The sequence below is a fragment of the Prevotella dentalis DSM 3688 genome, from assembly GCF_000242335.1.
Classification (GTDB): domain Bacteria; phylum Bacteroidota; class Bacteroidia; order Bacteroidales; family Bacteroidaceae; genus Prevotella; species Prevotella seregens.
This window is the reverse complement of record NC_019968.1, coordinates 461,370-576,712: the sequence shown is the minus strand read 5'-3', so window position 1 is coordinate 576,712 and position 115,343 is coordinate 461,370. Positions and strand designations below refer to the sequence as shown.

At 58.2% G+C, this 115,343-nt stretch carries 87 protein-coding genes, 2 tRNA genes and 3 pseudogenes (2 of these 92 cut by a window edge); 50 read left to right on the top strand and 42 right to left on the bottom strand.

All coding sequences use genetic code 11. The features are described from left to right. The 9 genes from PREDE_RS09580 to PREDE_RS09540 form a co-directional block, all read right to left on the bottom strand. Positions 1–71: the beginning of a M64 family metallopeptidase gene (locus PREDE_RS09580; RefSeq protein ID WP_005846891.1), read on the bottom strand. The gene continues 1,171 nt to the left of window position 1, outside the view; 71 of the gene's 1,242 nt are visible here — the first part of the coding sequence; it begins with the start codon at positions 69–71; the stop codon falls past the left edge of the window. Between the two features lie 91 nt (positions 72–162). Continuing rightward, positions 163–1,089: a glucosaminidase domain-containing protein gene (locus PREDE_RS09575; protein WP_005846889.1), complete on the bottom strand. Its 927-nt coding sequence runs from the start codon at positions 1,087–1,089 to the stop codon at positions 163–165. Between the two features lie 536 nt (positions 1,090–1,625). After that, a complete protein-coding gene (lpdA, locus tag PREDE_RS09570; RefSeq protein WP_005846886.1) occupies positions 1,626–2,945 on the bottom strand; it encodes a dihydrolipoyl dehydrogenase in 1,320 nt (439 codons plus the stop codon). Beyond that, positions 2,942–4,342 carry an aminomethyl-transferring glycine dehydrogenase subunit GcvPB gene (gene gcvPB / locus PREDE_RS09565; protein WP_005846884.1) on the bottom strand — a complete coding sequence of 467 codons (1,401 nt, stop codon included), beginning with the start codon at positions 4,340–4,342 and terminating at the stop codon, positions 2,942–2,944. Before gcvPB ends, lpdA begins: the two co-directional genes overlap by 4 nt. A gap of 15 nt (positions 4,343–4,357) precedes the next feature. Next, positions 4,358–5,698 (bottom strand): aminomethyl-transferring glycine dehydrogenase subunit GcvPA, encoded by a 1,341-nt coding sequence (gcvPA, locus tag PREDE_RS09560; protein WP_005846882.1) that lies wholly within the window; start codon positions 5,696–5,698, stop codon positions 4,358–4,360. A 19-nt stretch (positions 5,699–5,717) separates the two neighbouring features. Beyond that, positions 5,718–6,077, bottom strand: a complete 360-nt coding sequence (gene gcvH, locus PREDE_RS09555; protein WP_005846880.1) for a glycine cleavage system protein GcvH — start codon at positions 6,075–6,077, stop codon at positions 5,718–5,720. Positions 6,078–6,254: 177 nt separating this feature from the next. After that, a complete protein-coding gene (gene gcvT, locus PREDE_RS09550; protein ID WP_005846878.1) occupies positions 6,255–7,340 on the bottom strand; it encodes a glycine cleavage system aminomethyltransferase GcvT in 1,086 nt (361 codons plus the stop codon). 39 nt (positions 7,341–7,379) lie between these two features. Further along, on the bottom strand, positions 7,380–8,090 hold the full coding sequence (locus tag PREDE_RS09545; RefSeq protein ID WP_005846876.1) for a lipoate--protein ligase family protein: 711 nt from the start codon (positions 8,088–8,090) through the stop codon (positions 7,380–7,382). Positions 8,091–8,267: 177 nt separating this feature from the next. Continuing rightward, on the bottom strand, positions 8,268–9,275 hold the full coding sequence (locus PREDE_RS09540) for a LacI family DNA-binding transcriptional regulator (RefSeq protein ID WP_005846874.1): 1,008 nt from the start codon (positions 9,273–9,275) through the stop codon (positions 8,268–8,270). A 197-nt stretch (positions 9,276–9,472) separates the two neighbouring features. On the opposite strand from PREDE_RS09540, the gene rbsK reads away from it, so the two are divergent. From rbsK to PREDE_RS09500, 8 genes are read left to right on the top strand one after another with little or no spacing between them, the layout of a single operon-like run. Further along, a complete protein-coding gene (gene rbsK / locus PREDE_RS09535) occupies positions 9,473–10,375 on the top strand; it encodes a ribokinase (protein ID WP_015310427.1) in 903 nt (300 codons plus the stop codon). Between the two features lie 18 nt (positions 10,376–10,393). Further along, complete coding sequence (locus PREDE_RS09530) at positions 10,394–13,294, top strand: SusC/RagA family TonB-linked outer membrane protein (protein ID WP_005846870.1); 2,901 nt, start codon at positions 10,394–10,396, stop codon at positions 13,292–13,294. A 12-nt stretch (positions 13,295–13,306) separates the two neighbouring features. Next, positions 13,307–14,824 carry a RagB/SusD family nutrient uptake outer membrane protein gene (locus PREDE_RS09525; RefSeq protein WP_005846868.1) on the top strand — a complete coding sequence of 506 codons (1,518 nt, stop codon included), beginning with the start codon at positions 13,307–13,309 and terminating at the stop codon, positions 14,822–14,824. 14 nt (positions 14,825–14,838) lie between these two features. Beyond that, positions 14,839–16,809 (top strand): ADP-ribosylglycohydrolase family protein, encoded by a 1,971-nt coding sequence (locus tag PREDE_RS09520; protein ID WP_005846866.1) that lies wholly within the window; start codon positions 14,839–14,841, stop codon positions 16,807–16,809. A gap of 28 nt (positions 16,810–16,837) precedes the next feature. Next, on the top strand, positions 16,838–18,457 hold the full coding sequence (locus PREDE_RS09515; protein WP_015310426.1) for an ADP-ribosylglycohydrolase family protein: 1,620 nt from the start codon (positions 16,838–16,840) through the stop codon (positions 18,455–18,457). After that, on the top strand, positions 18,454–19,983 hold the full coding sequence (locus PREDE_RS09510) for an ADP-ribosylglycohydrolase family protein (protein ID WP_005846863.1): 1,530 nt from the start codon (positions 18,454–18,456) through the stop codon (positions 19,981–19,983). Before PREDE_RS09515 ends, PREDE_RS09510 begins: the two co-directional genes overlap by 4 nt. Before the next feature lie 34 nt (positions 19,984–20,017). Further along, positions 20,018–21,541, top strand: coding sequence for an alpha/beta hydrolase (locus tag PREDE_RS09505; protein ID WP_005846862.1), 1,524 nt, complete (start codon positions 20,018–20,020; stop codon positions 21,539–21,541). A 20-nt stretch (positions 21,542–21,561) separates the two neighbouring features. Beyond that, positions 21,562–22,575: a multidrug DMT transporter permease gene (locus tag PREDE_RS09500; protein ID WP_005846860.1), complete on the top strand. Its 1,014-nt coding sequence runs from the start codon at positions 21,562–21,564 to the stop codon at positions 22,573–22,575. 12 nt (positions 22,576–22,587) lie between these two features. Here the strand turns inward: PREDE_RS09500 and PREDE_RS09495 are convergent, their stop codons facing one another. The 7 genes from PREDE_RS09495 to kdsA form a co-directional block, all read right to left on the bottom strand. Then, a complete protein-coding gene (locus tag PREDE_RS09495) occupies positions 22,588–24,273 on the bottom strand; it encodes a glycoside hydrolase family 43 protein (RefSeq protein ID WP_005846859.1) in 1,686 nt (561 codons plus the stop codon). 10 nt (positions 24,274–24,283) lie between these two features. Continuing rightward, entirely contained in the window at positions 24,284–24,646 is a 363-nt protein-coding gene (locus tag PREDE_RS09490) for a hypothetical protein (protein WP_005846857.1), read from the bottom strand. 427 nt (positions 24,647–25,073) lie between these two features. Next, a tRNA-Lys gene (locus tag PREDE_RS09485) sits at positions 25,074–25,146 on the bottom strand. A 37-nt stretch (positions 25,147–25,183) separates the two neighbouring features. After that, positions 25,184–25,259: transfer RNA gene (locus PREDE_RS09480), tRNA-Lys, on the bottom strand. Positions 25,260–25,416: 157 nt separating this feature from the next. After that, positions 25,417–26,709: a phospholipase D-like domain-containing protein gene (locus PREDE_RS09475; RefSeq protein WP_015310424.1), complete on the bottom strand. Its 1,293-nt coding sequence runs from the start codon at positions 26,707–26,709 to the stop codon at positions 25,417–25,419. Between the two features lie 2 nt (positions 26,710–26,711). After that, positions 26,712–27,701, bottom strand: a complete 990-nt coding sequence (locus PREDE_RS09470; RefSeq protein ID WP_005846854.1) for a KpsF/GutQ family sugar-phosphate isomerase — start codon at positions 27,699–27,701, stop codon at positions 26,712–26,714. Next, entirely contained in the window at positions 27,698–28,459 is a 762-nt protein-coding gene (gene kdsA / locus PREDE_RS09465) for a 3-deoxy-8-phosphooctulonate synthase (protein ID WP_044127103.1), read from the bottom strand. The genes PREDE_RS09470 and kdsA overlap by 4 nt, the downstream gene beginning before the upstream one ends. A 384-nt stretch (positions 28,460–28,843) precedes the next feature. Between kdsA and PREDE_RS09460 the strand changes: the two genes are divergently transcribed. The 12 genes from PREDE_RS09460 to PREDE_RS09405 all read left to right on the top strand — a co-directional run bounded on the left by PREDE_RS09460 (position 28,844) and on the right by PREDE_RS09405 (position 44,459). Further along, positions 28,844–29,194 (top strand): NADH-quinone oxidoreductase subunit A, encoded by a 351-nt coding sequence (locus PREDE_RS09460; RefSeq protein ID WP_005846851.1) that lies wholly within the window; start codon positions 28,844–28,846, stop codon positions 29,192–29,194. Further along, complete coding sequence (locus PREDE_RS09455; RefSeq protein WP_005846849.1) at positions 29,185–30,027, top strand: NADH-quinone oxidoreductase subunit B; 843 nt, start codon at positions 29,185–29,187, stop codon at positions 30,025–30,027. The genes PREDE_RS09460 and PREDE_RS09455 overlap by 10 nt, the downstream gene beginning before the upstream one ends. 31 nt (positions 30,028–30,058) lie before the next feature. Beyond that, positions 30,059–31,633 carry an NADH-quinone oxidoreductase subunit D-related protein gene (locus tag PREDE_RS09450; protein ID WP_005846848.1) on the top strand — a complete coding sequence of 525 codons (1,575 nt, stop codon included), beginning with the start codon at positions 30,059–30,061 and terminating at the stop codon, positions 31,631–31,633. A 45-nt stretch (positions 31,634–31,678) separates the two neighbouring features. Then, on the top strand, positions 31,679–32,767 hold the full coding sequence (gene nuoH, locus PREDE_RS09445; protein ID WP_005846846.1) for an NADH-quinone oxidoreductase subunit NuoH: 1,089 nt from the start codon (positions 31,679–31,681) through the stop codon (positions 32,765–32,767). A 32-nt stretch (positions 32,768–32,799) separates the two neighbouring features. After that, positions 32,800–33,336 (top strand): NuoI/complex I 23 kDa subunit family protein, encoded by a 537-nt coding sequence (locus PREDE_RS09440; RefSeq protein ID WP_005846845.1) that lies wholly within the window; start codon positions 32,800–32,802, stop codon positions 33,334–33,336. Between the two features lie 5 nt (positions 33,337–33,341). Continuing rightward, positions 33,342–33,863, top strand: a complete 522-nt coding sequence (locus tag PREDE_RS09435) for an NADH-quinone oxidoreductase subunit J family protein (protein ID WP_005846843.1) — start codon at positions 33,342–33,344, stop codon at positions 33,861–33,863. After that, entirely contained in the window at positions 33,860–34,171 is a 312-nt protein-coding gene (gene nuoK, locus PREDE_RS09430; RefSeq protein WP_005846842.1) for an NADH-quinone oxidoreductase subunit NuoK, read from the top strand. The genes PREDE_RS09435 and nuoK overlap by 4 nt, the downstream gene beginning before the upstream one ends. A 21-nt stretch (positions 34,172–34,192) precedes the next feature. Beyond that, entirely contained in the window at positions 34,193–36,157 is a 1,965-nt protein-coding gene (nuoL, locus tag PREDE_RS09425; protein WP_005846840.1) for an NADH-quinone oxidoreductase subunit L, read from the top strand. Between the two features lie 31 nt (positions 36,158–36,188). Further along, entirely contained in the window at positions 36,189–37,712 is a 1,524-nt protein-coding gene (locus tag PREDE_RS09420; protein WP_005846838.1) for a complex I subunit 4 family protein, read from the top strand. 17 nt (positions 37,713–37,729) lie between these two features. After that, a complete protein-coding gene (locus tag PREDE_RS09415; RefSeq protein ID WP_005846836.1) occupies positions 37,730–39,205 on the top strand; it encodes an NADH-quinone oxidoreductase subunit N in 1,476 nt (491 codons plus the stop codon). A gap of 731 nt (positions 39,206–39,936) precedes the next feature. Next, on the top strand, positions 39,937–43,062 hold the full coding sequence (locus PREDE_RS09410; RefSeq protein ID WP_005846832.1) for a hypothetical protein: 3,126 nt from the start codon (positions 39,937–39,939) through the stop codon (positions 43,060–43,062). An 11-nt stretch (positions 43,063–43,073) separates the two neighbouring features. Then, positions 43,074–44,459, top strand: a complete 1,386-nt coding sequence (locus PREDE_RS09405) for a YihY/virulence factor BrkB family protein (RefSeq protein WP_015310423.1) — start codon at positions 43,074–43,076, stop codon at positions 44,457–44,459. A 46-nt stretch (positions 44,460–44,505) separates the two neighbouring features. Here the strand turns inward: PREDE_RS09405 and uvrA are convergent, their stop codons facing one another. Further along, the gene (gene uvrA, locus PREDE_RS09400) at positions 44,506–47,499 is read right to left on the bottom strand and encodes an excinuclease ABC subunit UvrA (RefSeq protein WP_005846829.1); all 2,994 of its coding nucleotides are present in this window, start codon (positions 47,497–47,499) and stop codon (positions 44,506–44,508) included. 80 nt (positions 47,500–47,579) lie between these two features. Continuing rightward, positions 47,580–48,296 (bottom strand): gliding motility-associated C-terminal domain-containing protein, encoded by a 717-nt coding sequence (locus tag PREDE_RS09395; protein ID WP_015310422.1) that lies wholly within the window; start codon positions 48,294–48,296, stop codon positions 47,580–47,582. A 222-nt stretch (positions 48,297–48,518) separates the two neighbouring features. Here PREDE_RS09395 and PREDE_RS09390 point away from each other — a divergent pair, with 222 nt between their 5' ends. The 5 genes from PREDE_RS09390 to PREDE_RS09370 all read left to right on the top strand — a co-directional run bounded on the left by PREDE_RS09390 (position 48,519) and on the right by PREDE_RS09370 (position 54,409). Beyond that, positions 48,519–49,868, top strand: a complete 1,350-nt coding sequence (locus PREDE_RS09390; RefSeq protein WP_005846825.1) for a LysM peptidoglycan-binding domain-containing protein — start codon at positions 48,519–48,521, stop codon at positions 49,866–49,868. Between the two features lie 19 nt (positions 49,869–49,887). Next, positions 49,888–50,634 (top strand): porin family protein, encoded by a 747-nt coding sequence (locus tag PREDE_RS09385; protein ID WP_005846823.1) that lies wholly within the window; start codon positions 49,888–49,890, stop codon positions 50,632–50,634. Positions 50,635–50,688: 54 nt separating this feature from the next. Beyond that, positions 50,689–52,209 carry a peptide MFS transporter gene (locus tag PREDE_RS09380; protein WP_005846821.1) on the top strand — a complete coding sequence of 507 codons (1,521 nt, stop codon included), beginning with the start codon at positions 50,689–50,691 and terminating at the stop codon, positions 52,207–52,209. 352 nt (positions 52,210–52,561) lie between these two features. Next, positions 52,562–52,774, top strand: coding sequence for a hypothetical protein (locus tag PREDE_RS09375; RefSeq protein ID WP_005846819.1), 213 nt, complete (start codon positions 52,562–52,564; stop codon positions 52,772–52,774). A gap of 30 nt (positions 52,775–52,804) precedes the next feature. Further along, positions 52,805–54,409, top strand: a complete 1,605-nt coding sequence (locus PREDE_RS09370; RefSeq protein ID WP_005846817.1) for a hypothetical protein — start codon at positions 52,805–52,807, stop codon at positions 54,407–54,409. A gap of 683 nt (positions 54,410–55,092) precedes the next feature. Here the strand turns inward: PREDE_RS09370 and PREDE_RS09365 are convergent. From PREDE_RS09365 to PREDE_RS09350, 4 genes are read right to left on the bottom strand one after another with little or no spacing between them, the layout of a single operon-like run. Then, a complete protein-coding gene (locus tag PREDE_RS09365; protein ID WP_005846814.1) occupies positions 55,093–55,902 on the bottom strand; it encodes a hypothetical protein in 810 nt (269 codons plus the stop codon). A gap of 60 nt (positions 55,903–55,962) precedes the next feature. After that, positions 55,963–57,084 carry a glycosyltransferase family protein gene (locus PREDE_RS09360; RefSeq protein WP_005846812.1) on the bottom strand — a complete coding sequence of 374 codons (1,122 nt, stop codon included), beginning with the start codon at positions 57,082–57,084 and terminating at the stop codon, positions 55,963–55,965. 18 nt (positions 57,085–57,102) lie between these two features. Next, positions 57,103–58,056, bottom strand: a complete 954-nt coding sequence (locus PREDE_RS09355; RefSeq protein ID WP_005846810.1) for a glycosyltransferase — start codon at positions 58,054–58,056, stop codon at positions 57,103–57,105. 38 nt (positions 58,057–58,094) lie between these two features. Beyond that, positions 58,095–59,015 carry a glycosyltransferase family 2 protein gene (locus PREDE_RS09350; RefSeq protein ID WP_005846808.1) on the bottom strand — a complete coding sequence of 307 codons (921 nt, stop codon included), beginning with the start codon at positions 59,013–59,015 and terminating at the stop codon, positions 58,095–58,097. A 43-nt stretch (positions 59,016–59,058) separates the two neighbouring features. Here PREDE_RS09350 and PREDE_RS09345 point away from each other — a divergent pair, with 43 nt between their 5' ends. Both PREDE_RS09345 and PREDE_RS09340 read left to right on the top strand, forming a co-directional pair. Further along, positions 59,059–60,543 carry an oligosaccharide flippase family protein gene (locus PREDE_RS09345; RefSeq protein WP_005846806.1) on the top strand — a complete coding sequence of 495 codons (1,485 nt, stop codon included), beginning with the start codon at positions 59,059–59,061 and terminating at the stop codon, positions 60,541–60,543. Then, positions 60,540–61,586: a glycosyltransferase family 2 protein gene (locus PREDE_RS09340; RefSeq protein WP_005846804.1), complete on the top strand. Its 1,047-nt coding sequence runs from the start codon at positions 60,540–60,542 to the stop codon at positions 61,584–61,586. Before PREDE_RS09345 ends, PREDE_RS09340 begins: the two co-directional genes overlap by 4 nt. Before the next feature lie 317 nt (positions 61,587–61,903). Here PREDE_RS09340 and PREDE_RS09335 read toward each other — a convergent pair whose 3' ends face one another. Continuing rightward, on the bottom strand, positions 61,904–62,839 hold the full coding sequence (locus PREDE_RS09335) for a helix-turn-helix domain-containing protein (RefSeq protein WP_005846802.1): 936 nt from the start codon (positions 62,837–62,839) through the stop codon (positions 61,904–61,906). Positions 62,840–63,048: 209 nt separating this feature from the next. Here PREDE_RS09335 and PREDE_RS09330 point away from each other — a divergent pair, with 209 nt between their 5' ends. The 3 genes from PREDE_RS09330 (at position 63,049) to PREDE_RS09320 (ending at position 66,909) form a co-directional block, all read left to right on the top strand. Continuing rightward, the gene (locus tag PREDE_RS09330; protein ID WP_005848072.1) at positions 63,049–64,200 is read left to right on the top strand and encodes an IS110 family RNA-guided transposase; all 1,152 of its coding nucleotides are present in this window, start codon (positions 63,049–63,051) and stop codon (positions 64,198–64,200) included. A 445-nt stretch (positions 64,201–64,645) separates the two neighbouring features. After that, the gene (locus PREDE_RS09325) at positions 64,646–66,661 is read left to right on the top strand and encodes a leucine-rich repeat domain-containing protein (protein WP_005846800.1); all 2,016 of its coding nucleotides are present in this window, start codon (positions 64,646–64,648) and stop codon (positions 66,659–66,661) included. After that, on the top strand, positions 66,658–66,909 hold the full coding sequence (locus PREDE_RS09320; RefSeq protein WP_005846798.1) for a hypothetical protein: 252 nt from the start codon (positions 66,658–66,660) through the stop codon (positions 66,907–66,909). The genes PREDE_RS09325 and PREDE_RS09320 overlap by 4 nt, the downstream gene beginning before the upstream one ends. A 43-nt stretch (positions 66,910–66,952) precedes the next feature. Here the strand turns inward: PREDE_RS09320 and PREDE_RS09315 are convergent, their stop codons facing one another. Together PREDE_RS09315 and PREDE_RS09310 are read right to left on the bottom strand one after the other, a co-directional pair. Continuing rightward, a complete protein-coding gene (locus tag PREDE_RS09315; RefSeq protein ID WP_005846797.1) occupies positions 66,953–70,216 on the bottom strand; it encodes a DUF5107 domain-containing protein in 3,264 nt (1,087 codons plus the stop codon). A gap of 26 nt (positions 70,217–70,242) precedes the next feature. Further along, the gene (locus tag PREDE_RS09310) at positions 70,243–71,631 is read right to left on the bottom strand and encodes a sugar porter family MFS transporter (protein ID WP_005846795.1); all 1,389 of its coding nucleotides are present in this window, start codon (positions 71,629–71,631) and stop codon (positions 70,243–70,245) included. Between the two features lie 170 nt (positions 71,632–71,801). On the opposite strand from PREDE_RS09310, the gene PREDE_RS09305 reads away from it, so the two are divergent. After that, positions 71,802–72,734, top strand: a complete 933-nt coding sequence (locus PREDE_RS09305) for an AraC family transcriptional regulator (protein ID WP_005846793.1) — start codon at positions 71,802–71,804, stop codon at positions 72,732–72,734. A 451-nt stretch (positions 72,735–73,185) separates the two neighbouring features. Here the strand turns inward: PREDE_RS09305 and dapA are convergent, their stop codons facing one another. From dapA to PREDE_RS09260, 9 genes are all read right to left on the bottom strand, one after another. Next, entirely contained in the window at positions 73,186–74,073 is an 888-nt protein-coding gene (gene dapA, locus PREDE_RS09300; RefSeq protein WP_005846789.1) for a 4-hydroxy-tetrahydrodipicolinate synthase, read from the bottom strand. A gap of 253 nt (positions 74,074–74,326) precedes the next feature. Continuing rightward, positions 74,327–75,247, bottom strand: coding sequence for a DMT family transporter (locus PREDE_RS09295; protein WP_005846787.1), 921 nt, complete (start codon positions 75,245–75,247; stop codon positions 74,327–74,329). A 65-nt stretch (positions 75,248–75,312) separates the two neighbouring features. Next, the gene (gene truA, locus PREDE_RS09290; protein ID WP_005846785.1) at positions 75,313–76,059 is read right to left on the bottom strand and encodes a tRNA pseudouridine(38-40) synthase TruA; all 747 of its coding nucleotides are present in this window, start codon (positions 76,057–76,059) and stop codon (positions 75,313–75,315) included. 103 nt (positions 76,060–76,162) lie between these two features. Next, the gene (locus PREDE_RS09285) at positions 76,163–76,975 is read right to left on the bottom strand and encodes a hypothetical protein (protein WP_005846783.1); all 813 of its coding nucleotides are present in this window, start codon (positions 76,973–76,975) and stop codon (positions 76,163–76,165) included. Beyond that, on the bottom strand, positions 76,972–78,993 hold the full coding sequence (locus PREDE_RS09280; RefSeq protein ID WP_005846782.1) for a YgiQ family radical SAM protein: 2,022 nt from the start codon (positions 78,991–78,993) through the stop codon (positions 76,972–76,974). Before PREDE_RS09280 ends, PREDE_RS09285 begins: the two co-directional genes overlap by 4 nt. Beyond that, a complete protein-coding gene (locus PREDE_RS09275) occupies positions 78,993–79,325 on the bottom strand; it encodes a hypothetical protein (RefSeq protein WP_005846780.1) in 333 nt (110 codons plus the stop codon). Before PREDE_RS09275 ends, PREDE_RS09280 begins: the two co-directional genes overlap by 1 nt. 22 nt (positions 79,326–79,347) lie before the next feature. Continuing rightward, on the bottom strand, positions 79,348–82,245 hold the full coding sequence (locus tag PREDE_RS09270; protein ID WP_005846778.1) for a golvesin C-terminal-like domain-containing protein: 2,898 nt from the start codon (positions 82,243–82,245) through the stop codon (positions 79,348–79,350). A gap of 5 nt (positions 82,246–82,250) precedes the next feature. After that, the gene (locus tag PREDE_RS09265) at positions 82,251–82,805 is read right to left on the bottom strand and encodes a 1-acyl-sn-glycerol-3-phosphate acyltransferase (protein WP_005846776.1); all 555 of its coding nucleotides are present in this window, start codon (positions 82,803–82,805) and stop codon (positions 82,251–82,253) included. Positions 82,806–82,849: 44 nt separating this feature from the next. After that, on the bottom strand, positions 82,850–83,122 hold the full coding sequence (locus PREDE_RS09260; protein ID WP_005846774.1) for a hypothetical protein: 273 nt from the start codon (positions 83,120–83,122) through the stop codon (positions 82,850–82,852). Positions 83,123–83,305: 183 nt separating this feature from the next. Between PREDE_RS09260 and PREDE_RS09255 the strand changes: the two genes are divergently transcribed. Both PREDE_RS09255 and PREDE_RS09250 read left to right on the top strand, forming a co-directional pair. Further along, positions 83,306–84,955: a diphosphate--fructose-6-phosphate 1-phosphotransferase gene (locus PREDE_RS09255; protein ID WP_005846772.1), complete on the top strand. Its 1,650-nt coding sequence runs from the start codon at positions 83,306–83,308 to the stop codon at positions 84,953–84,955. 128 nt (positions 84,956–85,083) lie between these two features. Next, entirely contained in the window at positions 85,084–85,980 is an 897-nt protein-coding gene (locus tag PREDE_RS09250) for a glycoside hydrolase family 25 protein (RefSeq protein WP_015310415.1), read from the top strand. A gap of 6 nt (positions 85,981–85,986) precedes the next feature. Here the strand turns inward: PREDE_RS09250 and PREDE_RS09245 are convergent, their stop codons facing one another. The 6 genes from PREDE_RS09245 to PREDE_RS09220 form a co-directional block, all read right to left on the bottom strand. After that, positions 85,987–87,099, bottom strand: a complete 1,113-nt coding sequence (locus tag PREDE_RS09245) for a zinc ribbon domain-containing protein (protein WP_005846768.1) — start codon at positions 87,097–87,099, stop codon at positions 85,987–85,989. 45 nt (positions 87,100–87,144) lie between these two features. After that, a complete protein-coding gene (locus PREDE_RS09240) occupies positions 87,145–87,852 on the bottom strand; it encodes a glycoside hydrolase family 25 protein (protein ID WP_005846766.1) in 708 nt (235 codons plus the stop codon). 351 nt (positions 87,853–88,203) lie between these two features. Beyond that, positions 88,204–88,995: a hypothetical protein gene (locus tag PREDE_RS09235; protein WP_005846764.1), complete on the bottom strand. Its 792-nt coding sequence runs from the start codon at positions 88,993–88,995 to the stop codon at positions 88,204–88,206. A gap of 3 nt (positions 88,996–88,998) precedes the next feature. Then, on the bottom strand, positions 88,999–90,273 hold the full coding sequence (locus tag PREDE_RS09230; RefSeq protein WP_005846762.1) for a Na+/H+ antiporter NhaC family protein: 1,275 nt from the start codon (positions 90,271–90,273) through the stop codon (positions 88,999–89,001). Between the two features lie 264 nt (positions 90,274–90,537). Further along, positions 90,538–92,034, bottom strand: coding sequence for a UxaA family hydrolase (locus tag PREDE_RS09225; protein ID WP_005846760.1), 1,497 nt, complete (start codon positions 92,032–92,034; stop codon positions 90,538–90,540). Positions 92,035–92,187: 153 nt separating this feature from the next. Further along, positions 92,188–93,252 (bottom strand): LacI family DNA-binding transcriptional regulator, encoded by a 1,065-nt coding sequence (locus PREDE_RS09220; protein ID WP_027951646.1) that lies wholly within the window; start codon positions 93,250–93,252, stop codon positions 92,188–92,190. Positions 93,253–93,446: 194 nt separating this feature from the next. On the opposite strand from PREDE_RS09220, the gene PREDE_RS09215 reads away from it, so the two are divergent. The 9 genes and pseudogenes from PREDE_RS09215 to PREDE_RS14285 form a co-directional block, all read left to right on the top strand. Further along, a complete protein-coding gene (locus tag PREDE_RS09215) occupies positions 93,447–94,469 on the top strand; it encodes a sugar kinase (RefSeq protein ID WP_005846756.1) in 1,023 nt (340 codons plus the stop codon). 26 nt (positions 94,470–94,495) lie between these two features. Beyond that, the gene (locus tag PREDE_RS09210; protein ID WP_005846754.1) at positions 94,496–95,167 is read left to right on the top strand and encodes a bifunctional 4-hydroxy-2-oxoglutarate aldolase/2-dehydro-3-deoxy-phosphogluconate aldolase; all 672 of its coding nucleotides are present in this window, start codon (positions 94,496–94,498) and stop codon (positions 95,165–95,167) included. A 22-nt stretch (positions 95,168–95,189) separates the two neighbouring features. Continuing rightward, positions 95,190–98,573 (top strand): sensor histidine kinase, encoded by a 3,384-nt coding sequence (locus tag PREDE_RS09205; RefSeq protein ID WP_005846753.1) that lies wholly within the window; start codon positions 95,190–95,192, stop codon positions 98,571–98,573. Between the two features lie 8 nt (positions 98,574–98,581). Beyond that, positions 98,582–99,307 (top strand): DUF5932 domain-containing protein, encoded by a 726-nt coding sequence (locus PREDE_RS09200; protein ID WP_005846751.1) that lies wholly within the window; start codon positions 98,582–98,584, stop codon positions 99,305–99,307. Next, entirely contained in the window at positions 99,304–100,011 is a 708-nt protein-coding gene (locus tag PREDE_RS09195) for an AbgT family transporter (protein ID WP_005846749.1), read from the top strand. Before PREDE_RS09200 ends, PREDE_RS09195 begins: the two co-directional genes overlap by 4 nt. A gap of 183 nt (positions 100,012–100,194) precedes the next feature. Next, positions 100,195–102,849, top strand: a complete 2,655-nt coding sequence (gene gyrA, locus PREDE_RS09190; RefSeq protein ID WP_005846748.1) for a DNA gyrase subunit A — start codon at positions 100,195–100,197, stop codon at positions 102,847–102,849. Positions 102,850–102,890: 41 nt separating this feature from the next. After that, positions 102,891–104,132: a tetratricopeptide repeat protein gene (locus PREDE_RS09185; RefSeq protein ID WP_005846747.1), complete on the top strand. Its 1,242-nt coding sequence runs from the start codon at positions 102,891–102,893 to the stop codon at positions 104,130–104,132. 150 nt (positions 104,133–104,282) lie between these two features. Beyond that, complete coding sequence (locus PREDE_RS09180) at positions 104,283–104,915, top strand: ATP-binding cassette domain-containing protein (protein WP_005846746.1); 633 nt, start codon at positions 104,283–104,285, stop codon at positions 104,913–104,915. Positions 104,916–104,918: 3 nt separating this feature from the next. Further along, positions 104,919–105,635: pseudogene (locus PREDE_RS14285) on the top strand (ABC transporter permease); the annotation flags it as partial. Positions 105,636–105,714: 79 nt separating this feature from the next. Here the strand turns inward: PREDE_RS14285 and PREDE_RS09170 are convergent. Together PREDE_RS09170 and PREDE_RS13925 are read right to left on the bottom strand one after the other, a co-directional pair. Beyond that, on the bottom strand, positions 105,715–106,743 hold the full coding sequence (locus tag PREDE_RS09170; protein WP_005846744.1) for an esterase-like activity of phytase family protein: 1,029 nt from the start codon (positions 106,741–106,743) through the stop codon (positions 105,715–105,717). Positions 106,744–106,851: 108 nt separating this feature from the next. Beyond that, entirely contained in the window at positions 106,852–107,286 is a 435-nt protein-coding gene (locus PREDE_RS13925) for a hypothetical protein (RefSeq protein WP_154648471.1), read from the bottom strand. 223 nt (positions 107,287–107,509) lie between these two features. Here PREDE_RS13925 and PREDE_RS09165 point away from each other — a divergent pair, with 223 nt between their 5' ends. The 8 genes and pseudogenes from PREDE_RS09165 to PREDE_RS09130 all read left to right on the top strand — a co-directional run. Further along, positions 107,510–108,112, top strand: a complete 603-nt coding sequence (locus tag PREDE_RS09165) for a riboflavin synthase (RefSeq protein ID WP_005846743.1) — start codon at positions 107,510–107,512, stop codon at positions 108,110–108,112. A 214-nt stretch (positions 108,113–108,326) separates the two neighbouring features. Continuing rightward, entirely contained in the window at positions 108,327–109,670 is a 1,344-nt protein-coding gene (locus tag PREDE_RS09160; RefSeq protein WP_005846742.1) for a TolC family protein, read from the top strand. Between the two features lie 41 nt (positions 109,671–109,711). Continuing rightward, a pseudogene (locus PREDE_RS09155) lies at positions 109,712–110,940 on the top strand (efflux RND transporter periplasmic adaptor subunit). 19 nt (positions 110,941–110,959) lie between these two features. Beyond that, entirely contained in the window at positions 110,960–111,754 is a 795-nt protein-coding gene (locus PREDE_RS09150) for an ABC transporter ATP-binding protein (protein WP_005846740.1), read from the top strand. 13 nt (positions 111,755–111,767) lie between these two features. After that, positions 111,768–113,007 (top strand): annotated as a pseudogene (locus PREDE_RS09145) (ABC transporter permease). Between the two features lie 39 nt (positions 113,008–113,046). Continuing rightward, positions 113,047–114,117, top strand: coding sequence for a sensor histidine kinase (locus PREDE_RS09140; RefSeq protein WP_005846738.1), 1,071 nt, complete (start codon positions 113,047–113,049; stop codon positions 114,115–114,117). Then, a complete protein-coding gene (locus PREDE_RS09135; RefSeq protein WP_005846736.1) occupies positions 114,089–114,814 on the top strand; it encodes a LytR/AlgR family response regulator transcription factor in 726 nt (241 codons plus the stop codon). The genes PREDE_RS09140 and PREDE_RS09135 overlap by 29 nt, the downstream gene beginning before the upstream one ends. Positions 114,815–115,337: 523 nt before the next feature. Then, on the top strand, positions 115,338–115,343 hold the 5' end (the start) of the coding sequence (locus PREDE_RS09130) for a site-specific integrase (RefSeq protein ID WP_044127432.1). It continues 1,230 nt past the right edge of the window; 6 of the gene's 1,236 nt are visible here — the first part of the coding sequence; the start codon lies at positions 115,338–115,340; its stop codon lies beyond the right edge, outside the window.

Below are 115,343 nucleotides of genomic sequence, written 5' to 3'. Positions count from 1 at the left end.
TCGAAGTCTTGCGCCGTGGCCCCGACGGTTGTCAGGAGCAGCATGGCCATGCAGAGGATGAGCTTTCTCATGGGTGGTTGGTGTGGTGTGATGGGTTGATGGTCTGTCAAAGTGGAGTTCGGGGGTTGCGGCCTCCGGGCTGCCGGCGTTGCGGCGGGTGGCTCAATACACGCGCAGCCGGTCGCCCACGCGTATCTGATAGTCGGGCGTGAGGTGGTTTTTCTTGTACAGGCTCTTCAGTCTGATGCCGTACAGCTGGGCAATGGAGTACATGCTCTCGCCCGGCCGGACGGTGTGCGGCCTACGCTTGAACGCCTTGTCGGCCCGCTTCTGTTTCTTTTTCAGATAGATGATGTCGCCCTCGTGCAGCACGTCCTTGTAGCCGCGCTCGTTGTATCTGGCAATCCTTCGGCCCGAGAGATCGGTCTCCTTGCCGATGGACTTGAACGTGTCGCCCTCGCGTGCCACCATGTAATAGTTCTTGTTGTATATCTTGATGGGGTGCAGGCGGCCGCCGCTCTGGGCCGGTTGGTCTATGCCCGACCGCCGTGCCAGGAACTTGTCGTAGGACCGTGCCTGGTCGTACTGGTGCAGACCGTACAGTTCTATAATCTCGATGAGCTTCTGGGCGTAGCGCGGGTTGGTGGCGTAGCCGCAGTCTTTCAGGCCCTGCGCCCAGCCGCGGTAGTCGCCGGGGCTGAGGCTGAACAGGCGGGCGTAGCGCGCATTGCCCGAGAGGAAGCGGCTGTGGTCCTCGTAGCTCTGGCGTGCATTGTCGTAGGCGCGGAAGCATTCGCCCACGGCATCGTCGTCCTGCGCGATGGTGCGGCCCGTCCAGCCATGGCACTTGATGCCGAAATGGTTGTTTCCCCGCGTGGCCAGGTCGCTCAGTCCGGCCCGGCTTTCAAACACGCCTTGGGCCAGAGTGATGCTTGCCGGGATGCGGTAGCGCAGCATTTCCTCGATGGCCAAGTCCTTGTACTGGTCGAAATAAAGCTGGTATTGCTGGTTCCACTTCATCTGGGCGCGGGCGGGCAGCAGGGCGCAGACGAAGCCAATGGTGCATAAGAGTTGTTTCAGATGGTGCATGCCTTCTCGGTGTTGACGGGAATCTTTCTCGCCCGTAACGGGTCGTGGGCCCTTTTGCCGTGGGCGTTCCTCCCGTTTTTGACGGGTTTTGCAAAGATACGAAAATAGTGAAACAATCAGGGAGAAAGCCCCCTTTTTAACGTTTTCGGCCTTGCCGGAACCTGTTGTGAGGGTTCCGGCAAGGCCGAAAGCAGGGTTGTGGCATGTGAAAGCAGGGATTATGGCAAGGCGATTATGGCGTAATCGCCCTGCGTTTACGCCGTCGCCGCGTTGCGTTTACGCCGTCGCCGCGTTGCGTTTACGCCGTCGCCGCGTTGCGATTACGCCGCAATGGTTTGGCCTTTGCGGCACGATGGTTGGCCGGGGACGGTGCCACGCCCATTATTTTAGGCCACAGAAGCGCACAGATGCCCACGGATAGGCATCTGCATGCACGCGCCATCGAGCGGACAAGACACCCGAACCCAATCGGCAAAACACATGAATGCAGTGTACAAAACGGGTGAGCGGGCGGTGCGAAAGGGTATTGGAAACCCTCAATGCCGGGCGGCATCGAGCAGGATTTCGTTGAGCGTGGGGTGGATGTGTACGATGTCGGCCAGCCGTTGGCGGGTGATGCCGAGGCTCATCAGGGCCGCCACCTCCTGCACCAAGGCGGCCGCGTCGGCCCCGAGCACGTGGCATCCGATGATGCGGTCGTCGGCATCGCAGATGATTTTGGCCAGCCCCTCAGTCTGTTCGGTGGCCTGTGCCCGTCCGTTGGCCCGGTAGACGGCCTTGTGGCAGGCGTAGTCCAGCCCCGCCTCCTTGCACGCTTCCTCGGTGAGTCCCACGGCGGCGGCCTCGGGTTGGGTGAACACGGCGGCCGGCATCACGTCGAGCCGTATCGCGTCCCGACGGCCCATGATGTGGTTTACAGCGCGCATTCCTTGGAACGTTGCGGCGTGGGCCAGCATCTGCCGGCCGTTCACGTCGCCCACGGCATAGATGCCCGGCACGGTGGTCTGCAGGTTGTCGTCGGTGGTGATGCCGGCCGGAGTGACGCCGATGGCCGTGCACTCCAGCCCGAGCCCCTCGGTGCGGGGCCGCCGGCCCGTGGCCACGAGGATGGCGTCGGCCCGCAGCCGCACCTCCGTCTGCTTCTTGGCATCGAGCCATACCACGTTGTCGCCCTCGACACGCTGCACCGCAGCCCCCATGCAGAAGCGTATGCCCTGCTTGTCGAGCGCCTTGCGCAGACGGCGAGCCAGCTCTCCGTCCATGGTGGGCAGGCACTCCTTGAGATACTCCACCACCGTGACCTCGCAGCCGAAGGCGGCAAACACCGAGGCCATTTCCAGGCCGATGACGCCGGCTCCGATGATGCAAAGCGAGGCGGGAAGCTCTTGGCGGGAGAGCAATTGCTCGGAGGTGACCACGCGTGGGCTCCGCTCTCCCGCGCCCAGTCCGGGCACGGGGGGCATGCGTGCCTCGGAGCCCGTGGCGATGATGACGTGGCGGGCCTCGATGTGCTCGGGGCCCACGCAGACGGTGCGGTCGGCGACGAACCGGGCATGGCCCCTGACGAGCCGGATGCCGGGCTGCTGCAACAGTCCCTCCACACCCTGCCGCAGGGTCTCCACCACGCTGTCCTTGCGGGCCATGGCGGCGGCAAAGCGGGCCGCCTTGTCGGTGGCAGCGACGGCCAGCCGGGCGTCGTGCACGAGCGATTTGGTGGGAATGCAGCCGCAGTTGAGGCAAGTGCCGCCGGCCAGCCGCTCCTCCACGACGGTCACCTCGCGGCCCAGACGTGCGGCGTAGGCCGCCGTTTCGTAGCCGCCCGGGCCGCTGCCGATGATGAGAATGTCGGTGTTCATGGTTCTGTGGGTTGGGTTTCGGGATAGGTGAGCACGGGCTCGCGGGCCGCCAGCACGTCGTCCACGCGCGAGATGGGGGCCGTGTGCGGGGCCGTCTTCACCACCTCGGGCGACTCGATGGCCTCGCGGGCTATCTGCCGCATGACGGCGATGAAGCGGTCGATGGTCTCCAGACTCTCGTTCTCGGTGGGCTCAATCATCATCGCCTCGTGGAACAACATGGGGAAATAGATGGTCGGGGCATGGAAGCCGAAGTCGAGCAGGCGCTTCGCCACGTCCATTGTGGTGACGCCGGTCGACTTGTCGCGCAGGCCGTCGAACACGAACTCGTGCTTGCACAGCCCGCCGATGGGCAGCTCGTAGACGTCGCGCAGGCTCTCCTTGATGTAGCTGGCGTTGAGCGTGGCCAGCGGCCCCACCTGCCCGATGTGCTCCCGGCCCAGCGTGAGCAGGTAGGCCAGGGCGCGCAGCTCCACGAGGAAGTTGCCGTGGTAGGGGTTCACCGTGGGGAAGAAGGGCTCCAGATCGCGGCGCACGCCCACGGGCCCGCTGCCCGGTCCGCCGCCTCCATGGGGCGTGGAAAAGGTCTTGTGCAGGTTCACGTGCAGCACGTCGAAGCCCATGTCGCCCGGCCGGCACACGCCGAGCAGCGGGTTCAGGTTGGCCCCGTCGTAGTACATCAGTCCGCCACAGGCGTGCACGCGCTCCACGATGTGCACGATGCGGTGCTCGAAAAGGCCCAGCGTGTTGGGGTTGGTCATCATCATAGCCGCCACGGTGTCGTCGAGTTTGGTCTCGAGGTCGGCCGTGTCGACGGTGCCGTCGGGCAGACTTTTCACCTCGACCACCTCCAGTCCGCACACGGCTGCCGAGGCAGGGTTGGTGCCATGGGCCGAATCGGGCACGAGCACCTTGGTGCGGCCCGTGTCGCCCCGGCTCTCGTGGTAGGCGCGAATCACCATCAGCCCCGTGAGCTCGCCGTGGGCGCCGGCGCAGGGCTTCAGCGTGAAGGCGTCCATTCCTGTCACTGCCGCCAGCAACCGGCACAGCAGTTTCTCGGCTTGTAGCGCACCCTGCACGGTGGCGTCGGGCTGCAGCGGGTGCAGGTTTTGGAACTCGCGGCGGGCGGCCGTCTCGTCGTTGATCTTGGGATTGTACTTCATCGTGCACGACCCCAGCGGGTAGAAGCCGTTGTCCACGCCGAAGTTGTTGCCGCTGTGGTTGGTGTAATGCCTCACGACGGTGGGCTCGTCGCACTCGGGCAGACTGGCTGCCCGCCCGCGGCATGCCTTGGCGGGCAGCTCGTGGCGGGGAAATTCCGACGCGGGCAGACTGTAGCCCACGCATCCCGGACGGCCGAGCTCGAAGATGAGATGCGAATATAGTTTGTTGTTCATAGTGCTCCTCCTTATTTATATATGTGGTGCCGGTGCGGCCTCGGGCACGAGGCCCACGAGCGTGTCGGCCTCTTGGCGGGTGCGTTGCTCGGTGACGGCCAGCATCACCACGTCGTCGGCCACGCGCACGCCGCCGAAGAAACCGGCGTCGAGCCACCGCTGTTGCAGGGCCTCGAGGTCGCCGTCGTAGCGCAGGCAGAACTCGTTGAAAAACTCGCGGCCGGGGAAAGCCTCGCTGAAGCGGCCCGTGGACAGCAGCGCACGGTGCAGGTAGTGGGCGCCGTCGCAGCCTGCCTGGGCCGCCTCGCGCAGTCCCTGCTTGCCCATGAGGGCCATGTAGATGGTGGCCCAGAGGGCCATGAGGCTCTCGTTGGAGCAGATGTTGGACATGGCTTTCTGCCGTCGGATGTGCTGTTCGCGGGCCTGCAGGGTGAGCACGTAGGCGCGCCGGCCGTCCTGATCGACGGTCTGCCCCACGATGCGCCCCGGCATCTTGCGCATGTGTTTCTCCGTGGTGCAGAGATAACCCAGGTAAGGACCGCCCCAGGCCATGGGCAGTCCGAGGCTCTGGGCCTCGCCCACGGCGATGTCGGCTCCCCATTCTCCGGGGGTCTTGAGCAGGGCCAGGTCGGCCGCCACGCTGTTGACGATGAACAGGGCCTTGGCCGCATGGCAGGCGTCGGCCGCATCGTCGAAGTCCTCGATGATGCCGTAACGGTTGGGTTGCTGCACGATAACGCCCGCCGTGGGCTCCTGGGCCAGCAGCGAGGGCAGGGTGGAAAGGTCGGCGGCGCCGTTGTGCTGGGGAATGATGTCGAGCCGGATGCCATGGAAGCGGGCATAGGTCTGCACCACTTGCATCACTTTCGGGTCTATCGTCTCGGCCACGAGCACGCGCCTTGACTTGCGGGCGATGCCGCAAGCCATCATCGCAGCCTCGGCCGTGGCCGTGGCGCCGTCGTACATCGAGGCGTTGGACACGTCCATTCCGGTGAGCCGTGCCATCATCGTCTGGTACTCAAAGATGTAGTGTAATGTGCCTTGCGAGATCTCGGCTTGGTAGGGCGTGTAGCTCGTGAGATACTCCGAGCGGCTCACAATCTGGGGTATTACAGCCGGGATATAATGGTCGTAGACGCCGGCTCCAGCAAAGCAGGTCTTCACGCTGTTGGCTGCACACAGGCCGTCGAAGAAGCGGCGCACCTCCGTCTCGCTCATGGCGGCGGGCAGGTCGTAGGCGCCTTGCAGCCTCACCTCCCGTGGCACGTCGGCGTAGAGCTCGTCCATCGAGCCCACGCCCACCACTGCCAACATGCGCTGGATGTCGGCATCGGTGTGTGGAAAATACTTGAACATAGGCGTTTGGCGGTTGGGGTTACTGCACGGTGGCCAGATAATCCTCCTCGTTCATCAGGGCGTCGAGCTCCGAAAGGTCGGCGAGCTTCACCTTGATGAGCCAGTTGGCGGCGGCGTCCTCGTTGATGAGGGCGGGGCGGTCGGCCAGCGCGTCGTTCACTTCGACCACTGTTCCGCTCACGGGCGAGGTGAGGTCACTGGCGGCCTTCACGCTCTCCACGGCGCCGAAGTCCTCTCCGGCCGTCACCTCGTCGTCCACTTCGGGCATGTCTACGTAGACAATGTTGCCCAAAGCTTTCTGTGCATAGTCGGTGATTCCGATGTATCCAAACTCTCCTTCCACGCGCACGTATTCGTGTGATTCGCTGTAATAAGTCATGATGATGTATTTTTAGGTTTAAAATAGGGTTGTTGTCGGGGGATGGCGAACGCTTGTTTCAAGCGTGCGGGGCGGCCCGTAGGCCGGCCCCTACACCTATACCTGACAGGAGGTGATAGGTGGGGATAGGCTGTTATAAGGGTGATGGGCTGTTATGGGGTAGGTGGGGGTGGGCTGTTACTTCTTGTAATGCTTCTCGTAGAACTTCTTTTTGACGATGGTGCCGGGGAAGAGCTTCTTGCGGATTTGCACCTCCACGCGGTCGCCGAGCTGCAGACGGCTGTCCACTAAGGCCACGGCACAGCTCTTGTCCACGGAGATAAGGCGGTAGCCGGTGGTCACCTCGCCCACCTCCTGGCCGTCGGCCATCACCTTGTAGCCGTGGCGCGGCACAGCGCGGTCGTCGATCTCGATGCCGCGCAGACGGCGGGCCACGCCCTCGGCTTTCTGCCGCACGAGGGCTTCGCGGCCGATAAACTCAGGCTTGTCGAGCTTGCAGAACATGCCGAGACCCGCCATGACGGGCGAGATGTCGGGCGAGAGCTCGTCGCCGTAGAGCGGCAACCCCACCTCGAAGCGCAGCGTGTCGCGGCAGCCCAGGCCGCAGGGCGTGCATCGGTGGCTGTCCATGAGCCGATCCCACTGGGCCACAATGAAAGCGTGGGAGCCATAGATCTCGAACCCGTCCTCGCCCGTGTAGCCTGTTCGGCTCACGATAACGGTCTCGCCCGCGGCCTCAAGGGTCTTCGCCGTGTAGAACGAGAGCTCGCGGCAGGGCAGTGCAAGCACCTGCTCCATCACCTCTTCGGCCTCAGGTCCCTGCACGGCCAGCTGGCCGTAGCGGTCGGAAGCGTGGTCGAGCACCACGTCAAACCCCTCGGCATGGCGGCGCATCCACTCCACGTCTTTGTCGATATTGGCTGCATTGATAACGATAAAAAACTCCTCGTTGCCCATCTTGTAGACCAGCAAATCATCCACGGTGCCGCCGCCGGGATAGAGCATCATGCCGTAGAAAATCTGGTAGAGGGGGGCGCCCGACACGTCGTTGGTGAAGATGTGGTTCACGTATCGCTCGGCGTCGCGGCCGCGCACCACCACCTCGCCCATGTGCGACACGTCGAACACGCCGCAGTGCCGGCGCACGGCCTGGTGCTCGTCGATGATGGATGAATACTGTATGGGCATGTCGAATCCGCCAAAGGGCTGGATGAGCGCACCCATGGCCTGGTGGCGCTCGTAGAGACAGGTTCGTTTGTTCATATAGGGACAGGTTTGGATTGTTGCTTCGTGCCGGTGCGTCTACTTGCCGTAGATGAACTGCGGGTCGAGGTATTCGCGTTCGATGAGGCGGATGCCGTCCTCGTCGGCCTCGGTGAGGCAGTGGGTTTTGTCGCAGATGGTGTTGCGCAGGCTCCGTTTGATGTCTTCGAGCGAGAGCGTAGTGTAGTCCTTGAGCAGGGTGATGCGCTGGGCCACGCTCTGCACACCGTTCTTGTCGAGCTTCTGTTTGCCGGGCGTGATGGCGCGTGTCATGTGCTCCATGCGCGTGTCGTAGAGCAACGTGCCGTGGGCAATGGTGCGGCCGGGGAGGTGCCAAATGGCGTTGCCTGATATTTTATGGCCGCCCAGCATCACGTCATTATGGTCGTTGCGCACGGCAGGAATGCCGATGCGCTGCAGGGCCGCGGTGAGCAGAGCAAGGTAATGGTCGAAGGCCTCGGTGAGGTCGTCCTCGCGCGTGATGTAGGAGAGCATCACGTTGCTCATGTCGGCATACACGCATCCGCCACCGCTCTTGCGCCTGAACACGTCGATGCCCTCGGTGCGGCAGTAGGCCAGATCCACCTCGTTCTCAGCCACTTGGTTGCGTCCGAAGATGACAGTGGGCTCCACTTGCCACATGAAAAAGCAGTCCTCGCCCGCATAGACGCTGCGGGCTACGTATTCCTCCATGGCGAGATAGAAGCTGAGCCGGTGGGTCGCGGTTGTTTTCAGGTCAATATATATCATGGTCGTAGCAGTTTCGTAGGGTTTTTATCTGCGTGCAAACATACGAATTTTATTTTAGATTCATACGATTTTTATGAGAAAAAACACGGAAACGTCTCAAATAATTGATTGTCGAGAGGAATGTGGGCAGTCAGTGAAATTCGGGCAAAATCTGACAACTTTCATATCGAAGCCAAGCTAAAGTATTCTCACAGAGTTGCGTATGATAAGTTCAGGACTCAGTAGAATCTGCCTGTTGGCTTTTACTTTCTTTTCTATTTCATCCTGTATCATGTCAAATGCGATGATTCCTATTTCTTGTATAGGTTGGATTACACGCGTTATGGCAGGCTCAAGGTAGTCTAAGAAGATGTTGTCATCGAAAGAAACCATTGAGACTTGTTCTGGTATATGTCTTTTATTTTCTTTCAGCGCTTTCATGGCTCCCAGAAGAATGGTGTTGCTGGTGGAAAAAATGGCCGTTGGTTGGTAATCTGACGCCAGACATATTTGTGTTTCAATATATCCATTCATCAGCGAGAAATCTTTTCCTTTGACATTGATGTTTCCCTCATTCCCAAATTCTTTCATGGCATCTTGATAGCCACGTACACGCTCTTTCGTGGTGATGGAATTGCTTTCTCCTGCCAGGCACAAGATGTTTCTGTGCCCAGCTTCAAGCAGTAATCGGGTTGCTCGATAGCCGCCTTCATAGTTGTTCGTGGAAACATAAGGTAAAGTGGTGTCGGCAAAATATCGATCAATAAGAATCAGTGGGACTGATGGTTGGTATGCCGCCTTCAGCCGTTTGCCGTTGCTGCCAGTTGGAACAAGGATGATTCCGTCCATATTGTGCGAGTAGGCATTCTCGATGGACTCCATCTCTATGTCTTCGTTTTCAAAGGTATTCATAACATTGATGAAATACCCTTTTTCTTTTGCCTCTTCGATGATTACACCTGCAATGTTTGCAAAAAAAGGATTTACAATGTTAGGTATGACTAAAGCGATGGTATAAGATGCCTTTTTGCGCAACATTTGTGCAGCGAAATTGGGCCTGTAGCCACATTTTTGTGCTTCTTCAATAATTTTGGTAACCGTATCCGGGTTGATGCGGTATTGTTCACCCTTGCCTGACAGTGCCCTGGAGATAGTAGTTTTAGACAAATCAAGCCGTTTGGAAAGAGATTCAAGAGTTTCTTTCATCTTGTTAAAAGTATAGAGTACAAATTTACTAATTCTAATTTATAATTCATAGACAACGCATGACTTCTTCTGAAACACAGAGTTAATGTAGGTTAAAAAACGAGCAACTAATTGATATTTTCATATATTTGCACAAACGTTTGTGCTATCTGTTCAATATCAGATTTATAATAACTAAATATCTAAAATCTATAATAATGAGAAGAATACTTGTGATAGGAAGCAGTAACACCGATATGGTGATTAAATCTGATCGATTGCCTAAACCGGGCGAAACATTGCTTGGAGGAAAATTCATGATGAATCCTGGAGGAAAGGGGGCCAACCAAGCTGTTGCAGCCTCCCGGCTGGGTGGTAACGTAACGTTTGTGTGCAAAGTTGGTAGGGACACTTTTGGCAAGAAAGCCCGCGAATTATTTAAGGAAGAGGGTATTGATGTGTCTCATATTCTTGAGGATCCAGAGGGAAATTCTGGGGTAGCTTTGATTAATGTGGACAGCAAAGGGGAAAACTGCATTGTTGTAGCAGAGAGTACTAACGATGCACTTACTTCTAAAGATATTGAAAGTCTCACAGAAGTTATTAAAGCTTCTGACATTTTAGTCCTTCAGTTGGAAATACCAATGGAATCCGTAGTAAAGGCTGCAGAGATTGCGCATGCCCATGGAAAAAAAGTGATACTTAATCCTGCGCCTGCGCCGAGCCAGGGATTCCCCGCGGGCTTTCTATCCAATATCGACCTCATTGTTCCCAATGAGACCGAGGCTTCGATTATTTCCGGTATTGAGGTGCAAAGCTTGGAAGAAGCCGAGAGGGCAGCAAAAAAGATTCAAGAAGCAGGCTGTAAGAAAGTTATTGTCACTCTTGGTTCACGTGGCGCCATGATAGCAAACCATGAAATTACGGTAGTTCCATCAGACAAGGTGGAAGCAGTAGATACCACTGCGGCAGGAGATACGTTCTGCGGAGCTTTGGCTGTAGCTCTCTCGGAAAACATGTCATTGGAAGAGGGTACACGTTTTGCCTGCCATGCTTCAGCTATATCAGTGACACGCATGGGTGCGCAATCATCAATACCCTATAGGTACGAGATAAAATAACTCATAAACAATACTATTATGTACAGACACATTCTTACTTTTATGCTGTTCTCTATGATTTCGGTCCATGCCTTCTGCCAGGAAATAACGGGAACTGTAACTGATGCCAATGGTGATCCTACCATAGGCGTATCCATTATTGTCAAAGGTACTCAAAGGGGTACTACTACTGATCTAAACGGCAAGTTCTCTCTTATGGCTGATCCAACAGAGACACTTGTCATATCTTATATAGGTTTCCACACTCAGGAAGTTTCTGGTAGGAATAACTATACTATTACATTGCAGGAAGACAATCAGAATCTGAATGAGATTGTAGTGATTGGCTATGGATTTACTACCAAAAAAGAGGTTACGGGATCTGTTGCCAGTTTAAAGGCCAAATCCTTGAATAAAGGAATTTTTACCAATGCTATGGGACTGCTACAAGGAAAGGTTGCTGGACTTTCTGTAGTGAATGCCAATGGTGGAGATCCCAATGCTAAATATGAAATACTGTTGCGTGGTACCAATACTCTATCGGCTGGACAAGGGCCGCTGGTTATCATTGACGGTGTTGCAGGCGCAGACATACGCAATATCAATTATGAAGAAGTTGAATCGATTGATATTCTGAAGGATGGCTCTGCTGCTGCCATATACGGCACACGCGGTACAAACGGCGTAATCATTGTGACAACCAAACGAGCTCATGCCGGCACCACCCAAGTGAGCTACGAAGCGCAATTCTCCTTGGGAGTAGTAAATCGCAGGGCTAAACCTTTATCAGCAACGGATTATAGGGAAGTAATCAAAAATTATCGCCCAGAACTTACAGAATATATTGGCAAAGACAATACAGACTGGTTCAAGGAAATTACTCGTACACCGATAGGACATAGTCACTCTGTAGCTCTTTCGGGCGGTACAGAAAAGTTCTCTCATCATACTAATATTAACTATCAATATCAACAAGGTTTGCAGAGAAAGAATTATAATGAGAAGATGATCATTTCAAGCAATATCCGTCAGTCGCTTCTCGATAGCTGGTTAGATATGGATTATAACATCCGTATTGCTCACCGCAGATATTATCCTTCCAGTACTTCTGCTTTTCAACAGGCTTTTACGCATAATCCGACGACACCTGTCTATGACGCATCCAATACGGAAGCTGGTGGATATAGCCGTACTGTTGCCATGCAATATTACAATCCTGTGGCAATGATCAATGAATGTTCGATGGAGAACGAAGACGATAACTATGGTGGTAATCTACGTGCCTCCCTTAACATCAAATGTGTTCCTGGGCTGAAATGGGATAATTTCCTTTCGTATGACCGTGAGAAATCAACTGAAAATACGTATTATTCGCACTATTATCCAAGCTACATAGGCACCAATGGATTAGCCAAAATCTCAAACGTCCAGTATGACGACACCCAGTTCCAGTCAACACTAAACTACTTCCAAGAGTTTGGCAAACATACAGTACAAGCACTGTTAGGCTATGAATATCAATATCAGAAGAACAGTACTTCTGGAATGGAGAACTCATACTTTGATGTGGATGACTATCTTTGGAACAATATTGGTGCAGGTGCCTATTTGTCACAAGGTAAAGCCTCTATGAATTCGTATAAAGAAGACAACACTTATATTGCTTATTTTGGCCGAATCATGTACAACTATGATGACCGTTATCTTCTGTCTTTCTCGATGCGTCGTGACGGTTCTTCACGTTTTGGAAACAACAATAAATGGGGATGGTTCCCTGCTGTCAGTGCAGGATGGCGTATCAATAAAGAATCTTTTATGAAAGATGCCAAATGGATGAACGACCTCAAATTACGCATAGGTTATGGTGTTACAGGAAACCAAGATTTTTCTAATTATAAATCATTAATGTTGATGTCCGTAGCAGGCTATTGTTATTACAATGGACGCTGGATACATACCTATCAGCCGGCTAGCAATGCCAATCCTGACCTGCAATGGGAAAGAAAAAACGAATTCAATGTAGGTCTTGACTTTGGTTTCTTTGATGGCCGTATCTCTGGTACGATAGACTTTTATCACAGGCTGACTACTAATTTGTTGTATTCTTATACCGTTCCAACACCTCCTTATGTTTATGATACGATATTTACCAATGTGGGTGAAATCAGTAACAATGGTATTGAGATAACTCTCAGCGTAATACCAGTCCGAGTCAAGGACTTCGAATGGAACATGACCTATACTCTTTCACATAATAGCAATAAACTGAAGAAATTCACTAATAAAGAATTTGAAAACGGAACATATAAGGTTGGTTGGTCAACCAGTGGTGCATGTTATACCCAACGCTTAATAGAAAGAGAATCGCTGGGAACATTCTATGGTCCTGTATGGACGGGAATTGACGCTAACGGCAACGACATCCTCAAGGGACAAGGAAGTGATGGGTCAGTTCCAGAGGAACAGTGGGAGAAAATAGGAAACGCCTATCCTGACTTCCAGATGGGATGGAGCAATAATTTCCGCTACAAGAAATTTGATCTTGGTTTCTCCCTGCGGGCTTCCATTGGCGGCGATATTCTCAACAACTATGCCATGGAATATGCCAACCTAAGTAGTCTCGGACTTCGTAATATTTCTGAGAAATGGCTTGATTGCAAGGAATTTACAAGTACTACCTATAAGTATTCATCAAAGTATATAGAAAGTGCATCATTCTTAAAACTCGACTATGTATCGTTGGGTTATAACCTTGATTTCAAATCTAAATTTATACATAGCCTACGCCTTGCTCTAACAGCACAGAATGTATTCTGTATTACCAAATATAAGGGCGTAGATCCAGAAGTTGCCCTTTCCGGTCTGGAGCCAGGCATTGAATACTTAAACTATTATCCTCGCACAACGCAATTTACCTTTGGAGTTAAAGTTGAATTTTAAAGAATTATAGAAATGAAAAAGCTATATATATTATTTACATCTGGCATAATGGCTCTTGCCATGTCTAGTTGCGATAATCTTGACGAGCATGTATATTCTAACATTGACATGAACAACTTCTTCAAAACCGAGGAGGAACTGGTGGCCAATGCAGGAAGGGCCTACACAAAGTTGCAGGCATACAACCAAGAGCAGAGTCTGTGGACCCTATTGTTGCAAACTTCTGACGAATGTGCAGTACCGGCCCATGGTGGTAGCTGGTATTCTAATGGACGGTATGAAGAACTACAGACTAATATGATTCCTCCTGCCAATAAATTAGTGAAGAAAGGATGGGATTTCTTGTTCAATGGCATAGCGGCATGTAATGAGATTATTTTTGAGACCGAGCAGACTTCTGTTGAGGTGTCAGGAAAGGATAAACTTATTGCCGAAATGAAAGTACTACGCGCGTTTTTCTATTATGAAGCTATTTCTAATTGGGGCAATGTGCCTTTCACTATCGATTATACAGATACTGATTATCCTAAGCAAAAGAGTCGCAGGGAAATATATGATTTCCTCATCACAGAGATCAATGACAACATGGATTTCTTGGATGCCTCGCCTGCTTCGTCTAACTATGGGCGTATTACACAGGGTGCTGCTCGCTGTTTGTTAGCCAAACTCTATCTGAATGCAGCTACGTGGTTTGGCGAAAGGCATAAAGCCTACGACAAGGCAGAGGAACAATGTAAAGCCATTATAAATTCCGGTCACTATGCAATTGAGGATGATTATGTAGCTAACTTTGCTATTGACAATGCTGCATCAAAGGAAAATATATTTGTAATCCCCTATGACAATATTTATACCAGTAGTTGGGATACAGGTTTAATCATTTATGTACTCACGCTTGACGGAAAGTCAGCATCATATTTCAAAATTTCCGATGCTTGGGATGGCTTTATCTGCGAGCCAGATTTTTATCAGACTTACGATGAGAAAGACAAGCGTCGCGATATGTGTTGGCTTGTTGGCGGCGAGGGTTATCCATTTACCTATAAGCCTTATTTTGATGAGGACAAATATTATAATAAGAATGGTGGCCGTTCTGATGACGAGGGGGCACGCTGCGTGAAATGGCCTTATCAGACCGATGGTACCCTTACAGGTGGTAATGCTTCGCAGAATAATGACTTTGCCATCTTCCGTTATGCTGATGTTATCCTCATGTATGAAGAAGCTTTATTGCGTCAGGGCAAAAGTCCTGTTGTATTGCAGGAATTATCGAAAATCCGTACACGAGCAGGACTCAATATCTATACAGAAAAAGATATTACTTTATCGGAACTCTACAATGAACGTGGACGAGAACTGGCATGGGAAGGATGGCGTCATGAGGATATGATACGCTTTGGCACCTATCTGAAGAAATATTGGGCACATCCTGATCAGTCGGCTGAAACTTTCCGACTTCTGTTCCCTATTCCAACAGATGTATTGAATGCTAACCCGAATTTAGTACAGAACGACGGATATGATAAATAGAAAATACTACGACTATGAAACATAAAAGATTTCTTTCACTTCTTATACCTGTGATTCTGTTCCATGCCACGGGACATGGGCAACAGATTTCTTTATCCCAGCTCAAGGATAAGATTGCCGGAGCCTGGATAGGACAGATGGTCGGAAATATTTATGGGCTCCCTTTTGAAAACAAGTTTATAGACGAGCCTGGCAACGAGGCGCGCTTCCCCTTTGGTTACACCAAGAATATGGATAAACTTGCGAAATATGATGGGGCTTTCTCGGATGACGATACTGACGTGGAATATCTCTATTTGATGGGGATGGAAAAATACGGTATCGAACCCACCTACGAACAAATGCGCCAATTGTGGATGCATCATATTCGTGACAGAGTATGGCTTGCCAACAGGGCAGCTCTGGGTCTGATGCACTATGGATACACACCGCCCTTTACGGGTATGCAAGAATACAATCCCCACTGGTACCAGATAGATCCGCAGCTCATCAACGAGATATGGGGGTACACTGCACCAGGCATGGTAGATTATGCCGCGGCCAAAAGTGACTGGGCAGCTCGTATAACCAGTGATTCGTGGGCAATAGAACCTACGATAATGTATGGTGCCATGTTTGCCAAAGCTTTCTTCTGCAACGACATACGTAAACTCATTGACGAGGGTTTGAAGTATCTGCCTGTCAATGGACGCTTTGCGCGTGGTGTTCGCAAGATGATAGCTCTCCATAAGCAATATCCTAACTCATGGCAGACGGCACGTGCTAAGATGGCGGAGGAATTCTACATCAACGAGGATCCTATGACCAAGACCATTTGGAACGCTAATTTAAATGGTTGTTGTGCCATTCTTGCCATGCTCTATGGGAACGGTGATTTCCAGCGCACGCTCGATCTTTGCTGTGCCATGGGATTTGACTGTGACAACCAGGCTGCCACCATCAGTGGTCTTATGGGAGTAATGTACGGAGCATCATCCATTCCTGCTAATCTCACAAAACCGATCAAGGGATGGTCCAAACCTTTCAACGACAGATATATAAATGTCACACGCTACGATATGCCCGATGCTTCGATAGACGATATTATCAGCAGAACCTATCGTCAGGCCATCAAGCTTTCCATAGCTATGGGGGGAAAATTGAAAGGCAACAAACTCAAAATCAATGCCAATGCCAAGTTTGTCATTCCTTTGGAATTCTGTACTGGACCCAAACCTGTGCTTGAGCAAGGCCAGGAGTCTAAATACAGCTTCGCCTGTTGCAGTAACCAGGCATATCACTGGAAACTTGTTAGCGGAAAGCTACCCAATGGCATTATTTTCAATGGGGGGCAATTGTTGGGTATTCCCGAAGTACCCGGCCATTATCCTGTAAAATTATCTTTGTCGGATGGTAATCATACATTGGAGAAAAACTTTGATATTCTTGTGAAGTCTCCTAATATTGCACCTATGGCAGATACAATCTACACTACAGTACGCAAAGTCAATATGAATGTTCTCGACTCCTGTTGGACAACTTTTGGATATCCAATCTATGCCCTTGATATAAAGGCCATCAATGATGGTCGTACAAGGGGTGAGCACTCTGTATTTTATTCGCTTGCTGCGAAAAGTAACAATCCCAAGATGGATTACTTCGGATATGGCTGGAATAAGCCTCACAATATCGGAATGCTTACTTTTAATGGAGGTTGTCTTGAAGAGTTTGGTGGCTGGTTTTCCGATTTGTTTGTTCAGTATCAGGATCAAGATGGACACTGGAGAAATGTTAAGGGCCTCAGCTCTTCCCCCAAGTTGCCTGATACAGATATAGTATTCTTCCAACCTCATTACGCTTCCTACATTCTGGAATTTGAACCGGTCATGACCCGAGGCATACGTATAGTCTTCGATGACAAGGTACAGACCCATTGGGAAAAATACACCAAGAATGTTTCATCCTTTATCTCGGTCACAGAGATTGAGGTTCATGAGGCAAAATAAATAGATAATTTATATATAGATGAAAACAATGGAGAAACTATTCGTCGCTGTATTTTCTCTCATCTTCTCTCTTTCCATGACGGCAGCGAATGTAAAGGCTCTAACCACTTCCGAGCTAATGGACAAGATCAAAGGAGGATGGGCAGGGCAGACTATCGGTGTAGTGTTCGGCGCACCGACAGAGTTTAAGTTTACGGGAAGCTATATCCAGGACTATCAGCCTATTCCATGGGGAGAGGGGTATATCAAATATTGGTGGGGAAAAAAGCCAGGGCTCTTCGATGATGTGTATAATGACTGCACTTTCACCGATGCCTTTGCAGAGCTCGGGATAGACTGTACGTCCACACAGCTTGCACAGCGTTTTGCTTCGGCAAAATACCATCTGGCTCATGCAAACCAGATGGGACGTTATAATATAAAGAATGGCTTGGAACCTCCGGAATCCGGTTTTTGGATGAATAATCCGCATGCGGACGATTTGGATTTCCAAATAGAGGCGGATTTTATCGGGCTCATGTCGCCAGGCCTCATGCCAATGGCTCTTGACATTGCAGACCGTGTGGGGCATATCATGAATAGTGGCGATGGCTTTTATGGGGGCGCATTTGTTGCCGGGCTTTACTGTAGCGCGTTTTATCTCAATGACATAGGCAAGATCATCGACAATGCTCTGGAGCCGATTCCAAAGCAAAGTACTTTTTATCAGTGTATTAATGATGTACGCAAATACCATGCAGCACACCCAGATAATTGGAAAGACTGCTGGTTCTATCTACAGGAGCATTGGAATCATGATATAGGCTGTCCCAAAGGGGTTTTCCTTAATTTCAATATTGACGCCAAACTAAATTCTGCATTTGTAGTCTTGGCGATGCTCTATGGCAATGGAGATTACACTCGTACATTGGATATTGCCGCGCGATTGGGTCAAGATTCCGATTGTAATCCTTCTACGGCTGCTGGAGTACTGGGGGTTGTGTTGGGTTACAGCCATATCCCTGAATTCTGGCTCTCGCCGCTCAAAGAGATTGAAGGCCTGTGTTTCCAGGGGACAGACTTGTCTCTCTCCAAATCCTACAGACAGAGCTACGAGCTTGCCCTGCAAATGATTAAACGGCAAGGAGGCAAAATCATGGACAATATGGTGGAGATACCTCTTTCCAAAGCTAAGGTGTTACCTTTGGAGCAGAATTTCACGGGGATGTATCCCGTATGCCGCGATCGCAAGGACTGCTTCATGCACGATGAATATGAGTTTGACTTCGATGGTAATGGGTTCGTCATCTGGGGCAACATCTGTAGTCTTAAGCATATCAATGAAGACTATATCAATCGTGTTTCCATCCGTCACATCGGTTCTGAGGTGTTCGGACTCGCGGAACCTGATGATGACTATGTTGCAGAAATAGAAGTATGGATAGACGGGAACCTCGACCAAGTATCCCTCCTGCCGATGAAAAATACAGAGAGAAAGGTAGAGCCAGCCTGGAAATATCTTCTTCAGGAAGGTCATCATCAGGTCGTGATGAAGTGGAGAAATCATAGAAAAGACTATGTCATTCGTATCAACGATATAGTTTATTATTCTGCCAACGAACTCACGGATAGGTTTTATTACAACGGAAAGAAAAAGACAAGAAAATGAAGACAAGCAACAAGTACAATATTCTGGTGGGCATGTTGCTCATGTGCATTACGAACATGACCGCGGCTATTCCCTTTGGACAGATGATAACTTTGACAGAACAAACGCTTCTTGATAAAATCAAAGGAGGGTGGGCCGGGCAGACCATTGGCTGCACTTATGGAGGCCCAACCGAATTCAAATACAAGGGAGCTTTTATTAATGACAAAACCCCCATCATCTGGTATGATGACTATTGTAAGGACATCTTTGAACAAGATCCCGGACTGTACGATGACATCTACATGGACCTGACTTTTCTTGAGGTGATGCAGCACGAAGGCATTGATGCACCCGCAGAATCATATGCCAAAGCATTTGCAAATGCCAACTACAAGCTGTGGCACGCCAATCAGGCAGCCCGATACAACATTCTTCATGGTATAATGCCACCTGCTTCTGGCCATTGGAAAAATAATCCGCATGCAGACGATATTGATTTTCAAATAGAATCTGACTTTATCGGAATGATTTGTCCAGGGATGCCTAATGCTGCAGCACGCTTTGCTGATCGTATCGGCCACATCATGAACTATGGTGATGGATATTATGGTGGAGTGTTTATGTCGGCAATGTACACCTATGCCTTTGTCTGCGATGATATTGAAGAGATTGTCTCCTCATCCCTAAAGTCGCTTCCTTCCGAATGTAAATATCGGCGTTGCATAGAGGATGTTGTTCGCTATCACCAGCAATATCCTGATGACTGGAAGCGTTGCTGGCTCGAAGTCGAGCGCAATTATTCTTTTGACATAGGCTGTCCGGAGGGGGTATATAATGCTTTTGACATTGATGCTGTTATTAATGGCGCATATTGTGTTATGGGTCTCCTCTATGGTGATGGGGACTTTGACAAGACCATTGACATTTCGACTCGCTGCGGTCAGGATTCCGACTGTAACCCTGCTACGGCGGCAGGCATCCTTGGTGTCATCAAGGGGTGGAGCCAAATCCCTGACAAATGGAAAGCAGCCATAGACCGCTGTGGCGACATTGACTTTCCTTATACCCATATTTCCCTCAACTCCGTTTATGACATTAACTTGAAACTTCTAAAAGACGTAGTAATCGCCAATGGAGGAAAGGTAAGAAAGGGAAACTATATCTTTGAAGTGCAGCAGCCAATGGAAGTAGCAAAAGAGGAAAGTTTTGAGGGTCTTGAACCCTTGGAGAGGCAAATTCTCAAGTTTGATCTCGGTACACAGCGCACTTTCACCTTCACGGGATGTGCGGTTGTGCTGCAAGGCTTGGTTCGTCGGGATGGTAAAGATGCGAGCAATTACATAGCACGACTTGGAATATCCATTGATGGTATTGAAATGCCCGAAGTTGAAATGCCTTTTGATTACATCAAGCGCAAGTATGACATCTATTGGAATTATGACCTCACCGACGGCAGACACTTTATGATCGTGACATGGCTCAATCCGCATCCAGACTATGCGATTCAGTGCAAGGACTTGAATACTTGGAAAAAGACCGAATGACAATGAATGTGTAATACTGTGAATTGGAAAGTAAATGAATAAGAAAATCCTCTTGTTTTTCATGGCATTCGTATTCGGCATGCCATTCACTTCAGCAGCACAGCGGCCCATGGAGAAAGAGGCCCTCTGTCTTCAAAGTGAGATTCTGGGAAAGGACGTTGCATATTCTATTGTTCTCCCAGCAGGATACAGCGCAAACAACAATCGTTATCCTGTTGTCTACATGTTGCATGGCATTGGTGGCGATTGCTCCACTTGGATGGAATATGGACATGTAGCCACGGTAATGGACAATATGGTAAAGGCGGAGCAGATTCTTCCTTTCATCATTGTTATTCCTGACGGCTACCTTTCTTATTATGTTGACAGCTATGATGGGCGTCAGCCTTATGAGGAATTCTTCATCCATGAACTGAAACCATTTATCGACGAACATTACAGAACCATGCCGGATGCCGCCCATCAGGCAGTGATGGGCTTTTCCATGGGAGGTGCCGGCGCGTTGTCGCTGGCCCTTCGCAACGATGGTGTTCTCGGTTCTGCCGTTGCTTTCTCCCCATCCATCCGGACGGACGAACAGTATATGTTGGAAAATCCACAGTCTGCATGGGATGAACAGTGGGGAAAAATCTTCGGTGGGATAGGAGCTCAAGGCAAAGCTCGAATCACCCCGTACTATAAAACTCATTCACCTCTGCATCTTGTTCGGAACTCGAAGAACAGCAGGTTGAAGGATAGAGGTATTTTCATCGATGTGGGAGACAAGGAAAGAACTCTCTGCAGGAGCAACGAAATGCTTCACAGATTACTTTTGGAAAAAGGCTTCCAGCATTATTGGAACGTCCGCCATGGAGGGCATGATTTCGCAGTCTGGAATGCTGCTTTGCCTTCTGCATTCAGTTATCTCTCGTCGCGTTTCAGCGGACAAAAGTATGAGGGATTGGATAGCCCCCGTTCTTTCATGGAAACTTGTTTGGCCAGAAAGCAGATTTACATTCCAGAGGCTACGGTTTGGCTGCCTTCTGACACGAGTACACTCTATCGCAAATACCCTGTTGTCTATATCAGCGGAACCACCGGCGAGGAGCAACGGCAATGTCTCGACACTGTTGATGAGCTGATGCGTCAAGGGCTGTTGCCACAAATCGTAGTCGCTTTCCTGAACGGCAGCTTTTCCAATGAGGCAGTGCTGTCTACGGAAAAGCATGTCAGGTGCATCCGAAAATCCCAGCGTATGCGCGGCCTCATCCTGATGAACGGTCAGGGAAGAGCGTTCTTTGATGGCTTGAAACAAGAGAACCTGTTTGCTGCTGTCGTTATCAACCAGGGAGGAACAGTCTCTGAGAAGACGGCCATTTCTGCCATGGAGGGCTGCGAACGCTATCCGAAACTATGGATCCATGAGCCGGCAGATGCCCGGAGCTATGCTTCATGGAGTGAACTCCACATCTGGCTACGTTCCAATGAAAAGGAGCATGAATACCGTTCGTCCATGGCAAAGGCTTCTGTTCAGTGGAAAGAATGGCTGCTGTATATCGTTCAAAGAATTTATGTATAATTAAAAAATGAGCAAAAACTATGTTTATTGTTGACAATTACTTTTTGGCAATCATCTTTTGTTTTGTCACCATGATTTGCTGGGGCTCTTGGGGAAACACCCAGAAACTGGCTTCCAAAAGCTGGCGTTATGAACTTTTCTATTGGGACTATGTGCTTGGAATGGTGCTCTTTGCCCTGCTTTTAGGTCTTACTATGGGGTCTACGGGCGAGGAAGGTCGGTCGTTCATGATCGATTTGGCCCAAGGAGAGGCTGAAAATTTCAGTTGGATCGTCTTAGGCGGCGTTGTCTTCAATGCCTCCAACATACTCTTGTCTGCCTCGGTGTCCCTCGCGGGCATGGCAACAGCCTTTCCGCTTGGCGTGGGCATAGCTTTGGTGTTGGGCGTTGTCATCAATTATTTGGGTGTTCCGGCCGGCAATCCATTGCTGCTTTTTGGAGGCATCGTCCTGATAGTACTTGCCATCATTTGCAACGGAGTGGCTTCAGGCAAGACCAGCATGGCAAAGGGCGAAGCCGCTTCTGCCAATAAAAAAGGAATCGTCTTGGCCCTTCTGGCCGGCGTATTGATGTCGCTCTTCTTCCGATTTGTGGTAAAAGGCATGGACATGGAGAACTTCAAGAGCCCTCAGGCAGGCATGTTTACTCCCTATTCGGCCATATTCATCTTCTCCCTGGGCGTGCTGGTTAGCAACGTCGTCTTCAATACAATTGTCATGAAATACCCGTTTGTGGGCTCGCCAGTTTCCTATCGTGAGTACTTCAAGGGCAGTGCGGGCACTCACCTTACCGGCATGCTTGGGGGCGCCATTTGGGCTTTGGGCTCAGCCTTTAGCTACATCGCATCAGGGCAGGCGGGCCCCGCCATCTCTTATGCGCTTGGGCAAGGCGCCCCGATGATAGCTGCCATCTGGGGCGTATTTATATGGAAAGAGTATAAAGGCGCCCCGGCTGTGGCCAACTATCTGCTTACGGCGATGTTCGTGCTCTTTATCGTGGGATTGGGACTTGTTGTTGCAGCAGGGAACGGATAGGCCGGCAGCGGCTCAAGGGGCTTGCTTGCGGTCTTTCTTGTTCGCGGCATTTTCTAACGGGGTCACGCGGAACCAGTCGGCGTCGACCCACCCGCGGTTGGCATTTCCGGCGGGCTCCTGAGCCACAAAGCCCATGCGAGCCCCCACCCACTTGCCCTCGCGCATGGCGAAAGGCTCGCCCACGGGGGTGAAGCGGCGGCCGTCGCGGCTGTAGGCAAACTGCAGACGGCCGTCGCAGACGTTCATGCGCATGTAGATGTCTTCGTGGATGGCAAACTGGTAGTCGGTCTCGTCCCGCCCGGTCGGGGGGAGCGTGGCAAGCGTGCAGACGGTCTCCGGCTCGCCCTTGTCGGCGTTGTGGCAGGTGATTTGCCGCAGCTCGAAGCGGTCGGCCACGCGCCTGACGACGAGTGCCGAGTAGTCGAGGCCCATCATGACGAGGCCTCCCATCTGCCCCTCGGCCTTGCCCACGAGCTTGAGCCGGGCCGTGGCCGTGAAGCGGTCGGCCGGCGTCTTCTGGAGCAGCAGGCTGGGCGTGTGCCAGAGCGGCAGGTCGCTCTTGTGGGTGTAGAGGCGGAAAAAGCCCAGTGCGGTGGGCATGCCGAAAGTGGCGTCGTAGTTGGCCTGCCACTGCCATTGGGGCGAAAGGCGCGGCTCGTTGAACTCATCGCTCTCCGCCGGGTTGGTTATCGTGTGGGCGGCAGCCTTGGGCATGCGGTGTGTGAGGCAGGGTGTGCCGCAATAGCCACGGGCTGGCACGCGGCCCATGACGGGCCAGTTGTCGCGCCAGGTCACGGGCTGCAGGTGCACCACGCGGCCGTAGGGCCCCTTGTCCTGGAAGTGCAGGAACCAGTCTTCGCCGTATTTCGTGTGCACCCACGCGCCTTGATGGGGCCCGTTGACGGGGCTGTCGCCCTGGGCCAGCACCTTGCGCACCTCGTAGGGGCCGAAAGGCGAGCGGGCGCGCATGGCCAGCTGGAAGCCCGTGGGCACGCCGCCGGCCGGACACATAATCCAATACCAGCCGTCGCGCTTGTAGAATTTGGGGCCCTCGCAGGTGTGGTTCTCGGTGCCGTTGCCGTCGAACACGATGACGGGCCGGCCGATGGCGCGGGTGCCCTCGGCGTTGAGCTCGCGCACGGTGATGACCGAGGCGAAGCGGCTGCGGCTGTTGGCCCACGCGTTGACGAGGTAGCAGCGGCCGTCGTCGTCCCAGAGCGGCGTAGTGTCGATGATGCCTTTGCCGGGGATGACCAGCACGGGCGGCTCCCAGGGACCGGCCGGATGGGTGGCCCTGACCATGAAGACGCCGTTGTCGGGGTCGCCCCAGTAGATGTAGAACCGGCCGTTGTGATGGCGGATGCTGGGCGCCCACACGCCGTTGCCGTGCTGGGGGCGGCCGGAGAACATGCTGTCGGGCAGCACGCGGTCGAGGGCATGGCCGATGATTTCCCAGTTGACCAGGTCGCGGGAATGGAGCACCGGCAGTCCGGGCGTGCAGCTGAAGGAGCTCGACGTGAGGTAATAGTCGTCGCCCACGGCCACCACGTCAGGGTCGCTGTAGTCGGCGTTGATGACGGGATTGGTGTAGGTGCCGTCGCCGTTGTCGGGGCACCACACCTGCGAGCGGTACTGCGCCGCGGCGCCAAGGGGCAGCACGGTCAGCAGCAGCGAGCCCAGAATGTGTTTGGTGTGCATGGTGAAGGGTTTAGTTCTTGACGTATTTCTTGCCGTTGCTGATGTAGACACCACGCCGCAGCTGGGCCTGGCCGAGCTTGCCCGATGCGGCGGGGAGCCGTTGGCCCCTTATATTATAAAGGTGGGGCAGGGGCTGGCGGGCAGCCGTGGGCCGGAAGATGGCGGTGGGGGTGCCCGTGATGGTGGCATCGAGGGCGGCCTGGATGGCCGTGGTATTGTCGGTTGCGGCCGTGGTGGCACCGCAGTCGGTGATGCAGAAAGAGCGCGTGGCGGCGATGACGGGCAGCTGCACGGCGGGCCATTCGCCGGCTCGCGCGGCCATTGCGTTCAGGGCCAGCAGGGCCATGAGGAGACGGAGGTATAGGCTTGGCATGTGTCTTTAGTTCAAGTAGCGTATGGTTTGCCTTTGGATAAGGCGTTGCAAATATAGGCAAAAAATATGGAACGCAGGGCCTCCGGGGTGTTAAATTTGCGCCGCCGCCGGCTCGCCCTTTTGCCAAACCGCCGTTGTCGCCCCGCCGTTGCGCCGCAATCGCATGGCGTTTGCGGCTTTGTCGCCCCGTGTTTACGGCTTTATCGCGTGGCGTTTGCGGCTTTGTCGCGCAGCCTCCCTGCCGTTGCCGCAGGGCGAGGGCCTATACGGCGCAGCCATGTGTCCTATCTGTTGTTCTGTCCAAACCCTTTCTGCACAGCCCGATGTCCCATCTGTTGTTCTGTCTTAACCTATTTGGCGCAGCTCGATGCCCGACATGTGGCCCTGTCAAAAAAAAGACCCGAGGCAATGATGCCTCGGGCCTTTGTGCGTCCTTAGGGACTCGAACCCTAGACCCACTGATTAAGAGTCAGTTGCTCTACCAGCTGAGCTAAGGACGCGTGCGCGAACGAAACGGCTTGGGTCAGGAGCCAACGATGGTGCGTCCTTAGGGACTCGAACCCTAGACCCACTGATTAAGAGTCAGTTGCTCTACCAGCTGAGCTAAGGACGCCCATTTCGTTTTTGCGTGTGCAAAGGTAGTGCCTTTTTCTGTAATGGCCAAACGTTTGTGGCGTTTTTTCTGAAAAACTTTCCGTGTCCTGGCCCGTCGTGGCCCATTGGGCGCGTCGTGGAGACCGCTCGGGGGTGGGGCGGAGGGCCGTCGGGGGTCAGAGGAACGGGGCCAGCAGGTGGGCCAGCCAGCCCGTGAACCGTTGCCCGCGCGTGCGCCACTGCCTCCACGACTCCTCGGTGAGGCGGAAGGAGTCGTGTTTCTCGCTGTCGAAGAGGCGGTCCAGCTCGTGCGTGGTACAGCGATCGAGGATGACGGCGTTCTCCTCATAGTCCCAGGCGAGGCTGCGTGCGTTGAGGTTGGCCGAGCCCACAGTGCAGAATCGGCCATCGACCATGATGACCTTGGTGTGGTGGAAGCCCGGCTTGTAGAGCCAAACGGTGCAGCCCTGCCGCATGAGCCGGTGGGCGTTGTAGAAGCCGCAGTCGGGCGTGAGGGGGATGTCGCTCCTGACAGACAGCATGATTTCTACCTTGACGCCGCGGCGTGCAGCGTCGCGCAGGGCCCGGCGGATGGGGCCGTTGAGGGTGAAGTAGGGGTTGATGATCTTGATGCTGTCGCGTGCAAAGCGGATGGCGTTGGTGTAGAACTCGCGGATGATGCGGTTGCTCGTGCGGGGCTCGCGGTTGATGATGCCCACCATTTTGCGGCCCGCCGTGGCGCAAGTGTCGGGCCGGAGTCCGTGGAAATAGCCGTCAAGGCCCAGCCCGCAGAAGTATTGCGGGCCGTGGACGCGCTGCCCGGTGACCCGGTTCCACGTGCGCAGGAAGATGGCCTGCAGGGTGTTCACCTCAGTGCCTTGGATTCGGCAGTGCATGTCGTGCCAGGAGCCCACCTGCGGCGTGCCGTTGATGTAGTAGTCGGCCACGTTCATGCCGCCGGTGTAGGCTATCTTGCCGTCGATGACTACTATCTTGCGGTGGTCGCGGGCAAAGGCATGATTGACCCAGGGGAAGCGTATGGGGTCGAACGCGTAAATCTCGATGCCGCGGCGGCGGATGTCGCGCAGGTGGCGCTTGAGCAGCGGGCGGTTGTTGCTGCGGTTGCCGAAAGCGTCGAAGAGGGCGCGCACTTCCACCCCCTCGGCCGCCTTGCGGGCCAGCAGGTCGAAGAGCATCGAGGCGATGGAGTCGTTGCGGAAGTTGAAGTATTCGAGGTGCACCGACGAGCGTGCCTGGCGGATGGCGGCAAAAAGATCGTCGAATTTCTGCTGCCCGGTGGCGAGCAGGGCGACGCTGTTGTCGTGGGAAAAGCTCACGCCACACGCCCGCAGGTGGCGGGCCATGAGCGAGTCGCTGGTCTGGGCGCGGGCTGCCGGGCCGACGACGGCGAGGAGGAGAAAGAAGAGGGGTGCGAGGATGTGGCGGCGATGACGGACAGGACGCTTCATGCTCATTGGTTTAGCAACGTTGTGGCGTAGCTGTCGACGATGCCGAGCAGGTGCCTGTCGCTGTTGCACACCAGGACGGAGTGGATCTTGTAATGGTGCATGATGCGCTGTATCTCGGTGATTTTGGTGGTGGTGGCCACGATTTTCGGGGTGCGTGTCATGATGTCCGACACGGTGTGGTCGAAGAACTGGGCCTGCCACTGCTCCATGGCGCGGCGGATGTCGCCGTCGGTAATGATGCCGGCCACGCGGCCGTCGGCATCGAGCGACACGCCCAGACCAAGCTTGCCCTTGGACACATGGATGATGGCTTCGCCCAGATGCGTGCCCTCGGGAACGATGGGCAGGTCGTCGGTGCGCATCACATCCTCGGCCGTGGTAAGCAGTCGCTTGCCGAGTTCGCCGCCCGGATGGAACTGTGCGAAGTCGAGCGGACGGAAGTCGCGCACCTGCATCAGGGCCACGGCAAGCGCGTCGCCCATGGCCAATGCGGCCGTAGTCGACGAGGTTGGAGCCAGGTTTAGCGGGCAGGCTTCGTGGTCCACGTGCACCTGTATATGGGCTGCCGAGTACTTGGCGAGCAGGGATTGGGGGTTGCGGCTCATGCCGATGAGGGGCACATTCATGTGGAGCAGGATGGGCACGAAGCGCAGCAACTCGTCGGTCTGCCCCGAGTTGCTGATGGCCAGCACCACGTCGTCGGGCGTCATCACGCCCAGATCGCCGTGGTAAGCGTCGAGCGGGTTGATGAAGAAAGCCGGCGTACCGGTGGAGGCCAGCGTGGCCGCGATCTTGGCTCCCACGTTGCCGCTCTTGCCCACACCGGTGACAATGACCTTGCCGCGGCAGTGATACATCAGCGAGACAGCCCGCTCGAAGTTGTTGTCGAGCTGGGGAATGAGGTCGAGCACGGCCTGGGCCTCGTCGCGCAAGCAGCGTTCGGCATACTGACGGGAGAGCTTGAGCCGCTCTTCGGAGGAATGTTCGGTCATAGCAGTTGGGAAATCAGGGATTCGAGTTTGTCGAGTTCGAGCATGTTGGCAGCGTCGGAGAGGCCGCGGTCGGGGTCGGGGTGCACCTCGAAGAAGAAGCCCGTGGCCCCGAAAGCCTTGGCGGCCAAGGCCATGGCGGGCACAAACTTGCGGTCGCCCACGGTCTTGCCGTCGCCGGCCGAGGGCCGCTGCACGCTGTGGGTGCAGTCCATGACGACGGTGGGCACCAGCTCGAGCATGTCGGGGATGTTGCGGAAATCGACCACGAGATTGTTGTATCCGAAGCAGTTGCCGCGCTCGGTGAGCCACACTTCGCGGGCGCCGCTCTCGCGTGCTTTCTGTACGGGATACACCATGTCGCGGCCCGAGAGGAACTGTGCCTTCTTGATGTTGACGATGCGGCCCGTGCGTGCGGCGGCTACGAGCAGGTCGGTCTGGCGGCAGAGAAAGGCCGGAATCTGGAGCACGTCGCACACTTCGCCGGCGGCCTTGGCCTGCCAGGCCTCGTGAATGTCGGTGGTGATGCGCAGTTGATGGCGTTGGCGCACGTCGGCGAGCATCTGCAGGCCGCGCTCCAGGCCCGGCCCGCGGAACGAGTGGAGCGAGGTGCGGTTGGCCTTGTCGAACGAGGCCTTGAAGATGATGTCGGTGCCCAGGCGGCGGTTGATGGCCGTCAGGCGCGAGGCCACGGTGTCGAGCAGCTCGGCCGACTCGATGACACAGGGGCCGGCGATGAGTATGGGTTGTTGTTCTTTCATCTGTTCATGTTTCATCTTGCATGGCATGCGGGTCGTGTTGCGGGGAGCGGTTCCCGCCGTGGCCGGCGAGGGCTGCGGGAACGGCGGGGCCGACGCCGTGAATGCGAGCCTTTTTCCCATATACGTGACGCGTAAACGGCGTGATTGGGACTGCAAAGTTATAAAAAGTTTGGCTGATAAGTGCGCAAGCGTTTTGAAAATAATGCCTTGCCGGCCATTCTTTTAGCTTTTGACCCCAGCGGCCGGCGGCAGCTGCACGAGCCGTATGTATAAATATGTGTACTGTGCCCGAAGTTTTTTGTTAAATGGTTGAAAAGTTAGCCGAAGATTTACTAACTTTGTGCTCGCTTAGCGAATTATATCTAAAATAACGTTATATTTTTTATGAATTTCACTTTGTTGATTACCGTTTTGCTGACGGCTGTAACGCTTGTGGTGGCTGCTTTTGTCATCGCCAAGCTCATCGGACCGCGCTCTTACAATCCGGTAAAGGGTGAGCCTTTCGAGTGTGGCATCCCCACACGCGGCAGTTCGTGGCTGCCGATGCACGTGGGATACTATCTCTTTGCCATCCTCTTCCTGATGTTCGACATCGAGACCGTGTTCCTTTACCCCTGGGCGGTGGTCGTGAGACAGTTTGGAGCGATGGCCCTCGTGAGCATCGGTTTCTTCTTGCTGGTATTGGTATTTGGCCTGGCATACGCTTGGCGGAAAGGAGCGCTGGAATGGAAGTAAGTAAAAGAGCGTCGATCAAGAGCATTCCTTTTGATGAATTCAAGGATAACGACTCCTTGGAGAAGATAGCCCAGGAGCTGAACGACGGTGGAGCCAACGTGATTCTGGGCTCGCTGGACGCAGCCATCAACTGGGGCCGCAGCAATTCGCCGTGGTCGCTGACCTTTGGCACGTCGTGCTGCGGCATTGAGTTCATGGCCATCGGCTGCGCCCGTTACGACATGGCACGCTTCGGATGGGAGGTGACGCGCAACTCGCCGCGCCAGGCCGACCTCATTATGTGCGCCGGTACCATCACCAACAAGATGGCCCCGGTGTTCAAACGCCTGTACGACGAAATGGCCGAACCCAAGTATGTGGTGGCCGTAGGTGGATGCACCATCAGCGGAGGCCCGTTCAAAAAGAGCTACAGCGTGGTGCGGGGCATCGACGAACTGGTGCCCGTGGACGTGTACATCCCCGGATGTCCGCCGCGTCCCGAGGCCATCATCTATGGCATGATGCAGTTGCAGCGCAAGATAAAGGTGGAGAAATTCTTCGGCGGAGCCAACCACAAGATGACCCGCGACGAGAAAGAGGAGAGCCTGGCCCTCGGCGGTCTGCACGGCATGAGCAACGAGAACTTCTCGTCGGCCAAGATCGGTCACAAGGCTCCCATCATCGTTTCCGGCATTCCCACCGAGGAAGAGGTGGAACAGCTGGGCAAGGAACTCGAGGAACTGAAGACGGCTGCTCCCGCCGCCGCCCCGGTTGCCGACAAGGAAACCCCGGCCCAGACAGCCGCTCCCGCCGCTGCTGCACCTGCCGCAGAGCCTGACTCTGAGAATAAATAAGGTAATCGGAATATAAAGATATTGAAAGAGAATGAAACTCGAAAACAAAGAATTCGGCTTTGACAGCTTTGCCCGGGAAATGGGCAGGCTGAAGGAAGAGAAGCATTTCGACTACCTGGTTACCATTGTAGGCGAAGACTTCGGCCCCGAAGAGGGACTGGGGTGCATCTATATTCTGGAGAATACACAGACACACGAGCGCACCTCGGTGAAGCAGCTGGCCAAGCAGGTGGGCGAGGAATACGTGGTTCCGTCGGTCATCCGGCTTTGGGCCGACGCCGACCTGCTGGAGCGTGAGGTGTTCGACTTCCTCGGCATTAAGTTCCTGGGGCATCCCGACATGCGCCGCCTCTTCATGCGTAATGACTTCACAGGCTACCCCTTGCGCAAGGATTTCGACATGAGTCCCGAGGCCAACCGATTCCCCATGACCGACGAACCCGAGACCGACTGGACGTCGGAGTGGAACCTGGACGACGAGGGACGCCTGGTGGAGACCCGCCACCGCCTCTTCGACGAGGACGACTTCGTCATCAACTTCGGCCCCAATCACCCGTCCACCCACGGCGTGCTGCGCTTGCAGACAGTGGTGGACGGCGAGACAATCAAGCATGTTTATCCGCATTTGGGCTATATCCACCGCGGTATGGAGAAGATGATGGAGAGCATGACCTACCCGCAGACACTGGCTCTGACCGACCGTCTGAACTATCTCTGCGCCATGCACCACCGCCATGCACTGGTGGGCGTGATAGAAGAAGCCATGGGCGTCGAGCTCAGCGACCGCATTCTCTACGTCCGCACCATCATGGACGAGTTGCAGCGCATCGACAATCACCTGCTGTTCCTTGGCACCTGTGCGCAGGATTTGAGTGCGCTGACGGCTTTTCTCTACTGCATGCGCGACCGTGAGCACGTGCTCAACGTGATGGAGGAAACCACCGGCGGCCGGCTCATTCAGAACTATTACCGCATCGGTGGCCTGCAGGCCGACATCGATCCAAACTTCGTACAGAACACCAAGACCCTGTGCAAGTACCTGCGTCCGATGGTGCAGGAGTATCTCGACGTGTTTGGCGACAACGTGATTACTCACCAGCGGCTGGAGAGTGTGGGCCCGCTCGACATGGCCGACAGCATCAATTACGGCGTCACCGGCCCCGCCGGACGCGCCTCTGGCTGGCACAACGACGTGCGCAAGAACCATCCGTATGCCTTATATAATAAGGTGGAGTTTAAGGAAATCGTGGGTATCCATGGCGACTCCATGGACCGCTACATGATTCATATCCATGAGCTCTATCAGAGTCTCGACATTATCGAGCAGTTGATCGACAACATCCCCGAGGGCGACTTCTACATCAAGCAGAAGCCAATCATCAAGGTTCCCGAGGGCCAGTGGTACTTCTCGGTGGAGGGTGGAGCCGGCGAGTTCGGCGTTTATCTCGACAGCCGGGGTGACAAGAGCCCTTACCGCGTGAAGATGCGCCCGATGGGCCTCACCATTGCCGGTGCTTTCGACAGGATGCTGAAAGGGCAGAAGATAGCCGACCTCGTGGCCACGGGTGCTGCTGTCGACTTTGTGATTCCCGACCTCGACCGGTAGAGTTTATAGAATTAACAGATAAAAAGATTAAAACATTCCTCTTCAATGTTTGACTTTAGCATAGTAACAACTTGGTTTGACAGTCTTCTGCGCCAGACACTCGGCCTGGGCGACTTCCTGTCAATCCTGATAGAGTGCGTGGTTGTGGGCGTGTTGATTCTCACGGCTTACGCTCTTATCGCCATCGCTCTGATTTTCATGGAGCGCAAGGTGTGTGCCTACTTCCAGTGCCGACTCGGCCCAATGCGCGTGGGCCCGTGGGGCATCTTCCAGGTATTCGCCGATGTGGTGAAGATGCTGATAAAGGAAATCTTCGCGGTTGACAAGGCCGACAAGTTCCTCTATTACCTCGCCCCGTTCCTTGTGATAATCGCTTCGGTCGGCACTTTCTCGTTCCTTCCCTGGAACAAGGGGGCCGGCATCCTCGATTTCAACGTTGGCGTGTTCCTCATCACGGCCATCTCGTCGATTGGCGTGCTGGGCATCTTCATTGCCGGATGGGGTAGCAACAACAAGTATTCCGTGGTGTCGGCCATGCGCGGAGCCGTACAGATGATTTCTTATGAGCTCTCGCTCGGCCTTTGCCTCATTGCAGCCGTTGCCCTGACGGGCACCATGCAGGTGAGCAGCATCGTGGCCGAGCAGACAGGGCCCTGGAATTGGCTGATTGTCAAGGGCCACATCCCTGCCATCATTGCCTTTCTCGTGTTCCTTGTAGCCGGCAATGCCGAGGCCAACCGTGGTCCGTTCGACATGGCTGAGGCCGAGAGCGAGCTGACGGCCGGTTACCACACCGAGTACTCCGGCATGGGATTTGGCTTCTATTACCTGGCCGAATATCTCAATCTCTTTGTCATTGCAGGAATCGCCTCCACCGTCTTCCTGGGCGGCTGGGCCCCGCTGAACATCGGCGTGGCTGCTTTCGACACGGTGATGAACTATATCCCCGGCTTCGTGTGGTTCTTTGGCAAGACCTTCGCAGTGGTCTGGCTGCTGATGTGGATTCGCTGGACGTTCCCCCGTCTGCGCATTGACCAGATTCTGAAGCTCGAATGGAAGTACCTCATGCCGCTGTCGCTGCTCAATCTGGTCTTGATGACCGTGTGCGTGGCACTGGGCTGGTACGTGAAGTAAAACTGCTTATATAAATAAAGGTATAAGGTAACATGTCTAACAATAATAAAACTTATTTCCAGGAAATTGCGGACGGCATGAAGACGCTGGCTGTTGGCCTGAAGACGACGCTGAAGGAATACTTCACGCCCAAGTCGACGGAGCAATATCCTGAGAACCGCAAGACCACGCTCCACGTGGCCAAGCGTCACCGCGGCAGACTTGTCTTCAAGCGCGATGAGAACGGTGCCTACAAGTGTACGGCCTGCACCATGTGCGAGAAAGCCTGCCCCAACGACACCATTAAGATTCTGGCTCACATGGAGACCAACGCCGAGACGGGCCGCAAGAAGAAGCAGCTGGACGACTATCAGTACGATTTGGGCGACTGCATGTTCTGCGAACTGTGCGTCAACGCCTGCAATTTCGATGCCATTGAGTTCACCAACGACTTCGAGAACGCCGTGTTCGACCGTTCCAAACTGGTGCTTCATCTGGACAAGGAAGTCTATCAAGGCGGCTCGCTGCCCGGTCTGATTGATGGCGGCGCACCGCTCACCATCGGTAAGTTCAATACTAAAACCAAGTAAAGATTATGGCAAATATCGTAGTATTCTGTATTCTCGCTGTAGTCATTCTTGGCTCAGCGGTTCTGTCGGTGATGACAACCCAGATTATGCGGGCGGCTACTTTCCTGCTGTTTGTGCTTTTTGGGGTCGCCGGCCTCTATTTCCTTCTCGACTATACATTCCTTGGTGCCGCCCAGATTAGCATTTATGCCGGTGGCATTACAATGATGTATATCTTCGCCATCAACCTGGTTTCCAAGCAGACGCTGCAGGGCTTGGTGGAGCGTTTCAAGGGCACGCGCGTGTTCCAGGGAGCCTTGCTCTCGCTAGTTGGCCTGGGCACGGTGGCCGTGGTATTCCTCAAGACCCGCTTCGTCAACCTTTTCATGCAGGCCCCCGACGCGGAGGTCTCCATGGATCAGGTAGGTACCGCCCTTGTGGGCAGCGAAAAATATCAGTATGTGTTGCCATTCGAGTTCATCTCAGTGTTCCTGCTGGCCTGTATCATCGGTGGTATTATGATTGCAAGAAAGGAGGACAAGAAATGATCGTTCCCGTAGAATGTCTGTTGGGTCTGAGTGCCCTGCTGTTTTTTATTGGCGTATTTGGTTTCGTGACGCGCCGCAACTTGATTGCGATGCTCATTTCCATTGAGCTTGTGCTGAACGCCGTAGACCTCAACTTCGCCGTCTTCAACCGCTTCCTGTTCCCCGGCCAGTTTGAAGGAATGTTCTTCACACTGTTCTCCATCGGCGTGAGTGCGGCAGAGACGGCTGTGGCCCTCGCCATCATCATCAATGTTTACCGCAACTACCACAGCGACCAGGTGAACAGCATTGAAAATATGAAATTCTAAACAACACTGCTTCATCACACCATGGAATACAGTTATTCGTTCCTGATACTTCTTCTCCCGCTGCTGAGTTTTCTTTTGCTCGGACTCGGCGGCAAGTATATGAAGAAGCCGGTAGCCGGCGTCATTGGCACCGTGGTGCTTCTCGCCCTTTGGGCGATGAGCCTCTACACGGCTTATGAATATTTCTTTGCCATCGGCCGTGGAACCGACGGCCTCTACCCGACGGTCACCGTCTTCGACGTCACCTGGCTGAAGTTCACCGATTTGCTGACGTTCAACATCGGCTTCCGCCTCACGCCCATCAGCGTCATGATGCTCATTGTGATCACCACTGTGAGCTCTATGGTCCACATCTACAGCTTCGGCTACATGGCTGAGCGCGACGAGCACTACGTCAAGGAAGGCTATGAAAAGGGCTTCCAGCGCTTCTATGCGTTCCTCTCGCTCTTCACCATGTCGATGCTTGGACTCGTCGTTGCCACCAACATTTTCCAGATGTACATGTTCTGGGAGCTTGTGGGCGTGTGCTCTTACCTGCTCATCGGCTTCTACTATCCCAAGCACACGGCCGTGCATGCCTCGAAGAAGGCCTTCATTGTGACGCGTTTTGCCGACCTGTTCTTCCTTATCGGCATCCTCTTCTTCAGCTACTATGTGGGAACGTTCAACTTCGACCTGAACGCCGACGCCTCGCTGGCCGACAGACTTCCACACGCTGCTTGGATTCTGCCCACGGCCTTGTTCTTCATGTTTATCGGCGGCGCCGGCAAGTCGGCCATGTTCCCGCTTCACATCTGGCTGCCCGACGCCATGGAGGGTCCCACGCCCGTCAGTGCGCTCATCCACGCCGCCACGATGGTGGTGGCCGGTGTCTACCAGGTGGCTGCACTGTTCCCCATCTGGGTGCAGTACGCTCCAGAGGCACTCCACTACGTGGCCTACATCGCCGCGTTCACCGCTTTCTATGCCGCCGCTGTGGCCTGCACCCAGTCCGACATCAAGCGCGGCCTGGCTTTCTCGACCATTTCCCAGATTGCCTACATGCTTGTGGCGCTCGGCGTGTGCACCGCCGTTGAGGGTGAAGGCGGGCTTGGCTACATGGCCAGCATGTTCCATCTCTTCACCCATGCCATGTTCAAGGCCCTGCTGTTCCTCTGTTCCGGCGCCATCATTGTGATTATAGGGTCCAACTTCAAGGAGTATATGGGCGGCCTTCACAAGTACATGCCCATCACCAACATCTGTTTCCTCATCGGCACAATAGCCATCAGCGGCTTCTTCCCACTGGCCGGTTTCTTCTCGAAAGACGAGATCGTGGACGCCTGTTTCCACTTTGCACCGTGGCTGGGTTGGTTCATGACGCTTGTGTCGGGCATGACTTCTTTCTACATGTTCCGTCTCTATTTCGTCATCTTCTGGGGCAAGTCCTACTATGAGCAGGACCCCGACCACCGTCGTCGTCCCGCCGAGGTGCCCTTCATCATGTGGGGCCCGCTGGTGTTCCTGGCCGTCGTTTCCTGCCTGGCCGGCTGGATTCCCTTTGGTCACTTCGTTTCCGGCGACGGCCACGCGGAGGATATTGCCCTCCAGCACTTCCAGTGGGGCTCCACTGCATGGTTCAGTCTGCTGGCCGCCACCATAGGCCTGTCCTTGTCGTGGTGGATGTACAAGAGCGGTGAGAACCCTGCATCCGACATGTTGCAGCGGCGCATGCCGCGTCTGCACAGGGCAGCCCTCAACCGTTTCTACATCGACGACGCCTGGCAGTTCTTTACACACAAGGTGGTTTTCCGCTGCTTCTCCATCCCCATAGCCTGGTTCGACCGCCACGTCATCGACGGCATGTTCAACTTCTCGGCGTGGGCCACGCAGGAAGCAGGCGAAACTATACGCCCTTGGCAGAGCGGAGACGTGCGCCAGTACGCCGCATGGTTCCTCACGGGCAGCGTTGCCCTGACCATCATCCTGCTTTGCATGCTTAGCTAACAGTATCATCAATTAAGGATCATAACGTAAAATGACATTTCTTACATTATTTGTAGTGATACCCGTTCTGATGTTGCTTGGCCTCTGGGTGGCCCGCAACGACAGTCAGGTACGCGGTATCATGGCTGTCGGCTCGGTGGCGTTGCTCGGCCTGTCCATCTATCTGGTCTTTGCTTTCCTCGGAGCCCGCGCGACGATGCCCGCCGAACAATACCCATTCCTCTTCGGCGACGCCGTGCCTTGGTTCGAGTCTCTCCATATCTATTACCGCACGGGCGTGGACGGTATTGCCGTAGTGATGATTCTGCTCTCCGCCATCATCGTGTTCACCGGCACGTTTGCCTCCTGGCAGCAGCACCCCATGCAGAAAGAGTATTTCCTCTGGTTCACGCTGCTTTCCACGGGTGTGTTCGGCTTCTTTATCTCTGAAGACCTCTTCACGATGTTCATGTTCTACGAGGTTGCCCTCATCCCCATGTACCTGCTCATCGGCGTTTGGGGCACCGGGCCCAAGGAATACTCGGCCATGAAGCTCACGCTGATGCTTATGGGAGGCTCTGCCCTGCTCATCATCGGCATCTTGGGCATCTACTTCTACAACGGGCAGTTCAGCGGAACCTATACCATGGACGTGGCGGCCATTGCCCAGAGCCACGCCATCCCCCTGGCCGTGCAGAAGATTTTCTTCCCGTTCATCTTCATCGGTTTTGGTATTCTCGGTGCCCTGTTCCCGTTCCACACCTGGTCACCCGACGGTCATGCCTCGGCCCCCACGGCCGTGTCCATGCTCCATGCCGGCGTGCTCATGAAGCTCGGCGGCTACGGATGCTTCCGCATCGCCATGTTCCTGCTGCCCGACGCCGCCCGTGAGCTCTCGTGGATTTTCCTCATTCTCACCACCATTTCCGTGGTCTACGGCGCCCTCTCGGCCTGTGTGCAGACCGACCTGAAGTATATCAACGCCTACTCCTCCGTGTCTCACTGCGGCATGGTGCTCTTCGCCCTCTGCATGATGACGCAGACGGCCTGCACCGGCGCCATCCTTCAGATGCTGTCCCACGGTCTCATGACGGCCCTTTTCTTTGCCGTCATCGGTATGATTTACCACCGCTGCGGCACGCGCGACGTGCGCCGGCTGGGCGGATTGATGAAAATCATGCCGTTCCTGGCCGTGGCTTACGTGGTGGCCGGCCTGGCCAACCTGGGCCTTCCGCTGTTCTCCGGCTTCGTGGCCGAGATGAATATCTTCGTCGGTTCGTTCCAGGTCAACGACCTGTTCCACCGCACCTGCACCATCATTGCCTGTACCTCCATCGTGGTCACCGCCGTCTACATCCTCCGCGTGGTGGGCAAGATACTCTATCAGCAGGTGCCCGACCAGGACTATTACAAGCTTACGGACGCCTCCTGGGACGAGCGCATCGCCGTGGCGGGCCTTATTTTCTGCGTGGCCGGCCTGGGCACGTTCCCCCTCTGGGCACAGAACATCATCAATGACGCCGTAGGCCCGATGGTGAACCACATCATGACAACCGGCTCTCTCGCAGGTATGTAACCTCCAAAAACAGAATTATGCATATCGATTATAGTCAATTCCTCCACATGATACCCGAGGTCACGCTGATGGCCATGCTGGTTATCGTCTTTCTGGCCGACCTTTTCACGGCACCCAAGTCCGGCGTGCCCGCCGACCGCCGCTGGTTCAACCCGCTGGTGTGCGTGATGTTCGTGGCCCACATCCTCATCAACATCTTTCCCACGGAGGCCGCCACCACCTTTGGCGGCATGTATGCCACGGGCCCTGCCATCGGTGTCATCAAGACCATCCTGGCCTTCGGCACCCTCATCGTTGTGGTGCAGGCGCGCGAGTGGCTGCAGCGCGACGACACCAGCTTCAAGGAGGGCGAGTTCTATGAGCTCGTCATCGCCACCCTGCTGGGCATGAACATGATGGTGAGCGCCAACCATTTCCTGCTCTTTTTCCTCGGTTTGGAAATGGCTTCCGTGCCCATGGCGTGCCTCGTGGCGTTCGATAAGTACCGCCACTACTCGGCCGAAGCCGGCGCCAAGTTCATCCTCACGGCCACGTTCTCCAGTGGCGTGATGCTCTACGGCATCAGTTTTCTCTATGGCGCCACCGGCACGCTCTACTTCGACGACGTCGTGCTCAAGCTCTCGGCCACCCCGCTCACCATCGCGGGCATGGTGTTCTTCTTCAGCGGCTTGGGCTTCAAGATTTCGCTCGTGCCGTTCCATTTCTGGACGGCCGACACCTATCAGGGTGCGCCTACGGCCGTCACCGGCTATCTGAGCGTCGTGTCCAAGGGCGCCGCCGCCTTTGCGCTCTGCGCTGTGCTGATGAAGGTTTTCGCCCCGATGGTGGAGTATTGGCAGTACATGCTCATGATTGTCATCGTGCTTTCCATCACCATTGCCAACCTCTTCGCCATCCACCAGAAAGACCTCAAGCGGTTCATGGCCTTCAGTTCTATCTCCCAAGCCGGCTACATCATGTTGGCCGTGGTGGGCGACACAGCCATGGGCGTGACGGCCTTGAGCTATTACGTGCTCATCTATGTGGTGGCCAACCTGGCCGTCTTCTCCATCATCGCCTCGGTGGAGGAGCACAACGGCGGCACCGTTGACATGGACGACTACAATGGTTTCTACCAGACCAACCCGCGTTTGGCGTTTCTGATGACGATCGCACTGTTCTCGTTGGGCGGCATTCCGCCGTTTGCCGGCATGTTCTCCAAGTTCTTCGCGTTCATGGCTGCCGTCGACGGCGCGCAGGTGTCCACCACTCTTGGCGCCACCATCTACGCCGTGGTGTTCATCGCCTTGGTCAACACCGTGGTCAGTCTTTACTACTATCTGCTCATCGTGAAAGCCATGTTCATCAAGCACAACGACCATCCGCTGCCCGCATTCCGGAGCCACAGCAACACCAAGCTGGCCTTGGCCGTCTGCACGCTCGGCATCGTGGCTTTCGGTGTGTGCAGTTATGTCTACAACTGGATCCACGCAGCTACGCTGGCCGGCATGTAGTCCGCCGCGCCTTGCTGCGCTTTTGTCAGCCTGTCCCGTCTCTGTCGCAGAGGCGGGACGGGCTTTTTTATGCGCCCGCCCAAGCGTGGTCGTGTGCGATTCGCCCTGCTGGCGTTCTTCCATTGTTTCGCGGTGCCCTGACCTTTGCTTTGCAGCCCTCGTACCACTATGCCGCCGCGGCTTTGCGTTTATGCCGTATTCGCCCGGCCGCCACGGCGTAATCGCATGGCGTTTGCGCCGTCGTCGTCCTGCGTTTGCGGGGCATTCATTTTGCCGTTGTGTGGTTTTCATCCTGACTGTATGTGATTTTTGCCGTGAGGCCTGGCCCCTGCGGTGGGCGATTTGGGCTGAATTTATAGGATGGTATAGGATATTATAGGACTTTATAGGCGGTGCAATCTGTGAGAAAACTTGTCGGTCGGCAAGAGGTTGCTTTGTTGTTGTGTCTAAGGATTCGCGGCCTTTCCGTCTGCTTTGCGGCATAAAAAATGGTGCAAATCCTTGGAGGGCACGCTTTTTTATTGTATTTTTGCCATGTAATATTTCGGCATTGCAGTCCACGACACCGCCCCATGTAGCCCACAGCACGGCTCTACGCGACCCGCAGCTGTGTCTTGTGTAGCTTTCGGCACCGCTCCATGCAGCCCGCAGCACGGCTCGGCAAAGCCCGCAGCATCGCCCCGCGGCGCCTCCGCCTATCGGCCTACAGCAATATCTAACCCAACAATAGTATGACTTTTAGAACTTTACTCCTCACCATGCTCTGCGCATGCGGCGGTACGTCGCTCCATGCCCAGGGTCTGTACGACGTTTCCGAGGCCTATCTCAACAACTACGACTTCGACTCGGGCTACGACTATGCTGTGGGCGAAACCGGCAACGTGGCCCAGGAAATCCGCGATGTCGCGGGATGGACCAAGGACATTTCCGTGGACTACACCATCACCGGCACCTACCAGATAGGCACGGCCAAGACCTTTAACGGGGCTGCCGTGCCCGCCACGGCCCACGACGGCACGACCGCCGGCGGCGTGCTCGCCTTGAGCACCGGCTGGGGCCAGATGCTGAAATTCTACCAGGAGGTGACGCTTCCGGCCGGCAGTTACAAGCTGGCCTCGGCTTTCTATAACGGCGGCGACAAGACGCCCGGCGGCTCGCTCGTGGCTTGGATTCCGGCCAGCGGCCCGGCCGTGCAGTCGGCCCTCACCGAATTTGCCGTGCGCGTGTGGACACCCGACACGCTCTCGTTCACCCTCACCGCCCCCACCAAGGGCCGCATCCAGGTGGGTTTCCTGGCCACGGTGAACAAGGGCAGCGGCAATCTGGCCAAGGTGTCGCTGGACTACGTGCGCCTGTTGCGCACCACACCCATGGGCTCGGCCGACGTGGACCTGAAGAAACAGGCCCTTGCCGCCGACATCGCAGCGGCCACGGCCCGGCTGGGCGAGGCCACGGGCGAGGCGGCCGCCACGTTCCGGGCAGCCATTGCAGCGGCCCAGGCCGTGCACGACAACGCCTCGGCCACGCTGGCCGACGTGAACGAGGCCCTCATGCAGCTGGCCGAAGCCGTCGAGATTTTCTCCTGGGCCAGCCCCACGGGCGAGAAACCCACGGTGACCACCAACAAGCGTTTTGCCCGCGGCGCCACGATGGCTTTCGGGCGGCTCACGGTCAGCGGCAAGGACGTGGTGGAGCAGGGCTTCTGCTGGAGCACCAGTCCCGAACCCACCATCAACGACAGCCGCACCACCAATTTTCTGAACCACAAAGGCTCCATCTACTGGATTCAGGGCCTCACGCCCGCCACGCGCTACTACATGCGCGCCTATGCCATCACGCGAGGCAAGCAGGTGGGCTATGGCGATGTCATTAAATTCTACACCATTCCCAAGGGCCGGCTGGGCTATACCATGCGCGATGGTGGCGACGCCGAGGCCCGCACGCGCATCGATGCAGCCATGAAAGCCGCCGTGAACTGGTGGAACAACCTCACGTCCATCCAGGGCGTGACGTTCAATGTGGGCCACAATCCCGGCACGCCCACGGCCGACTGCTCCTACGGCGGCTACATCCGCGTGGGCTCCAACACGAGCTATCAGCGCACCGGCACCATGCTCCACGAGATGGCCCACGGCGTGGGAGTGGGCACCCACAACCCCTGGTGGGACGGCGAGATGCGCTCCAACGGCAACCGTGGACTGTGGCTCGGCGACCGTGCCACGGAGGTGCTGCGCTTCTGGGACAACAGCGAAACGGCCACCGTCAACGGCGACAACATGCACTTCTGGCCCTACGGCATCAACGGTGCTTTCGAGGACGACGGCTCCGATGCCCTCTACATCATCCAATCGCTGCTGGTACAGGCCTTCGGCGAAGACGGCCTTCCCCCCTCGGGCGGCTTTGCCACGCCGGCCTACAGCCTCGACCAGGAAGACGACACACGCTATTATCTCAAGAACGAATCGCCCGACAACGGTCTCTACTCGGCCTATATGGTGGAGCGTGCAGACGGCTCCGTGGCCCTGCGCGAACTGGCGGGCGAGGAGGCTGCAGCCAATGACAGTGCGGCCTGGAACGTCACTTTCGACCCCGCCCGGAGCTTCTACGCCTTCCGCAATGTGGGCACCGGCCGCTATCTGACCTATGTGCCCGCCACCGCCGCCATCACCACGACGACGGCTGCCACGCCCACGGCCAACATGCTGTTCCACCTGATGCGCAGCCGCAAGGACGTGCTTCAGGGCAGTAAGCTGCGCGGCTACTGGATCATTCGCAACACAGGCGCGGAGAGTCCCAACGCCATGAGCGCCAGAAACGGCTCTGACGTCGGCACCTCTACCTACAGTCTGGCCAACAGCGCCACGGCCCAACGCTGGCTGGTGCTCGACCAGAGCCAGATGGGCGAGCTGGAGACGCTGGCCATGACAGGCTATGCCCGCCAGCTGACAGACTATGTGGCCCTCGTGAAGAAGCTGCGCGCCACGCCCCATACCGAGGACGCTCCCGGCACCGATCAGGCTCTCGACGACCGCCTGGCCGCCGTCGAGGCCCAACAGGCAACGGCCACCACGTCGGCCCAGCTGGCGGCCTTGCTTGGCGAGGCCCGCTCGGCCGGCTTCGACTTCCTGGCCAATGCCACGCCGAAGAGCATGGCCCAACCTTTCGACCTCACGTTCATGATTCAGAATGCGGGCATGGACAAGCTCGACGGATGGAGCGGAACGCCGGCACTCGGACACTCGGCCGCAGAGTTTTATCAGTCTACTTTCAACTTCAGCCAGACCCTTGCGCACCTGCCCGCCGGCTGCTATCAGCTCAAGGCCCAGGCTTTCCAGCGGCCGGGATCGGCTGCTGACGCCTACACGGCCTATGCCGCGGGCACCGACAAGGTGACGACCTACCTCTATCTCGGCCCCAAGAGCGTCAAGGTGAAACAGGCCGTGGCCGACGCCCAGACGGCCAAGCTGGGTGTGGGCAGCGAGTCGACGCTGGCCTCCACGCCCGCCACCTACATCCCCAACGACATGCAGTCGGCCAGTGCCTACTTCGGTCGTGGCCTCTACGACAATGAGGTGTTCGCCGACCTCGAGGCCGACGACGCCAGTCTGCGGCTCGGCATCCGCTGCGGCTCCAGCGACAACATGTACTGGACCATCTTCGACAACTTCCGTCTGTACTACTATGGCAGCCTGACGGCCGACGTGGTGGCGGGCATCCGCGACGTGCAGCCGCGCGCGGCAACCCCTGCCGACAACGTCTATACCCTCGACGGACGGCTGGTGCGCCGCCATGCCAAGAGTCTGGAAGGTCTGCCCCGCGGCATCTACATCGTGGGCGGCAAGAAGGTGGTGCGCTGATACCGTAGCCCATGAGCCGCCCAGCCTATCGCCAGTTGACCCGGTTCGTGGCCCGGTGCCGGCGGGAGATGAAAGACTCCCGCCGCATCAGGGCCGCCGAGGAGCCGCGCGCCTATCTGCTGCAGCGGCTCTACATGGTCTATAAGGAGCTCTTCGTGAAACGCCATTGGGAGTTTGCGGCCCAGCTCACGTTCAACACAATGATGGCCATCATCCCCGTGTTCGCCGTCATTTTTGCCGTAGGCCGCGGCTTCGGCTTCGAGGAGAGCATCGCCGGCTGGTGCCGCGAGGTGTTTGCCAGCCAGCCCCAGGTGGGCGAGGCTATCGTGCAGCTGGCCCGCCAGTACATCGATTACACCCACACGGGAATCATCATTGGCATCGGTTTGCTGCTGATGATGTGGAGCGTGGTGTCGCTGTTCGAGAACGTGGAAGAGGTGTTCAACAACATCTGGCACGTGCGCATCGAGCGCAGCATGGGGCGCAAGGTGGTGGACTACACGGCCATCATCTTCCTGGTGCCCATCGTCATCATCTTCTACTCGGGCGTGATGCTGTTCTTCCACTCGGTGGCGGGCTGGCTGCCCGAGTTCCAGATTCTCACGCCGGCCATGCGCATGCTCTTCGGCCTGGCGTTGCCCATGGTGCTGCTGTGGGCTTTCTTCCTCGCGCTCTACATGGTTATCCCCAACACGCGCGTGCTTTTCGGCCAGGTTTGGTTCCCCGCACTGCTGGCCAGTCTGGCCATCACGGGGCTGCAGGCCGTCTATGTGCACATCCAAGTGCTGCTTACCGGCTACAGCATCATCTACGGATCGTTGGCCGCGCTGCCGCTCTTCATGATTTGGCTGCAGGCCTCGTGGTACATCTGCATCGGCTTTGCCGAGCTGGGCCACGCCAACCAGCTGCTCAAGCTGGGCCTCCATGAAGATGCCGCCGAGCCCTCCGTGGCTGCCCGGCTGATGCAGTGCCTCGTGGTGTTGGGCGTGGTTTGCCGCCGGCAGCAGCAGGGACTCTCGCCGGCCACGCCCGGCCTTATCGGGCGGGCCACGGGCTATTCGCCCGGCCGCGTCGGTGCGTGTGTGGGACGGCTGACGGCGGCCGGACTGGTCTATGGCGTGGCCGTGGGGCCTCGGGGCGGCGGTCGCGGGCCGGCCGATGCGGGCCTGTCGGGACTTGACGGCGCGGTGCTGGGCTATGTGCCGGGCGGCGACACGTCGGGCATGACGGTGGGCAAGGCCCTGGCTGCGTTGGTGGGCGTGCTGCCCGCCGCGGGCTCCGACCCTGCCATGCCCGGCTCAGAAGTGGAAGCGCGGCTGCTGGCCGCCCTCCGGACGGGCCGCGAGGCATTGGAAAAAATAAGGGTGACGGAATTGTCCGCCACCCAATCGGTGTAGAGGTGCACGCCGGTGCGTGCGCCTGTTGACAAGTATGGGGCAAGGCTTATGCCTTGCCCCGTTTGGTTTTTTCCAGCACTTGTTTGAGATATTTCGGTGTGAAGCCCTCGGTGCTCTGCGCCACCTGTTCGGGTGTGCCCGTGCCGAGCACGCGCCCGCCGCCGCGCCCGCCCTGCGGTCCGATGTCGATCAGATGGTCGGCCAGCTTGATGACGTCGAGGTTGTGCTCGATGATGACTACCGTGTTGCCGCGGTTCACCAGCTTCTCGAGCACGTCCATCAGGATGCGGATGTCCTCGAAGTGCAGGCCCGTGGTGGGTTCGTCGAGGATGTAGAGCGTCTTGCCCGTGTCGCGCTTGCTCAGCTCTGTGGCCAGCTTCACGCGCTGGCTCTCGCCGCCCGAGAGGGTGGTGGAGCTCTGGCCGAGCTTGATGTAGCCCAGTCCCACCTCCTGCATGGCCTTGATTTTGGGCAGGATGGTGGGTACGTTCTCAAAGAATTCCACGGCCTGGTTGATGGTCATGTCGAGCACATCGGCTATGGATTTGCCCTTGAAGCGCACCTCCAACGTCTCCCGGTTGTAGCGTTTGCCGTGGCAAACCTCGCAGGGAACCATCACGTTGGGCAGGAAATTCATCTCAATGGTCTTGTAGCCGTTGCCGCCGCAGGCCTCGCAACGGCCGCCTTTCACGTTGAACGAGAAGCGCCCCGGCTTGTAGCCGCGGATCTTGGCTTCGGGCAATCCCACGAAGAGCGTGCGGATGTCGCTGAACACGCCGGTGTAGGTGGCGGGGTTGGAACGCGGCGTCCGGCCGATGGGGCTCTGGTCCACGCTCACCACTTTGTCTATCAGGTCGAGCCCCTCCACGCTGTCGTAGGCCATCGGTTTCTTGAGCGAGCGGTAGAAATGCTGCGACAGAATGGGCTGTAGCGTCTCGTTGATGAGGGTAGACTTGCCCGAGCCCGACACGCCGGTCACCACGATGAGCTTGCCCAGGGGGAAGTTCACGTCCACCCCTTTCAGGTTGTTGCCCCGCGCTCCGCACAGCCGGATGCACTTGCCGTTGCCCTCGCGGCGCTGCGCCGGAATCTCGATGGCGCGCTCGCCGTTCAGGTATTGGGCGGTGATGGTGCGGGTCTTCAGCATGTCGGCCGGCGTTCCCTGGAACACCACCTCGCCGCCCTTGCGGCCGGCGCGCGGCCCGATGTCGACAATCCAGTCGGCTGCCCGCATCATGTCCTCGTCGTGTTCCACCACGATGACCGTGTTGCCCAGGTCGCGCAGTTCCTTGAGCGAGTTGATGAGCCGCTGGTTGTCGCGCTGATGCAGTCCGATGCTCGGCTCGTCGAGAATGTAGAGCACGTTCACCAGCTGCGAGCCAATCTGCGTGGCCAGCCGTATGCGCTGGCTCTCGCCGCCCGAGAGCGTGGCCGACTGCCGGTTGAGTGCGAGGTAGTCCAAACCCACTTCGAGCAGGAAATTGACGCGTGTGCGCAGCTCCTTCACGATTTCGTGGGCTATCTTTTGCTGCTGCATGTCGAGGTGCTCCTCGGCGTGGTCGAGCCAGTCTTTCAGGTCGGCCATGTCGAGACTGGCCACTTCGGAGATGTTCTTGTCCCACACGCGGTAGGAGAGCGACTCCTTTTTCAGCCGCATGCCGTGGCACTGCGGGCATTCCGTCTCAGCCAGGAACTGGGCCGCCCACTTCTGGCTGGCTGCCGAGTCGTCGGTCTCCATGACCGTCTGCAAGTATTTCACCACGCCGTCGAAAGCCACGAAGTAGTCGCTGCTGGTGTGCACCACGTCCTTGTCGATGCGCACATCCTCGAGCGTGCCGTTCATCATCTCGTCCACGGCCTCCTGCGGAATGTCCTTGAACGGGGTCTTCAGGTCGCAGTCGTAGTTCTTGAGGATGGCCTCGAGCTGCCAGAATATCATCTGGTTCTTGTATTTGCCCAGCGGCGCGATGGCCCCCTCTCGTACGCTCAGCGTGTCGTCGGGCACCACCTTTTTCAGGTCAATCTGGTTTACGAAGCCCAGTCCCTTGCAGTGGGGACAGGCCCCTTCGGGCGAGTTGAACGAGAAGATGTTGGGTGCCGGCTCGCCATACGACAGGCCTGTGGCCGGGTCCATGAGGCGTTTGGAGAAGTTGCGCGTCTGCGCGGTCTCCTTGTCCATAATCATCAGCGTGCCGTCTCCCTGCTTCATGGCTACCTGCACGCTGCGCTTGAGCCGCTCATCGTCTTTGCCCTGCACTTTCAGCTTGTCCACCACCACTTCGATGTTGTGGTTCTTGTAGCGGTCCACTTTCATGCCGCGCGTGATTTCTTTCACCTCGCCGTCCACGCGCATGTAGAGGTATCCCTTGCGCCGCATGCTTTCGAAAAGCTCTCGATAGTGGCCCTTGCGCTGGCGCACGAGTGGGGCCAGGATGTAGATGGCGCGGTCGGTGTAGTCGGTCAGAATCATGTCGAGCACCTTTTCCTCGGTGTATTTCACCATTTTCTCGCCGCTCAGATAGCTGTAGGCCGTTCCGGCGCGTGCGTAGAGCAGACGCAGGTAGTCGTAAATCTCGGTTGTAGTGCCCACGGTAGAGCGTGGGTTTTTGTTGGTGGTCTTCTGCTCAATGCTGATAACCGGGCTCAGTCCTGATATTTTATCCACGTCGGGCCGCTCCATGTTGCCCAGGAAATTGCGGGCATAGGCCGAGAACGTCTCGATGTATCGTCGCTGCCCCTCGGCAAAGATCGTGTCGAAAGCCAGCGACGACTTGCCCGACCCCGACAGGCCGGTGATGACCGTCAGCGAGTTGCGGGGTATCTGTACGTCAATGTTCTTGAGGTTGTGCACGCGTGCGCCGAAGACCTCAATACGGTCTTCTGACAGTGAGGTAGGGGCCTCCCCCTTTCTTTCTCCATTGGGAGAGGGAAGCGGCTGCCCCGGGTCAATGTTGTGGTGTTCTGTGCTCTTGATAGAGATATATCCTTTTTGCAGGGTGTCAGTTGTACTTTTTAGCTTGTCTTGTTGGGTCGAAATCATCTTGCTTTCTTATTTATCTTCAGCGGCTGGGCTGCTCTTTAGGACACGTCTCCTCTTTGAGGAGTCACGCTCCATGCCTGCTATTCTCCCTTAGTGGTCTCTGTATATCCGCGCAGCAGGTTGACATCGCGGCGGATGTTGAACTTGCGGCCGTCGGCTCCGCGGGCTTTCACGAGCACGTAGTACACGCCCTGCTTCACGTCCTGCCCATTGAACTTGCCGTCCCATCCGCCCGCAGGGTCGTTCCAGGAGTAGAGCTTCTGGCCCCAGCGGTTGAAGATGGTGGCCTGAAACTCCACCAGACTCTGATAACCCGACTTGGCTTTGTAGACGTCGTTGATGCCATCGCCGTTGGGTGAAAAGGCATTGGGCATCTCGAGCTTGCTCTCGGCGATGGAGATGCTTAGGGGCGAGCCCTCCGATTGCCAGTACTCATTGGCGTAGGCCACGGTGTCGGTGCCCTGCACGAACGTGGCCCACAGCTCCACGTGGTGGGCTCCGGCCTCGGTGAAGGTATAGCTGGTCTCCTCTTCGTAGCGCACAAGATAGGGCCGGTCGCGCAGTGCATCCTTGTAGAAGTGCCACTCGTAGTGGGCCGTCCAGCCGTCGGCATTCTCCACGCCCGACTTGAACGTGACAGCCAGCGGGGCCGACTCGGAGATGTTGGTCTCGGTGTGCGCGTTGCCGTCGGCGTCGGTATAGGTGGCCGTGGGCGAGAGAGTGGGCGACGGGGCAGTCTGCGCCGCCGCGCCCTGAACCATCAGGCAGAGGGCCGCCAGGCAGGTCTTGATGTTCATGTTCTTCCTTTCCTTTTCCTGCAAAGTTACTGATTTCCACCCGAAAGGCCAGCCGTTTGCGGCGAAAAGATGGGGTGCTACGAGTTTTTTACGGGTTTATGTCAGACCGATGCGATATTTTTTGTATTTTTGCAAGAGTGTAGGAATGGGGCCGGGACGCGGCGAACGCGCGGCGTCCATGCCGCAATGACTGACTGAACAGACAGCACAAGACCAACAAAAATGAAAAAAATATTGAGATACGGCATGCTCGTGCTGGCCCTGCTGGCCGCCGCTGGGGCTTGGGCCCAGGCGGGCAAGTGGCGCGAGATGTACAAGGTGAAGAAAAAGGACACGCTCTTTGGCATTGCCAAGAACTACGGCATCACCATCCCCGAGCTGATGGAGGCCAACCCGGAAATGAAAGTCGAGGGCTATGCGCTGAAGAAAGGCGACTATATCTTCATCCCCTTTGCCAAGCCCGCGGCGGCGCAGACCGTTGCCGCCAACCCCACGTCGCAGCCTGTGGCCACCCAGGCGAAGACCGTGCGCGTGGGCGTGATGCTGCCCTTGCACCAGGTAGACGGCGACGGCCGCCGCATGGTGGAATACTATCGAGGCTTTCTCATGGCCTGCGACAGCCTGCGCCAAGCCGGCATTTCCACCGACGTGCACGCATGGAATGTGAGCATCGACGCCGACATCAGCCAGACAACGCGCGACCCCGCCGCCGCCCAGTGCGACATTATTTTCGGGCCGCTCTACACCCATCAGGTGCGCCCGCTGGCCGAATTTTGCAAGGCCCGCGACATCCGCCTCGTCATTCCGTTCTCGATCAGCGGCGATGACGTGGCCCGTTACCGGCAGATTTTCCAGGTGTGGGAATCGCCCGATAAGCTCAACAACAGTGCCATCGAGGCCTTTCTGAAGCGTTTTCCCGACGCCCATCCCGTGTTCGTCGACTGCAACGACACCACTTCGCGCAAGGGGGTGTTCACCTTTGCCCTGCGCAACAGGCTGGCCAACAAGAACGTGGCCTACTCCATCACCAACCTGAACAGCAGCGAAGCCCTCTTTGCCAAGGCCTTCAGCAAGACCCAGCCCAACGTGGTGATACTCAACAGCGGCCGTTCGCCCCAGCTCTCCGTGGCCATGGCCAAGCTCGAGAGCCTGAAAAATGCACAGCCCGCACTGCGTATCTCACTCTTTGGCTACACGGAATGGCTCATGTACACCGAGAACAATCTGGAGCGGTTCTTCCGTTTCGACACCTACATCCCCACCTCTTTTTATTACAACGCTCTCGACGCCCGCACGCGTCAGCTCGAGCAGAGCTACCGCCGTTGGTTCCATGCCGACATGCAGTATGCCCTGCCGCGCTTTGCCGTCACGGGCTACGACCACGCCCAGTTCTTCGTGCGCGGGCTGGCCTCGCTCGGCAAGGCTTTCCGGGGCACCCGCGGACAGAGCAGCTACCTGCCCCTGCAGAGCCCGCTCCTGTTCAAGCAGGTGAGCACCGCGGGCATGCAGAACGAGTATTTCCAGCTCATCCACTACACCCCCTCCGGGCGCATCGAGTCGGTGGCCTACTGACCCTCCAACCCCTTACCCTATGAACAAGACCCTCTTCTCCCTGTTGCTGCTGTTGCTGCCCGTGGGCGCACGGGCCCAGATAGGCGAGCACCGCAACACGTTCTCCGTGGGCTTCAATGGCGGATACAACATGACGACCATCCGCTTCACGCCCAAAGTGGTGCAGCAGATGCAGGGCGGCATCACTGGCGGACTGGCCATGCGCTACACCGTGGAGAAGTATTTCTCCACGATAGCCTCCATCGCCGCCGAGCTGAACTATGCCCAAATGGGATGGAACGAGGACATCCGCACCCTCGACGACCAGCCCGTCATCAACAGCGTGACGGGGCAGGCCGAGACCTACAGCCGCACCATCAACTACGTGCAGGTGCCCGTCATGGCCCATCTGGCCTGGGGACGCGAGACGCGCGGCGTGAACTTCTTCGTCAACGCCGGCCCGCAGTTCGGCGTATATCTCGGCGAGAGCACCAAGAGCAGCTTCGACTGGAACCACCGCAACATGACCGACCGGGCCAATACCATCGTGGCACAGGACACGATGGCCGTGGAAAACAAGTTTGACTACGGCATCGCTGCCGGCGCGGGCATCGAGTATAGCCATCCCCGACTGGGCCATCTGCTGCTCGAAGCACGCTACTACTACGGGCTGGGCAACATCTACGGCGACTCCAAACGCGACTTTTTCGGGTCGAGCAACTTCGGCACCGTCACTGTGAAGATGACCTATCTTTTTGACATTACCCGCTATCTCGGCGCGCGATAGGCCGCCCGAATCACTGGCTTTAACTATTATCCACCAATACAAATCCCATCTCTTATGTTTGAAAACCAACCCAAAGGCCTCTTTGCACTGGCCTTGGCCAACACGGGCGAACGCTTCGGCTACTACACCATGCTGGCCATCTTCGTGCTCTTCCTGCAGTCCAACTTCGGCTGGAACGAGGGACTGGCCGGCACGGTCTACTCCACATTCCTCATGTTGGTCTACTTCCTGCCCATCGTGGGCGGCGCCGCGGCCGACAAGATAGGCTTCGGCCGCTGCGTCACCATCGGCATCGTGGTCATGTTCCTGGGCTATCTGCTCATGGCCGTGCCCGCCGGAGCCGGCATGCCCGCCGTGGCCATCATGGTGGCGGCCCTGCTCATGATTAGCATTGGAACGAGCCTCTTCAAGGGCAACCTGCAGGTGATGGTGGGTAAGCTCTACGATGATGCCCGCTATGCCGGGCAGCGCGACTCGGGCTTCTCCATCTTCTACATGGCCATCAACATTGGCGCCCTCTTTGCCCCCACGGCCGCATTGAAGCTCATGGCCTGGGCTCGCACTTCGTTCCACGCCAGTGAACAGACGGCCTATCACTATGCCTTTGGCGTGGCCTGCGTGTCGCTGGTGATCTCCATCGCCATCTATTACGGCTTCCGCCGCACCTTTGCCCACGTGGACAACACCGCCGCCAAGGCCACGGCAACGGTCAAGGCCGATGAGGCCAAGCCAGAGACGGCCGAGGACAAGGCCGACACGCGCAGCCGGCTGGTGGCTCTGTTCCTGGTCTTTGCCGTGGTCATCTTCTTCTGGATGGCGTTCCACCAGAACGGTCTCACGCTTACTTACTTCGCCCGCGACTTCACCCAGACCAGCGCCACGGGCTGGACGGCCATGCTCTTCGACGTGACCAACGTGGTGGCTGTCATTGTCAATATCTATGCCGCCGTGGCTGCTTTCCAGAGCAAGACCGTCCGCGGGCGAACGATTGCTGCCCTCGTCATCATTGCCTCTGCCTGTTTCATCGGCTACAAATACGGTGCGCTGATGGCCGACGGCGGGTCGGTGGAGGTCTCGGCCCCCATCTTCCAGCAGTTCAACCCGGCGTTTGTCGTGGGTCTCACGCCGCTCAGCATGGCCCTCTTCGGCTGGCTGGCCGCGCGCGGCAAGGAGCCCTCGGCTCCCCGCAAGATAGGCTACGGCATGCTTGTGGCCGGCGCCGGCTACGTGGTGATGATTCTGGCCTCCGTGGGTCTTAGCTATACGCTCACCGATGAACAGCGTGTTTCGCCCATGTGGCTCGTCAGCACCTACCTCGTGCTCACCTTTGCCGAGCTGCTGCTCTCGCCCATGGGCATCAGCTTCGTGTCCAAGGTGGCCCCACAGAAGTACCAGGGCGTGATGATGGGCTGCTGGTTTGGCGCCACGGCCATCGGCAACTTCCTGGTTCAGATTCCGGCCTACCTCTGGAAGGCACTGCCGCTCACCATGGTGTGGAGCGTGCTTGTGGCCCTCTGTCTGGCCTCGTTCGTCTTCATTTTCTCGATGATGAAGAAGCTGGAGAAAGTGTGCTGACACCCTTTCTCCTTGTTGCTTAGACCTGTGACGGCACGCATGCAGCGTGCCGTCACAGGTTCTTGTTTGTGTAGGATCTACAATTTTTTTAAGTTCTATTTGCTGATTTCAGAAAATTGACGTAATTTTGCAGACGCTTTATGGGAAGACAACATGATATTAACGAGTGAGTAGTACCCGGTGTCAGCTTTACAAGATAACGCAAAGGTGAGCGTGAGGGAGACGTAGAAACCCCAAAGACCTTTTCGTGCGTGGAACAGTTGCCGTCCCTATAAACAAAGGAATCTATCAAGATCTCCTTTTTTGATAAGTAAACCAAGAGATATATAAGCATAATTTATTCTTTAAAAACATGATGGAAATAAATCGGACGAAATTAGGAAGACGGATATATGTCTGCCCGATAGTAGAAAATATCTATGTGGAAGAAGAGAGCATGATGGAATTCAGTGGAGACCACGAGCACATCGGACAGGGAGACGGTGATTACGGCGATGCTAAACGGGGCTTTTTCTCTGACGATGACGAAGAGCAACCTCAGCGTATAAATGCTTGGGAAGATTGAGGATATTTGTAAATGTAAAGTGAATAAGACATGAAAGCAAGCCATTTATTCTTAAATATGACCATTCTGCTCACAGCAGTCACACTGGCAGGATGTGCCGGCAACGACGCTGTGCAGGGAGAAAAACAAGGCGGTGAAAATACCGCTACCAGCAACGTGACTTTCATAGGGGACGGCGTGTTGCCCACACGTGCCGCCGATTCTCCTGCCACCCGCACTTCCATTACCCATGAATATAAAAAAGGTGCCACGGCCTACTGGTCTACAGGTGACAAGGTTTGGGTAAAGAACACCTCCGGAGAATGGAAGCAGAGTAATGAAGGCACGTTCAATGACAAAAAGACACGCGGCAGATTTAATGTTTCGGGCTCATTCAACAATGGCTGTGACGTCCACTACACCGGTGACAACGGTACAGGCACTACTGTGACGATTGCCGCAAACCAGGCACAATCGGCTGCCAACGACTTCAGCCATGCCGGCAAGTCGGGTGATTGTGGAGTAGGGACTGCCTCGGGCAGTGGGGACTCATTTACTTTTACCCTCAAGCACAAGGCATCTTATCTCTGCTTCCTGCCCCGAACTTCTCATTATATGATTAAGAAGAGCAAGCTGACCAAGATAGAAGTCATTGCAAAAGATAACATTGCGGGTGTCTATAATTTCAGCAACGGCGAACTTTCCAATGCCCCCACTTCCAATGGATCCAAGACAATAACGCTCACCACGGGTGGCAGTGACGGTTTTGTTGTCAACAATGAACAAACAGACATCGGCAAAGGCTGCTACATAGTTATTGCACCGGGTACGCACACGCTCATTGTACGTTATTGGTTTAGAAATACTACGCACAGTCCAAAGAAAATAGAGAATGGCGTTGTAACTTATAATAACTTGGAAGGCACTGTCACCAAGTATATAGAGAATATGAACTGTGAGCCTGGAAAGATATATGATGTTACAGCTAATCTGGATCTTGAGGACTTCGACAAGAACGAGTACTATATGTGGGATGCCAGATCGACCTATTGGCACGGATTCAGTGCTTGGCAGCCTACGATTAATGGCGGCTATTACGAAAGTTATCCCAAAAGCGCAACCCAATCTCCTGTAAGATGGTACAACACTCCGACTAACCACTGGGCAGAGCAGTCTGCCAAAGATTGTGCCAACGTGAACCAGATGGCTTGGTTGGTCATGAGAGGGGCTCCGCACTGGGATAACGAACTCTGGACATCGATGGGACATTTGTATGCCGGAAGGATGTGGATCAAGAGACTGAAAACTATTGGTGATGCATACGGCACTACTCCAGACCAAATGCAATACAAAGCCCCTGATAATGTAGATTATCGCTTCGTCACAAGTTATAATGATCAGGTGATAAATCACAACATTTCTCACGACCCTCTCTTTAAGGATGAGCTTTCCGGCTACTTCCATCTTGCGCCTATCGGCCTTTACTTGGAGGGAAAAGCGTCTGATTTCGGAGAGGGAACTCTTTATTGGTCTAAGACCCGCACGCTAAATTTTGGAAACAACTTAGCCTACTGTTTAGGGGTCAACAAACAGAGAATAAGTGTCGCCTACAACGAGCGTAAATACGGGCTTCCGATATTTAAAGACTTCAAGTAAGTCTCCTGCAAAGGTGTAAGTAAGTTTCTTTTCAGAGCTTGCATCATAATTTAGATGGGGCGCAAGGTTTGCTGCAAGGCAAATCTTGCGCCCTTTTTCATTCATATTTGTCCTTTCATCACTAAGGTTACAAATGTGATATTCATTATTTCAGGTATTGTAAAATAGGTTGTCAGACAAAGATGGGCAGGCCATGTAGAACACTTTGTGGGAAGACAGGAGTCATGTGTCAACGAATATTTATTGATGTCTGCTATCTGTTAACAACTGTTGTGCACGTACACACAATGCGAAAAAGTGGTTAAAAGGGATGGGATATATTTGGAATGAGGCTGATTTTGCCGTATCTTTGCATTGTCAAAAGGTAAACAAGATTATTAGGTTTTTTAGGTTATTAGTTTGATTTAGGTTTTAGTTTTAGGTAGATTAGATTGTTACAGGCAATAGGTTATTGGCTAAGGTAAACAAGATTGTTGGATATTCAGGTAACAATTGAAGCAAGAGCGTTGGGTTTCACCGTGAGGCGTGGCCCCACAATCAAGCTCCAAATGAAAGTGAGTATAATAAAAGGGCAGGACTCGTGCGAGTCCTGCCCTTTTTGATGGGTGGGGCATGGGCCGCCCCGTAGCTCTCGTTGGCATTGCGGCCCGGAGGCGGCGGTGGCTCCGGAGCCGGTCGGCGGCCTAATAATCGTTCTCGTCACTAATCTCCTCGGCCTCGTAGTTCAGATCCTCGGGGTCGGTGTCGTAAGTGGTGCGGTAGCTTTCTTCGGTGAGTTTGTCGTCGTCGAAGGTGTCGTCCTCCTCCTCTTCCTCGACCTTGAAATCCTCCTCTTCGGGCAGGTCTTCGCCCTCGTCGGCCAGCGTGTCCTCCAAGGAGTCGTCCTTGTCGGGGTCGTCCGGCAGTTCCTGAAGGGGTTCCAGTTCGGGCTTCTCCTTGGCGAAGATGGCCTCGGTCCATAGTCCTTTGGCAATCTCCAGCACCTCGTAGCCGTCGTTTACCTTACGCTCGTAGAGACCTCCGCTCTTGTGCAGACGATCCTTGGGCAAGGTGGTGGTGGAGATGTCGAAGCCCGAGAGGATGATGTCCTGCGTGCTTTGTGAAAGCGATTCCCAGCCGCCGCCGAAGTTGCGGCCCAGCACTTCGATGAGCTTGGCGGCCGAAATGTGGTGGATGTTCTCGTAGGTCAGGTCGGTCACGCGCATGATGGGCCGCTTCTTGATGGCGATTTTCTGCCGCGTGTTCTCGTCCACCCGTATGCTTCCAATCTTGAAACCGCGCTGCTCGTACTTCTTGATGACCTCCGGCTTGTCGATTTTCACCTCCTCCACCTCGAAAGCACTGCGAATGGTATCGGTGTACCGGCGCATGTTGTCTTTCAGGTCGGCATCCTTTTCGGCCGCTTCCCACATGCGGAAGACATCGTTCTCCTGAACATCCCATACGTTGCTCTTGGTCAATGTTTTAAGTGTGATAGCCTTTTTCTCTTTCATTTTGGATATGCGTTATGTGGTGCAAAAGTAGTGATTAATTTGTAATTTGCAAGCGAATCTCTATTTTAAATTCCCATCTTTTTCGCTGATTTGGCGGTAGAGTTCCTCGTATTGGCGGGCCACTTTCAGGTGGTCGTGGTGCCGGGCCACGTAGGCCCAGCTCTGTCGGCGCAGCCGGTCGATGCGTTCGGGGTGGAGCACGAGGGCTTCGAGCTCGCGGTACACGCTGTCGTAGCTGGGCTGCACGTTGATGATGGGGCGTAGTTCGTGCTCGTTCAGGATGTCATAGTTCTCGGGTTCGCCGCCTCCCACGCAGATGATGCCGCGGCTCATGGCCTCCAAGGGGTTCATGGAGGGCGTGTAGCTGTAGAGCTGGTCGAGGATGGCGTCGGCCCCATCCATCAGCTCTACGTACCGGGCAAAGGGCACGCCCTCGGCCACGCGCAGCTGCGTGCGCCCGGGGTAGCGGGCCTCGACGGCGCGTGCCGCGGCCAGCATCACGTCGGTGCCCTTGTAGGCGCTGCGGCCGCGGCTGATGCCGATGAACAGCCTTACCGGCGCGTCCTTGGGCCGCGGGCCGGGCTCGGGGCGGCCGGTCATGTCGATGGGATAGGGGATGAAGCGCGTCTTCCCGGGGAAGAGGGGCGCGTAGCACGCCCAGTATTCGTAGAGTCCGGCCACGATGGCGTCGCTGTCGAGGGCCATCATGCGGTTGAGCCGCTCCTTGTCGGTGCCGAGCCAGTCGTGTTTTTCTTTCTCAGCCGCCGCGTCGTGGCGCAGCGTGTCGCCCAGGTTGAAGTCGCTGTAACGCAGCGGCCGCCGCGTCAGGTTCTCGTGCACCCAGTAGTAGTCCATGCCGAAGGCACCCAGCACCACGCGGCCGTTGTGCCGCCGCAACCAGCGGTAGACGGGGTGCAGCCGGGCCGCCTGCAGCTCGGCAAACATGGGATTGATGAGCTGCACCACGTCGTAACCCCGCAGCCGGGACAGCCGTGCCGCAAGCCGCGCCGCGAGCCGCACGCCGCCCCAGCGGCCCGAGGGGCGGGCCAGGTCGATGTCTCGCGGATAGTCTTTCCAGAAATCGCCGTTGCTGGCCACCGTCACCTTGTGGCCCAGCCGGCGTAGGCCGCGGGCCAGCGTGGCGTGCACGTTGCTGTATTCGCCGAGGAGCAGTATCTTCATCGTGGGTGGAGGCGGCGGTTATCTGATGGTGAGCAGCAGTAGCTGCCGGCCCATGCGCGTGCCGATGAGCCGGCGAAACAGCGTGTACTTGCGCGTATAGGCCTTATCGGGCAGGGGAAAGAGGCCGTGCCGGCGCAGTTTCCCGATGGCCTCGGCCAGCTGGTGGCGGCTGTGGGTGAGGCGGATGGTGTTGTAGAGATAGTCCATCGAGAGCTGGGCGATGCGGCGGTTCAGGGCCACGCGGTCTATCTCGGGCGCGTGTTGGGCCACGTCCTGCAAGTGGAGAATGATGTCGGTGATGTCGCTGAGACGGCGGGCGATGTGGCGATGGTCCGTCCGGCTCATGATCGACGCCTCGCGCCGCCGGTAGAAGTAGGCCTCGGCCGGTGTGGAAAACACGCGTTCGGCCCGCAGCAACAGCAGGGGCGTGAACTCCTCGTCCTCGTGCAACAGGCCCGGCGTGAAGCGCAGCGAGCCCAGGATGGCCCGGCGGAAGAGGTAGCCGCAGGCCGACGAGCGCAGATTGTTCTGGTGCATATAGGCCGCGCCGCTCACCGGCCCGTCGTAGAGGAACGGCGTCTCCGGGTGGGCTTTCTCCGTTTCGAGAAACATCACCACGTCGGGATTCTGGTAGCGGGCTATGTCGAGACAGTGCTCGTAGGGTGCGGGAAGCAGATAGTCGTCGCCGTCGACAAACTGCACGTAGGCGCCCGTGGCGCATTGCAGACCGTGGTTGCGGGCGGCCGAGAGGCCCTGGTTGGCTTGCCGCAGGTAGGTCAGCTCGTCCCAACAGCCCTGCAGGTCGTCGATGGCGGGCCGTTTGGAGCCGTCGTCCACGACGATGATCTCGCGCTCGTCGCGGTTGAGCGAGAGTTTCAGGATGCTGTCCACGCAGGTGCAGAGCATCTCGGCGGGCAGGTCGTAGGCGGTGATGATGAAGCTGACGAGCGGCTTCGGGGCAATGGGTTCCATGGGCGTTGTGGGCATGAGGGCGGGTGGCGCAGGGCAGTTCAGTCCTTGCGCCTGTGCAGCCGGTGGAAGAGTCGCGAGGCCTGGGCCAGCGGGCCGAAGCCCGTGAGCTTCAGCACGCGGGTCTTCAGACGCGTGGGTTGCAGGTTGAGGCGCGGGTTCAGGATGGGCTTGCGGCCGGTGCGCTCCATCACGTCAAGTTGGATATTGACCAGCGCAGCGTAGTAATCGTTCCACACCGGGGCCTTGGTGGCGCGCAGCCGCAGCGTGCGGATGGCCCGCAGATGGGCCTCGAGCAGCCAGCCGTAGTCCTTGCCGGTGGCGCGGCGGGTGATGGTTGTGGGGTTGTAGGTGTAGTAATAGAGGCCCGTGTCGGTGGTGGCCACGAGCCGGCACTTGCGCAGCACCTGGGGCAGCGTGGCCACATCCTCGAACGTGCGGCCCACGGGGAACTGCACGCCGTCGAACAGTTCGCGGCGGTACACCTTGTTGCAGGCGTAGCTGTGACGGTAGGCCTCGCCCCGAAGCCAGTAGGCCCGCATGTCGGTGTACTCGGCGCGGCGCAGCCGCAGCATGCGCTGGCCGGGGCCGCCGTAGTGCTCATAGATGGGGTATTCCAGCAGGTCGTAGTCGGGATGCACGCCCAGTATCTCCATGAGCAGGGCCAGCGTGTCCTCGCCCAGGAAGTCGTCGGCGTCGACAAACGTCAGGTATTCGCCCCGGGCCTTGGCCAGTCCGGCATTGCGCGCCGCGCTGAGGCCGCTGTTTTTCTTGAGGTGAATGGCTTGTATGCGGGCGTCCTTGGCGGCATATTTATCGCAGAGCTTGCGGCTGCCGTCGGTCGAAGCGTCGTCGACGAGGATGAGCTGCCAGTTGCGGTACGACTGGCCGATGATGCTTTCGAGGCAGCGCGGCAGTGTGGCGGCCGCCTGAAAGACGGGGATGACAATGCTGAGTTTCATGCTGCAAAGATAATAAAACTTTGCCTTTTTCGTTTAAAATAGGATGGAAAAACGGGAGAAGGGCGATTCGTATTCGCACATTCTGAAGTACACGAGCCTCTTCGGCGGCGTGCAAGGGCTCAATATTCTGGTCAGTGTGGTGCGTACCAAGCTGGTGGCCATGATACTGGGACCCGACGGTATGGGCCTTGTTTCGCTCTTCAACTCCACCATCAAGCTCGTGTCCGACTCCACCAACCTGGGTCTTCCGATGAGTGCCGTGAAGAATGTTTCCGAGGCCTTCGACTCCGGCTCGCCGCTGCGCGTGCAGCGTGCCGTGGGTCTGGTCAGGCTGTGGGAGCTGCTCACGGCCCTGCTCGGCATGGCGGTCTGCATCTTGTTCAGCCCGCTTCTCGACCGCTGGACCTTCGACTGGGGCGACCACACGCTCCACTTCGTGCTGCTCTCGCCCGTTGTGGGTCTGCTGGCTGTCACGGGCGGGGAGGCCGCCATCCTCAAGGGCATGCGCCAATTGCGGGCTCTTGCCGCCGTCTCCGTGTGTAACATCGTGCTGGCCCTGCTCTGTTCCGTCCCCATCTACTACTTCTTCGGGCAGGCCGGCATCGTGCCCTCGCTGGTGCTGCTGGCCCTCATTCAGTGCGTGGCCACGGTGGCATGCTCCTACCGGCTGTGCCGCCCGGCGTTCCGATTCTCGCGCAGCCGTCTGCGCGAGGGGGGGAGCATGGTGTCGCTGGGACTGGCCTTCGTGGCGGCCGGCGTGCTGGGCAGCGGGGCCGAGTTTCTGGTGCGGTCGTATCTGAACACCACGGGCGACCTCGCCGTCGTGGGGCTCTACAATGCCGGCTTCGTCATGACGATGACCTATGCCGGCATGGTTTTCTCGGCTATGGAGACCGACTACTTCCCCCGGCTCTCGGGCATCGCCCACTGCGGGCCGCGGCTCAACGAGATGGTGAACCACCAGACCGAGGTGCTCCTGCTGCTCGTCTCGCCCATGCTGGTGTTTTTCATGGTGGCCCTGCCCGTATTGCTGCCCCTGCTCTACAGCGGCAAGTTCATGCCGGTGCTGGGCATGGTGCAGCTGACGGTGCTGGCCATGTACCTGCGTGCCATGACATTGCCCGTGGAATACATCGCGCTTTCGCGCAGCGACTCGCGCAGCTACCTGCTGCTCGAGGCGGTCTACGACGTGGCTTTCGTCGTGCTCGTCATCGTGGGCTACCGCTGGCTGGGCCTCGTGGGCACGGGCGCGGGGCTGGTGGCAGCCGGCGTGCTCAACCTGGCCGTGGTCTACGGCTACGCCCACGGACGCTACGGCTACCGCGTGGCGCCGTCGGTACGCCGCTACGCGCTGCTGCAAATTCCGCTCGGCGTGGCGGCCTACGGCGTAACGCTCTTCGTGCACGGGCCGGCCTACTGGGCAGCGGGGCTGCTGCTCGGCGGGGTGGCGCTGGCCGTTTCGGTCAAGATTCTGCATGGCAAAGCCAACCTCTGGGCGGCCCTCATGCGCAAAATCCGCCGCCGATGACCCCCTGCCAGGTAACCGTGCTCGTGGCCGTTTACAACACGGCGACCTACCTGCCCCAGTGCCTTGACTCGCTGCTGGCGCAGACGCTGGCGGGCGTGCAGGTGGTGTGCGTGGACGACGCCTCGACTGACGGCTCCCCCGCCATCCTCGACGACTATGCCCGTCGCGACGCGCGTATCGAGGTGGTGCACCTCGACGACAACGGCGGACAGGCGCGCGCACGCAACATCGGGCTGCGGCGGGCCCGGGGGCGGCTGGTGTGTTTTCTGGACAGCGACGACTGGATGGCCGCCGACTGCCTGGCCCGCGCCGTGGCCGTGTTCGACCGCCATCCGCTCACCGACTGCGTGCTCTTCCACACCTTATATTATTACAGCCCCTCGCGTCAGGAGGAATACCCCATGCAGCCTTTCCGAGTGCTCACCGGTCGGGAGGCCTTCGAGCGGTCGCTCACCTGGGCCATCCACGGCGTTTACATGGTTCGCACCGACATTCACCGCCGCTATCCCTACGACGAGTCGGCCCATGCTTTCAGCGACGACAACACCACGCGGCTGCACTATCTGGCCTCGCGCGAGGTGCGGCTCTGCGACGGCACCTATTTCTATCGGCAGCACGCCGCTTCGGTGTCCCACCAGGTGAGCCCGCGGCGGTTCGACTATCTGGCGGCCAACCTCAGCATGGCGCGGCAGCTGCGGCAGTTGGGCGTGCCGTCCGAGCTGCTCTCCATCTACGAGAACCACCGTTGGCTCAATGTGGTGGACCTCTACTGGTTCTACCACAGCCACCGCCGCCGGCTCGGGGCCGCGGCTGCGGCCCGCGGCCTGCGGCAGATTCGCGAGGCGTGGGCCGGCATCGAGACGTGGCGGCTGCGGCCTCGGCTGCGCCGCAAGTTCGGCTATGCGCCCCTGCGGTGGGCCTCCGGGCCGGGGCTGCAGGGCGAAAGAGGGGCTGCCGGCCGTGCTGCCGACTCGTTGTCGTGGTGTCTCTTCCGGCTTGAGGAAGAGCTTTATTTCTCGCTGCGCCGCCTGTTGGGGCGGTAGCTCTTTGTGCCGCATGCGTGCTTGGCCCATGCGGCAACGGTTTTTCGCGATACCATGACGGCGCAATCGTCGCGCGATTGCGCCGTCGTCGCCCGCCGATTGCGGCGTCATCGCGTTGCGATTACGGCGTTGTCGCGGGGCTGTTGTGTCGTGCGGGTGAACGCCCTTTCGGGCGTGCGGGCCGACACGGAGGCCGGCACGCACGGCAATACCCCGTGCCATGGAAAATGAAATGGTATTGATTTTACATGGAAATCCTGTATCATGGGTAACGAAATGGCGTTGATTCCATGCCGAAACCCCGTGCCTTGGCGATTTTACCGCGGCTCGGGGCTTTGCTGGGACAGCCGGCTGCTGCGCCGGTAGGCCATGGGCGTGGTGCCGGTCGTGCGCTTGAAGAACTTGCAGAAAGCACTCGATGAGGGGAAACCAAGGTCGTTCACAATGGTCTTGATGGGCGTCGCGGAGCAGCGCAGGGCTGTCTTGGCCTTGAGCGAGAGGGCCCGGTCTATCCACTCCTTGGGCGTTTCGCCGCTGATTTGCACGATGCGCGTGTCGAGATAGGTGGGGGTGGTGCACAGCTCCGAGGCGTAGAAGGCGAGCTTGTGCTCGCGCGCCACATGGCAGTCGACCAGCGAGAGGAAGCGGTCGAGCAGACACAGGCTGTCGCCCGTCGCGGCGTTGGTCTGCCCGGGTGTGTGCCGCCTGTACAGCAGCTCGACGTAGCGCAGCAGCGACCCGATGAGCTGCGCACACGAAGCACTGGTCTGCGGGTCGCCGGTGAGCAGGTAGAGGGTGTGGAGATATTGCCCCAGAGCTTCCCGTTCGACGGGATTGAGGCTCAGCCGGAAGTGGAAATTCGCATCGCTAAGGAGCAAAGGAACGCCGCCGGAAAAAAGAGTCCGGAGATAGTCTTCGCGGGCCGCCATGCCCTCGAAAACAACTCCTCGGGAAAATATATCAGGGCCCAATACCCCCCCCCAATTGATATAAATCAAGTCGCCGGGCTGGCAACGGTACGTCTTGCCGTTGACCATCAGGCTGCAGAACCCCTCCTTGACGATGCCCATGCGCATGCAATCCATGCGTACATAGTGGGAACGGCCGAACACGGAACGGAACAAATGGGGTGCGCCCAGCGTCACGCCGTAGTCGTCGCAGGCGCACGACAGTCCGCTGCTTACCGGGCCCGGGTGCTCCATAAGCTCGCGGAATGCGCCGAAAGGCACCACCTCGATTTCGTTTTTAGTCATGATTGGCAGATAAGTCGTTGGCAAATTTACATAAAAATCGTGATTTATAAGCCAGTGGTAATAAAAAACCAAAAATAAATTCCCTGACGGCTTCCCTTGTACCGGTAGAAGTGTCAAGGCCAGCATAGATTTCCTTGTCCTAAACACATGCTCGTGGCACAATTTGTATTATCTTTGAGAGGTATTAATAATCCTCAAAATGTAGGCTTATGAGAATCGTATGCGGCCTTGACGTGCACAAAGATAGCATTTATCTTTGTATTTTGAGCAGCACAGGCGAAATTATTGAGAAAGTTTTCGGTGTTCTGACCTGCCAGTTACAGGAAATGCGTGATCTGATGCTCACACATCACGTAGAGGAGGCCGGCATGGAAAGCACGAGTGTCTATTGGATTCCTGTATGGCGTGTGCTTGAGCCGCACTTCAAGCTGAAGCTCATCAACCCCTACTTCATCAGGCAGCTTCCCGGCCACAAGAGCGATGTCAAGGATGCCCGGTGGATAGCGGAGTGCATGATGAAGGAACTTGTCCGTGGCAGCTTCGTCCCGCCCGAGCGCATCCAGCAGCTGCGCCAGTATGACAGGCGCATCTACGACCTTGACGATGAGATTGTCCGAAAGCTCGCCAAGCTCGACGCCGTCGTCCAGCGGTGCAACATCCGGCTGGGCAACTACGTGTCCAACACGGACAGCAAGAGCTACAAGTCCGTCATAGACAGGATCTGCGAGGGCGTGACCGACCCCAAGGTGCTTGTGGAGGAGATTCACGGCCGTATCATCAATCGCCACGGGAAGGACACCATCATCTCCTCGCTCACGGGATGCGTCACGGAATGCGACATGGACATCCTGCGCCAGCTCAAGGCCGAGATAGACATGGCCGGGCAACATAAGCAGGAATGCATGGACAAGATGCAGGCCGTCTGTGAAAGGGAATACTCCGCCGCATTGCAGAACCTACAGACCATACCGGGAATAAAGATGAGGGCCGCCACCTCACTGATTGCAGAAATCGGAACGGACATGGGCCATTTCCAGACGGCAAACCATCTTACTTCATGGAGTGGCCTGAGACCACGCAACGACCAGTCGAACAAGACCATAAAGTCACGCTGCATCACCCATGGCAACCGCTACCTGCGCCGCACCCTCATCCAATGCGCCTGGGGCGCGAGCCGCACCCAAGGCTGTTTCTTCAACCGCTTCTCCTATCATCAGACACAAGTCCGCAGAAAGAACAGGATGAAAGTACAGGTCGCCATTGCGCGCAAGATGCTTGTCTGCGCATGGCACATACTCAGCCGGAACGTCCAATACAAGGACTTCGACAACAGAATCGGGACTTCCGACGAAAACGGATGACACGATATACCGGTCATGGAAAGGCTATTATCTTTGTGATGGCACGCGACCTCGCTTTGCAAATTAACCCACGACATGGCCGGCGATGGAACCCAGTGTGAGCCCGGAGCTCGAAGAGGAAAGTATCATTATCGTTTATGCAGGCCTGGAGACGGGCCTGTACGCAACCAATATGGAACGAGGTGGCGAACTCCGGGTGTTTGAGTTACCTGGAAGGGCTTTTATTTTCGGTTTTATAGAGGAAAGATAGGCAAAATGACCTTGAGTTCAAAGGGGCTTTACGTGGAATTTAAAGAAAAGGAAATCTTTTCTAACTTTTTGGAAATCCCTTGTCGGCCGCGTCTTCGTAACTTTGCAGCCACCCAAAGACGAAGAGATATTCTTAACGCCGGCGTGTTGACCGGCGGGCATGAAACATTGTACAAATATAGATCAATAGGAAAACATGAGAAGAATTACTTTGCTTGCCATGCTGTGCATCCTCGTGACACAGTTTGCACAGGCCAAGCTGGCTGTTGCCACAGCCGGCGACGGCACCGTGACCCTGACGCTGAATGCGGCGGGCGACCTGGATGCCGAGTTCACAGGACAGTATGCCGCGGCGCAGCCCACGGCTTTCCTGGCCGCCTCGGGGGCGCTCACGGCTCGGAAATTGAAAGTTGCGACGGCCCCCGGCGTGCGCATGACACAGGCCGACCTCTACCGCCTCTATGGCGAGAGCTACGGCGGTTACCAGCATTTTGTGCTTCGGGAGCTTGACCTCTCTGAGGCCGAGCTGCAGTCGGACAACGACCTTCGGGGCCTGGCTTGGCTCACGTCGATGAAGAAAGTGACCTATCCGGCCACTACATCGTCCATTCCCACCACATTCAGCGACGGCTCCCGGTGCCAAATCGAGGAGGTCGTCATCCCCGACAATGCCGCCATCGGCCTCACCGTGGCCCAGCAGGCCTTTCACAACAAGTCGCTGAAAAAGGTGGTGTTTGGCGCCCGCAGCAGCATCCACATCGGCAACCTGTGCTTTCAGGGCAACCCCAACCTGACGACTGTAGACTTTCATTACGGCTCGACGAGCATCGTCATCGGCACCCAAGCCTTTGACCGCTGCACGGGTTTAAAGAACATTGTGCTGCCCGAAGGCGTCACCGAGATAGGCGCGGGTGCGTTTCTCGGGGCCGGCATCGAGGCCATACGGCTGCCCAATTCGCTGCGCGTCATCCGCACAAAAGCCTTTGCCCAGTGCGCGGAACTGCGCAGCATCACCATCCCCGAGGGCGTGGAACAGATCGAGACAGCCACCTTTGAGAACAACTACAACCTGGCCGATGTCTACGTGCTGGGCAACCACACCAAGTGTGCCGAGGGTGCTTTCACCGACAACATCACCTACAAGTACCAGGCTGGCACCTGTACCGACGGGCAAACGGGCGTGACCAGGGATCTCTATACGCCCGAGGACGGCAACATGAAAGTGGTTACACGGCTGCATTTCAAGCGTGAGGCCTACGACGATTACACCAACGAATACGTCAAAGTGATAGGCACGGCGGGCTACAGCAGCTCGCCCTACGGCAACCATCCGGAGCTGAACCACTGGGTGTTCGACGCCGACGGCAACCGGTTGCCCGTGAAGCACTCCGACTATTTCGAGGGGCTTCATGGCGATTATGCCGGTTGGAAGAACTTCATGCTGACCGACTCGACGCTGGGCAAGAAGATTACAGTCGACTCGGTGCGCGTGCGCGACAAGTGGTACACCATGTGCCTGCCCTTCGACATGACCGCCGCCCAGCTCAAAAGTGCCTACGGAGCCGGGTTGGAGGTGGTGGAATTTTCCGCGGTGAGCTCTGAAATGGAGGGTGCCGGCAGGAAGTATATCACCCTGCATTTCACCACGCCCGTCACGGTTACACGGGCACATCATCCCTACATGATCCATCCGGCCATCCACGCCGGCAGCACGCCGGGCGTGAAAACCACCATCGTGGGCATACAGAAGAAGCCCCAGACCGACGCCGCCCTCGACGGCGAGACGGTGGTGCAGACGTGCGACGGCGTGGCCTACACGTTCCGCGGCAACTACGCGCAGGGCAAGTCGCTGCAGCAGTACAGCTATTATTATTACTCGGGCGACGACGAGAGCCAGTGGCCCAACGCGTTCTACAAGTGGACATCGGCCGCGGGCGGCACGTGGACGCCCGGTTTTGCGTGCGTGCTTGCGTCGGCCGATGACGGGGCCCTGGCCAAGGCCCAGAGCGTGTACGGGGCCGAAACGGGCGATGACACGCCCACCGGCATCACTCCCCTGCACGCTGCCGCCCCACGCACGGCGGCCTCCGCGCCCCGCGGAGTGTATGGGCCGGACGGCCGGCTGGTGCGTGCCGGCAGTTTCCTGGATGGGTTGCCCAAGGGATTTTATATTGTTAATGGAAAGAAATACGTAGTGAAAAGAAGAATATGAAAGCCAACAAACAGCAGCGGACTTACCAGCGTCCAGAGACGGAAATCATACACGTGGAACTCGAACAGATGGTGTGCGTGAGTGGAAGGGCCCGTTACGACATCGGCACGGAGGACGGCGGATACAAGAAAACCGGCGACGTGCACGTGCATACTACGCCCGGCGACGGCCCCGGCATTGCCGGCGGCAAGCGCTGGGGAGCCGTGGGCTTCGATGAAGAATGGGCCGACAATCCCTGGGGCGAGTAGCGGCGGCCGGGCGGACATGCCGCTCCGGCCGCGTGCCCGGCGGTCAGGCCAGCTGCAACGCCACCAGCGTGCGGAAGGAAAAGAGGCCCAGATGGTTGGCGTCCAGCCGCGAGGCCTCCTCCAGATAGCGCATGGCGTGGGTGCGGTCGCCCAGTCCGTAGTAGCCCAGGGCCAGCATATACTTGCAGTGCAGCTCGTTGGCCAGGTCGAGCGAACCCTCCCAAATTTGCAGGTCGGGCAGCGACACGGCGAAGTAATCCATCACCACGCGGTCGAAGAGATGCTGTTTGCCGTAGTCGACGAGCCGGTGGAACCGCCCCCGCGCCTCGTCCGTGCGGCCCAGCCGGAGCAGTGCCAGTCCCTGGTAGAATATCTTGTCGGGCCGCGCGTCGTTGTAGTACATGGCGGCGGCAGGCTCCCGAGGCCCCTCCGTGGCCCGCTCCCAGCAGGAGCGGGCCTTGCTGTCTTCGCCCTTGGCAGCATGGGCCACGCCCATGAAGAAGTAGAAGTCGTTCTCCTGTGCGCCCTCCAACCGGCCCTCGCCCAGGTGGGGCGGGTAGACGAGACACTCGGCAAGTAGCCCGAGTGCATCGTCGTATCGCCGGGCCGCGAGGGCCTGCTTGCCCAGCTCCAAACGGGCCAACTGGTACTGTCCGCTCACCCGACCCTCGCCCCCTTCCCAGGCATGGAAGCGGTGATGGTCTATCCGTTCGAGGGCGTCGGCGTGCCGGCCGGTCTGATTGAGCAGGGTGGCCTCTTCGAGAATCAGGTCGTCGCGCTGCGCGATGAGGGCGGGATGGCGTTGCAGCTGCCCCAGCCGCCAGGCCGGGTCGAGGCCCATCCGCTTGTAGAGCTGGTCGAGTTCCATCAGGATGCGCGCGTCGGTGGGGTTCAGGTCAAAGGCCCGTTCCATGTATGTGCGGGCCTGTTCGGACTGCCCCGCCTTGTTGTAGGCGTAGAGAGCCAGGTTGCGCCACACTGTGGGCAGCGACGGGTCGAGCTCGGCGGAGCGCGTCCAGTGGTCGTGGGCTGGGCCGTATTGCCGGTTGGCATAGTAGAGACAGCCCAGATAGTAGTGGGCGCGGGCGTCGCGGCTGTTGTGCCGCAGGGCGGCCTGTAGGGCCAGAATGTCTTCCGTGCGGTTGGGGAAACAGTAGTCGGGACAGGCCCGTTCGCCCCTTGCAAAGGCGTCGGCGTCGCCCGCCCAACCCATGTAGTAGTGGGTCATGGGCGTGGCAGCTCCCTCGTCGATGGCCCACTGCCACACCGCGCGGGCCTCGGCGGTGAGGCCTGCAGCGCAGTAGTCGAGGGCCAGCTCGTCGTAGTTGTTGGGCATGCCGTGCATCAACGCGGCCAGGCTGCGGTGCAGCTGCCCGTCGCCCGTGAGCAGGAACTCCTCGTAGCGGCAGCCATAGTTGAACCGATCCATGGCCACACTCTCGCGGGCCAGGCCGAGGGCCTCGACCGTGCGCCCCATGAGACGCAGCACGGCAACCTTCAGCGCGCGGGCCTTGTGGTTGTAGGCGTTGCGCGCCAGACAGCTGTCCACCTCCCCGAGAGCGTCTTCAAGCCGCTGCTGCTCCACGGAAATGCGGGCGCAATTCAGGAAGCCGGCATCCTGCCAGGCGGCATTCCAGGTGGACTTCCAGAACAGGTCGTAGGCCTCTGCCGTGCGTCCCTGCCAGCGTAGGGCCAGTGCAAGGTTGTAGATGGGCTCGCCGTCGTAGGGGTTTGGATTGCGTTTTGTGAGCACGTCCACGGCCTTGCGCAGGTACGGTTCAGCCTTGCCGAACCGGCCTTTGCGCAGATACCACAGCCCCAACGCATTGTTGCACCGGTAGTCTTCGGGGTCTCGACGCAGTCCCTCCTCATAGTAATCCACGGGGTTGTAGGTGGCGTGGCGGTATTGTTCGAGGTGCAGCCCTGTGAGGTAGAGCTGTTCCACGGTCTTCACCTCGGCGGGCAACAGGGCGGGTTGGGCGGCCTGGGGGATGGGTCGCAGCTCGTCGGGCTCGGTATGCCACACCAGCCGGCCGGCGCGAAGGGTGAGTGCAGAGAGCGAGCAGCCCTGCACATCGACCGTCTCGCAGAGGATGTTCTCGGGCGAAAGCTCCGTCTGCCGGTCGTAGTAGACGGTGCCGTCGTCGCCCTGCAACACCACGTGCACCTGCCGTAGGCTCGTGGCATAGAGCTTGAACCACACGGTGCCGTTGGCGTTGCGGTCGATGTTCATCACGAGGTCGCGCGAGGCTTGCTTCACCACGCCCAGTTCGCGGTAGGGCATGAAGTACTGCGTGAAGCGCTTTTCCTCGTAGGGCATGAGCCAGGTGAAGTCGGGTTGGTTCTCGGTGAACACGCCCGCCATGAGCTCAATGTAGGGTCCGTCGGCGTCGGTGAGGTTGCGATCCCAGGCCCTTCCGAAGTCGCCGTTGCCCCAAGTCCACTGTTTTTTGCCCGGCGAGAAGTGGTGATTAGCCACGTGCAGCATGCCGCCGCGGGTGTCGTTTTCGTATCCTCCCTCGAAGTCGAACTTGGAATTGACGGCCATGTACGACGTGGGCACCTTGATATTCTTGTAGTTGGAGATGTCCACGCCGGCCGAATAGTCCATCTTGTAGTAGGTGCCCGTGGCGACGGGAAAGCTGCTCACGGCGCGCTTGCCATGGTCGAACACGGCGTTTACGTCCTGCGGGAACACGCTTTGATAGTGTTCATTCACGGCCACTGCCGGGTTGGCCCACCACAGGAAGGTCTGCGGCACGGGCGTTCCGTTGTAGAGCCGCCCCTGGATTTCCAGATAGGCGCAGCCCGGCCGCAGGGTGAAGCCTGCGGCTCCTTTCTGATGAAACATGCGTTCGTACTCGTTCACCCACACCGTCACGGCCCCGTCGGCATGCTCTTCGATGTCTGAATCGACGGGCAGATAGGTGCTGGGGCGGTGGTGCTGGGGCCAGTTGAACTCGATGCCACCGCTGATCCACGGGCCGGTGAGGCCCACAAGGGCCGGCTTGACAACGTGATTGTAGTACACAAAGTGGCGGCCCTTCACCTTGTCGTAGGCCATCTGCACGCGGCCGCCGAGCTCGGGAAGTATCATCACCTTGATGTATTCGTTCTCCAGCCACACGGCGTTCCAGTCGTGGTCGATGGGCGAATCGCTGATTTTTTCGACCACGGGGTAGGGATATACCACGCCGCTCGACCCCTGATACACGCGTTTTTCGAGGAAGATGGGGTTCTTCTCGGCTTCGCCGATCTCGTAGGTCGGGAGGGTTACCACCTCCCGCCATGCCTTTACGTTTGCCATATCGTTGTTGGTTTGTTTTCTGATGTTCAGTCCACCAGCTCGTGTTCGAGCTGCTCCAGGCTCCTGCCCTTGGTCTCGGGAAGCATGCGGGCCATGAAGATGAAGCCGGCCAGGCACACCGCGCTGTAGATCCAGAACGTGCCGTAGCTGCCCAGTGCCCGATTGAGCAGGGGGAAAGTGTAGGTCAATGTGCTGCTGCCCACCCACAGGGCAAAGGTGCTTGTGGCCACGGCCACGGCGCGCACCCGGTTGGGGAATATCTCGGAGAGCAGCACCCAAGTGCATGGACCCAGCGTCATGGCGTAGCAGGCGATGGCCGCCACCACGAGCACAATCATGAAAAAGCCCGATGCCTGGAGGTAGTAGCACGTGCCGAGCGTGAGGTAAATGCCGCAGAGGCCGCCCGCGCCGAGCATCATCAGCGCCTTGCGCCCCCAGCGATCCACGGTGAAAATGGCCACGATGGTGAAGGCTACATTGGCTATACCCGTCACCACGATGTTGAAAAGCACGTCGCCAATCTCGTATCCGGCGGCCAGAAATATCTCCTGGGCATAGTTGAAGATGACGTTGGTGCCGCACCACTGCTGGAAGAAAGCCACCACCAGCCCGATGACGAGCACCCGCCTGTAGGGGCGGCTCAGCAGCAGGCGCAGCCCTCCCTGCGAGGCATCGGCGGCGTTGGCCTCCCTCACGGCACGGAGCTCGGCCTCGGCATAGACCCCTCCGCCGATGCGCGTCAGGATGCCGAGGGCCTGCCGCTCACGGCCTTTCATGGTGAGCCAGCGCGGACTTTCGGGGATGAGGAAAGCCAGCACGAAGAACACGCCCGAGGGCACTATGGCGGCCCAGAACATCCATCGCCAAGCCGTCAGCCCGTTCCACGAGGCGGCTATCTGGGTAGCCGTGGAGCCGGCAGGTATCGCATCGGCGATGAGCCAGTTGGTAAGCTGGGCTGCCAAGATGCCGAGCACGATGGTGAGCTGGTTGAGCGACACCAGCTTGCCGCGTATCGCGGAGGGCGCCACCTCGGCAATGTACATGGGCGAGAGGCCCGACGCCAGCCCGATGCCCACGCCGCTCACCAGCCGGGCCACGAGGAAGAACCCGAAGCTGCGGGCTGCACCCACGGCCAGCGACGAGAGCAGGAAGATGACCGACGCGGCGACGAGCAGCCGTTTGCGCCCGATACGGTCGGCCAGTGTGCCGCAGAGCATGGCCCCACCCATGCACCCTACGAGGGCCACCGTCATGGCCAGGCCCTGCATCGAGGCGTTGTCGGCAATGCCGAAATAGAGCTCGTAGAAAGGCTTGGCCCCGCCGATGACCACCCAGTCGTAGCCAAAGAGCAGGCCGCCCATGGCCGACACGGTGCAGATGAAGTAGACAAATCGCTTGTTCAGGGTTGCTGTCATGATGCCAAATGTTTTTAGTCAGGGTTTCTGCGTGCAAAGGTAGCACAATCCGCCCGGCCGGAAAATAGACGGGCCGGGGAGAAAAAATAGACAAAATTCCGATGCCACGTGCGTAGTTTTCCGTTTTTTGGCTACCTTTACACCGTCAAATCCACCCAAGACCAGCGCCTATGCTTAGAATCGGAGAGGGGTTCGAGGGCGAGCGTTCCCTCGTGCTGCCCGCCATTGTACGCCATGCCGCCCAGGACGATGCCGTGTTGCGCCAGCTCCACATCACCGACATGGGCCATTATCCCCACGCCATGCACCACTACCGCGAGCGCACCACACCCATCGGCCAGCACATCCTCATCCACTGCACGTGCGGCAGCGGCTGGTACCGCGTGGGCGGCACGCAGCACGAGGTGCACGCCGACCAGTACTTCATCATCCCTGCCGGCCGCCCGCACACCTATGCCTCGAACAACGACGACCCGTGGACCATCTACTGGATACACTTTGCCGGCGACCTGGCTGCCGAGCTGGCGGGCGACTGCCAGGGGCCGCGCGACGTCCGTCCGGGGCCGACATCGCGCATCGCCGACCGCATCATGTTGTTCGAGGAAATCTTTCTGACGCTCTCAGACGGCTACTCCACGGACAACCTGCGCTACGCCGCGGCCCTGCTGCACGCCTATCTGGCCACGTTCCGTTTCCTGCCCCTCTTCCGCAAATACCACAAGCAAGGCGACCGCGTGGCCGAGGGCGACGTCATCCAGGCGGCCATCAAATACATGGGAGAGAACATCGAAAAGCGGCTCTCGCTCCCATCGTTGGCCCGCTACATCGGCTATTCGGTGTCGCAGTTCTCGCTCATCTTCAAGAACAACACGGGTCACTCGCCGCTCAACTATTTCAATCTGATGAAGGTGCAGGAGGCCTGTCGGCTGCTGGAAACCACCGACATGAAGATCGTTCAAATCAGCGGCAAGGTGGGTATAGACGACAATTACTACTTCTCCCGCCTGTTTTCCAAGGTCGTCGGCATCTCGCCCCGCCAGTATCGGCAGTCGGTACGCGAGGCCGCGGAGCGGAGCGGGGGGCCGGAACAGGCAGCCACGTGAATGCCCTGACGGGCATGCGGGCCGGTGCGGAGGCCGGCCCCTACGGGCAATACCCGTGTTTCAGTACGGGCTGCGCGGTGGGTTTTCTCACAGATGGCACGTTTTTTCACAGAAGTTTTGCAAGGCTTTTCTCACAGATTCCACGCGCAGCATCTGCAAAATCTGTGGAATCTGTGAGAAAAAGAAGTTGCTGGTGCCCCTTTCTACGATACCTGCCCATGCGAAAACGGCGCAACGGCCTCGCGATTACACCGTAACAGCCCTGCGAAAAACGGGTAACGGCCCCGCGATTACACCGTTTTTCTCTGGCGTTTACACCGTCATGCTTCCGCGGCAACAGGGCGGTGGCAACGCAAACGGCCGCCGCTGGACACAACAAAAGCCGTAACGCGCTGTGCGTTACGGCTTTCGGTATGGATCAAGGGGAGGGGAAAATGCCCGGCGCGGGGGATTAGAAGCGCAGCTCCCGCAGGATGTCGGCCATCTTTTGCTTGGTCTCAATCTTGGTGGGCACGAGGGGCAGGCGCAGCCGGTTCTCGATGAAGCCCATGTCGTTGAGCAGGGCTTTCACGCCGGCGGGGTTGCCGTCGACGAAGAGCAGGCTGTAAAGCTCGGTGAACATGTGGTGGATTTTGCGGGCGGGGTCGTACTCGCCGTTGAACTCCAGCCGAATCATGCGCGAGAACTCCTTGGGCAGGGCGTTGCCGATGACCGAGATAACGCCGGCCGCACCGCTGGCCACCATCGAGAACGTGAGGGCGTCGTCGCCGCTGATCACCTCGAAGTGGTCGGGCTTGTTCTTGATGATCTCGTCCACTTGCTCCAGGCTTCCCGAGGCCTCCTTGATGGCCACGACGTTGGAGCAGTCGCGGGCGATGCGCACGGTGGTGGCCGCTTTCATGTTGACGCCCGTGCGCCCGGGCACGTTGTAGAGCACGAGGGGCAGCGGGCTCACGGCGGCAATGGCCTTGAAGTGCTGGTAGAGGCCCTCCTGCGAGGGCTTGTTGTAGTAGGGGCAGATGCTCAGGATGCCGTCGATGCCGCTCCAGTCGGTGGACTTCAGCTCCTCGATGACGGCCGCTGTATTGTTGCCGCCGCAGTACTTCAAGATAGGAATGCGCCCGTGCACCACCTCCTTGATGAGGGCCGTGATGCGGTCTTTCTCGTCGCGGGTAAGGCAGGGAGTCTCGGCCGTGGTGGCGAGAATGCAGAGAAAGTCGGCCCCGTTGTCGAGCTGATATTCCACCAGCCGCTTCAGTGCGGGGTAGTCTACGTCGCCTTCGGGAGTGAACGGGGTGATGAGGGCAATGCCCAATCCTCTGAAAATATTGCGTGCCATGCGTGCAGTGTGAACTATGGAGATTACGATTCTGAATGACGATTCGGCCGCAAAGATACGACTTTCGTTTCAGATTGCAAAGGAAAAGGGGCGAAACCTATCAATAATTTTTTGCGCGTGGCGGCTGTGGGTGCGAGCGTCCAGACGGTTGGCGCCGATGGCTTGCGACGGGGCCGGGTCGCTCGGGCCGTGTGGCGACGGAGGAAGGAAAGGGTGGCACGGGGCTTGGTGCACGTTGTAGGCCGGCCGTGTATCAGCCCCTGCTGCCAATGTAGAGGAACACCATGCCGAGCAACACCAGGGCCAGGTCGACGGCTTTGGACTTGAGGTTGCGCTCATGAAACACGGCAGCGCCGAAGAGGAAGCTCACAATGACGCTGCCGCGACGAATCATCGACACGATGGAAATCATGGCACCGTCGAGGCTGAGCGAGTAGAAGTAGACGAAGTCGGCCGCACTCAGGAACACACTGATGCCGATAATGGTCCAGTCCCAGTGGAAAGGGGTGGTGCGCTTGTGGGTGGGCCACCACAGAACGGCCATCATCACGAGCATCATGCCCATCTGGTACAGGTTGTACCACGACTGCACGGCCATGCGGTCGAGCCCTACACCGCCGTTGGCCGGCGAGGCCATGAGGTACTTGTCGTAGATGCCGCTCACGGCTCCGAGCACCGCTGCCAGCACGATGGCGCCTATCCAGCGGTTGTGTTTGAAGTCGATGCCCTCCCGGCGCCCCGATCGGCTGAGCATGAAGAACGACAGCACGGCCAGCAACACACCCATCCACTGCCAGCCGTTGAGCTGTTCGCCGAAGACCAGCAGTGCGCCCACGAGCACCATCACCGGCCGCGTGGCATTGATGGGACCCACGATAGTGAGCGGCAAATGCTTCATGCCGAAGTAGCCGAACACCCAGCTGGAGAGCACGATGAGGCTCTTGAGCACGATGTAGCGGTGCATTTCCCAGCCGCCCGAGGCCACGTGGAAGATGGAACCGTCGAGTGCAGTGCCCGTGGCCGAGAACAAAATGAATGGCAGGAAGATGAGCGAGGAGAAGACTGTGTTGAGAAACAACACCGGGATGACGGCGTTTCCCTGCAGCGACTTTTTCTTGAACGAATCGTAGAATCCCAGCAACGCTGCCGAGAGAAATGCTAAAAACAACCACATGTCAGAACTGATTATCCGATGAACATCATCTTTTTACGGGTGCAAAGGTACGACTTTTCTGTCGATTAATAGGCTATTTCCCAGAGGAAGAGGCCGTGGGCGGGCATCGACTCGCCGGCATCGGAGCGTGTGCCGGCGAGGACAACGCGGCGAAAGTCGTCGAGCGAGAGGCGGTGGCGGCCCACATCGACCAGCGTACCCACCACGGCCCGCACCATGTTGCGCAGGAAGCGGTTGGCCGCAATCTCGAAATACCAGGTGGTGGGGGCCGTCTGCACCCAGCGGGCGCAGGAGACCTGGCAGCGCGTGGTCTTGTTGTCGGCGTTGGCCTTGCAGAACGCGCGGAAGTCGGTCACGGTGGCGAGCCAGGCGGCCGCCTCGTTCATCAGTGCGAAGTCGAGCTGCCAGTGCATCTCCACCGAGAAGTGGCGCAGGAACGGGTCGCGGCCGGTGTGGATGAAGTAGCGGTAGGTGCGGCGGGTGGCCGAGAAGCGGGCGTGCCGGTCGGCGGGCACGGCCTCGGCGCGGCAGCAGCTGATGTCGCGCGGCAGCATGCGGTTGAGGCGGTAGGCCAGCTGGATGGTGTCGAGGGGTTGGAGCGTGTCGAAGTGGCACGCCATCTGCCTGGCGTGCACGCCGGCATCGGTTCGTCCGGCCCCCGTCACCTCGATGGGCTGGCGCAACAGGGTGGAGAGGCACTGCTGAACTTTCTCTTGCACTGACATGCCGTTGGGCTGGATCTGCCAGCCGTGATAGGCCGTGCCGTCGAAGCTCAGCCAGAGAAAGTATCTGTGGGATGGGTTGTTGGTCATGGATGTGTTGATGCTTCCGTGGGAAGGTACACCTCTTTATATATATACCTGCCCGTTTGGATGAAAGTGTGCGGCCGGCTTGGGCGGCTGTGGCGGCGTGCCTTTACACGCCGAGGCGCAGGTAGGCGCGGTCGTCGAACGACTGGTTGCCCACCATGCGGCCCTTGGTGGCCTTGAAAGTGCGGATGCAGAACGGGTCGTCGTCGAGCTGGCGGCGCAGCGCGGCCTCGCTCTCGGCCAGCGTGGGGCAGAGCTGGGGATAGCCGTCGGAGGCCAGTACCACCTCGGTCGGCGGCTCCGGCACGGGGATGGTGCGCACGCCGGGCATGTGGATGGGGGTGCCGTCGATGACGGCGTAGGCCACGTTCTGCTGCTGCATGCTCCGGATGAGGTCGGGCAGAATCATGTCGCGGGCGTAGTCGTGGACGATGTTCATGCCGTCGAGCATGTGGTCTTCGTCGTAATAACATTGGTGGAAACAGGCTGCACGGCGGGCTGCCAGCGCGGCCTCGCCGGGCTTGGGATTGTCGAAGAACCGGTCTGCCACCATGCACTGGCAGTCGCCCACCATCCACACTTCGCGGTGCACCCGGCTGAAAATCACCGCGCTGGCGCAGAGCCGCTCGTGGGGCGGGATGGCCTCCGGGCCGCCCGGCGACTCGGGATAATGGGCTCGCAGCTGGGCTGTGAGGCTGAGGCAACAGTCGGCCAGCGAGGCGTCGGCCGGCATGCGGCGGATGAAGTCGGCCACGAGCAGCATGGCATAGCGGCCGTTGCGCATGTCGGGGCGCACGCGTGAGGGCGACTTGCTGGTGCTGCCGTCGATGACTGCCGCGAAGTGGGGCGTAAGGACGATGCCGTCTTCGCAGTCTTCGGGTGTGTGTTTGCCGATGAGGCACTGTTCGATGACGTTCACTTGCGGCGGCGTGGGTTGGGTTGGAAATTGGGGTTGAACGACTTGCGGCCCTGCCCGCCCGTCTGGTTCGCCCGCCCTTGGCGCGGGGCATGGCCTGGCTTGGCGTTGCCCTGTCGGCCTTGTCGGCGGCCGGCGGGCTCGGGAGAGCTGCCCGCAGCCTTGGCGTCGTAGTTGACGCGGCCGCGGAAAGGTACGCCGTCGTAGAGTTGTTTGATGAGATCGGGGCGGCCGATGCGCTTGAGCTCGTGCTCGATGTTGCGCCGCTCCTCGGGCTTGTACCAGAAGAAGAACTGCCGCTGGGCCAGTTTCTCGCGTGGAGTCTTGGCGCAGAACACGGGTTCGAGCGTATAGGGATCGAAGCCCGAATACCAGGCTTCGGTGCTCACGGTCATGGGTGTTGGCGTGAAGTCCTGCACCTGTTCGAGGTGGAAGTTCAGGTTCTTGGTGAGCACGGCGAGCTCGGCCATGTCCTCCTCCTTGCAGCCGGGGTGGCTGCTGATGAAGTAGGGGATGAGCTGCTGGTTGAGTCCTTCCTCGCGGTTGATGCGGTCGAAGATGCGCTTGAACTCGTAGAACTGCTTGAACGAGGGCTTGCGCATGAGTGCGAGCACGCGGCCGGACGTGTGCTCTGGGGCCACTTTGAGGCGGCCGCTCACGTGGTGGGTGATGAGCTCGCGGGCGTAGGCCATGGCTGCCTGGTTGGACTTCTCGTCCTTGCTGCGGTGCAGGATGAGGTCGTAGCGCACGCCGCTGCCGATGAAACTCTTCTTCACGCCGGGCAGTGCGTCCACGGCACGGTAGACCTCGAGCAGCTGGCTGTGGTCGGTGTTGAGGTTGGGACAGATCTCGGGATTGATGCACGAGGGCCGTTTGCAGTGCTCGCAGGCCTTGAGGTTGCGGCCGTGCATGCCGTACATATTGGCCGACGGGCCGCCCAAGTCGGAGATATAGCCCTTGAAGTCGGGCATCTGGGTCACCAACTTGGCCTCGCGCACGATGCTCTCCTTGGAGCGGCAGGCCACGAACTTGCCCTGATGGGCCGAGATGGTGCAGAAAGAGCAGCCGCCGAAACAGCCCCGGTGCATGTTGATGGAGAACTTGATCATCTCGTAGGCCGGGATGGTCTTGCCCTTGTATTTGGGGTGGGGCAGGCGGGTGTAGGGCAGTTCGTAGGTGGCGTCCACCTCCTCGGTGGTCATGGGAGGGTAGGGAGGATTCACCACGGTATATACATGGTCGACGGCTTGGAGCAGTCGTTGGGCGTGCATCTTGTTGGATTCTTCCTCGATGTGGCGGAAGTTCTCGGCCTGTGCACGCTTGTTGCGCAGGCATTCCTCGTGGGAGTGGAGCACGATGTCCTGGTCGGTGATGCCGCCGGGAATCTCTGCTTCGGGGCAGAGGAAGACCGTTTGGGGAATGTCGCGGATAGCGCGGATGGGCCGTCCCTCCTCCAGTTCGCAGCAGAGCTGCACGGTATTCTTCTCGCCCATGCCATAGAGGATGATGTCGGCACCGCTGTCGCAGAGGATGCACTTGTGCAGCCGGTCCTGCCAGTAGTCGTAGTGGGTGAGGCGGCGCAGGGAAGCCTCAATGCCGCCCAGAACCACGGGAACGTCGGGGAAGAGCTGTTTCAGGATGCGGGTGTAGACAATGGAGGGATAGTCGGGGCGCATGTCGTGGCGCGAGTCGGGGCTGTAGGCGTCTTCATGGCGTAGCCGGCGGTTGGCCGTGTAGTGGTTGACCATGGAGTCCATGTTGCCCGGACTCACGGCAAAAAACAGTCGCGGCCGCCCCAACTTCTTGAAGTCGCGGTAGTCGCCGTGCCAGTCGGGCTGTGGAACAATGGCCACCCGGTAGCCCTGGGCTTCGAGAATGCGCCCGATGACGGCCGCCCCAAACGAGGGATGGTCTACATATGCGTCGCCCGAGAACAGGATGACGTCGAGTTCATCCCATCCTCTCAGCTCGCATTCCTTGCGTGTAGTGGGTAGGAAATCTGTGAGTTGGTGTTGCCGCATCAGTCGCTTACCTCCTGCGGGTCGGCCTCCTCCTCGGTCTCCTGGTTGCGTTTCCAGTCGATATAGAGCAGGATAAGCTGGTGCAACCCGAAGGCTTTCATGTTGTTGTTGTAGATAACATCGAGGCAGAGGTCGAGCAACTGTTTGTCCTTGCCGGCTTCCGACCCGAGCATGGAGCGCACGTTGAGCTTCAGTTTGTCGAGCACGTCCTCGTCGATGATGCCGTTGCTGTCGATGAGATTGCGCAGCAACGAGTACTTGTCTATGGTCTGGAGGTGGGCCTCGCTCACCTCAATGCTTCTGGTTCCGGAGTGGTTGGCTTGAATTTTCATAAGTGTCGGTGTTTGTTGAAAGTTATTTCAGGAGATAGTTCATGATGCCCTGCATGAGGCGGTTGCGCATGGCGGGGTCGGTGATGCACTCAAATGGGAAGCCCATGACGAAAGTGCGGCCGCGCGGCCCGTCGTAGGCCGTGGCTGCAGTAAGGCCGTTGCTGTACTGCATGGCGCAGACGGCGCCGCCCGAGGGCTGCAGCACGTTGGCACGAGTGGCGGCGTAGTGGTCGGCGTTGAGCAGTCGGAAGAAGTCGAACGTGAGGCCCAGACCGTTGGCTCCACTGATGGAATCGGTCTTGATGGACGTGCCGGGGCTGGCCTTAAGCGTCTGTGCGAGCCAGGCGGCATCGGTCTCACTGCTCATGTCGGTACCAATGTAGGCTCCGCTGGCCAGCACGCAGCCGCCCCCGGCAGTGTAGGCCGAGAGCTTGGACTGGAGCTGTGCGGGGAACGTCTTGTCGTAGGCCAGCGCATCGGGCATGTAGCGTTGCAGGCCGAGTATCAGGTCGACGGCCGCATAGCGTTCCAGCCGCACCTTGCCGGTCTCCACAGCCCGCGAGGAGCAGCTGGCCACATTGTACTTGCGGGCCGAGGCGATGGCTGTGGCATGGGCCATGGTATAGTTGAAGTCGTTGCCCGCAATGAACTTGCCGGCCAGCTCGTTGCCGCCGTAGCCAAGGCCTCCTTCGCCCTCGATGCCCATGTGGGCACGGTCGAAGTCGCTCTGCAAGCCGCACCAGCCGGCCGTCACACCGCGTGTCACGCCAGGGTCGGCATCGAGGTCGAAGCCCTGCTGCGTGTCGTTGTTGACCACGGCCGGGGCCGAGAGCCGCTGGAAGCCGTTGACCACCAGCACCGTCTGTGTGGCACCCGGCTGCACGCAAGCCGACACCACCTCCGAGGCGAAGCTCTCGCCGCCGCGGTTGGCCGCCGACACCTTGAAGTGGTAGGGTATGCCCGGTTGCAGGTCGACGGTGGCGGTGGTGCCTTTCACCTTGCGGCCGTTGTCGAACCCTCCGTTGCCGATGGCTGTGTACAATATATAATAGGTGGGGGTGGCCGTGGGTTCCTGCCGGTCGGGTTGCATGGTCCACGACAGTTGCGCCTCGTTCCTTGCCAGCTCCACACTCACGGCAGTGGGGGCCAGCGGGGCTATCACCGTGGCGTGGCCGTGCATGCCGTTGACGTAGCGGGCAATGGTTTTATAGATGGAACGGGCCAGCGTGAACTTGAAATGCGGGTCTTGTCCAAGCAGCATGTCGGGGAAATTTTGGTGCGACATCGTTTCCAGAATGGCCGCCGGCACTTCGGGCAAACGGGTCTCCGAGTAGTTGCGATCCCATAGATAGCGGCGCGCCCAGCTCTTGTACTGGTAGCTTAGGTCGCGTGTCACGCCCGAGAGCAGCTCCTCGGCGAAGAGCTTTGACGCCGTGCGCGAGATGCCGGCGTCGAGTCGGCCGTCGTTGAAGTCAGTGGTGCAGATGGCCAGAGAACCGACAAGTCCCACGCCGTCCTTGGCGTAGCCGGCATCGCTGTGAACGGCCAGCGACAGTTCCATGGGCACTTTCTTGCCCGACAAAGTGGGCACAAAGACGGAGCCTCCGGCCAGCCAATTGAGCATGCGCGAGCGGGTGTTGATGTCGTCGGCATAGTCATCCGTGCCGTTGCGACCGCCGTAAACGGTATAGGGCGCCCCCGCCCACTGGGCCCAGTAACGGGCTCCCTCGATGGCGCGCGGGTAGCCGCTTGTGGTGCCGCCGCGCTCAATATTGCCTATGCCGCCGCCAAATCGCACGGCATCGGCCGTCACCACGCCGTGGTGCCGGCTCTGGTTGGTGAGCATCACACAGTTGTCTATGTGGTCGCCCTCGCCGAAATCGAAAGTCCCCAAGTAGACCCACGTGCCGCCACCCATCTGCTGATTGACGCGGAACTCGGTGGCCTGGCCCTTGTGGAACACGGTGTAGTGGGCGTCGTCCACGCTTCCAGGCACCGTCTGGTAGCTCACGTAGACGGCGTATCGGCCCGCCTTGATGAAGTTGGGTTGCCATTTTGCGTAGGCCTTGCCGTCTTTCTTGGTGGTCTTGATTTGCCTGGAACGCCCGGCGGCAAAGGGATTTTCGCCGTCCAGATAGCTGCCGGCATGGGCCGCGAAGCCCGACGCGGGGGTGTAACTCCACGCGCCGCTTTCGGCGTATTCCCGGTAATCGTTGGGCAAAGTGTTGAGGCCGCCGTCGGGATCGACGATGTATTCCCACGCCTGCCAGTCGCGTTCGCGTGGCGTGAACACCACGGCCCCGGCCTTTTCGAGCATCGGAATGAGGTAAGGCACGACGATGGTCTGGGTGAAAAGGTCCTCTGTCGTGCCGAAGATGATGGGTCGCTGCCACTTCCAGAGTGCTTTCTTGTTGTCGTAATAACGGCCGTGCGAGGCCCAGACGGTGAGGTGGCGGTTGTACAAGCCGTGGGTGAAGCGTGTCGGTGCAGAGGCGTTTGACACCCAGGGCCGGCCGTCGTAGTCGGTGCGTCCCCAGAGCGCGTGTCCGTCGGCATCGCTCAACACATGGCCGGGCACATACTGTTCGATGAGCATGCCGTTGGTCGTCACACGGAGTTCGTAGCCGCTATAAGGCTTCACGAGGGCGTGCTTCACGTGCTTGTAGATTCTGCCCACCTGCTTGTTGGTGAATTCCTGCTGTGCGAAGGCATCGCTGGTGGCCACCGTCACACGGCGCATCTTGTCGTCGATGGTCAGCGACTGGAGCCGCGGCTGCTGGCCGAAGTCCGTATTCCGCGCCGTGTAGGTCAGGAAATAGTCGTTGAGAGCCTTCTCCATCTTGTGGCGCAAGACGGAGTTTTGGGCCCACCCGCCGATGGCAAAAACCAGGAGGCAGCCCGCCAATCCTATTTTCCGCATGATGGTTATAGCTCGCCAATGGTGAATTTCTCGGGGTTCTTGCCCTTGAAATCCTTGAAATACAGTTTTGTCTCGCGCATTTCCTGCTCGATGTCGCCTGTGGGAACGAAGCTCCGGGTACACCGAATGAGCTTCCGTTCATAGTCCACTCCGTAGAGCAGCACGGGAATCTGGGCCTTCAAAGCGATGAAATAGAAGCCCTTCTTCCACTCGGGATTGAGCGACCTTGTGCCCTCCGGCGTGATGCAAAGCTTGAACTCTTTGCGTTGCTGTGCGGTGTCGGCGAGGTTGTCGGTCATGCTGGAATGGCGCGAACGAAACACAGGAATGCCGCCCATGCGCCGGAAAACAGGCCCCAACGGCCAGAAAAACCATTCCTTCTTCATCAGGAAATTGATTTTCAATCCTCGTGACCGCATGTAGAGTTGACCGATAAGAAAGTCCCAGTTGCTGGTGTGCGGGGCCAGGCAAATGATGAATTTGTCGGGGTGGCCGACAGTAACTTCCGCCTTCCATCCCCAGTGTTTGAACAGAAGCCAGTTACAAAACTGCTTGAACATAATGTCTTGATTAAGTCGCTGCCAGGCGTGCAGCCCGTGCGGAGTTATCCTAAATTGCCGATCTGGTCAATCACATCGGCCACCTGATGGTCGAAGTCCGTCGTGAGTTGGTGGTAGTAAACCTTGGGCGACATGCCGGGTTCGGGGTGCGAGATGCGCCTCACGAAGTCGTTGCGCATGACGATAATACCCGAGAGCAGGCTTTCCCGGTTGTCCTTATTGTCCGCTGCGCCGTAAAGGGAAGCGGCGACAGCCTCTGCGAACAAGTCGCTGCAAATGCCGTCTATCAAGTGCTTCAAGTCTCTTTTCTTTGCCATAGCTTGTGAATTGATGTTCTTTGATTCGATGTCCAAAGATAAATAAAAAAGCGGATATGCAAGCACAGGCCTTTAAAAATATTGTGAAAAAGGGGTTTTCTTTCTCTTTTCTTTCCATATTCAACGGAAAAAGCGTACTTTTGCAGTAGGATATACTATTCATTAAATCATAAATCACAGAACATGAAAACGAGTCTTTTGCAGAAAGCGCGTGCTCAGTATCAGCCCAAACTCCCGAAAGGGTTGCAGGGAGCCGTTAAGGTTAAGGAAGGTGCAGCCACGCAGAGCGTTGGCGATCAGGATGAAATCAAGAAGCTTTTCCCCAACACGTATGGCATGCCCATCATAGAGTTCGTGCCCGGCGAGGAGTATGCGGCCCGTGAGATGAACGTCGGCATCATCCTCTCCGGCGGTCAGGCTCCCGGCGGTCACAACGTCATCTGCGGCATCTTCGACGCTGTGAAGAGACAGAACGCCAACAACAAGGTGTACGGTTTCCTCATGGGCCCCGGCGGTTTGGTGGATCATGACTACATCGAATTGACGTCCGACTATGTGGACAAGTACCGCAACACCGGTGGTTTTGACATGATTGGCTCCGGCCGCACCAAGCTGGAGAAAGAGGAGCAGTTCGAGAAAGGCTTGGAAATTATCCGCGAGCTTGGCATCAAGGCCGTGGTTATCATCGGCGGCGACGACTCCAATACCAATGCCTGTGTGCTGGCCGAGTACTATGCTGCCAAGAACTACGGCATCCAAGTCATCGGTTGCCCCAAGACGATTGACGGCGACCTGAAGAACGCCCAGATTGAGACGAGCTTCGGTTTCGACACGGCTACCAAGGTGTATGCCGAGCTTATTGGCAACATCGAGCGCGATGCCAACTCTGCCCGCAAGTACTGGCACTTCGTGAAACTCATGGGCCGCTCGGCCTCCCACATTGCGCTGGAGTGCGCTTTGCAGACCCAACCCAACATCTGCCTCGTGTCCGAGGAGATTGAGAAAGAGGACATGACGCTCAACCAGATTGTGGAACAGATTGCCACGGCCGTGGCCCAGCGTGCCGAGGCCGGCAACAACTTCGGCGTGGTGCTCGTTCCCGAGGGCCTCATCGAGTTCATTCCGGCCATCGGCCGCCTCATCGACGAGCTCAACGACCTGCTTGCCGCCCACGGTTCCGACTACAAGGATCTTGACAAGGACGCCCAGCACGCCTACATCCTGGCCCATCTGAGCAAGGAGAATGCCGACACATTCGCCACCCTGCCCGAGGATGTGGCCCGTCAGCTTTCGCTCGATCGCGACCCCCACGGCAATGTGCAGGTGTCGCTTATCGAGACTGAAAAGCTGCTTTCCAACATGGTGGGAGCCAAGCTCGACGAGTGGAAGAAGGAAGGAAAGTACAAGGGCAGCTTCGCCTCGCAGCACCACTTCTTCGGCTATGAGGGCCGCTGCGCAGCCCCCTCCAACTTCGATGCCGACTACTGCTACGCTCTCGGCGTGAGCGCCGCCAACCTCATTGCCAACGGCAAGACGGGTTACATGGCCATCGTGCAGAACCTCTCGGCTCCCGCCGAGGACTGGAAGGCCGGCGGTGTGCCCATCACGATGATGATGAACATGGAGCGCCGCAACGGTGAGATGAAGCCCGTGATTCGCAAGGCCCTCGTGGAACTCGACGGTGCCCCCTTTAAAAAGTTTGCCGAGAAACGCGACGAATGGGCCCGTGAGACCTGTTTTGTCTATCCCGGTCCTATCCAGTACTGGGGCCCTTCTGAGGTTTGCGACCGTGAGACCCGCACGCTGGCCTTGGAGAACGAGGCCAAGAAGTAAGCCACACCACGGGCGGCAGCCGGGCCGCGAACCCGGCTGCCGCCCCGCTTGACACTGAAAGGGACACTCCGTCGTGCGTGCACGGATGGCGTGTCCCTTTCCCAATCCCTATCCATCAACCGGTCATCATGAGCAACAGGAAGCCCACACGCCATCGTAAGTCGCCTGGCCAGCACCGCCGTCGTGTCCCGCAACGACATGTCCGCCCGCTGGCTTCCCTGTTCCATCCCTCTCTGTTCAGAAAGCGGATTAGCTGGACTTGGATCTTCGGAGGCGTAGGCGTGATGGCTTTCTACGTATGGATATTCTACTATTTTTTTGTCGGCCCCACGGGTTTCCGCTGGCGCGCGCTCTACGGCGACGCCAAATATCCTGCGGGTTACGAGATTCACGGCATCGACATCTCCCACTATCAAGGCGACATCGACTGGGAAGTGCTGAGCTCAAATGCCGTCATCAACGGCAGTCCGCTGCGTTTCATCTTCATCAAGGCCACCGAGGGCTCCTCGCGGATAGACCCCAACTTCAACGACAACTTCTACCAGGCGCGCGAGTATGGCTTCGTCCGCGGCGTGTATCACTTCTGGACCAACAGCTCGTCGGCCCGTTCGCAGGCCTATCATTTTCTGAAGCAGGTGCACCTCGAAGACGGTGATCTGCCTCCCGTGCTCGACATCGAGCACAAGCCCAAGAACCAGAACGTGGAGGATTTTCAGCGCGACGTGCTCACTTGGCTTCACATTGTCGAGGACAAATACCATGTGAAGCCCATCATCTACACCTATTATAAATTTAAGGAAAGCTACCTCAGCGCACCCGTATTCGACGACTATCCCTACTGGATAGCCCACTACTACGTGGACAAAGTGGAGTACAAGGGGAAGTGGAAATTCTGGCAGCACACCGACACGGGCGTACTGCCAGGCATCAAGGGGAATGTGGACCTGAACATCTACAACGGCACTTACTACGACCTCAAGCAGCTCGCCATCGGCGGGAAAGAGGAAGTGGAGACGGCTGAATAGGCTGCCTTATTCCAGAATCTTGGTCATCGACATGGCCGAGATGAGCCCGTCGGGGCTGATGGTGGCCTTAACGCGGTAGTTGGCCTCCTTTTCTTTGCTGGCGTCGGTGCGTTCCATGGTCTGCCGTGCCGAGAAGTTCACGGTATATTCGTACTGTTCGTCGCCCACCTCTTTTTTGTCTATCTTGTAGTCGTTGTTCAGTCGCCAGTTCATGTTGGTGATGTCGTCCTTGTAGATTTTGTTCATGAACGTCAGCACGTCGGCCTTGGTGGCGTCGGTCTTGCCCAGAAAGTTGGTGAGCAGCGGGGCCACGGTGGCCTGCAGGTCGCTCTCGCTGCGCGAGTTGATGCTCTGGAAGAAGTGGCGCAGGATGGCGGCCACCATGGATTTCTCCTCGGGCTGCACGGTGTTGGCCTTCAGCTTCTTGATGGCCGTGTTGGCCTCGTCCACGTGTTCGCCGTTGGGATGTTGCGTGAGGTAGAGGTTCATGGCCCCCATCGTGTTTTCGTTGCTGGCGTCGCTCCAGTCTATGGAATCAATCTTGTGCTGGGCCTCGAGCTTGTGCTCGGAGTCGGGATGCTTCATCAGATAGTCCTCCAAAGCCGCCTTGGAACCCGAGACCACGGCGTTGGTCCAGTCGTTGTCCTGCTGTTTGAGCTGCTCCAGCCGTGCCGTGATGGCGTCGCGGTGGGCCTCGGGTGCGTCGAGGTTGGTGTCCAGATAAGTCTGCAACACCAGCGGGTCGTCGCTCTTCATGGCAAACTCGTAGGCCTCTTCCTCCTTCGAGGTCTTGGCGTTGTTGTAGAAATAGAAGCAGATGGCACATACCAGCAGGGCGAAGACGAAGCCGGCGATGATGGCGGCGTGCCCTTTCTTGCGGGGTTGCTGCGGCTGTGCGGGCTGGTCGTCGTGGGGTGCGGGTGCGTCGCTGTGGCCCGTCTGGTCGGAGACACGCGTCTGGTGGTGGCAGTTGGGGCACACCTCCTGGTCATTGAAATACACATCGCCACACTGTGGGCACCGGATGATCTTGCCCGCAATCTGCACGCCGCAGTTGGGACATGCGGGAGCCTTGTCACTGATTTGTCGTCCACACTCTGGACATTTGATAATCGCCATGATAACTATAGATAATGATTTGTTCGTTTGGATGTCTACGTTTCCTTACCGGTGGCGGAAGCGTATCTCGCGCAACTTGTGGTCGCCCATGAAGCGGCTCTTGTCCACGTAGCCGTTGATGCCGTTCAGGCGACCCTTTCCCGTGTATTGCCAGAGCACGAAGTCGAGGTCGTCTTTCAGCGTGGGCTCCCGCTCGGTGTACTGTGCAATCATCACTTTGTAGTCGCCGAGCAGCCCCAGCAGGTAGTGGTCGTAGAAGTTGGCGCCGGTATAAATGAGCGGCTTCTGCTTGTAGGCTTGTTCCATGAGCCGGAGAAAGGTGAACAGCGAGTCGCGAAATTCCTCCACGCCGAGCCCGCTGCGCGTCTCCACATCGACCATGGGCAGCAGGTCCTGGTCGTCGGGCCGGCACTGGGTCATGAAGTTTTCGAGCTGTGTCTGCTGGGGTATTCTGGGCCGGTAGAAGTGATACGACCCCACCTTGAGCCCGTAGCGGTGGGCCAAGTCTATGTTTTGCTTGTATTTTTCGTCGATGCGATTGCCCCCCTCCGTGGCCTTGAGATAGACATAAGCCATCTTCGATTCGCCCACGGTTTCCCAGAACACGTTGCCCTGGTAGTGGCTCAGGTCAATGCCGTGAATGTGTGAACAGGTGTCCTCGCACTCCACACGGTCGCTCTGTGCCGCGGCCGTCGAGGGCGACAAGAGGGTGAGGAGCAGTATGTTGAGCATGAAATAGAGAATGCGCTTCATACTGCAAAGTTAGCCAAAACTATCAAGACTGCCGCATGCACGCCGTTTTTTATAAGATTTTTAACCCCTCTTGTCTTCACGCCGAGCCCGCCGAGCCGCGGAGTTTTCACAGCTTTCCTCTTTCAACTCTGCGTCTCTGTGTATGAGTGTGCCGTCTCTCGTCTTCACGCGGAGTCCGCGGAGTCGCGGAGTTTTTAGGTCTTGGCTCCTTTTACTCCTCGTCTCTGCGTGTGAGCGCGCCCTTTCTTGCTTTCACGCGGAGTCCGCGGAGTCGCGGAGTTTTTACACCTTTCCTCTTTCAACTCTGCGTCTCTGCGTGAGTCCACTCTCTCGCGCCGGCCTCTGTTTGCTCTACTCTTCGATTTCTTGCAGCGAGCGGGCGAAGTTGTTGAGATAGTTGCTCACGGTCTCGATGGGGGCGTAGGTGAGGTAGCGTAGGCTGCGGCGCAGGTTGCGTCGCAGCAGTCCCGAGTTGTTTTGCACGAATCCCGACCGGCTCTGTCGGAAGTGCCACTCCTCCGCCGTGTCGCTGGCCGTGTGCACCACAGAGCGCAGCACCAGCTTGTTGGCCGCCGGCTCCTCGTGCGTCACAAAGGGCAACTCGTCTATGTCGAAGCCGAACACGGCCATGAGCATGCTGCCCTGCAGCTGTGCCATGCGCCGGATGTGGAGCCGTCGCAGCCAGTCGTCGAGCTTCACGAAGTCCACTTTGTCGCCCTTGTTGCGCAGGTAGCTGCCCAGTTGGATGAGTCCACTGAGCATGGTGCCGCGGTTGAGCATGGTCGAAACGTTGCCCACGATGATGCGCAGCACCTCCAGCGACCCCACGTTGGTGTCGATGGCGTGGCGCTCGGCCTCCACGATGCGCCGCAGCCGGCGGTTGAGCAGCCCGTTGCTCAGGCGTGGCGGCTCCGAGCTGTCGGGCGTGGCGGCATGCTCGTCGACGAGCCGCCGGGGTATGTTCATCCGCTCGTCGTACTGATGGTTGCGCACGCCGCGCTGGGCTGCATGCTCCACATGCTGCACGCGCACCATCTGGAACAGCCGGTCCCACTTGAAAGCCGACATCGGCTCCAGCGGCTCGTACTCGTTGAGCGCCCCCGAGCGCAGCAGGCGGAAGAAGTTGCGCATGATGATGTTCATGGGTCAGGAATATTGCTTGGGATACCTCAGCACGATGGCCAGCAGCGTTGCCGCGCCGATGGCCATGGGGTAGTAGAGGTAGGGAATAATCTGGACGGGGTTCAGGCTGGCCAGTCCTGCGGCCAGCAGCATCTGCACGCCGTAGGGGATGAGGCCCTGCACCGTGCACGAACAGGTGTCGAGAATGCTGGCGCACTTGCGCTTGTCCACGCCGTAGCGGTCGCCTATCTGCCGGGCAATGTTGCCCACGGTGAGTATAGCCACGGTGTTGTTGGCCGTGCACACGTTGACCAAGCCCACCAGTGCAGCGATGGACAGCTCGGCGCCGCGCTTGCCGTGGACGTGGGCCGTGAGCCTGCCGATGATGTAGTCTATGCCTCCCGCCTCGCGAATCATCTCGAGCATGCCGCCCGCCATCATGGCCACGATGATGAGTTCGCCCATGCCCGCGATGCCCTGGCCCATGGCCCCGAGCCACCCGAAGAGGCCGTAGCTGCCCCCATGGATGCCTATGGCCCCGCAGAGCACCAGGCCGAGCACGAGCACGGCCATCACGTTCATGCCGGCCACGGCGGCTACAAGCACCACCAGATAGGGCACCACCTTCCACACTTCGACGGGCGGCAGCAGTCCCGGAGCCGTCATGCCCCGCCCCATCACCGCATATACGGCCAGCACCAGCAGGGCCGCCGGAGCCACGATGAGGGTGTTGGCGCGGAACTTGTCGCTCATCTTGCAGCCCTGCGTCTGGGTGGCCACCACGGTGGTGTCGGAGATAAACGAGAGGTTGTCGCCGAAATAGGCCCCGCCCACGATGACAGCCGTGAGCAGGGCGGCGTTGCCTCCCGTTTGGTGGGCCATGCCGGCGGCGATGGGCACCAGGGCCACCACGGTGCCTACGCTCGTTCCGATGGAGAGCGAGATGAAGCAGGCGGCCACGAAGAGCCCCGGCAGGATGAGGCTGGCAGGCAGCACATGGAGAGCCAGCCCCACCGTGGCGTCGATGGCTCCCATGCTCTTGGCCGAGGCGGCAAAGGCTCCGGCCAGCACGTAGATCCAGAGCATGAGCATCAAACTGTCCGAGCTGGCGCCGCGTGTGTAGATGCCGATGCGCTTCTTCAGCGGGAAGCCACCGGAGATGGCCACGGCATAGATGCTGGCCATCATGAAGATAACGGTCATCGGCACTTTGTAGAAGTCGCCCGCCGCAACGGCCAGGGCCAGGTAAAGCCCGATGAAAACCATCAGCGGCGAGAGCGCGAGCAAGCCTTTGTTCATGTCTCTTGTTGTTGTCTGCGGGGGCTTGCGCCCCGGTGTAGGGTACCCCGTGCGGCGGCGGGGGCCGCAGGGTCGCCGTGCGGTTGCGCCGCAGCGGCCTCGCGATTGCGCCGCAGCGGCCTCGCGATTGCGCCGTCGCCGCGCTGCGATTGCGGCGTAACGGTCTCGCGATTACGCCGTTGCCGCGTTGCGATTGCGGCGTGTTGGTTGCACGTCTGCGTCGCCGTGGCGATGCGTGCCTGTGGCCCGGGCGGCGCGGTGGCCCTACAGCGTCACGCCGTTCTTGAAGATGGCGATCTCGCTGTACTCGTTCTCCTCGTTGCGGGTCTTCTCTCCGCTGGCCACGGCAATGACTTTCTGGATGAACCTCCGGTTCAGTTCGGCCATGGGCATGCCGCGCAGCAGTTGGCCGGCGTTGAAGTCTATCCAGTTGGGTTTGCGGGCGTAGAGGTCGTTGTTGGTCGAGATTTTCATCGTGGGCACAAAGGTGCCGAAGGGTGTGCCGCGGCCTGTGGTGAAGAGCACCAGCTGGCAGCCGGCGGCCGCCAGGGCCGTGGAGGCCACGAGGTCGTTGCCCGGAGCCGAGAGCAGGTTCAGGCCGTGGTGTTGCAGCCGGTCGCCGTAACCCAGTACGCCGCTCACCTGCGCGCGCCCGCATTTCTGGGTGCAGCCCAGGGCTTTGTCCTCCAGCGTGGAGATGCCGCCCGCCTTGTTGCCCGGCGAGGGGTTCTCTCCCACGGGCTCGCCGTGGGAGAGAAAGTATTCCTTGAAGTCGTTGACGAGCTCCACCGTCTGGCGAAACAGCTCGGGAGTCTTGCACCGATTCATGAGGATGGTCTCGGCACCGAACATCTCGGGCACCTCGGTGAGGATGGTTGTGCCGCCCTGCGCCACGAGGTAATCGGAAAATTCGCCCACGAGCGGATTGGCCGTGATGCCGCTGAAGCCGTCGCTTCCGCCGCACTTCAGGCCCACGCGCAACTCGCTCAGGGGCACGTCCTCGCGGCGGTCTTGCCGTGCCCGGGCGTAGAGCTCGCGCAGCAGCTGCATGGCGGCCTCCGTTTCGTCGCCGTCAACTTTCTGTGTGACGAGCAGTTTCACGCGGTCGCGGTCGTAGTTGCCCAGCAGTTCCATGAACTGGTCGGGCTGGTTGTTCTCGCATCCCAGCGAGAGCACGAGCACGCCGCCGGCGTTGGGGTGCAGGCAGATGTCGCGCAACACCTTGCGTGTGTTCTCGTGGTCGCCGCTCAACTGCGAGCAGCCGTAGTTGTGGTGCCAGGCGTGCACGGCATCGATGCCCTCCAGACGGGTCTCGGCCGTGAGCCGGCGCACCAGCCGCTCGGCGATGCCGTTGACGCAGCCCACGGTGGGCACAATCCATATCTCGTTGCGCACGCCCACCTCTCCGCTGCTGCGGCGGTAGCCTTTAAAGCAGAGGTCTTCGTGGGGAATGCGCAGTTCCTCGTTCACGGGGCGGTACTCGTAGTCGAGTGTGCCCGAGAGATTGGTCTTGAGATTGGTCTCGTTCACCCACTGTCCGCGGCGCAGGTCTTCGCGGGCATGGCCTATGGGGTAGCCGTACTTGATGATGTCGGTGCCGGCTTTCACGTCGGCAAGCAGCACTTTGTGGCCGGCCGGTGTGTCCTGGAGCACCTCCACGCGGCGCCCGTCCACGTCGAGCGTCTCGCCCTGCCTCACCGGGCGCAGGCACACCACCACGTTGTCTGCGGGATTGATTTTGATAAATGTTGATTCGTTCATAGTTGTTTGTTCGCTTGTTGATGAGTCATGGTCAGTTCTTCCTTTCATCCTCTCGGGGCCTCATCCTTTCATTCGTCCCGCTTCCGCCGGGCGGCGTTGCCTCTTTCCGTGTTTGGGGTGCCGGGGGCCAGGCCCCGGTCACTCTCTCTGTGTTTACAGTTGCGTGCGCCGGTAGAAGTCCACGTTCTCCCGGGTGAGCAGCTCAATGGGCATGTAGTTCACGGGCTGCACTTTCTTTTTGAGCACGATGGCCCTGAAAAGCGTGTCCACACACGAGTAGCCCTGCTGGTAAGCGTGCTGCGCAATGAGGAACGACACGCTGCCCTGACGCAGGCACTCGGCGTTCTTGCCCACCATGTCGTAGCCCATAATCTGCACGTCGCGGCGGTTGGTGCGCAGCAGAAACTCGCCCACAACGTGGGCCTTGGAGCCCAAAGTGATGCAATGGTGAATGTCGGGACGGGCTACGAAGAACTCCTCCAGCATGCTGTTGTGGAGCTGCCGCGTGCCGTTGAGCGGCAGTTCCAGCTCAATGATGGCGACGCTGGGGAAGTGGTCGTGCATGTAGTGGCGGAAGCCCACCTCGCGGTTGTCCTGCTGCTTGCTCACCACGCGCCCGTTGCTGGTGAGCTTTACGATAGCGATGGCGGTCTCTTGGCCGGCAATGAGCATGAGCATGCGTGCGGCGAAGTAGCCGCTCGAAAACGAGTCTTGTCCGAAGAAAGCCAGGGGTTTCAGGTCGGGCATGTAGGAGTCGAGCATCACAAAGGGGATGCCCCGCTCGTGCATTTGGTCGGTGAAGCGCCGCGTCACCTCCAGATCCGAGGGCACAATGACCACTCCGTCGGGCTGGGCCTCCAGGCAATCGCGGGTGGTGTCGAGGAACGATTGCTCGTCGAATTGCTCGTAATACATGATTTCGGCCTTGACGTGGAAGTCGCGTCGGGCCTCTTGGGCCATCTTGACGCCCTCTTCTATCTCTTCCCAGTAGGCCACCTGCTCGTGCCGGGGAATGAGCACAATGAATGTGTACGAGCGGTTGTAGGCCAAGGCGGAGGCGTACATGTTGGGCTGATAGTTCACCTCCTTGAGTGCGGCCTCCACGCGGGCACGGGCCTTGGACGACACATTGGGACGCTCGTGGAGCACTCGGTCCACCGTCCCCACCGACACGCCGGCTCTCTGGGCAATGTCCTTGATTCTGATTTTGTCTGTCATCGTTGGGTCGAAATTACCATGCAAAAATAAGCATAAAAGTTGAATTGTATCGACGTGCACAGGAATTATTTGTTGAAAAACCATGTTTTTTGCCGATTTGTTTCCCGTTTTGGAAATTTCTCTTTATATTTGCCCGGACAAACGAAAGGAATAATCTATACACAACAAACAATAAAATTTAAATCGTTAAGAACATGGCTAAAATCGTAACATTAGGCGAAATTATGCTGCGCTTGTCCCCGGAGGGCAGCGATCGTTTCATCCAGACCGACCATTTCCGCATCATTCCCGGCGGTGGCGAGGCCAATGTGGCCGTGAGTGTGGCCAATTATGGCCACGAGACCTACTTTGTGAGCAAGCTACCGAGCCATGAGATTGGCCAGATTGCCGTGAATGCCCTGCGCCGCTATGGGGTGGACACCCGGTTTATCGCCCGCGGCGGCGACCGTGTGGGCCTCTACTATGCCGAGACGGGGGCCTCGATGCGCCCCTCAAAGGTGATTTACGACCGGGCGCACAGCGCCATTGCCGAGGCCGATGCTTCAGATTTTGACTTCGACGCCATCATGGACGGCGCGCAGTGGTTCCACTGGAGCGGCATCACGCCGGCCGTGTCGGACAAGGCTGCCGAGCTCACCCGCCTGGCTTGCGAGGCTGCCAAGCGCCACGGCGTGACGGTGTCGGTGGACCTGAACTTCCGCAAGAAGCTCTGGACTTCGGAGAAAGCCATCTCGGTGATGCGTCCGCTCATGAAGTATGTGGACGTGTGCATCGGCAATGAAGAGGATGCACAGCTCTGTTTGGGCTTCAAGCCCGACGCCGACGTTGAGGGCGGAAAGACCGATGCCAGCGGCTATTACAACATCTTCAAGGGCATGATGAAGGAGTTCGGCTTCAAGTATGTGGTGTCCACGCTCCGCGAATCGTTCTCGGCCACGCACAATGGCTGGAAGGCTCTTATCTATAACGGCAAGGACTTTTACGAGAGCAAGCGCTACGACATCGACCCCATCATCGACCGTGTGGGCGGCGGCGACTCGTTCTCGGGCGGCCTCATCCATGGGCTGCTCACCAAGTCCACGCAGGGCGAAGCCCTGGAGTTTGCCGTGGCTGCCTCGGCTCTGAAGCACACGATTCCCGGTGATTTCAACCTCGTGAGCGAGGCAGAGGTGGAGAGTCTGGCCGGCGGCAATGCCAACGGTCGCGTGCAGCGATAAGAGAATCAACCTATAAACAGCATAAAATGGCAAAGTTTAACAAAGTCCAGGTGATGACCGCCATGAAGGAAACGGGCATGGTACCCGTGTTCTTCAACAAGGACGTTGACGTGTGTAAGAATGTTATCAAGGCCTGTTACGAGGGCGGCGTGCGCGTGTTCGAGTTCACCAACCGCGGTGACTTCGCCCACGAAATCTTCGGCGAACTGGTGAAATGGGCCGACAAGGAGTGCCCCGAGCTCATCCTGGGAGCCGGCACAGTGATCGATGCCGGCACGGCTTCGCTCTATCTGCAGCTGGGCGCCAACTTCATCGTGGGCCCCAACTTCAACCCCGAGATAGCTCCCGTGTGCAACCGCCGGCTGGTGCCCTATTCGCCGGGCTGCGGCACGGTGAGCGAAATCAGCCATGCCCAGGCTCTGGGCTGCGACGTGACGAAAGTGTTCCCCGCGGGCAACGTGGGCGGGCCGTCGTTTGTCAAGAACGTGCTGGCCCCGCTGCGCTGGAGCAACATCATGGTGACCGGCGCCGTTTCGCCCGACAGGGAGAACCTCACCGAGTGGATCAAGGCCGGCGTGCTCTGCGTGGGCATGGGGTCAAAGCTCTTCCCCAAGGAGGTGGTGGCTGCCCGCAACTGGAAGGCCATTACCGACAAGTGTGTGGAAGCGCTGGGCTATATCCGCGAGGCCCGCGGCTGAACGGGCGCGTCGTAACCGTACGATGACCCGTATTCCGCGACACAGGATTCTGAAGTGGACGGTCGGCATGTTGATGCTGGCCGTCTGCTGGGTTATGGTGGGCTGTGGCGACCGCCAGGCGGCACGCGTGGATCGGCTGAACGAGCGGGCCTACGACTTCCACTACCGCAACCTTGATTCCACGCAGGCCTACGCCCGTCGCAGTCTGAGCCTTGCCGCCGACTACGATGCGGGGGCGGCCGAGGCCCTGAATCACCTTGCCTTTGTGTGTCTTGCCAAGATGCAGTATGCACAGGCCGAGCGGCTGCTGGAGCAGGTTGCCGGCACCACCGACAACCAGGTGGAGCTGCTTGTGGCCGACATTCAGATGATGAGGCTCTGCCAGCGACGGTCGCGCAACAAGGATTTCTATGCCTATCGCGAGCGGGCCATGCGTCGTCTGCGACGCTTCGACGATGAGCCCGACCGCCTCACGCCCCACCAGATGCGGCGGATGGTCTATGCGCGCTCGGAGTTTGCCATCGTGGCCTCCTCCTATTTTTACTATGTGGGGCAAGTCAAGACCTCGGTGGACGCCCTGGAAGAGATAGATCCCTTTGGTGAAATACAGCAGGACACGGCCCAGTTGCTGTGCTATTGGTACAACATTGGAGCCGGCGGCATCCTCAGTGAGACCACTCCCGAGGAGACCGCCCAGGCCGAGTTTGAATATCTGGTGCACTGTTATACGCTCTCCGTTCAGGCCGACTATCCCTTCTGGAAAGCCCAGGCCATGCAGGCTATGAGCGAGCATCTGCAAGCCGAGCCCCAACGCTCGCAACTCATACGCAACAACCTGCCCGCCATTCGGCTCATCAATACCGACGGCATGCCCGAGGCCTTGCTGGCCGGCAACCTGGCACAACGGTCGCTCGACCTGTTCCGCCGCTACGGCGATGTCTACCAGACGGCCGGGGCCAACCGCACGTTGGCCGAATGCTATTGGCAGATTCATGACTACCGTTCGGCCTTGCTCTGTCTGCAACGTGCGCTGAACACGAACAAAGCCATCCGTCAGGCTCCCGACTTGGTGGCCTCCATCCGCGAGCAGCTTAGCCTGGTCTATTCGGCAGTGAACGACAAGGTGAACAGCGATCGCAACCGCAACATCTACCTCGACCTGCAGGAACAGACCCGCCAGGACCGGCAACTGGAGGCGCGTGCCAGTCAGCTCGACGAGTCGGCGCGCCAGCTCAACGGCATGCTTGTGGCTGTCATCCTGATGATAGCCGTGGTCACGGCGTTGCTCTATGTGTTCGACCTAATGCGCCGACGCAGCGATGCCCGCTTTTCCCTCGGCACTTTGCTCGAGCCGCTGACCGAATGGCGGCGGCAGAACGAGCAGAAAGCCGCCGGTGTGCAGGAACGTTACAATGAGATACAGGAGCAGACCGACGTGGTGCGGCTGCACCTGAAGCAGAACAAACGCCGCAACCTGGAGCAGCGGGCCAAAATTCAGCTGGTGAACAGCGTGATGCCTTTCATCGACCGCATGATGAACGAGGTGGCGCGGCTGCAGGCCGGAACCGATGCGCCCGGGGTGAGGCGGCAACGCTATCAGTATATCGCCGAGCTTACAGAGAGCATCAACGACTACAACAATGTGCTGACGCGCTGGATACAGATGCGGCAAGGCGAGGTGAGCCTCAAGATAGAGAACTTCGATCTGCAGTCGCTCTTCGACATTGTGGCGCGCGCCCGCATGAACTATCAGCTGAAAGGCATCACGCTCAACGTGGAGCCCACGCAGAGTGTGGTGAAGGCAGACAAGACGCTCACGCTTTTCATGATTAACACCATGGCCGACAACGCCCGCAAGTTTACGCCCGAGGGCGGGACGGTGAGCGTGGGCGCCACGGAGACGGACGACTATGTGGAGGTGAGCGTGACCGACAACGGCCGCGGCATGAGCGGCGAACAGCTGGCCCATGTCTTCGACCGCACCTATACGGGAGGGCATGGATTCGGACTGAAAAACTGTAATGGCATCATCGAGAAATACAAGAAGATGAGCCGTATCTTCAGTGTATGCACCCTCAAGGCCGAGAGCGAGGTGGGCTGCGGCTCGCGTTTTTACTTCAGGTTGCCCCGTGGCGTGGCCCGCTTGTGCGTGGTGCTGGCGATGGCAGGAACGCTGACCCATGGCGGCGAGACGGCGGCCAAGCCGGCACGTCCGCTGGTCGGCAGGGCCTCGCAGTATGCCGACAGTGCCTACTTTTCCAATATCAACGGCACCTATGAGCGCACGCTGCAGTGGGCAGACAGCTGTCGCAAGTACCTGGCGCCTACGGACACGGTGACCCTTCTCGACATCAGCAACGAGGCTGCCGTGGCTGCTCTGGCCCTGCATCGGTGGGACGTGTACCAGGAAAACAACAGAGTGTACACCCGACTCTTCCGCGAAGTGAGTGCCGACACTACGTTGCCCGAGTATGTGCGCACCATGCAGCGCAGCGAAAACAACAAGACCGTGGCTGTGATACTACTGTCGTTGCTGCTCGTTATCATCTTTCCGGCCTATTATTTCCTGTACTATCGCCATCGGTTGAACTATAGTTTCTGCATCGATCATATCAATGCCATGAACCGTTTGCTGCTCAAGGACGTTGGAGATGCCGAAAAACTGCAGGGCATCGACCGGCTGGGCGACTTCCGAAAGTTCGACCTTTCGGACGAGCAGCAGGAGAACCTGAGCGTCATTGTGAGGCAGATACACAATGCCCTGCAGCTCTCGATAGACAGTGCGGCCAGTCAGGAAACCACCATTGAGCTGGCCGAGGACAACCTGCGCCGGCTTCAGATGGACACCGACAGGCTGCATGTGTCGAACAGCGTACTGGACAACTGCCTCTCTACACTGAAACACGAGACGATGTACTACCCCTCACGCATCCGCCAACTCATCGATGGAACCGACGCACATCTGGCCGGCATCGCGGAGTTGGCCGGCTACTATCAGGAGCTTTACCAGATTCTTTCGCAGCAAGCTATGCGGCAGATTCCCGCCGCGCGGCTGGATGACGACATGACGGCCTATCTTTTTGAAATCTTAAAGAAGCTCAACAACGGCGAAAAACCCGAGGCTGCGGTATCAGAAACACGCGACCGATACGTTGATATACAAGTGCAGATGGACGGTTGCACGCTGAATGACGAACAGTGCAGACTGCTCTTCACGCCCTATACGGCCGATCTGAAGTTCCTGCTCTGCCGTCAAATCGTGCGTGAGATGGGCGAAGCCACCGGTCTGCGCGGCTGTGGCATCCGGGCCGAAGTGGGCCAGACGGGCCCCGTGGTGATTGTCACCATGCCTGTGCGCTGCCTGGAGGCGGTGCGCCGAACCAACCATATATTGATTAAACAATAAGAAACGCCATGAAAGACTTCAATATCATTATCGTCGAGGACGTGCCGCTGGAGCTGAAAGGCACGGAGGGCATCATCCGTAACGACATTCCCGAGGCCCATATCATCGGCACGGCCGACTCGGAGCAGAGCTTCTTGCGACTCATGAAAGAGCAGATTCCCGACCTGGTGCTGCTCGATCTCGGCCTCGGTGGCTCCACCACCGTGGGTGTAGAGATATGCCGACACACCAAGGAGACCCACCCCGAGGTGAAGATTTTGATTTTCACCGGCGAGATTCTGAACGAGAAACTGTGGGTGGATGCGCTCGACGCTGGTTGCGACGGCATCATCCTGAAGAGCGGGGAACTGCTCACACGGGGCGATGTGGCCAGTGTGATGGACGGCAAGCGGCTGGTGTTCAACCAGCCTATCCTGGAGAAAATCGTGAGCCGCTTCAAGCACAGCGTGAACAATGAACTGATGCGACAAGAGGCGCTTATCAACTATGAGATAGACGAATACGACGAGCGGTTCCTGCGGCATCTGGCTCTTGGCTTCACGAAAGAGCAGATCACGAACCTGCGCGGCATGCCGTTCGGTGTGAAAAGTCTGGAGAAACGGCAGAACGAGCTGGCGCAGAAACTCTTTCCCGACGGCCGCGGCGGAGTGGGGGTGAACGCCACACGTCTCGTGGTGCGGGCGTTGGAGCTGCGCATTCTCGATGTGGACAACCTGCATCCTGACGAAGATTGAAGAATGACCGTACCTATATATATAAGGTGATGGGGACAGAAGAGCGCGACAGACACCAGTCGGCATTCGGCCAGCACTGGGGGGTGACTTGGCGGACGTGGGTCTACAGGCTGACGTTGCTGCTGGGTGCGGGCCAGGTGGCCCTCATCCTGGCGTCGTGGCTGCTGGCCGCAGCCATGCCCGAAATGTCGGTGCGCTCCCTGCTCAGTGCGGCCGGCATTCGCTGGTTCTTCGGCAATTTCGCATTCAAGCTGGGCAGTCCGCTGCTGGTCAACCTCATCGTCATGGCAATGGCCGTGGGTGCAGTGGGCGAGAGCGGGCTGTGGAAAACCCTGTGTCACACGTTGCTGCCCCGTCGGCCACAGCCCACCGGCCAGCAACGCTACGCCTTGAGGGCTGCGGGATTGCTGTTGCTGATAGAATGTGCGGTCATGCTCTTGCTCACGGCCTTGCCCCATGCCGTGCTGCTTAGTGTGACCGGAGAGCTGTTTCCCAGCAGTTTCTCGGTGAGCCTGCTTCCCGTGTTGGCTTTCATGGGAGCCACCACGGCCGTGAGCTACGGACTGTTGAGCGGCCGGCTGCACAGCGTGTACGACGTGTGTCAGTGCCTCTGTGCTGCCGGCAACTGGCTCATGCCCCTGCTGCTGCTCTATGTGTTGGGTGCCGAATTTTGCCATTGTTTTGCCTATGTGCTGATGGGATAGGCTCGTAGGTCCGGGCTGTTGGCGGCCCGATTATCTTGCGTTTACAGCGTTTTTTTCGTTTTGAAAGTTTTGCCATGTCGGGGAAACTTCGTACTTTTACGCCTTGAAAGCGGGGTGTTAACGGCTTAAAACGCAAAAAAATGCCCTCTGAAGGAATTTTGATAAAAAACTATAAGCTATTCAATGGACGAGAATCAGACAATTGATCAAGACCGGATCATGAAGATTAACATCGAGGAAGAGATGAAGACTTCCTACATCGACTACTCCATGTCGGTGATTGTGGCCCGCGCGCTTCCCGATGTTCGAGACGGTTTCAAGCCTGTGCACCGCCGCATCCTCTACGGCATGCTGGGCTTGGGCAATACCAGTGACAAACCTTACAAGAAGTGCGCGCGCGTCGTGGGCGACGTGCTGGGTAAGTATCATCCCCATGGCGACAGTTCTGTCTACGGTGCACTGGTGCGCATGGGTCAGGAGTGGAACATGCGTTACAAGCTGGTCGACGGCCAGGGTAACTTCGGCAGCGTGGACGGCGACTCGCCCGCTGCCATGCGATACACCGAGTGCCGCCTGTCGAAGATGGGCGAGCACATCATGGATGACATCGAAAAGGACACCGTGGATATGGACAACAACTTCGACGATACGCTGAAGGAACCGTCCGTAATGCCCACCAAAATCCCCAACTTGCTCGTCAACGGCGGCAACGGTATTGCCGTCGGCATGGCCACGAATATCCCCACGCACAATCTGGGCGAGGTGATAGACGGCTGCTGTGCGTTCATCGACAATCCCGAGATTGACACCGACGGGCTGATGCAGTTCATCCCCGCACCCGACTTTCCCACGGGTGCTTACATCTACGGCCAGCAGGGCGTGAAGGACGCCTACGAGACAGGCCGCGGCCGAATAGTGATGAGAGCCAAGGCCGAAATAGAGAGCGACGACAGCCACGACAAGATTGTGGTGACCGAAATACCCTATGGCGTGAACAAGCAGCAGCTCATCGAGTACATCGCCGACCTGGTGAAGGAGGGCAAGCTCGAGGGCATTGCCAACGTGAACGACGAGACCGGCCGTCAGGGCATGCGCATCGTCGTGGACCTGAAACGCGATGTCAATGCCAAGGTCATCCTGAACAAGCTGTTCAAGATGACGGCGCTACAGAGCTCGTTCTCGGTGAACTGCATCGCCCTGGTGCCCAACAAGCACGACCATTCGCAGTTGCGCCCGAAACTGTTGTCGCTGCGCGAGTGCATCAGCTACTTCATTGAGCACCGCCACGAGGTGACCATCCGCCGCACGCAGTACGACCTACGGAAGGCGCAGGAGCGTTTGCACATCCTCGAGGGACTGCTCATTGCCTGTGACAACATCGATGAAGTGGTACATATTATCCGTGCCAGCAAGACCCCGGCCGACGCCCAGGTCAACCTGGAGAAGCGTTTCGAGCTCGACAACCTGCAGTCGAAGGCCATCGTCGACATGCGTCTCTCGCAGCTCACGGGCCTTCGCATGGACCAGTTGCGCGCCGAATACGAGGAGGTTACCGCCCAGGTGGAGTATCTGCAGAGCATCCTCGACGACCCCGAGAAGTGCAAGGCCGTGATGAAGCAGGAGCTGCAGGAGGTCAAGGAGAAGTACGGAGACGAGCGTCGCACGCAGCTCATCCTCGACGAGCACGAGTTCAACGCCGAAGATTTCTACCCCAACGACCCTGTGGTCATCACCGTGAGCCACCTGGGATATATCAAGCGCACGCCGCTGAGCGATTTCCGCGAGCAGGCCCGTGGCGGCGTGGGCTCGAAAGGTGCCCACACCCGTGAGAAAGACTTCACAGAGTATATCTATCCCGCCACGATGCACCAGACGATGCTTTTCTTCTCAAAAAAAGGCCGTTGCTACTGGCTCCACTGCTACGACATCCCTGAGGGCGACAAGACCTCCAAGGGCCGTGCCATCCAGAACCTGCTCAACATCGAGCCCGACGACTCGGTGAACGCTTTCCTGCGGCTGCGCGGCCGTGGGCTGGAGAACGAGGAGTTCGTGAACAGCCACTACGTGGTGTTTGCCACAAAGAACGGTACGGTGAAGAAGACCTCACTGAAGGAATACTCCCGTCCGCGGGCCAACGGCGTGATTGCCATCAATATTGTCGAGGGCGATGAGGTGGTGGACGTGCGCCTGACCAATGGCGAGAACGAGCTTGTCATGGCCAATCGCAACGGCCGCGCCGTGCGCTTCGACGAGCGGGCCATCCGCACGATGGGACGTGTATCGACCGGAGTGCGCGGCATGAGGCTCGACGGCGACGACGATGCCGTGGTGGGCATGGTTGTAGTGAACGATGCCGAGAGCGAGAGCGTCATGGTAGTGAGCGAGAATGGCTACGGCAAACGCTCGGGTGTGGAAGACTACCGCAAAACCAACCGCGGCGGCAAGGGCGTGAAGACCATGGCCGTGACCGAGAAGACCGGCCGTCTGGTGGCCATCAAGAACGTGACCGACGACAACGACCTGATGATTATCAACAAGAGCGGCATCGTGATTCGCATGGCCGTTTCGGACATTCGCGTCATGGGCCGGGCCACGCAGGGCGTGCGTCTTATCAATCTTGCCAAGAAAAACGACATCATTGCCAGCGTGTGCAAGGTGATGAGCTCCGAGCTCGAAGCCACCGTCGAGGCCGAGAACCGCCAGGCCATGCAGGAGAAGAACGAGCAGTTTGCCCAGGCCACCAACGCTCCCGAGAGTGCGGCCACCGCTGCCGGCTCCGGCGAAGACACGGCCGAGCCCGAGGTGGAACCCGACGAGATGATCGATTTCGAGAAGTAAAGAAAGAGAAGTAACAGACAAACCTTTTAAATAATAGACTTATGAAGAAGTTAATGATTGCAGCATTGATGATGCTTGGCACGTCGGCTGCATTTGCCGGAGACAGCGAACCGCTGAAGGCCATCCTTAAAATCAAGGACTATGCCGAGGCAACGCAGTTGCTGAAGAGCAGTCTTGACCAGCTGGCCAGCCCGCAAGAGAAGGCCAAAGCCTACGAACATCTGACGAAGCTCGCGCTGGCCAAGTTCGACAAGGAGAACGCCGTGCAGGCTGCAAACATGCAGGCCCAGCTCACCAAGAGCAAGGAGACGCCCTACGACACACTGGGCTTCTACGAGGCTGCCTACCATGCCACGGTGGACGGTCTGGAGTGCTTGAAGTACGATGCCATGCCCGACGAGAAAGGAAAGGTCAAGGCTAAGTATGCCAGCTCCCTGACGCCGCTCATTGCCAACGCCCGCATGCAGCTCGTGACCGCCGGCAATCACTCTGCCCAGAACGGCAAGGAGGAGGGCGTGCTGAAGTATTGGGGCACATTCCTCGATACCGACGACAACCCCATCTTCCAGGCTTCCAAGGCCAACGAGGCCCAGTTCCTCGGCCAAGTGGCTTACTATACGGCGCAGTATGCCAATCAGGCCCAGCAGTATGACAAGGCCGTGAAGTATGCAGACATTGCCATGCAGGACACCGCCATGCGTAAGCAGGCCGAGACTTTCAAGTTTGCCATTGCCCAGCGCAACCTCAAGACGCATGCCGACTCGCTGAAATACGTGGAGCAGATCAAGGCCCTCTACCAGAGCGAGCCGACCAACGAGATGGCGTTCGGCACGCTCTGCAACATGTACAGCGGCCTGGGCATGATGGCTGAACTCGATGCCGTGGTGGCCGACAAGCTGAAACGCGAGCCCAACAACTTCACGGCGTGGGCGCTGAAAGGCCAGACACTGATGAACCGCAACTCCACAGCCGACAAGCCCGACTGGGACGAGTGCATCGAAGCACTGACCAAAGCCGTAGAGCTGGACGGCACCAACCCCGTGGTGCTCACCTATCTGGGCTTCTCGATCAACGCCAAAGCCAGCCAGATCGACGGCAACCGCGCTGCACAGAAGGAGCTCTACACCAAGTCGATGGGCTATCTGGAGCAGGCCAAGAACCTGGATCCCAACCGCGAAAAGGCCAACTGGGCCTATCCGCTCTACCAGTGTTACTATCTGGTTTACGCCGCCAACGACCCCCGCACGGTCGAGATGGAGAAGCTGCTGAAGGGCAACCAGTAAGCCGCCCGCTCCCAACGGCAAACACTTCACGAGAGGCTGTGCCCAACGTTTGGTTGGCACAGCCTCTCCATCCTTAAAGGTAACCCGGCCGCCGGCGGCTTTGCGCTGTGCGGCGGACTTGCCGAATGCAGGTCGAAAAACAAACAAGCGATGCTCGAATTCAAGAATGTCTGCGTCGGTCTTGCCGACGGCACGCAGTCGGCTCCCTTTTCCTTGGTGGTGAATGGGGGCGAGACGGTATGCCTGTCGGGCCCCGGGGGCTCCGGCAAGACCCGCTTGCTGATGGCCGTCATGGGGCTGGCCCCCTTGGCTGCCGGCTATATCACGGTAGACGGCGAGCTTGTCACGCCGGGCTCCGGCAGCTATTTCCGGCAGCTGATGGCCTATGTGCCGCAACAGCCTCCCTGGAACACGCTCACCGTGGCCGAGCTCTGCCGCCAGCTCTTTGCCCTGAAGGTGAACCGCGTCCGGGCGTTCGACCGGCCGGCACTCATGGCCTGGTGGCGGCAGCTCGGCGTGGACGAGCGTTGTTACGACCGCGCGACGCAGACGCTCACCCGCCCGCAGCTGCAACTTGTGCTGCTGTCCATGCTCCCCTTGCTGGGGCGGCCCATGGTGTTGCTCGACGAAATTCCGCAGACGCCCGCCGTGCAGGCCCTGCTCCACCAGCTCACGGCCGACGGCGCCGAGGTGGTGTGCACCTGCCGCGAGCCGCTGCACGGCAGCGGTGCGGAGGCCGACGGGGGCACGCCGACAGCTTTCGACAAAATGATAAAACTCTGAACGATGGAAATTTCTTTGCTCGGTTTTGCCTTGGGACTGCTGTTGCTGGCCATCCCTTTGTACGTAGTCTGGACGGTGGATGCGCGCCGCATGCGCCGCTTGCTGGTGTCGCTGGGGCGCATGGCCTTGATGGTGGGTGCGCTGGGCGGGCTCATCCACCTGCTGATGCGCTGGAACAGCGTGCCGCTCACCCTCCTCATCGGCGTGGCCGTGCTGCTGGCCTCGGCGGCGATTACCGTCCGGCACGCCCGTCTCGGCATGGCCCGCCTGCTGCTGCCCGTCGTGGTCGGCACGCTGCCGGCCGTGCTGTTTGTCAGCCTCTACATGGTCTTTCTGGTGCTGGGACAGCGGCAAGTCTTCGATACGCGCCTTTTCATTCCTGTGCTGGCCTTGGTTATCGGCGGCATCATCGGCCTGAATGCCAGGGGTCTGCACACTTACTACATGGGTTTGCAGCACCATGCGCAGCTCTACCATTACCTGCTGGGCAACGGCGGAACCCACCGCGAGGCCCTGCGCCACTTTGTGCGGCGCAGCTTTCAGGCCGCCCTCTACCCGCTGCTGAAGCAGATGAGCGGCATGGTCACCCTCTCGGCCCCGTCACTTCTGCTGGCACTGGTGCTGGCCGGAGTGGACGTAGGCACGGCCGTGGCATTCCAGTTGTTGCTCTTTGTGGCCGTGCTGGCCGCCTCGACGGCCTCGCTTTGGATCACGCTCGAAATCGGACGCCGCTACGGTTTCGACGATTACGGCCGTCTGCGCCCGGTGAGCCCCGGCACGCCGGCGGGTCCTGCAGGGCCTACGGCCGCCCCGCAGACAGGGCCCGACGAGCGGCAGACGTCTGCTGCGGCGCCAGCCGAAGCGTCTTTATCCAGTCCTTCAGCACCCCTCCATACTGATTCTGAGAGTCGGCCACCAGCACAATGACGCGTGAGCCGTCGGCCAGCGTGGGCCCGAGGCACATCCCTTCGTAGTTGGCCAGGCTGCGGCCGGCCAGCGTGAGGCGTGTGCACCACTCGGCCACCTGTGTTTTTTCGGGTGCGTCCATGGGGGCCGCGGGCCCGTTGCCCTGCTTCGCCGGGGGCGGCGTGAGGTGGAACAGCTTGCAGTTGACAAAGGCCCCCAGCTTGGACCGGGGCACCCAGAACTCGCGTTCGAGCAGCAGCAGACTGCCGTCGTCGAGCGCACAGAGCGTGCCTATGCCGTGGGCATGGGAGTGTGCCTTGCGTGCATCGCCCACGGGCGCGTCCAGTCGGTAGCGCAGGCACTGCCTCGGGCGGAGCAGACTGTCGTAGGATTGGATGAACACCGTGTCGCTCTCGTTGCAGGTCCACAGCGTGCGCGATGCGGCGTGGTAGGTCAGCGCCTCCAGTCCGAGGTTTGCGCCGAGGTGCCGGTAGACGCCGGTCGGTGCGATGTCGCGCCCCGTGCGCCGTCCGTCGAGCGTGTATTCGCGCAGGTGGTTGTCGGCCTCGCCGCTGATCCATACGGTTTCCTGCTGTGGGCAGTAGGCTATGCCCTCGTCGTCGCGGTTGGGCAGTCCGCAGCCGTGGAACCCCGTGTTGCGGGCCGACAGCAGCTCGCCCGTCAGCGAGTCGGTCTTGATTTCAAAGACGAAGAAGCCGTCTTCCTCGCTCTTGTCGCTCACCACGGCATAGCGTTCGCCGCCCAACCACGCGATGCCGCTGTAGTTTCCCGGCGGAATGGTCTTGGGGAAGGCGCGTTGCGGCAGCACGGTCACGATGGGGTGGGGCGCGGCCGGGGACTGCGCAAGGCCGTGCAGGGCGGTGGCCAGCAGCCCTAATATAAATAGGTGTACCTTTCTCATGTTGTATGTAGAACGTCTTCGGCTGGCCGTTATTGTTTCGTTTTTCTCACGGATGGCACAGATTTCACAGATACTTTGCGTAGAATTTTCTCACAGATTCCACAGATTTCACAGATGCTGCGCGGTGATTGGCATCTGTGAAATCTGTGGAATCTGTGAGAAATACCCCTGCGAAGTATCTGCGAAATCCGTGGAATCTGTGAGAAAAGCCTTGCGCAGCATCCATGAAAATCCGTGTGATTCGTGGCGATACCCGCATGTTTGGAAAGTGAAACGCCTTGGCGCGGACATGGCGTGTGGGGACAATCCGTTTTTCATGACGGCGTAAACGCCAGAGAAAAACGGTGGAATCGCGGGGCGATTGCGCCGTAACGGCCCCGCGATTACGCCGCAATGCCCATGCGTCCGCACCGTGCTTTTTCCACCACCGCCCTGCAAAAAACCACGAAATTGTTTGGCGGTCAAACTGGAAATCCGTATATTTGCAACAGAATAAAGGAGAAACCGTTTGGGGGATTGTATCGATTCGATCGGGATACTCATCAAATTACGTTGAAAACAGAGCATGCTTCTCTTGCCAATGGCGGGCCACATCAAGCACCAAGTGCCCAGCTGTAAAGCCGGTGGATTACAAAGACGGAGAGCGCTCACAACTTTTTAAGCTGGAGTTTTCATCACATCATCGTTACGATCCCCTTTTCAATCAGGGAGAATTGAGGGCGGCCGCCGTGCCGGCACTCGGTTCTCCCTTTTAAAACTACAGGACATGTTTAGCGGAATCGTAGAAGAGATGGCCACCGTTGTCGCCATCAAGAAGTATCAAGGCAACGTGGACTTCACGCTGAAATGCTCGTTCACGGGGGAGCTTCAGATAGACCAGAGCATCGCCCACAACGGCGTTTGCCTCACCGTGGTGGCCATCGAGGGCGACGCCTACACCGTCACGGCGATGAAGGAGACGCTCGACCGTTCCAACCTGGGCCGCCTCCGGGTGGGCGACCGCGTGAACGTGGAGCGGTCGATGCTGATGAACGGGCGGCTCGACGGCCACATCGTGCAGGGCCATGTCGACGAGACGGCCACCTGTGTGGCCATGGCCGACGCCGACGGCTCCACCTATTTCACCTTCCGCTACCCGCTCGACCGGGCCATGGCCCGCCGCGGATACTTCACGGTGGACAAGGGCTCGGTGACGGTCAACGGTGTGTCGCTCACCGTCTGCGAGCCCACCGACGACACGTTCAAGGTGGCCATCATCCCCTATACGCGCGAGCACACCAACTTTCGGGACATCGAAGTGGGCAGCGTGGTGAACCTGGAGTTCGACATTCTGGGCAAGTACATCGCCCGTCTGTACGACTTCGGCTGACGCTCCGGGCCGTCGCGGCCGCTGCACGGCGGTTGGGAGCCCTCGCGTTGTCCCGTCTTTTCATCCTGCTGCCTTGCCAGCCATCCACGTGGGGAAATGTTGCCGAATGTGACATTTCCCCTAACTTTTGTTAATAATCGGCGGACTTTATAAACTTTTTGCCTCGGTTTCAGTCCAACGTTTACAATTCGATTAATCACCAAATTGCCAGTTTATGAATAAAACGCTTATGGCATCTGCCATGACTCTCCTGCTGCTCGGTGCACCGCTCACGGCCGGTGCCAGGCAGTGGTCGTTGCAAGAGTGCATTGCCTACGCCCTGCAAAACAACATTTCGCTTCAGAAAACGCGCGTCCAGCACCTGAGCGCCATCGAGGATCTCAAGCTGAGCCAGGCCGCCTTGCTGCCTTCGCTCTCGGCCTCGACCTCGCAAAACGTCACCTACAACCCATGGCCCGAGACGGGAAGCTACACCATTGCCGGCGACAAAGTGCAGACCAACGTGGACAAGGCCTACTACAACGGGTCGTACAGCGTGAGCGGAAGCTGGACCGTTTGGAACGGCGGGCGCAACCGCAACCAGGTGAAGATGGACAGGCTGACCGCCGACCGGGCCGCTCTGGACAGTGCAACCACGGCCAACAGCATCCAGGAGCAGATAGCACAGCTCTATGTGCAGATACTCTATTCGCGGGATGCCGTTGAGGTGAACCGGGCCACGCTCGAGACCTCGCGGAAGAACGAGGCCCGCGGACAGGAGTTTGTCAAGGTGGGCAGCATGAGCAAGGCCGACCTGGCCCAGCTCACGGCTCAGCGTGCCCAGGACGAATACGCACTCGTGCAGGCCGAGAGCAGTCTCAAGGACTATAAGCGGCAGCTCAAACAACTGCTCCAAATCACCGACCAGGAGGAGTTCGACGTGACCGTTCCGGAGGCCACCGACGCCATGGCCCTGCAGGAAATTCCGGGCGTGACGGGCGTCTACGAGACGGCGCTGAACAACCGCCCCGAAATCAAGAACGCCCTACTCGCCATCGAGGGCGGCGACCTGCAAATCAAGGCGGCCCGTGCCCAGCGGCTCCCCACCGTGTCGCTCAATGCCGGTCTGAGCACCAACACCACCTCGATGAACAGCCGCGCCTGGGGCACGCAGCTCAAAAACAACTTCGCCGTGGGCGGCGGATTCACCGTGAGTGTGCCCATCTTCGACAACCGGCAGGCCCGCACGGCCGTCAACAAGGCCATATTGTCCAAGCAATCGTATGCCCTCGACCTCAAAGATCGGCAGACCACGCTCTATTCCACCATCGAGAACTTCTGGCTCCAGGCCGTCAACAACCAGGCGCAGTTCAAGAGTGCCCGCGTGAGCACCGAGAGTGCGCAGGCCAGTTATGAGCTGCTGAGCGAGCAGTTCCGCCAGAACCTGAAGAATGTCATCGAGCTGATGAACGGCAAGGACGCCTTGGCCAAGGCCCAACAGGCCGAGCTTCAGGCCAAGTATCTCACGATACTCAACATCGACCTGCTCAAGTTCTATCAGGACGGAACGCTGAAATAGCCCTCGGGCACCGTATCAAGATAACATTGCACACAGCCTTTATGAAAAAGATAAGTAAGATTTGGGTCATCGTGGCCGTCATCGTGGTTGCGGCCGCAGCCGCTTTCCTGCTCTCCGGCAACAAGGAGAAAGAGGAGGTTGAGTTTGCCACCGAGGCTGTGGGGCCGGCCAACATCGAGAACAGCATCACGGCCACGGGCACCATCGAGCCGGTGACGTCGGTCACCGTGGGCACCCAGGTGTCGGGCATCGTGAGCAAGCTCTACGTCGACTACAACAGCGTGGTGAAGAAAGGACAGGTCATTGCCGAGCTCGACAAGACCAATCTCATGAGTGAACTCAACACCGCCAAGGCCAATCTGGCCAGTGCCCGGAGCACGCTGGACTACCGGCCAACTTCACCCGCTATGCCGCCCTCTATAAAAAGGGGCTCATCGCCGCCAACGACTACGACCAGGCCCGCCTGTCCTACCAGCAGGCCCGCGAACAAGTGGCCACAGCCCGGGAGAATGTGCAGAAGGCGCAGACCAATCTGGGCTACGCCACCATCACTTCGCCCATCGACGGCGTGGTGCTTTCCAAGAGCGTGGAGGAGGGACAGACGGTGGCCGCCAGCTTCAGCACGCCTGAACTGTTCACCATTGCCCAGGATCTGACCAACATGCAGGTGGTGGCCAACGTGGACGAGGCCGACATCGGCAACGTCAAGGTGGGCGAACGCGTGGCCTTCACCGTCGACGCCTACCCCGACGACACCTTTGCCGGCACCGTGAAGCAGGTGCGCCAAGAGGCCACCACCAACAACAATGTGGTGACCTACGAGGTGGTCATCAGCGCTCCCAACGCCGACCTCAAGCTCAAGCCGGGGCTCACGGCCAACGTCACCATCTATACCCAGGAGAGCAAAGGCGTGCTCAGCGTGCCCAGCAAGGCCTTGCGCTACACCCCCGAAAAGGAGACCGTGGGCCAACGGAAGATTAAAGACGCTCCCAACGCCAAGAACAAGGTGTGGACGCTCGAGGGAAACACCGTGGTGGCACACAGCGTCGGCATCGGCATCACCGACGGCACGCACACCCAGATACTCGGCGGCATCCGCCAGGGACAGCGGGTCATCACCGGCGTCAGCGTGAAGTCTGCCGGCGTCAGCGTGAAGTCTGCCGGCGTCAGCGTGAAGTCTGCCGGCGACGAAGCCTCCGCCGACGGCGGACAAGCCTCGGAATCGAGCCCCTTTGCGCCGGGCCGGCCGGGCGGAAACAAGAAGAAGTAACCGCGAAAGAAGATAGCTTATGTCTGTTCAGGTACAGCAACAACCGCAGCCGCGGCCCCAAACCGAAGACCGAAAGGTGGTCATCGAGCTGCAAGACGTGAGGCGCGACTTCCTCGTGGGCGACGAAACCGTGCATGCCCTGCGCGGCGTGTCGTTCAAAATCTTCGAGGGAGAGTTTGTCACCATCATGGGAAAGTCGGGCTCGGGCAAGTCCACACTGCTCAATCAACTGGGTTGCCTCGACACCCCTACCACGGGCGAGTACTATCTCGACGGCGTTTCGGTGCGCACCATGAGCAAGTCGCAGCGGGCCGTTCTCCGCAACCGCAAGATAGGATTTATCTTTCAAAACTACAACTTGCTGCCCAAAACCACCAGCGTGGAGAACGTGGAGTTGCCTCTGATGTACAATGCCGGTGTCTCGGCTCAGGAGCGGCACGACCGCGCCGTCGAGGCCCTCGAGGCCGTTGGACTGGGCAGTCGCCTCTACCATAAGTCGAACCAGATGTCCGGCGGCCAGATGCAGCGCGTGGCCATAGCCCGTGCACTGGTCAACAATCCGGCCGTCATTCTGGCCGACGAGGCCACGGGCAACCTCGATACACGCACTTCTTTCGAGATATTGGTGCTCTTCCAGAAGCTCCATGCCCAGGGGCGCACCATCATTTTCGTCACCCACAACCCCGACATTGCCCACTATTCCAGCCGCAACATCCAGCTGCGCGACGGCCGTGTGATGAGCGATGCCTATAACCACAACATTCAGAGTGCCGCCGAGGGCCTTGCCGCCCTGCCGGCCAACACCGACGAATAGGACACCCTTACCCATGAATTATACCAATTTGTTCAAGATAGCGCTCCGCGCCATCCTTGCCAACAAGATGCGATCGTTCCTTACGGCCCTCGGCATCATCATTGGCGTGGCCTCCGTCATCACCATGCTGGCCATCGGTCAAGGCTCGAAGCGCAGCATTCAAGCCAACATTGCCGAGATGGGCTCCAACATGATTATGATTCATCCGGGGGCCGACATGCGCGGAGGAGTGCGTCAAGACGCCTCGTCGATGGAGACTCTCAAGCTCACCGACTACCAGACGCTCAAGGACGGGTGCGCTTATATCAAGGCGATAAGCCCTGTTGTGAGCAGCAGCGGCCAGTTCATCTACGGCAACAACAATACGCAGTCCACCATTTATGGGGTCAATCAGGAGTATCTCGGCATTCGACAGCTCAGCGTGAGCGACGGCGAGGTGTTCACACAGCAGGACATCAAGTCGAGCGCCAAGGTGTGCATCCTCGGCAAGACGGTCGTCGACTATCTCTTTCCCGACGGCAGCGACCCCATCGGCCGCGTCATTCGGTTCAACTCCATCCCGTTCCGCGTCATCGGTGTGCTCAAGAAAAAAGGCTACAACTCCATGGGCATGGACCAGGACAACCTGGTGCTCGCGCCCTATACCACGGTGATGAAGCGCATCCTGGCCCAGAATTATCTGAGCGAGATACAGGCCTCGGCCATCACGGAAGACGTGACCGACAAGGCCACCGAGGAGATGACCGCCATCCTGCGACGCAACCACAAGCTCAAGGAAGCCACCGACGAGGCTGCGGCCGACGCCGACGACTTCAACCATCCGCTCGCAGGAGGAGCTCTCGACGATGATGAATTCCACCACCAACATGATGACTATCCTGCTGGGCTGCGTGGCCGGCATCTCGCTTATCGTGGGTGGCATCGGCATCATGAACATCATGTACGTCAGCGTTACCGAGCGCACCCGCGAGATAGGACTGCGCATGAGCGTGGGGGCGCGCGGCGTAGACATCCTCAACCAGTTCCTCATCGAGGCCATTCTGCTCAGTGTCACGGGCGGCATTATCGGCGTGGCGTTGGGCGTGGGCGCCAGTTACGCCGTGAGGCTGCTGGCCCACTGGCCCATCTACATCGAGCTGTGGACCATCGCCATGAGCTTTGCCGTCTGCACTTTCACCGGTGTGTTCTTTGGCTGGTACCCGGCCAAGAAGGCCGCCCGGCTCGATCCCATCGAAGCCATCCGCTATGAATAGCGGCCCTCCGCCCTTTTGTCCATCCCCGATCCCTATGTCATGAGTGCAACTGTCAAGCCCAACTGGACGCGGTTTGGTATCGCCATGTGGTTGATGATCTTCCTGTCGCCGCTGCTTTATACCGACACAACCGACCACAACTGGCGGAGCTACCTCCGCTATCTCATCGTGCCCAGCCTCATGCTGTCCACCTATCTCTTCAACTACTACGTGCTCATCCCGAAGCTCTACTTCCACAACCGCCGGGTTGCTTTCTTTGCAGTCAACATCGTGATGGTGTGCGCGCTGGTCTATGGCATCCATCTGTGGAACGCAGCACCCGGCTGGGACAGTGCCGCTGCCCCCCTTTCCGGGTCGGATGGCCGGCGGCGGTACAACCTGCCCCTGCTCATGATGTTCAAGAATGCCTTTATGCTCTTCGCCTCTTGGGGGGCGGCCACGGCCGTCAGGATGACGGAGCGGTGGCGCACGGCCGAGGTGCAGCGGCGCATGGCCGAAAAGGCGCGCATCGAGGCCGAACTCAAGGTGCTGCGTGCAGAGATTCACCCGCACTTTTTGCTCAACACTTTGAATAATATCTACGCCCTTATCGCGTTTGATAAGGACAAGGCACAGTCGGCCGTGGAGAGTCTGGGCAACATGCTGCGCCATGTGCTCTACGACAATCAGAGGCCCCGCGTCGGCATCCACAGCGAGATAGAGTTCATCAACGACTACATCAACCTCATGCGGCTGCGGCTGCGCAGCAACGTGCGCGTCACCACAAGCTACGAGCTGCCGCCCGACTGCAAGCTCACCGTAGCCCCCAATGTGGGCATCGCCCTCGTGGAAAACGCTTTCAAGCACGGCGTGTCGGCCAGCGAGCCGAGCTTTGTTTCCATCCGCATTTACATGGAAGGAGACGACTATGTGCTCTGTGTGGCCAACAGCAACTACCCCAAGCCGGCCTCCAACCGCAGCGGCCACGGAGTGGGGCTCTCGTATATCCGCCGCCGTCTCGACCTGGAATACGGCGGAGGCTACCGGTGGACCTACGGGCCTGTGCACGACAATAAGGAATACCAATCAAAAATTACGCTTTATGACATTGAACTGTATCGTCATCGATGATGAGCCGCTGGCCGCCGATTTGCTGGCCAGCTACGTTTCGCGAACGCCTTTTCTTCATCTTGTCGGTGCCTACAACAGTGCGGTGGATGCCATCCGCGACATCCATACTAACGCCATCGACGTGGCCTTTCTCGACATTCAGATGCCCGAACTCAACGGTGTAGAGCTGGCCACGCTCCTGCCCCGGCAGACCCGCGTGGTGTTCACCACGGCCTTTGCACAGTATGCCATCGAGAGCTACAAGGCCAATGCCATCGGGTATTTGCTCAAGCCCATCGCCTATGACCGCTTTCTCGCCGTGGCCCACAAGGCCCTCGTGCTTGGCGGCAGGTCGGACAGCGCCTCGTCCGTGGGCGCAGACCGCTTCCTCTTTGTGCGCAGCGACTACAAGATTCTCAAGCTGCCGTTCGACAATATTCTCTACATCGAGGGCCTGAAAGACTATGTCAAGTTTGTGCTCGAACGCCCCACACCCGACGGGCAAACAGAGGTGACGAGCCTACTCAACATGAAACACTTGGACCATATCCTGCCCATCGACACGTTCATGCGTGTGCATCGCTCCTACATTGTCAACCGAAGCAAGATCAATCTCATTGACCGCAGTCGCATTGCCTTTGGTTGCGCCTTCGTTCCCATCAGCGAAACGTACAGGGACGAGGTGCAGCGTTTCATCGACGACCACACGGCCGTGTGAGGCACGCCGGTTTACCGGCATGCGGCAAGTGCCCGCCGCAGGGGCCGGCACGGCGGCCGGGCCCTGCGACAGTGCCTTTCCCTCTCCCTTTTTCTTTCTTCTTCTTTTGCGCTTGACCCCGTGAGGCGTTTTGCCCTGCGGCGCAATGGCCGCGCGATTGCACCGTAACGGCCGTACGTTTGCACCGTAACGGCATCGTGATTACGGCGTAACGGCCGTGCGATTCGCTCGTAACTAATCAATGAAAATGAAGAAATATAGGAGTTGGCGCAAACTAACTGATAATGAGGATGGAATGCACAAATTAGCATGATGTTGCTCTGTTTGTAAAGGGCAGAAATATGCAGATTTAGGCAGAAGTTCAGTTACCAGAGTGTTACCCTATTTTGATGTTGGTAACGATGGTGCAGTATTCGGTAACTGAATTATTTTAGCTCGTGTGGCTGTTGCTTTGGTCGGCAGTTTTCTGCGTAAGTGAGGAACGCTTTAATTCGGGTAACTTTACCCACAAATATTAAAGCGTATGGAA

What these genes read in the sequence shown, in the direction of transcription:
- PREDE_RS09575 (WP_005846889.1), bottom strand. Translation starts at nt 1,089, where the DNA reads ATGCACCATCTGAAACAACTCTTATGCACCATTGGCTTCGTCTGCGCC.
- lpdA (WP_005846886.1), bottom strand. Translation starts at nt 2,945, where the DNA reads ATGAACACCGACATTCTCATCATCGGCAGCGGCCCGGGCGGCTACGAA.
- gcvPB (WP_005846884.1), bottom strand. Translation starts at nt 4,342, where the DNA reads ATGAACAACAAACTATATTCGCATCTCATCTTCGAGCTCGGCCGTCCG.
- gcvPA (WP_005846882.1), bottom strand. Translation starts at nt 5,698, where the DNA reads ATGTTCAAGTATTTTCCACACACCGATGCCGACATCCAGCGCATGTTG.
- gcvH (WP_005846880.1), bottom strand. Translation starts at nt 6,077, where the DNA reads ATGACTTATTACAGCGAATCACACGAATACGTGCGCGTGGAAGGAGAG.
- gcvT (WP_005846878.1), bottom strand. Translation starts at nt 7,340, where the DNA reads ATGAACAAACGAACCTGTCTCTACGAGCGCCACCAGGCCATGGGTGCG.
- PREDE_RS09545 (WP_005846876.1), bottom strand. Translation starts at nt 8,090, where the DNA reads ATGATATATATTGACCTGAAAACAACCGCGACCCACCGGCTCAGCTTC.
- PREDE_RS09540 (WP_005846874.1), bottom strand. Translation starts at nt 9,275, where the DNA reads ATGAAAGAAACTCTTGAATCTCTTTCCAAACGGCTTGATTTGTCTAAA.
- rbsK (WP_015310427.1), top strand. Translation starts at nt 9,473, where the DNA reads ATGAGAAGAATACTTGTGATAGGAAGCAGTAACACCGATATGGTGATT.
- PREDE_RS09530 (WP_005846870.1), top strand. Translation starts at nt 10,394, where the DNA reads ATGTACAGACACATTCTTACTTTTATGCTGTTCTCTATGATTTCGGTC.
- PREDE_RS09525 (WP_005846868.1), top strand. Translation starts at nt 13,307, where the DNA reads ATGAAAAAGCTATATATATTATTTACATCTGGCATAATGGCTCTTGCC.
- PREDE_RS09520 (WP_005846866.1), top strand. Translation starts at nt 14,839, where the DNA reads ATGAAACATAAAAGATTTCTTTCACTTCTTATACCTGTGATTCTGTTC.
- PREDE_RS09515 (WP_015310426.1), top strand. Translation starts at nt 16,838, where the DNA reads ATGGAGAAACTATTCGTCGCTGTATTTTCTCTCATCTTCTCTCTTTCC.
- PREDE_RS09510 (WP_005846863.1), top strand. Translation starts at nt 18,454, where the DNA reads ATGAAGACAAGCAACAAGTACAATATTCTGGTGGGCATGTTGCTCATG.
- PREDE_RS09505 (WP_005846862.1), top strand. Translation starts at nt 20,018, where the DNA reads ATGAATAAGAAAATCCTCTTGTTTTTCATGGCATTCGTATTCGGCATG.
- PREDE_RS09500 (WP_005846860.1), top strand. Translation starts at nt 21,562, where the DNA reads ATGTTTATTGTTGACAATTACTTTTTGGCAATCATCTTTTGTTTTGTC.
- PREDE_RS09495 (WP_005846859.1), bottom strand. Translation starts at nt 24,273, where the DNA reads ATGCACACCAAACACATTCTGGGCTCGCTGCTGCTGACCGTGCTGCCC.
- PREDE_RS09490 (WP_005846857.1), bottom strand. Translation starts at nt 24,646, where the DNA reads ATGCCAAGCCTATACCTCCGTCTCCTCATGGCCCTGCTGGCCCTGAAC.
- PREDE_RS09475 (WP_015310424.1), bottom strand. Translation starts at nt 26,709, where the DNA reads ATGAAGCGTCCTGTCCGTCATCGCCGCCACATCCTCGCACCCCTCTTC.
- PREDE_RS09470 (WP_005846854.1), bottom strand. Translation starts at nt 27,701, where the DNA reads ATGACCGAACATTCCTCCGAAGAGCGGCTCAAGCTCTCCCGTCAGTAT.
- kdsA (WP_044127103.1), bottom strand. Translation starts at nt 28,459, where the DNA reads ATGAAAGAACAACAACCCATACTCATCGCCGGCCCCTGTGTCATCGAG.
- PREDE_RS09460 (WP_005846851.1), top strand. Translation starts at nt 28,844, where the DNA reads ATGAATTTCACTTTGTTGATTACCGTTTTGCTGACGGCTGTAACGCTT.
- PREDE_RS09455 (WP_005846849.1), top strand. Translation starts at nt 29,185, where the DNA reads ATGGAAGTAAGTAAAAGAGCGTCGATCAAGAGCATTCCTTTTGATGAA.
- PREDE_RS09450 (WP_005846848.1), top strand. Translation starts at nt 30,059, where the DNA reads ATGAAACTCGAAAACAAAGAATTCGGCTTTGACAGCTTTGCCCGGGAA.
- nuoH (WP_005846846.1), top strand. Translation starts at nt 31,679, where the DNA reads ATGTTTGACTTTAGCATAGTAACAACTTGGTTTGACAGTCTTCTGCGC.
- PREDE_RS09440 (WP_005846845.1), top strand. Translation starts at nt 32,800, where the DNA reads ATGTCTAACAATAATAAAACTTATTTCCAGGAAATTGCGGACGGCATG.
- PREDE_RS09435 (WP_005846843.1), top strand. Translation starts at nt 33,342, where the DNA reads ATGGCAAATATCGTAGTATTCTGTATTCTCGCTGTAGTCATTCTTGGC.
- nuoK (WP_005846842.1), top strand. Translation starts at nt 33,860, where the DNA reads ATGATCGTTCCCGTAGAATGTCTGTTGGGTCTGAGTGCCCTGCTGTTT.
- nuoL (WP_005846840.1), top strand. Translation starts at nt 34,193, where the DNA reads ATGGAATACAGTTATTCGTTCCTGATACTTCTTCTCCCGCTGCTGAGT.
- PREDE_RS09420 (WP_005846838.1), top strand. Translation starts at nt 36,189, where the DNA reads ATGACATTTCTTACATTATTTGTAGTGATACCCGTTCTGATGTTGCTT.
- PREDE_RS09415 (WP_005846836.1), top strand. Translation starts at nt 37,730, where the DNA reads ATGCATATCGATTATAGTCAATTCCTCCACATGATACCCGAGGTCACG.
- PREDE_RS09410 (WP_005846832.1), top strand. Translation starts at nt 39,937, where the DNA reads ATGACTTTTAGAACTTTACTCCTCACCATGCTCTGCGCATGCGGCGGT.
- PREDE_RS09405 (WP_015310423.1), top strand. Translation starts at nt 43,074, where the DNA reads ATGAGCCGCCCAGCCTATCGCCAGTTGACCCGGTTCGTGGCCCGGTGC.
- uvrA (WP_005846829.1), bottom strand. Translation starts at nt 47,499, where the DNA reads ATGATTTCGACCCAACAAGACAAGCTAAAAAGTACAACTGACACCCTG.
- PREDE_RS09395 (WP_015310422.1), bottom strand. Translation starts at nt 48,296, where the DNA reads ATGAACATCAAGACCTGCCTGGCGGCCCTCTGCCTGATGGTTCAGGGC.
- PREDE_RS09390 (WP_005846825.1), top strand. Translation starts at nt 48,519, where the DNA reads ATGAAAAAAATATTGAGATACGGCATGCTCGTGCTGGCCCTGCTGGCC.
- PREDE_RS09385 (WP_005846823.1), top strand. Translation starts at nt 49,888, where the DNA reads ATGAACAAGACCCTCTTCTCCCTGTTGCTGCTGTTGCTGCCCGTGGGC.
- PREDE_RS09380 (WP_005846821.1), top strand. Translation starts at nt 50,689, where the DNA reads ATGTTTGAAAACCAACCCAAAGGCCTCTTTGCACTGGCCTTGGCCAAC.
- PREDE_RS09375 (WP_005846819.1), top strand. Translation starts at nt 52,562, where the DNA reads ATGATGGAAATAAATCGGACGAAATTAGGAAGACGGATATATGTCTGC.
- PREDE_RS09370 (WP_005846817.1), top strand. Translation starts at nt 52,805, where the DNA reads ATGAAAGCAAGCCATTTATTCTTAAATATGACCATTCTGCTCACAGCA.
- PREDE_RS09365 (WP_005846814.1), bottom strand. Translation starts at nt 55,902, where the DNA reads ATGAAAGAGAAAAAGGCTATCACACTTAAAACATTGACCAAGAGCAAC.
- PREDE_RS09360 (WP_005846812.1), bottom strand. Translation starts at nt 57,084, where the DNA reads ATGAAGATACTGCTCCTCGGCGAATACAGCAACGTGCACGCCACGCTG.
- PREDE_RS09355 (WP_005846810.1), bottom strand. Translation starts at nt 58,056, where the DNA reads ATGGAACCCATTGCCCCGAAGCCGCTCGTCAGCTTCATCATCACCGCC.
- PREDE_RS09350 (WP_005846808.1), bottom strand. Translation starts at nt 59,015, where the DNA reads ATGAAACTCAGCATTGTCATCCCCGTCTTTCAGGCGGCCGCCACACTG.
- PREDE_RS09345 (WP_005846806.1), top strand. Translation starts at nt 59,059, where the DNA reads ATGGAAAAACGGGAGAAGGGCGATTCGTATTCGCACATTCTGAAGTAC.
- PREDE_RS09340 (WP_005846804.1), top strand. Translation starts at nt 60,540, where the DNA reads ATGACCCCCTGCCAGGTAACCGTGCTCGTGGCCGTTTACAACACGGCG.
- PREDE_RS09335 (WP_005846802.1), bottom strand. Translation starts at nt 62,839, where the DNA reads ATGACTAAAAACGAAATCGAGGTGGTGCCTTTCGGCGCATTCCGCGAG.
- PREDE_RS09330 (WP_005848072.1), top strand. Translation starts at nt 63,049, where the DNA reads ATGAGAATCGTATGCGGCCTTGACGTGCACAAAGATAGCATTTATCTT.
- PREDE_RS09325 (WP_005846800.1), top strand. Translation starts at nt 64,646, where the DNA reads ATGAGAAGAATTACTTTGCTTGCCATGCTGTGCATCCTCGTGACACAG.
- PREDE_RS09320 (WP_005846798.1), top strand. Translation starts at nt 66,658, where the DNA reads ATGAAAGCCAACAAACAGCAGCGGACTTACCAGCGTCCAGAGACGGAA.
- PREDE_RS09315 (WP_005846797.1), bottom strand. Translation starts at nt 70,216, where the DNA reads ATGGCAAACGTAAAGGCATGGCGGGAGGTGGTAACCCTCCCGACCTAC.
- PREDE_RS09310 (WP_005846795.1), bottom strand. Translation starts at nt 71,631, where the DNA reads ATGACAGCAACCCTGAACAAGCGATTTGTCTACTTCATCTGCACCGTG.
- PREDE_RS09305 (WP_005846793.1), top strand. Translation starts at nt 71,802, where the DNA reads ATGCTTAGAATCGGAGAGGGGTTCGAGGGCGAGCGTTCCCTCGTGCTG.
- dapA (WP_005846789.1), bottom strand. Translation starts at nt 74,073, where the DNA reads ATGGCACGCAATATTTTCAGAGGATTGGGCATTGCCCTCATCACCCCG.
- PREDE_RS09295 (WP_005846787.1), bottom strand. Translation starts at nt 75,247, where the DNA reads ATGTGGTTGTTTTTAGCATTTCTCTCGGCAGCGTTGCTGGGATTCTAC.
- truA (WP_005846785.1), bottom strand. Translation starts at nt 76,059, where the DNA reads ATGACCAACAACCCATCCCACAGATACTTTCTCTGGCTGAGCTTCGAC.
- PREDE_RS09280 (WP_005846782.1), bottom strand. Translation starts at nt 78,993, where the DNA reads ATGCGGCAACACCAACTCACAGATTTCCTACCCACTACACGCAAGGAA.
- PREDE_RS09275 (WP_005846780.1), bottom strand. Translation starts at nt 79,325, where the DNA reads ATGAAAATTCAAGCCAACCACTCCGGAACCAGAAGCATTGAGGTGAGC.
- PREDE_RS09270 (WP_005846778.1), bottom strand. Translation starts at nt 82,245, where the DNA reads ATGCGGAAAATAGGATTGGCGGGCTGCCTCCTGGTTTTTGCCATCGGC.
- PREDE_RS09265 (WP_005846776.1), bottom strand. Translation starts at nt 82,805, where the DNA reads ATGTTCAAGCAGTTTTGTAACTGGCTTCTGTTCAAACACTGGGGATGG.
- PREDE_RS09260 (WP_005846774.1), bottom strand. Translation starts at nt 83,122, where the DNA reads ATGGCAAAGAAAAGAGACTTGAAGCACTTGATAGACGGCATTTGCAGC.
- PREDE_RS09255 (WP_005846772.1), top strand. Translation starts at nt 83,306, where the DNA reads ATGAAAACGAGTCTTTTGCAGAAAGCGCGTGCTCAGTATCAGCCCAAA.
- PREDE_RS09250 (WP_015310415.1), top strand. Translation starts at nt 85,084, where the DNA reads ATGAGCAACAGGAAGCCCACACGCCATCGTAAGTCGCCTGGCCAGCAC.
- PREDE_RS09245 (WP_005846768.1), bottom strand. Translation starts at nt 87,099, where the DNA reads ATGGCGATTATCAAATGTCCAGAGTGTGGACGACAAATCAGTGACAAG.
- PREDE_RS09240 (WP_005846766.1), bottom strand. Translation starts at nt 87,852, where the DNA reads ATGAAGCGCATTCTCTATTTCATGCTCAACATACTGCTCCTCACCCTC.
- PREDE_RS09235 (WP_005846764.1), bottom strand. Translation starts at nt 88,995, where the DNA reads ATGAACATCATCATGCGCAACTTCTTCCGCCTGCTGCGCTCGGGGGCG.
- PREDE_RS09230 (WP_005846762.1), bottom strand. Translation starts at nt 90,273, where the DNA reads ATGAACAAAGGCTTGCTCGCGCTCTCGCCGCTGATGGTTTTCATCGGG.
- PREDE_RS09225 (WP_005846760.1), bottom strand. Translation starts at nt 92,034, where the DNA reads ATGAACGAATCAACATTTATCAAAATCAATCCCGCAGACAACGTGGTG.
- PREDE_RS09220 (WP_027951646.1), bottom strand. Translation starts at nt 93,252, where the DNA reads ATGACAGACAAAATCAGAATCAAGGACATTGCCCAGAGAGCCGGCGTG.
- PREDE_RS09215 (WP_005846756.1), top strand. Translation starts at nt 93,447, where the DNA reads ATGGCTAAAATCGTAACATTAGGCGAAATTATGCTGCGCTTGTCCCCG.
- PREDE_RS09210 (WP_005846754.1), top strand. Translation starts at nt 94,496, where the DNA reads ATGGCAAAGTTTAACAAAGTCCAGGTGATGACCGCCATGAAGGAAACG.
- PREDE_RS09205 (WP_005846753.1), top strand. Translation starts at nt 95,190, where the DNA reads ATGACCCGTATTCCGCGACACAGGATTCTGAAGTGGACGGTCGGCATG.
- PREDE_RS09200 (WP_005846751.1), top strand. Translation starts at nt 98,582, where the DNA reads ATGAAAGACTTCAATATCATTATCGTCGAGGACGTGCCGCTGGAGCTG.
- gyrA (WP_005846748.1), top strand. Translation starts at nt 100,195, where the DNA reads ATGGACGAGAATCAGACAATTGATCAAGACCGGATCATGAAGATTAAC.
- PREDE_RS09185 (WP_005846747.1), top strand. Translation starts at nt 102,891, where the DNA reads ATGAAGAAGTTAATGATTGCAGCATTGATGATGCTTGGCACGTCGGCT.
- PREDE_RS09180 (WP_005846746.1), top strand. Translation starts at nt 104,283, where the DNA reads ATGCTCGAATTCAAGAATGTCTGCGTCGGTCTTGCCGACGGCACGCAG.
- PREDE_RS09170 (WP_005846744.1), bottom strand. Translation starts at nt 106,743, where the DNA reads ATGAGAAAGGTACACCTATTTATATTAGGGCTGCTGGCCACCGCCCTG.
- PREDE_RS13925 (WP_154648471.1), bottom strand. Translation starts at nt 107,286, where the DNA reads ATGAGTATCCCGATCGAATCGATACAATCCCCCAAACGGTTTCTCCTT.
- PREDE_RS09165 (WP_005846743.1), top strand. Translation starts at nt 107,510, where the DNA reads ATGTTTAGCGGAATCGTAGAAGAGATGGCCACCGTTGTCGCCATCAAG.
- PREDE_RS09160 (WP_005846742.1), top strand. Translation starts at nt 108,327, where the DNA reads ATGAATAAAACGCTTATGGCATCTGCCATGACTCTCCTGCTGCTCGGT.
- PREDE_RS09150 (WP_005846740.1), top strand. Translation starts at nt 110,960, where the DNA reads ATGTCTGTTCAGGTACAGCAACAACCGCAGCCGCGGCCCCAAACCGAA.
- PREDE_RS09140 (WP_005846738.1), top strand. Translation starts at nt 113,047, where the DNA reads ATGAGTGCAACTGTCAAGCCCAACTGGACGCGGTTTGGTATCGCCATG.
- PREDE_RS09135 (WP_005846736.1), top strand. Translation starts at nt 114,089, where the DNA reads ATGACATTGAACTGTATCGTCATCGATGATGAGCCGCTGGCCGCCGAT.